This window comes from Mesonia algae (assembly GCF_003253545.1).
Classification (GTDB): domain Bacteria; phylum Bacteroidota; class Bacteroidia; order Flavobacteriales; family Flavobacteriaceae; genus Mesonia; species Mesonia algae.
In genome coordinates, this window is record NZ_QKYV01000008.1 from 1 (window position 1) to 105,287 (window position 105,287).

Here is a 105,287-nt window from a genome sequence, read left to right on the forward strand (position 1 = left end):
GCCCAAAACTAAAGGCGTATTGCTCGTTAAATCAAAAGTAAATCCTGAGCCCGTAACATCACATTCTTCTAAGTCTTCTACAGGATTCACTTCTCCGATTTCAAAACTCTCTACCATAAAACTACCCGTAGCATAACAGTCTTCATCTTCATTGTTCTCTACACGTACAAAAACCTCTTGAGGATTAGCATTTACATTTTCATAGGAAGTAGGCGTAGCGATTTCTGGAGCTCCAGCATCAGCAGCAGCCTGACTCTCATAATAAGTCACCGTATAAGATCCCGCATCTTGTCCGTCTAAAGCCAAGTCTTCGTTTTCTGTTAAATCAAAAATCCCATCTCCATCATTATCTTCATCACATTCCTCTATATCTGTTAATGTGCTGCCAATGGTAATCAAATATCTACAAACTTCAAAAGTTCCTGTATTATAACAGTCTATTGAGTTATTATTTTCTATACGCACATAAATGGTCTCACAATCATTTTCTTGAGCAGAAACATAGTTTACGGGATCTGGAATATTACCTGTTCCTGCATCCGCTTCAGCTTGGGTATTGTAATAAGTAATTGTAAAATCAATAGGATCTTGATCTCCTAACACTAAAGGAGTGTTAATGGTTAAATCAAAATTCATAGGACTAGCCACTGTTTCGCAATTTGCAATATCCTCCATAGCATTAATTTCTCCTATGGAGAAACTTTCTACGGTAAATACACCCGTATCATAACAGTCTTCATCTTCGTTATCTTCAACTCTTACAAAAATTTGCTGAGGATTAGCATTCACATTTTCATAAGCTCCTGGAGTTGAGATTTCAGGAGACCCTAAATCGGCTGCCTCTTGAGTTTCATAATAAGTCACCGTATAATCATCGGAATCTAATCCATCTAATGCTAAAGCATCATTTTGTGTTAAATCAAAAATAGCAACTTCATCGTTATCATCATCACATTCTTCAAGATCTTCTATATCTTCTCCTACCGATATTCCCTCTAAAGAAACTTCAAAAGAACCTACTTGAAAACAAACTGAATTTTCATCACTTTCCACTCCTTCAATTCTTACAAATACTATTTCTGAAGTGCCTGCTGATACAGGATATTGTGACGGATTTATAATTTCACTTTCCCCATCTTCTGCATCTTGTTGTGTATTATAATAGGTAACTATAAAATCTCCTGCATCTTGATTTCCTATAACTTCATTATTATTTTGAGTTAAATCAACATCGACAGTTACTTCTTCTCCTGGGTTACACTCTATAATAGAAACAGGATTAAATTGCAGTGGATCTGGAGTTATTAAGAAATCTACAAATATCTCATCTGTTCCTGTACATGTTTCCGTAAAGAAGACCTCTACTCCATAATTACCTTCTTCGGTAACCTCTAAAGTTTCTCCTGTTTCTCCAGGTATCACTTCACCATTAAAAAACCAAGTAAAAGTAGCTCCTGGTATAAGGTCTACATTCTCAAAAGGATCTAAAACAACAATATCGCCTTCACAAGGAACAGAAAATTCTAGTTCTTCATTATCTAGAACAACATCTTCACCTAAATTTGCGCCTAGCTCAAAACTGCCTGCTTCTAAAAATACCGCACTATCATAGGTAGGATCTCTTTCATCTGCTACTACTAATTTTATGGTATAAGTTTCTCCTGGGTTCACAACCCCTTGTGCAATTAAAGCTACGGTTTGTCCTTCATATTCTATTGCGGAATTTGCCTGCCCATTAAATTGCCCAAAATACTCTTCATTTACCGCCCCACAAGAACCATTTGCTGGATGCACATTAGTTACTGCTATTGGCGTAGTTGTACCCGGAAGAACTGCTAAATTTGTAGTTACTCCATTAGAATCCGTTAGTAAAAAAGCAAAAGAATCTGAATAGGTACATGAATATGGATCTATATACTCCTCTGAAGCAAAGATGAAGTTAAAGCTGATTTCACTTACATAAGGCACAAACTCGAATTGAATATAAGCCCTATCATATAGTGTATTAGGCGTATTTATAGCGGCAACTAAATCTGGATCACTTCCTGTACCCGTATTATCACTTGAAACTCCATCATCTGGACCCTCTGCGTTTTGCGCAAAACCTGTACTGATTACAATACCGTCTTCAAACGGGAAATCTGAGTATTGAGCTGTAAAATAACCGTATTGTGGTGTAGATGAAGATACTGAAGTGATATTGGAGTAATTTGCACAAGTACCGCTTATTAATATATCTATTAATTCTTCATCTGTGTAAGAATCGTCTACGTCTATAAAGTTTGAAAAGACCTCTACGGTTTGAGTAACCACACCTGTACAACCGTCTGCAGTCGTTACCGTTAATTCTACGATATACGTTCCGGTACCTGTAAATGTAGTTGTAGCAGTTTCTCCAGTTCCTGATTGCCCATTATCAAAATCCCATTCGTAAGTGGCTCCTGTAGGATCTGCATCACCAAAAACTGCACTTCCTTCAAATGTGATTACCTGGCTTTGACCTACATTATAGACGATTCCTGTAAAATCTCCAGGCCCCACATCATCTATCTGAGCTATAATAGGTTCACAAGGCTCTCTACAAGAAACCTCTGCTTGCCAACCAGGTAATGGAGAAGTACTTCCATCAGTAATAAATTCAAAAGTTAAACAACCTGAGGTATTATCCGCGGAAGCGAAAACCATACCCGGCGAATCTCCAAATTGATGTGAGCTTAATAAAGGAGCACTTGTAGAGTCTCCATCGTATACATTTAAGACTTCTCCGTTCGCTAATAAAAAAGAAGTAAATATTACCTGAGTTACCAAATCTGGGTCTGAAGAACAAATAGTGGTTACCTCTGTACCATTATCTTGATATCCTCCTGTTGGACCTCCATTATCGTAAAAATTACCAGAGCACTGTATATATTCACCTGTAGTCTGGTAGTCATATCCAGAGATAATATTAGGAGGAGAACAGTTAATAAATCCATTCCATCCTGGAGCAGCTGTATCTCCCCCTTCAAACACTATAGTTAAACAACCTCCTTCGCTTTCTGATGTAGCCCTAACAAAACCAGGAGAATCTGTTCCTGTAAATTGACCTATCTCAAATGCCGGGTTTGCAGTATTAGCGTTATAGATAGTCATTGAACTACCCGCACCTAATTGGAATTGAGGAAAATTAATGGTTGTATATTGCCCATCTTCGTCGGGGCAAATTGTAATTGTATTAGTTACATTTGTTGCATGATTCCCTGTATTACCACCAGAATCATAAAAATTTCCTGTACATTGAGAAACATTAGATGCATCTCCCAATAATACATCCTGCCCAAATACCTGAAAAGATGAATAACTAAGGAAAATACATAATAATAGTAGTTTTGCTTTCATATGGTTGGTTTAAAGTTAAATTGTCTAAAAAAAGACAACCTACATTGGTTTCTTAGTATCAATACAACAATCCACAACGAGAATCTCCCCTATCAATCATTTAATAATTTAACAATTACAGACCTCATTACGGATTTAAAACCTGAAAAATAACAAAAAAATATTAAAGAAAAGTTAATAATTGTCATTTCTTAAGTTAACCCAATATTCAGTTTATATAAAAAGTAATTTCTTTATCTTTGCATCTTTAAATTGCTGTAGCAGACTTAAATCATGAAAATAGACAACATATTGGACAATATAGAAGAGTTTGGAGATAACCATATTGCATCAAGCACAGAAAATCCCATCAGAAAAGATGCTTTTGACATCTCTGATGAAGAGAAAATTGGTTTAATTGAAAAGGATGTTAATCGCATTTTAGAGACTTTAGGAATGGACCTTACAGATGACAGTCTTAAAGGCACTCCAAAACGTGTTGCTAAAATGTTTGTTCAAGAAATTTTTGGAGGCTTAAATCCAAAGCGTAAACCAAAAGCTTCAGTATTTGAAAATAAATACAAATACGGAGAGATGTTAGTAGAAAAAAACATTACTGTTTATTCTACTTGCGAACACCATTTATTACCTATCGTTGGAAGAGCTCATGTAGCTTATATTTCTAATGGAACTGTTGTAGGCCTCTCTAAAATGAATCGTATTGTCGACTTTTTCGCCAAACGCCCTCAAGTACAAGAACGTATGACCATGCAAATCGTTAATGAATTGCAAGAAGTTTTAGGAACAAAAGATGTTGCTTGTGTAATTGATGCAAAACACCTTTGCGTAAACAGTAGAGGAATACGTGATATAGAAAGCAGCACTGTAACAAGTGAATTTGGAGGAAAATTTAAAGAACCTGCTACCAAAAGAGAGTTTTTAGATTACATTAATATGGATACTGATTTTTAACAACTTAAAAATCTAAAATCAACGATTACCCTTATGGCTTTATACCAAGAACAAGAATTAAAAATATACAATTCTCTTAAAGGCGAAAAAGAAGTTTTTCAATCTATTACCGATGGATACGTAGGCATGTACGTTTGCGGGCCAACGGTATATAGCAATGTTCATTTAGGAAATTGTAGAACTTTTATTTCTTTCGATTTGGTTTTTAGGTATTTAAAGCACTTAGGATACAAAGTACGCTATGTACGAAATATTACCGATGCTGGTCACTTAGAGAATGATGCCGAAACAGGTGAAGATCGTATCGCTAAAAAAGCGCGACTTGAAGAAATTGAACCCATGGAAGTGGTTCAAAAATATACTGTAGATTTTCACAATACACTACACAAGTTCAATAATTTACCACCCAGTATTGAACCCACCGCTACAGGACATATTGTTGAGCAAATTGAAATCATCAAAGATATTATAGACAAAGGTTTAGCTTACGAAGCCAATGGCTCAGTTTATTTTGACGTTCTAAAATATAACGAATCTAACGAATACGGTATCCTTAGCGGAAGAAAACTAGAAGATATGATCGCCAATACTAGAGAATTGGCTGCTCAATCTGACAAGAAAAATCCGCAAGATTTTGCGCTTTGGAAAAAAGCCGAACCGCAACACATCATGCGTTGGCCCTCCCCGTGGAGTGTTGGTTTTCCAGGTTGGCATTTAGAATGTACCGTAATGAGCACCAAATATCTTGGAGAAGAATTTGATATTCATGGCGGCGGAATGGATTTAAAATTCCCTCATCACGAATGTGAAATCGCTCAAGGAAAAGCAGCGACAGGAAAAGATCCTGTAAATTATTGGATGCACGCCAATATGCTTACCCTTAACGGGAAAAAAATGGCAAAAAGTACCGGTAATAATATTCTACCTGAAGATTTGTTCACAGGGAACAACGATGTACTTTCCAAATCATACAGTCCTTCTGTGGCTCGCTTCTTTATGTTACAAGCAAATTATAGAAGTATCTTAGACTTTTCTGATGAAGCTTTAACTGCTGCAGAAAAAGGCTTTCAACGATTGATGGATGCAATTGCAATCATCCCTCAATTAAAAAACCATGCTGATTCTAGTTTCGACGTAAAGCAATGGAGAGAAGAGTGCTATAAGGCAATGAATGACGACTTTAACAGCCCTATTTTAATTGCAAAATTATTTGATGCTGTAAAACAAATCAATTCTATTGTTGCAGAAAAAGGAACAATCACCAAAGAAGATCAAGAGTTACTTAGTAAAACTATGCACGAATTTTCTTTTGATGTTTTAGGTTTAGTTCCTACCAATTCAAATAATAATGTAAACGATAATAACACAACACGCCTCGAAAATTTGGTGGAGTTACTTATCGAGTTAAGAAATAAAGCTAGGACGAATAGAGATTTTGCTTTGAGCGACCAAATTAGAGATGAATTAGCAAAACTAAACATTGAGCTTAAAGATAGTCGCAAAGGGACTTCGTTTACCTTATAAATTAGTTTTATGGACTTTCAAAAGGTTTTAATTACTCCTTTTTTAGCTCTTATTAAAATCTATCAGAGTCTTATTTCCCCACTTACCCCGGCTTCTTGTAGGTTTCAACCCACTTGTTCCGCGTATGCGAAAGAAGCTTTTATTACTCACGGAGTTTTTAAAGGCTTCATTCTTTCAATAAAACGAATTAGCAAATGTCATCCTTGGGGTAGTTCTGGTTATGACCCAGTTCCGCCAAAGAGAAAATAAACATAAAACTGATTGAAATTCCGTGTAAACGAATTCATATTTTTATCTTTACCGCTTCAATTTTAAACTATACTTCATGTTAACAAGTGCCATTGTTTGGGATCCCTCTAAAGGAATCGATTTAGGTTTTTTTATGATTCGCTATTACAGTCTTATGTATTTAGTTGCGTTTACTTTAGGCTGGTACTTGATGAAAAACATTCTTGAGCGTGAACGTATGGGGCAAAAAGAACTAGACGCCATCTTTATGTATACGGTGATTGCAGTATTGGCCGGAGCAAGATTAGGTCATGTGATATTTTATCAACCCGAACTTTTTGTTGAAGATCCGCTTTCTATTATTTTACCAGCAAGATTTGTTCCTGAGTTTGAGTTTACTGGTTTTCAGGGTCTCGCAAGCCACGGTGCAGCAATTGGTGTTATTTTAGCGATGTATTTTTACTCTAAAAAAGTAGTAAAAAAACCTATCTTATGGATTTTAGATCGCATTGTGATACCCGTAGCAAGTGGGGGCGTTTTTATTAGAATTGGTAATTTCATTAATTCTGAAATTATTGGGAAGCCTACAAATTCAGATTACGGAGTTATTTTTGCGCAACTAGGAGAAGACTTTGCTCGCCACCCTGCACAACTATACGAAGCGGGTTGCTATGTTATTGTCTTTATTATTCTTATGTTCTTATACTGGAAAACTGACAAAAGAGAAAAGCTTGGTTTTATCTTTGGAGTCTTTTTAGTATTACTTTGGTCGGTTAGGTTCTTTGTAGAATTTTTAAAAGAGGCACAGGTAGAAAACAGAGCTACTTGGGCTTTAAACACAGGTCAATGGTTAAGTATTCCATTTATCATTATTGGATTATATTTAATTTTCAGAAAACCGAAAACTACTTCAGCTACAGCGTAATTTATCATGAGAAAAACACTTAAAAAACTCTCGCTCTTAGGCGGAATTGTATTAACGCTTACTGCCTGTAAGGAAAATCCAAAAAATAAAGTGATCACTACTCCTGAAATCACCTTTCAAAAAGACGGAGAGCTTTATTTTGTCAATGCAGAAAAAGATACATTAAAACACTTAGAAATTGAAACTGCAGTAAGTTCATACGAGCAGCAAACAGGATTGATGTATCGTAAGCAAATGCAGGAAAACCGAGGTATGTTATTCATGTATAACAATGAAAGACCCCGACCCAATTTCTACATGAAAAACACCTATATCCCCTTAGACTTGATATACATTAATTCAAATAATATAGTGGTAGATATTAATAGAGATGCAAAACCTTTAAATGAGTCCCCTATTCCTTCACAAGCGCCAGCTCAGTATGTTTTGGAAGTGAATGGAAACAAAGCTCAAGCATGGAATATTAGCAAAGGAGATTCGATTATTTTACATTTAAATTAAGTCAATTTCCAAAATTTAGTAGGGATTGAATTAGTTAAACCTTAGAATTATTTAAGGTAGGGATTCCTAAACAGTACTACATTTAAAAATACTCTCTAAGATTAATCAGCTGTCCCATCACCACTTATAATCAATATATAGGGCCAAAAAACAGTGTCAGTTTGAAATCTTTTAATCAACTTTCAAATCACCATTAACTGTCTGAAAAAAACTATTAGCTATTCTGAAAAAAAACAAAATAGAAAAATCATCTTTATTTCTCTTAAGCTTATGAATAATAAGAAATGAAAAATCAACAAACAAAAAAGCCTTCTCAAATTGAGAAGGCTTTTTATTTATAGAGATGGAAGGAATTAAATTACTTCTTCTCCTTCTTCTGTTTCTTCTTCTTTTTTAGCTAATAAATCTTCACTCTTATTTTTTGCTGTGTCATACATAATTGGCGTTGCAATAAATAATGAAGAATATGTACCTACAATTACACCAATAATAAGCGCAAACATAAAGCCTCTAATGCTATCACCTCCAAATATGAAGATTGCTAACAACACAATTAAAGTAGTTAAAGAGGTATTAATAGTTCTACTTATAGTACTATTTAATGCTGCATTAATGGTTCTACTAAATGGCCAAGATTTATGCTCATTGAAATATTCTCTAATTCTATCAAATACAACCACCGTATCATTCAATGAATATCCTACTACGGTAAGAATAGCTGCTATGAAAGCCTGATCAATCTCCATGCTGAATGGCATTATATTTCTACAAAGAGAGAATACACCAAGTATAATTAATACATCGTGGAATACTGCAGCTACTGCACCTAAACTAAATTGCCATCTTCTAAATCTAAATAAGATATACAAGAACACCACTAATAAAGAACCTATAACCGCAAAATAAGAAGCACTCTTAATATCATCTGCAATTGTAGGACCTACTTTCATAGACGACATTACCCCTACAGTACTTTCCCCACCATTAGATACATTAAACTGCTCATAAGTTAAGCCTTCTGGTAAATCCTGCTGAAGAGTTTCGTATAGCTTTCTAGAAATCTCATTATCTACTTCTGTACCTTCCTCTTCTACTTTGTATTTTGTAGTAATCTTTAACTGATTATTAGAACCAAAAGTTTTTGCTTCTGCACTACCAAAAGTTTCAATTAATCTACCTTCAACTTGAGTAGCATTCACACTTTGATCAAATCTTACCGTGTAAGTTCTTCCTCCTACAAAGTCAACTCCTTGGTTAAGACCATTTACAAATAATGAACCTAAACTTACCACAATAGCAACTGCTGAAATGATATAAGCTAATTTTCTTTTTGCAATAAATTTAATTCCTACATTTTGGAATAGGTTTTTAGTTGCAGCCGTAGAGAACGCTAAAGATTTACCGTTTTTACCATAACCATCTATAAATAGACGAGTGATGAAAATTGCTGTAAATAAAGACGTACAAATACCTATTAATAAAGTTGTCGCAAAACCTTTAATAGGACCTGTTCCAAAAATCAATAAGATAATACCCGTCAAACCTGTGGTAATGTTAGCATCTAAAATTGAAGAAAGCGCATTTTTAAATCCATCTTTAATGGCGTCTATTTGAGCTTTTCCTTTTGCTAACTCTTCTCTAATTCTTTCAAATATAAGAACGTTCGCATCTACTGACATACCAATAGTTAAAACAATACCTGCAATACCAGGAAGTGTTAGTACAGCTCCTAACCCTGCTAAAACTCCGAAAATAAATAAAATGTTTACTGCTAATGCAACATCTGCAAAAGCACCGGCTTTACCATAATAAAATACCATCCAAACTAATACAAAGCCTAGAGCTATAATAAAAGATAAAATACCGCTATCAATAGCTTCTTGACCCAAAGATGGTCCTACTACTTCACTTTGTACTATATCTGCTGAAGCTGGTAATTTACCTGCTCTTAATACATTTGCTAAATCTTGCCCTTCAACTACTGAAAAATCTCCTGTAATCTCACTTCTTCCACCTGAAATTGGTCCTGTAGAAATTCCTGGAGCAGAATATACAATATCATCTAAAACAATGGCAATTTGAGATCGCTCATTAAATGCTTTAGTAGTCATTTCTTCCCACTTCTTAGCACCTTTCCCGTTCATTTCCATAGAAACTGCAATTCCTCCGTACTGATCGTAAGTTTGTGTTGCATTTGTAATCACACTTCCGCTAAGGTCAGGTTCGTTAGCTTTATTTGCTTTTAAAGCATACAAGTCGATTAACTCATCCTCTTCAGCAGATTTACCCCAAACAAACTTAGCATAACGCTGTTCTGCAGGCAATAAAGATCTTACTTGAGACATTCTTAAATACTTACCTACTAAAGCAGTATCTTTTACTGAAAAAGTTGCAATTACTGGTCCTTGTCCTCCACCTGCTTTGATAAGTCCGATAAGTGGATTATTCTGAGTAGCATCTGCAGCATCTTCTTCTTCCTCTGCATTTGCCAATAGATCTTCAATGTCTGCATCTTGAGAAACTTTTGTTGAATCTGTAGCTGTAGAATCTACCTCTTTTTCAGTTTCTGTTTCTGTTTCTGGCTTTAAAATTTCTTTTAATCTGCTATCAGCTTGACTGATAAAAGGCGCTAATTCTTGTCCTTTAAATACGTGCCAAAACTCTAATTGAGCAGTACTTTGTAATAAACCTTTAACACGCTCAATGTCTTTTGCTCCTGGCAATTCGACTAAAATTCTTCCAGAATTTCCTAAACGCTGAATGTTAGGCTGTGTAACCCCAAACTTATCGATACGTTTTCTTAAAACCTCAAAAGCAGAAGTAATACTCTCGTCTATTCTCTTACGTACGATTGGCTTAACCTGAGAGTTATCCATCTCATAAGTAATATCATCACTTAAGTTTTTATTAGCAAAAATATCGGGAGAAGCTAAACGTGCATCTGGAGTTTCTTCAAATGCTTGAAAAAACAAGTCTACGTAATCATCTTGGCTATCTTTTTGTAACTCATCTGCTCTTGATAAAGCTTTCATAAAAGCAGGATCTTTTGAGTTGTTTGCTAACTCACTCAAAATATCTCTTACAGAAATTTGTAAGATTACATTGATACCTCCTTTTAAATCTAAACCTTTATTAAGTTCTTTATCTTTTGCAGTGTTGTAAGTGATTCCTGCAATAATATCATTATTGCCAATTGAATCTAAGTACCTTGTCTCTTCAATTTCTCTAAGAGCCGAGTAATCTTTTACTTCACTACTTATTTTTTGAGCTGCAAAAGCTTCCGCATCATCTTCTGCACTGTTAGCGATAAAAGTAAACGACAATTGATAAATACTTACCAATCCGAATAAAATTGCGAAGAGCTTTATGATTCCCTTATTCTGCATTATTACTTAAATTATTGATTAATCTTATTTTAAAAACGGACAAATATAGGGTTTCAAAAAAGAAATGGCAATAGTTTTTTTAAGATAAATTTCACAAAAAAAGCCTGTTAAGATAGAAATCTCAACAGGCTTGTAAATTATTTGTAAAATTTAAGTGCTTATAGCTCTAATAAACCATTTGTTTTCTTAACTCCTTCTGCACTTTCTTTCAATTTATTCATCTCTGCTTCATCAAGCTTAATCTCTACAATTTTCTCAATTCCACCTTTCCCTAATACTACAGGAACTCCAATACATAAATCATTTAAACCATATTCTCCATCAAGTAAAGTAGAACAAGGGAAAATTTTCTTTTGGTCGCAAGCAATAGCCTGAACCAAACCAGACACCGCTGCTCCTGGTGCGTACCAAGCACTAGTACCTAACATTTTAGTTAAGGTAGCTCCACCCACTTTAGTATCTTCAGAAACTTGACTTAACCTATCTTCCGAGATAAATTCAGAAACCAATACGCTATTTCTTGTTGCTAATCTAGTTAATGGCACCATACCTTTATCACTATGACCACCAATCACCATTCCATCCACATCAGATATTGGCGCTTCTAAAGCTTCCGCTAAACGGTACTTAAAACGTGCGCTATCTAAAGCTCCTCCCATACCAATAATTCTGTTCTTAGGAAGATCGGTTGTTTTGTGTACCAAATAAGTCATAGTATCCATAGGATTACTTACTACAATAATGGTTACATCTGGAGAATGCTTAATAATATTTGAAGAAACTTCTTTTACGATTCCTGCATTTATCCCAATTAACTCTTCACGCGTCATTCCTGGCTTACGCGGAATTCCACTAGTAATTACAGCGATATCACTTCCTGCAGTTTTTGAATAATCGTTTGTACTTCCAGTAATTTTGGTATCAAATCCGTTCAACGAAGCGGTTTGCATTAAATCCATTGCTTTACCTTCAGCATAATCTTCTTTAATATCCAACAATACTACTTCTGAAGCAAAGTTTTTAATTGCGATATACTCTGCACAACTTGCTCCTACGGCTCCTGCGCCTACAACTGTAATTTTCATTATATGATAAGTTTTAAGTGATTAATTTTAAAGTCGCTAAAATACGAAAAGCTTTTACTTTTTTATAATAATGTAAGGTTAAATGACCTCTAAAGTTTAACCCAATACATCATTTTTGTTAGATCCCAAAATTAAGTCCGACGCTAACCGCATCAAATTCCTGAAAGCTATAAGAAGCGTTTAAACCTGCAAAGCCAACTTTTAAATTAAATCCTAACGTAGCCGAGAAACCATTTATACTGTTTTTTATTCCTATTGGATTTTTTACGGTTTGCCCCTCAAGCTCTCCTTCAAGAAGAACAAAAGTTCCGTCAAGGTTACTTTTTGCATTCCCTGTCATATAGTTAAGTCCTCCATAAAAATTAATAACTGGCAAATTTGTAGAAACGATTCCCGAAAAATTAAGGGTATTTAAACTTGTGTTCACATTTGCTCCATTTCCTTGAACAAGCATTTGATCCAAATCATATTTTGCATCAAAATGAGTATAACCTATTAAACCAGAAATAGCAATTGGAAGAATTTTATCTGCTGGAGCTAAACTGGTAAATTCATATTGCACCCCTGCACCATACAAATTTGTAGTGACATCATCGTATTCAATTTCTGGAGAAAATCTAGCTTTAAACTCAAATCCTTTAAACAAACCTATAGAACCCTGCACAAAGGTTGCCGGCACGGCATTTAAAGATTGGTTAACCGCTCCCTGCGGAAGCATAATTCTTGCCGTACCCACATTTCCATCTGGCGCCGTATAATCTATCAACACATAAATTTCGGGCTCATTAACACCAAACACAGTAGCTACCTCCATTTCATTTTGACCAGAAGAAAATCTAATGTTATTGTAATCGCTTGTTTTTAATAAAAAACTCTTTTTCTCATCATCGACTAGAGATGCATTTCCGATGATTGAAATCTCAAAACCTAAGAATTTTTTCGCTTTCGCGGAATTATACCAACCTGCATTCACTGCATATAGAGCACCTCTAGCACCTGGTTTAAAATAAGAAGCCATAAAGCTTTCGGTATCTTCTACTCCCGCAGTTAACAGTTCCTGTATACTATTTTGCGCAGACAATAAACTTCCTGCTAGAATACACATTATTAAAAAGATTTTTTTCATTTTATATATTTAGGGGTTTACAAAAAATAACCTACTCCAAAAGTAACGTTAGAAAATTCTTGGATATTGTAAGAGAGGTTAAAGACTATATTCGATAATTTATAATTAGCACCAAACGTTCCGCTAATTCCGGAGTTATTATTTTCTACAGAAAAATTATTTACTAAATCCTGAAATGCTGCATACTCTTCTTCTAATTGATAAACTCCATCAAACTTCGTGTCCGCTTTAGCTGTAAGATAAGCCAGACCGGCGTAAAAATTAAGTTTTTCAAATTTTGTTGACCCAATTACCACAAAATTCCATGTATTTATCTTAGTATCAATTCCCTGATTCTCATCTTGCTTTCCAGATTCTTTTACATCATAAAAACCGTTAAATTTTGTATATCCTACAAGGACAGACATATAAATTGGAAACGTCTTTTCTTTACTGAACCATTTTGAAAATTCGTACTGAAGTCCAAAACCATATAATTGTTTTTCTACACGACCATACATAATTTTAGGCGCAAAGCGCACTTTAACCTCTTTAGCTTCAAAAACACCTATACTCGCTTGTAAAAAAACATTTGGAGCATAATCTACATTATCATCAATTCCATTAGGAAGCTCAATCGCAGTGGGCTCCTTCTCCCCGTTCAAATTATAATCAATCAAAGCTACAATATCTGCCTCATTCTCTCCAAAAATCGTCGGCACTTCTTTACTTGTAGAACCGTCTTCAAAACGTACATTATTATAATCTAAAGTATTTAATGTAAACTTACTTTCATCCCTTTTGCAGCAAGATTAGCATACGCTTTACCAAACATAGTCACATCTTCTACAGTGTTTTCAGCAAACTCACTCACATCATTTTGAGCGTAAGTGGTTATTGCAATAAGAAAGATTATAACCGTAAAAGTTCTATTCATTTTATAAGAATGTAGTTAGGAGATTTGAAAATTAGCACAAAAAAGTCCGTATTTCATAAAAACACGGACTTTTTTATTCTTTAAAATTGCTTTTAATTAAGCATCAATATTTGCATAAACTGCATTTTTTTCAATAAACTCTCTTCTTGGCGGAACTTCATCCCCCATTAACATAGAGAAAATACGGTCTGCTTCTCCTCCATTATCTATGGTAACTTGGCGTAATGTTCTAAACTCAGGATTCATCGTAGTATCCCATAATTGCTCTGCATTCATCTCCCCAAGACCTTTATAACGTTGAACACCTACACTACCCGCATACTCTTTGGTAATTTCATCACGCTCTTTCTCACTCCAAGCGTAACGTTTTCTACTACCTTTTTTAATTAAATATAAAGGAGGCGTTGCAATATAAATATGCCCTGCTTCAATTAACTCTTTCATATATCGAAAGAAGAATGTTAATATAAGAGTTGCAATGTGGCTACCATCTACATCGGCATCACACATAATAACAATTTTATGATAACGTAATTTAGAAAGGTTAAGCGCCTTACTATCTTCCTCTGTCCCTATGGTTACCCCTAAAGCAGTATAAATATTTCTTATTTCTTCGTTTTCGAAAACTTTGTGTTGCATCGCTTTCTCAACGTTTAAAATCTTACCCCTTAACGGCAAAATAGCTTGAAAATTACGATCTCGCCCTTGCTTTGCAGTTCCACCTGCCGAGTCTCCCTCGACTAAGAACACTTCACATTGTTCAGGATCTTGCTCTGAGCAATCTGAAAGTTTTCCCGGTAAACCACCACCACTCATTACAGTTTTACGCTGCACCATTTCTCTCGCCTTCTTTGCAGCGTGACGAGCTTGAGCAGCTAAAATTACTTTTTGAACTATCGTTTTAGCATCGTTAGGATTTTCTTCTAAATAAATCTCTAACATTTCTGAAACTGCCTGAGAAACTGCCGATGTCACCTCACGGTTACCTAGCTTGGTTTTTGTTTGACCTTCAAATTGAGGCTCAGCTACTTTTACAGAGACAATAGCTGTTAAACCTTCTCTAAAATCATCCCCTGCAATTTCAAACTTAAGCTTGTCCAACATTCCAGAAGCATCTGCATACTTCTTCAAGGTAGATGTAAGCCCTCTTCTAAATCCAGAAAGGTGAGTTCCACCTTCATGAGTATTAATGTTATTTACATAAGAGTGTAAATTCTCATTGTATGAGTTGTTATAAATCATAGCCACCTCAACAGGGATGTCATTTTTTTCACCCTCCATCGAAATTACATCACCAATAATTGGCTCTCTCGTACCATCTAAGAAACGGATAAATTCCTTAAGACCTTCCTCAGAGTGAAAATGATCACTTTTAAATTCTCCGTTTTCTTCTTTTTCGCGCTTATCAATTAAAGAAATTTTAATTCCTTTATTTAAAAACGCTAACTCTCGCAATCTACTTGCAAGTGTATCATAATTATACCTTGTTCCGTCTTTAAAGATAGTAGGATCTGGCTGAAAGGTAACCACTGTACCATTAAACTCTGTTTCTCCTACATTTCTTACAGGATATAAAGGCTTTCCTTTTTCATACTCTTGTTCCCAAATTTTCCCATTTTTATGCACAACAGCATGTAAATGATCTGAAAGAGCATTCACACAACTAACTCCTACACCATGAAGACCTCCAGAAACTTTGTAAGAATCTTTATCAAACTTCCCTCCTGCTCCAATTTTAGTCATTACAACCTCTAAAGCAGAAACTCCCTCTTTTTTATGAATATCAATTGGGATTCCACGACCGTTATCTTTAGTCGTTATTGACCCATTTTCGTTAATAACTACATCTATAGCATCACAATGACCAGCCATAGCCTCATCAATAGAGTTATCTACCACCTCATAAACCAAATGGTGCAAACCTCTATTTCCAACATCTCCAATATACATAGATGGACGCATTCTTACATGCTCCATTCCCTCTAATGCCTGAATACTATCGGCTGAATAACTTTTCTTAACTTCTTCGCTCATATATATCAAAAATTAACATACCAAAAACAAATATAGAAAAAGCCAAGTTGTTACGGAAATCATTACCTTCTACAATAGTTGAAGTTATTAACATTTAAAACACAACCTTAAAAGATTTTAATTAACAAAATTTACTGGAATCTTTAACTAAAAGAAATATTTTAAAAGTTATTTTTACTGAAACTTACTTTATGAAAAATACAATTTACGTTTTATTATTAGCATTTCTTACGATCCCAAATCTTACAGCACAAGATTTCTCTGATATAGACAAAAGTCCTATGGATGTGACGATTATAAGAAATCAAAACCACTCTCCTATGGCTAGAGTGATTTACAGTAGACCTAGCAAGAATGATAGAGATATTTTTGGAAACCTTGTTCCTTACGGAAAAGTATGGAGAACCGGAGCTAATGAAGCTACTGAAATTACAATCTATAATGACATGTCTATAAGCGGGCAAAAAATTCCTGCAGGAACTTACAGCTTGTACACCATTCCTAACAAAACAGAATGGACAATCATACTTAATAAGAATATAAATATTTGGGGGACTGCAAGTAATTATGATTCAGAAAAAGATTTAATCAGGATCAAGGCTCCAGCAAGAACTGCTGCTGCGACTATTGAAGATTTTTCAATGGCTTTTCAACCTATTGACAATGGCGCAAATTTATTAATGGGATGGGATGATACCTATGTGGAAATTCCTTTTAAAAATGCTGAATAAGAATTAGAACATTTTATAAATAAAAAAGCCTCAAAAAATTGAGGCTTTTTTTATTACGGAATATTTAGATATTTATGGGTTTGCAAAGACACTTTCCACTTAGGATTTTTCATTACATATTCTACAATGAGAGGAACAATTTTATCTCTCACACTCCACTCTGGCTGTAAATATAAAATACAGTTCTCACCAACCTTTTCGGCTTGTTGTTCCGCGAAAGCGAAATCACTCTTATTATAAACAATTACCTTTAGCTCATGTGCTTTTTTTGAAACTTCTGCAGTTGGCAATTTTAGCTTTTTAGGCGATAAACAAATCCAATCCCAATCTCCTGTAAGCTTATAAGCTCCAGAAGTTTCTATGTGAGTTTTAGCTCCTTTTTCTTTTAAAGATTTAGTGATTGTCGTCATATCCCAAGTAAGAGGCTCGCCACCGGTAATTACTATGGTATCGCTGTATTTTAATGCATTATCCACAATGGTTTTGGTAGCCGTAGGCGGGTGCTTTTCTGCATCCCAACTTTCTTTTACATCACACCAATGACAACCAACATCACAACCTCCTATTCTTATAAAATAAGCTGCCGTACCTTTATGATATCCTTCTCCTTGAATGGTATAAAACTCCTCCATTAAGGGCAACATCTCTCCTTTCTCTACAAGCTTTTCTATCTCTTCTTTCTTCATAAGCGCACAAAGATAGTCAATCCTATTCAAAAGTTTAATGAATAGATTAAAACCTTAAAACATTCAAGATAATGTTCTATAAATTTCTACGAGAAAAATACTATTCATATTTTTACATCTCGTTATAAAAACTAACTCGTTATGGTTAAAAAATACATTTTAGCTGGTTGTTTATTTGCCACTATATTCACTTCTTGCTCTAACGAGAAAGAAGTAAATCCTTTTTTGATTTCTCAAGGAAATGTAGGTAAACTAAATATTGATACTCAGTTAAAAGATTTAGATTCTGTTTTCTCAGGTGATTCTATTGTTAAAAAAGCTGTAGAAAACGGATTTTCAAAAAGTAATGAGGTAACCATTTACGATAAAGAAGGAAACGAACTTCTTTTATTAGACCCTGTGAAAGAATTTGACAGCACAAGTACAATTGGTAACATTCAAATTAAAGATAATCGCTTTAAAACAGGAAAAGGACTTGGTTTAGAAAGCACTTTTAAAGATATCTCTACCAATTATAAGATTTCTAGAATCGAAAACACATTACGTACGGCTGTAATTTTTTTAGACGAAATAAACACTTACGTAACTATAGATAAAGAATACATTAAAGGAGACGCTCGTTACAATACAGACATTCCTATTGAACCTAGCCAAATTCCCGATGAAGCTAAAATTAAGCATTTTTGGATTGGCTGGAAGTAATTTTAAAACAACATTTTCTTGAAATACCTTACCCTAGTCTTCATTTTTTTAGGCTTTTTAAGCTGCAAAGAAAAAGTAAGAGAACCCAGTAAAAAGGCTGTAGATTATTATAATCTCCCCACATTTGTTAATGACACCCTTCAAGCTGTTATTGAAATTCCTGCTGGAACTAACAAAAAAATAGAATATCATATTCAACGCAGACAGTTTATAGTAGATTCTATAAATCACAAGCCAAGAAGTATTGAGTATCTTCCTTATTTAGGAAATTATGGTTTTATACCTTCCACTTATTCAGACCCAAAAAAGGGAGGTGATGGCGATGCGCTAGACATTCTCGTTTTATCTGAAAGTACACCTAGCGGAAGTATTATAAAAGTTATCCCAATTGGAGTTTTAAGATTGGATGATAATGGAGAGTCTGATGATAAAATTATCGCAGTCCCTGCTCAATTAGCACAGCAAATTTTGCCTGTCAAAAATTTTGAAGAACTTTCTTTAAACTATCCAGAAATAAGGAAAATGATTTCTTTATGGTTTCAAAACTATAACCCGAATGATAAAGTAACTATTTTGAGTTTTAATGGAGAAGATACCGCTTTAAGCATCATAAAAAAATGGAGTAAACATTAATATTTCCTTTAGGAAATGTTAATTAAAAATGGGAAAAAGTAAGTATTCCATAACTTTAACCTCTAACCAAATTTTTTATTATGATTAAAATTTTAGGGATTGTACTTACCGTTGCCGGAATGATTTGTTTAGTAATTGGAGTATTTGGTATTTTTGGAGAAATGAACATAGGTTTAAGTCCGTGGGCTTTTGCAATTATAGGTTTAATATTTTTCCTTTCAGGAATTGGTATTGTTAAGAGAAAGAAAGACACCGACGAGGTTTAGTATATAATTAATTTTCCGCTTTAGCGAATGAAAAAGAAATTTCAAAAATATCTGCCTAAGATTATAGGGATGCAACTTAATTCACAGCATCTTATTCAACCTCAAAAAGCAGCTTCTAAAGCTTTTTATTTATTTTGTTCGCCAAGAAGAGGACGAGTAAAACCAGAACAAGAAGATTTTTTAAACAACGCTAAAGCGGAAGTTTTTAATTTTCAGAATAAAAAAATACAAACCTACAGATGGCCAGGAAGCAAAAAAAGAATTTTATTAGTGCACGGCTGGGAAAGTAATACACATCGTTGGGAAGAATTTATAAAAAAACTTCAGAAGGAAGATTATGATATTTTCGCTTTTGATGCACCTGCTCACGGTTATTCTGAAGGAAAAATAATAAATGTCCCTCTTTACGCAAGCGCTTTGCAGGAAATGGTTAATCAAATTACACCAAGTATTATTGTGGGTCACAGTATTGGTGCTATGACAACAGTTTTTCATCAGCATCAATATAATAATAATGTTGAAAAGTTGGTTCTATTAGGTCCGCCGTCTGAGCTGAGCTCCATTATGGATGACTATCAAAAAATTCTTAAGTTAAAACCTCGAGTAATGAAAAGTTTAGAAGACTACTTTCATCAACAGCTTGGGTATCGCTTTAAAGAATTTTCAATTGCAAAATTTGCAAAGGCAATAAGACAACCAGGACTTATTATTCACGATGAATATGATAAGATCGCACCCATTTCTGCCTCTAAGGCAATTAATAATGAATGGAAAAACTCTAAGCTTATCATTACCGAAGGTGCTGGACACTCTTTAAATAATGATTCTATACATAACAATATTCTAAATTTTATCAATAACTAAATCGTACATTTTGTCGCAAGAAAACCTCACCAGAATTAACAAGTACCTTAGTGAAGCAGGCTTCTGTTCTCGTAGAAAAGCCGATAAATTAATTGAAGAAGGCAAAGTGACCATTAATGGAAAAGTTCCAGAAATGGGAACAAAAATCGCTGAAGGTGATGAAGTAAGAGTTAGCGGCGAGTTAATTGTACCAAAAGAAAAACCAGTTTACATTGCGTTTCACAAACCTATAGGAATTGTTTGTACCACCGATACTTCTGTAGAAAAAGATAACATCATAGATTATATTAATTACCCTACTCGTATTTTTCCAATTGGGAGGTTAGATAAACCTAGTGAAGGTCTTATTTTACTTACCAATGACGGAGATATTGTGAATAAGATCTTACGCTCAAGAAATAATCATGGGAAAGAATATTTGGTAAAAGTAAAAAGACCTGTGACCGATGCTTTTATTGAAAGAATGTCTAATGGAGTTCCTATTCTTGATACAGTAACAAAAAAATGTGATGTAGAAAAAGTGAGTTCGCACGAATTTAGAATTGTACTTACGCAAGGTCTCAATAGACAAATTAGGCGTATGTGTGAATATTTAGATTATGAAGTAGTTAAACTAAAGCGGATTAGAATCATGAACATCAAATTAGATGTTCCCGTGGGCAAGTATAGAGATTTGACCACTGAAGAATTAAAAGAATTAAACGCACTCATCTCGTCTTCTAGTAAAACCGAAGAAGCCTCTAGAAATAAGCCTCAACAAGCTACTTCTAAAAAGTTTGACAGATCTTCAAGAAACAGAGGAAAAAACTAACATATTTTTAAGGGTTTTATAATTTGATCTTGGTAACTTTAAATAAAAAATGGAAAAGCCAAGAATTAAAAACGAAGACCAATACGAAGCTTTAAGAGATAAAGGCTATAGCAAAGAAAAATCTGCAAGAATAGCGAACACCCCAAATTCAGGAGAAAAAGGAGGTAAAGCTAAAAAGTATGAAGATTGGACAAAAGAAGAGCTTTACAGTCAAGCTAAAAATGTTGGGATTGACGATCGTTCAAAAATGAATAAAGAAGAATTAATTAAAGCGCTAAGAAATAATTAAGTCTATGAGAAAAGTGCCTCCATTTCATTTAGCCATTCCCGTAAAAGACCTTAAATCTGCTCGAGAATTTTATACCGATACCCTCCATTTCAAAGAAGGCAGAAGTAGTGATCATTGGGTCGATTACGATTTTTTTGGGCATCAACTAGTTATTCATTTAGACCAAAACGAGCACTTGGCTTCAACTAAAAATCCTGTAGATGGAAAAAATGTACCTGTTCCTCATTTTGGTGTAGTACTACCTTGGGATATTTTTCAATCTTTTGCTGATCAACTAAAACAAAAAGAAATTGAATTTGAAATTGAGCCTTACACTAGGTTTAAAGGGAGAACTGGCGAGCAAATGACCATGTTTTTCTTTGACCCTTCTGGAAACGCATTAGAGTTTAAGGCCTTTAAAGATCCCGACCAATTATTTGCTTCTTAAGTATATGAAAAAACTACAACCTGAATTTGTTAGACAAATTTTCACCCTATTACTCATCTTAGTTATAGGTTACCTCATTTTTATAGAAATGGTTCCGTACCTATCAGGTGTTTTAGGAGCAATCACATTCTATGTGCTTCTTAAAAAATGGATGTCTAAATTGGTTCAAAGAGGATGGAACCAAGATTTGGCTGCTGCGGTACTTATGATATTTTCCTTTATCGGAATTTTAATTCCTATTTCTGGAATTGTACTTATGCTCACTTCAAAAATAGGGAAAGCGGTAAATAATTCAGAAAAAGTTGTCAATGCCTTTAAGCAACAAATGACCGATTGGGAACACGCGGCCAATTACGAATTTACCAATCAAATTAATACGAGTGAGATAGGAAGTTGGGTATCTAACAATTTACAAAGTTTAGCTGGGGGTACCTTTGATGCTTTTATCGCAATAGGAATTATGTACTTTCTCCTCTACTACCTGCTCACTAATAGAAAAAAAATTGGCGAATCTATCAATGAATATGTACCAATAAACGCAGAGAATTTAAGCCTTATTCGCAAGGAAAGTACAGAAATGGTAAAGGCCAATGCTATAGGAATTCCTTTAGTTGCTCTATGTCAAGGTATCATTGCTCTTATTGGATTTCTTATTTTTGGTGTGCCAGATCCGTTCTTTTGGTTTGTCATTACCACTATAGGTTCTATGATTCCATTTGTAGGTACTGCAATAGGTATTTTACCAGTAACGATCTTATTATTTGCACAAGGGAACAACTGGCAAGCTGTAGCTATTTTAATTTACGGAACAGTAATTGTTGGAAGTACTGATAATATCATTAGGTTATATGTACTTAGAAGACTATCAGACGTACATCCACTAATTACGCTTTTGGGAGTTGTCGTTGGTGTTCCATTATTCGGGTTTATAGGTCTTATATTCGGACCTCTATTAGTATCCTTATTCTTACTTATTGTTAAAATATACAAGAAGGAGTATGGAAAAAGTAATACTCACGAATCAATCCCAAAAGCAGAAGACGAAGAACTTGATAAAAAAGCAGAATCTAAAAAACTATAACTATGGGAATATTTAACAGAAACAAAGAAGTTGATGAAGCTTTTGTAAGAAAGCAAGCATCTGAAGTATCTCCACAAGATCTAGATACTACCATTTCAAAAGAAAAACAAATTGATCAAAAAATTGCTAATTCTGGTGTACTCGAAAAATATGCCTCTTTAGCCAAGCTCATGCTAAAAATGTTGAAAGATTATAGAAATGGATTATATCGAGAAGTTCCTTGGTTTACCATAGGTTCTATCATATTTTCACTTTTATATGTTTTGAACCCTTTTGATCTTGTGCCCGATTTTATACCAGGCTTGGGTTATATAGATGATTTGAGTGTATTAACTTTTGCTCTTAGATTTATAGAAACAGATTTACATTCTTACTTAGATTGGAAAATTGAAGAAGCAGAACAACCTGTATAAAAAAAGCCTCCAGTTGGAGGCTTTTTTTTATGATCTTTCTCTTAGACGATGACGTTCTCTCGCCAATAATGTATTTTTAAGCAACATAGCGATTGTCATTGGCCCCACTCCTCCAGGTACTGGAGTGATATGTGAAGCTCTATTTTTTACATTCTCAAAATCTACATCTCCAGTAATCACATAACCTTTTTCTGCGGTCTCATCTGGCACTCTAGTAATCCCCACATCAATTACTACAGCATCATCTTTTATCATTTCTGCTTTTAAGAAATGAGGGATACCTACTGCAATAATAATGATATCGGCTTGAGAAGTAATCTGAGTTATATTTTTAGTATACTTATGAGTTAAAGTTACCGTAGAGTTACCAGGAAAACCACTTCTTCCCATTAAAATACTCATAGGCCTACCTACGATATGACTTCTACCAATTACTACTGTATGCTTTCCTTTCGTAGGAATATCATAACGCTCTAAAAGCTCTAAAATCCCAAAAGGAGTTGCTGGTATAAAAGAAGTCATATCTAAAGACATCTTACCAAAATTAGTTGGATGAAAACCATCTACATCTTTATCTGGATCAACCGCCATTAAGACTTGTTGTGTATTTATTTGAGGAGGTAAAGGCAATTGCACAATAAACCCGTCAATGTTATCATCTTGGTTTAATTCCTCTATTTTGTCTAACAATTCTATTTCACTAGTCGTACTAGACATTCTTACTAAGGTAGACTCAAATCCTACACGTTCACATGCCTTAACTTTACTATTCACGTAAGTTTTACTTGCTCCATCATTACCTACGATGATTGCCGCAAGATGAGGAACCTTCTCCCCTTTTTGTTTCATTTTTGAAACTTCTTCAGCAATTTCATTTTTAATGTCATTGCTAACTTTTTTTCCGTCTAAAATTGTCATTCTTATAAGAATTAAAAAGGGCTAAAGTTTTTGCACTTTAGCCCCAATTAGTCATTTATTGCATTCCTTTCATCATCTGCATCATACGCTTTCCGCCCCCACCTTGCATCATCTTCATCATTTTGCTCATTTGGTCGAATTGCTTTAACAGTTGATTTACTTGTGTTACTGAAGTCCCAGAACCTTTTCCTATACGTTTCTTTCTACTTGCGTTGATTACTGAAGGTTGAGTTCTTTCTTCGGGTGTCATAGAATGAATAATAGCTTCAATATGTTTAAAAGCATCGTCATCTATATCTATATCTTTCATCATTTTTCCCGCACCAGGGATCATTCCGACAAGGTCTTTCATATTCCCCATCTTTTTTACCTGCTGAATTTGTTTTAAGAAATCATCAAATCCAAATTGATTTTTGGCAATTTTCTTTTGAAGTTTTCTAGCTTCTTCTTCATCATATTGATCTTGCGCTCTCTCTACTAAAGATACAACATCTCCCATCCCAAGAATACGATCGGCCATACGCTCTGGATAGAACACATCTATTGCTTCCATTTTCTCTCCTGTACCAATAAACTTAATTGGTTTATTTACTACAGATTTAATAGAAATTGCTGCTCCCCCACGAGTATCACCATCTAATTTGGTAAGAATTACCCCATCAAAATTCAATACATCATTAAAGGCCTTAGCTGTATTTACAGCATCTTGCCCCGTCATAGAATCTACCACAAAAAGAGTCTCTTGTGGCTGGATAGCGTTATGAATATTAGAAATTTCGGTCATCATCGCTTCATCTACAGCTAAACGACCTGCGGTATCTATAATAACTACATTATGCCCATTTTCTTTAGCATAAGCCAATGCCTTTTCTGAAATAGCTACTGGATTCTTTTCTTCTCTATCTGAAAATACCTCAACACCTATTTGATCACCAACTACGTGTAATTGATCGATTGCCGCAGGACGATAAACATCACAAGCAACGAGAAGAGGTTTCTTTGTTTTCTTTGTTTTTAAGAAATTAGCTAGTTTACCAGAAAAAGTAGTTTTACCACTACCTTGAAGACCTGACATTAAAATAATACTTGGGTCACCAGAAAGATTAATCCCAGCAACTTCGCCTCCCATTAATTTAACAAGCTCATCTTTAACAAGCTTCACCATTAATTGTCCTGGCTTAAGACTAGAAAGTACATCTTGCCCCAAAGCCTTTTCTTTTACCGTACTGGTAAACTCTTTGGCAATTTTATAATTCACATCGGCATCTACTAAGGCACGACGCACCTCTTTTAAGGTTTCGGCTACATTAACCTCAGTAATCTGTCCGTGTCCTTTTAAGACGTGTAATGCTTTATCTAGCTTATCACTTAAATTATCAAACATAGTCTTTCTTCTATTTTTAAGATTTGCAAAGTTAAGGATTAGATGTTTAACTATAAAGTCTTAATGCATGAAAATAGAAATTTATAAAAGCAAAAAAGACTGACAATAAATTGACAGTCTTTTTACCAAAACAACAAAAAACTATTTACTTTCTATGGCGTTCATTTTTTACAAAAGGTCTAGTTTTATAAAAAAAGTTTTTCAAAAGGGTTAATTATCTATATAACAACACATTTACAAAAACTCCTAATAGCAACTCATATTTTTTTTTAATTTTACGGAAAACTCCAACTCATATGACCAAAAATTTACAAGACCATGTTTGCGAAGAGAGTGTTTTTGCTCGCTTATATGAAAAACACGCTAAAAACATTCATGATTTTCTATATTATAAGTTTGGAGAACTGCTTCAGCCAGAGGATAAAATGCAAGAAGCATTTGTAAAGTTATGGCAAAATTGCAAAAAGGTTCCGCCTAGTAAAGCAAAGAGTTTTCTTTTCACTGTCGCAAATAACCTTATGCTTAATGAGGTAAAACATCAAAAAGTAGTGTTGAAATATGAAAAAAGAAAAACCCAGCATCAAGATCATCAAGACCCTCAATTTTTATTAGAGGAACAGGAATACCTCAAAAAATATCAAAAAGCACTTGCTAGCCTTACCGAATCCCAACGGGTTGCTTTTTTGCTAAATCGTACTGAAGGTAAAAAACACAAGGAGATTGCAGAAATCCTCAATATTTCTCAAAAAGCAGTAGAGAAGAGAATTTATGGAGCCTTGAAAAAAATCCGTAAAGAAATAAAAGGAATTTAAAAAAGAAGTAGGATAAATTGCAAGGTTGTTGTTCTATAGGTAGAAAATAAAGCATGAAAGAAGAAGAAATCATAAAGAAGTGGTTAGATAACGAAACGTTATCTGGAGAGGAATTGCAATTTTTGCAAGAAAATGAAGCTTTTAAAGACTATCAAAAAATTGCAGAAAATGCAACCTATTTTAAAGCTCCACAAATAGATATTCATAATGGATTAAAATCTGTTGTAGAAAAAACCAGGGAGAAAAAATCTAAAAAAGTTTGGATAAATCAGCTTACTAGGATCGCTGCTATTTTAGTTATTGCCATAGGATCTTACTTTTTATTTTTTCATTCTACACAAACTCAAGTCGACACTTTAGCTAATGTCACAAAACAGATAAATTTACCCGACGACTCTGAAGTGACTTTAAATGCCGGATCATCTATCTCTTACAACAAAGATACTTGGACTGGAAACAGAGAAGTTCATTTAGACGGAGAAGCTTTTTTTAAGGTAGCTAAAGGGAAAAAATTTACAGTAATTACATCCTTAGGTGAAGTGAGTGTTTTAGGAACCCAGTTTAACGTAAAACAGAGAAATAATTCTATTTATGTAGATTGCTATGAAGGACTTGTAGAGGTGAAAATTAATAATAAACGTATAAAACTTCCTGCAGGGAAGAGTATAGCTTTTCGAAATAAACAACTTAACGAATATGAAAATACTGCAAATGCTTCGACATGGCTTCAAGGTAAAAGCACCTTTAAGAGTGTTCCGCTAAGAGAAGTATTTAAAGAATTTGAAAGACAGTACGATATTAAAATTCAAGCTAAAAACCTTACTTTAAATCAAGATAAATTGTTTACTGGTAGTTTTACTCATAAAAACATCGAAACCGCAATAAAATCAATTACTTTGCCGTTTGGATTAGACTATAGTATTCAAGAAGATGAGATTATCGTGAGTGCCCGTGAGTAAAAATTTATACGTATTCTTATTTATTATTTTAGGTTTATGTTGTAGTGTCACTAAAGCACAAACAACAAAAGATTCTATTGCTTTACCTCAAGTAATTATAGAATTAGAAAATAACTACGATTACAATTTTTCTTTTGCCGATAAAGATATAGAGGATCTATATGTTCCCCTATATGATACAAAAATGCCTTTTACAGATATCATTGCTTTTCTTGAAGCGCACACCCCACTTATTTTTGAAAGTATTTCTGAGAAATTTATTGCAGTTACAAAAAATAAAAATATTCTTACTGCTGAAAAAATTGAAGAGCTAGAAACTATTATTATTTCTAACTATTTAGCTCGAGGTATAACCAAAAAAGATCAAGGTGTTTTTGAGGTAAATTTTGACGATTTTGCGGTGTTACCAGGTTTAATAGAGCCCGATGCTTTACAAACAGTAAGGTTTTTACCAGGAGTAGAAAGTATAAATGAAAAAATATCTGATCTCAACATTCGTGGCGGAACACAGGATCAAAATTTGGTATTATGGGACGGGATAAGGATGTATCAGTCAGGTCATTTTTTCGGACTTATTTCTGCGATAAATCCATATATGACACAAAAGGTTTCTTTAACTAAAAACGGAACCAATTCCGCTTACGGAAATAGTGTTTCTGGAATTTTATCACTTTCCACCAGCGATAAAATTCAAAATGATTTTCATGCAGAAGCAGGTGTAAATTACCTAAGCGCTTATGGTTTAGTAGACGTTCCTTTGTTCAAAAACTCATCATTAAAAATTGCAGCAAGAAGCTCTATAAATAGTTTTTTTAAAACCCCTACTTATGATCAATATTACGATCGGGCATTTCAAAATACAGAAATAACAGATACGAGTGAACAAAGTATCAAAACAAACGATGAGTTTTCTTTCTATGACGTTAGTTTAAGGTGGCTTTACAAACTTTCTAAAAAAGATCGTTTACGTATTAATTTCATTTATTTAGACAATGATCTTACTTTCTTAGAAAATGCCGTAGTAGACAATGAGATTAACACAAAAACTAGTGAACTTTCTCAAAATAGTTTAGGCATCGGCATTAATTATAAAAGGAACTGGAGTGATGTTTTTAAAACAAACTTTCAATACTATTTTTCTGATTATCAATTAAATTCTAAAAATGCTAATGCAGTCACTTCTCAGGATCTTACACAAGAAAATGAAGTGATAGAGAATAGTTTTAAATTTACCACTTCGTATAAGGTAAATGGGAATATTCAATTAGAAAACGGACTGGATTTTATAAAAACTAGAATTGACAACGTTCAAAAAATGATTAATCCCTTATCGGGAAATTTTAGTCAGCTTTATGCAACCAATTATGCGTTATTTTCCACCTTTTCGTTTAAATCTAATGATTTAAAAACTTCGCTTCAATTGGGTACTCGACTTAATTATTTTAATGAATTTGATTTATTTTTATTCGAACCTCGATTCAGTTTTAATCAAAAAATTTTAGATCATCTTTCATTCGAGTTTTTAGGCGAAGCAAAAAGTCAATCGAGCACTCAAATCATAGATTTCCAAAAGGATTTTCTCGGTATAGAGAATAGACGTTGGCAGTTAGCAGATCAAGAAGAAGTCCCTATTCTCAAAAGCTTTCAACTATCTTTAGGCGTGCATTATCATAAAAATAATTGGCAAGCAAGTACCGAGGCTTATACTAAAAAAGTAAAGGGAATCACTTCTAGAAGTCAAGGATTTCAAAATCAATTTGAATACGCTCCTTTAATTGGTGACTATTATATTCGAGGTATAGACTTTTTACTAAAAAGAAGATTTGGGAGAATAAATGCATGGGCTAGTTACTCTTTGACCAACAACGACTATACTTTTGAAGAAATATCTGAAGAGCCTTTTGACAGTAACTTAGAAATTACCAATTCGCTTTCCTTTACCACCTCTTATGAATATAATCAACTTAAACTTTCAGGCGGAATAAAATGGCGCTCCGGAAGACATTTTACTCCCTTAAGTGAAACAGGATTATCTAACCATCAATTTGATTATCTAGCTCCTAATAGCGATAATTTAGACCCTTATGTTAGAGTAGATTTTTCTGCCAGTAAGCAATTTCCTATTCATCCTAAAATAAACGCTTATGCAGGAATTTCAATATGGAATGTTTTAAACACAAAGAATATTGTAAATGCTTATTATGAAAGAACAAATGAAGAAATATTTTTGGTTGAACAAGAAGGTTTAGGAATAACACCAAATCTTATCTTTAGACTCATGTTTTAAGCAAAATTAAAATTTTTAAATTGCTACTTCGCTTCATTTATCATTATCTTCGATTACATAAACAAGGTTAAAAGATGAATAGAATTTGGAAAGCTTTATTTAAAAGATTCACTAACATAGAGGAAAAGATACCTGCAGAAGAATCTATATCAGACTTTCGAAATGCTAAAGCTTACCGAAAATTTAAAATTGCATCTAAGCAGCTCATTAAAGAATCTATTTTTATCCTTTGCGGAATTTTTTCTGCAGCCTTTGGATTAGAAAGTTTTTTACTCCCGAATAATTTTATTGATGGTGGAGCTACAGGAATCGCTCTTTTACTTACAGGCTTAAGTGAACTTCCGCTTTGGGGAATTATTCTATTGGTAAATGTTCCATTTGTTATTTTAGGTTACAATATCATAGGAAAACAATTTGCGGTAAAAACGGCTATAGCCATAAGTTTATTAGCGCTCATTATCGCAAATATTCACTTTCCCGAAGTAACCGATGATAAGCTATTAGTTGCCGTCTTTGGAGGATTTTTTCTAGGTGCAGGAATAGGATTTTCGGTGAGAGGTGGTGCTGTAATTGATGGTACAGAAGTATTAGCTATTTATTTAAGTAGAAAATTTGGAGCTACCATTGGCGATATCATTATTATAATTAACGTTATGATTTTTGGCGCTGCAGCCTACTTCCTTTCTATAGAAGCTGCCCTCTATTCTATGATTACCTATTTTGCAGCTTCAAAAACTTTAGATTTTGTTATCGAAGGTATTGAAGAATATATCTCTGTCAATATCATTTCTGTTCACAGTGAAGAAATAAGAGAAATGATTTTAAATAAACTTCGTCGAGGAGTTACCATTTACAAAGGTCAACGCGGAGTAAAACATGCCAGCGGAAATGATGATTTAGATATTATTTACACCGTTCTTACGCGGTTAGAACTCAACAAACTTAATAATGAGATTGCAAAAATAGACTCTAATGCGTTTGTGGTAATGACTCCTGTTAAAGACACTAAGGGAGGTATGATTAAACGCAGACCTCTTCACTAAATAAAAAAACCGAGTAAAAATTTTACTCGGTTTTTTAGTTTTTACATTCTTTCGGGAACATCTATTCCCAGTAAGCTAAAAGCATTTTTTATAGTTTGCGCTACCGCTTTTGCTAATTGAACTCTAAATATTTTTTCTATTTCCACATCGGTTCCTAGAATACTTACATTTTGATAAAAAGAATTAAATTCTTTCACTAAATCGTAGGTGTAATTAGCAATTAAGGCTGGACTGTGTTGAGCAGCAGCTTGCTGAATCACTTCGGGAAATAATTGCAATTGCTTCATCACCTCTTTTTCTTTAGCGTCCAGCGTATAATCACTTACATCTTCACCGTGATTAAAACTTGCTTTACGCAGAATGGATTGTATTCTTGCATACGTATACTGAATAAAAGGCCCTGTATTCCCTTGAAAATCTACAGATTCTTCAGGGTTAAATAAAATACGCTTTCGCGGATCTACTTTGAGGATGTAATATTTTAAAGCCCCTAAACCAATAGTGTTATATAAACTCTCTTTCTCCTCATTGGTGTAACCTTCAAGCTTTCCTAAGTCTTCAGAGATTTTCTGAGCTGTTTGAGTCATCTCTACCATTAAATCATCGGCATCGACAACAGTTCCTTCTCTACTCTTCATTTTTCCGCTAGGTAAATCTACCATACCGTAACTTAAATGATAAAGGTGATTAGCCCATTCGTAACCTAATTTCTTTAGTATTAAAAACAAGACCTTAAAGTGGTAATCTTGTTCGTTTCCTACAGTATAAACCAAGCCATTAATAGCATAATCTTCTACACGCTGAATAGCCGTCCCAATATCTTGGGTCATATAAACCGCCGTCCCATCAGATCGTAAAACGATTTTTTCATCTAAGCCATCTTCAGTTAAATCTATCCAAACACTACCATCTTCTTTTTTAAAGAAAACTCCTTTTTTTAATCCTTCTTGAACGACTTCTTTCCCTAATAAATAGGTGTTACTTTCATAATAGTTTTTATCAAAATCTACCCCCATATTTTTATAGGTAGTTTCGAAACCGTCATAAACCCATTGGTTCATTTTTTTCCAAAGCGCAACTACATCTTCATCTCCTGCTTCCCACTGTAAAAGCATTTTCTTAGCTTCTAACAATAAAGGAGCTTCTGCTTTTGCTTCTTCTTCTGTTTTTCCTTGCTCTTGGAGTTCTTTGATTTGACTTTTATATTCTTGATCAAATTTTACATAATAGTTCCCTACCAACTTATCGCCTTTAAGCCCTGTAGATTCTGGTGTTTCTGCGTTTCCAAATTTTTGCCAAGCCAACATACTTTTGCAAATATGTATTCCACGATCATTAATAATTTGGGTTTTATAAACCGTATTTCCTGCTGCTTTAAGAATTTCCGCGACAGCGTAACCTAATAAATTATTTCTTACATGACCTAAATGCAATGGTTTATTAGTATTTGGGGAAGAATATTCTACCATAATACTAGGAGATTTCTCCGTAGATTTTACAAAACCAAAATGTGCGTCATCTTTTATTACTTTAAATTGTTGAAGAAAATAATGATCGCTTATCACCAAATTTAAGAACCCTTTTACCACATTAAAACGAGCAACTTCTTCAACATTTTCTACTAAATAGTTACCAATTGCTTCTCCTAAACTTACCGGGTTGGTTTTCACTTGGCGTAACATAGGGAAAATTACGACAGTAATATCTCCTTCAAACTCCTTGCGTGTAGCTTGAAATTCGACATTTTCTAAATTAACCTGATGTAAAGCTGTTAACGCTTCTTTAATGTGTTGTTCTAATAATATTTGCATGAAAATTCACTTAAATTTGGAGCTGCAAAGATAATTTAAAAATTAGAGTTGACTAACCTCTACTTGAGCTTTCCTTTTTTAAAATTATTTATTTTTTAAGTTTTTTCATCTACACCCTCATATTTTAATGCTCTAATTTGTAAACCTTCCCTTTTAAATGTAATTTTAAGTTTGCTTAAATTTTGATTTCAATAAACTTAATTACAAATGAGATTTCACATAAAAACAATTCTCGTAATTTTTATATCTGTATTTATGCTTACTGCTTTTACAAATACAGATAGCACTTACAATTTTGAAGTTAAAAAAGGGATTGATTTTTATAACGGGGATTATCAAGAAGCTTTAGAGAAAGCTAAAGCGGAAAAGAAATTAGTGTTTGTATACCTTTATGCCAATTGGTGTGGAGTTTGTAAATCATTGAAGAAAAATACTTTTCGAGATGCATCTGTAGGTGAGTTTTACAATAAAGAATTTATTAATTTGTCTTTAAATGCAGAAAAAGGTGAAGGAGCCGAAATTGCCAGAAGTATTGGGTTGCGAAGCTATCCTACTTTACTTTATGTAGATGCTAATAATGGCCGAATTTTAAATCGAGTTTCTGGTTATAAAACTCCCATCCAATTTATTAATCTAGGCAAAATTTTCACTCAAAAACAATAACAAATTAACTTAGTCTAAGAACAAATGCTTTTTAATGTTTCTTACCGGAATCCTAAAATCACAAATACCATCAATCAAACAGTTGGGCTTCCTTTTACTTTAAAAGAACGATTTGCATTAAAGGGAATTGGTTCTGGTAAATTATATATTAATTCTTCGAGTATAGAAATTCATAATTTATTGGTTTTAGATTCTTATCTTAATGCATGTAATATTGAGATTAGACCCGACGGTATTATTCTTGGTTTTAGATCGCTATTAGAAAGCTACGCATTGATTATCCCTTATTATCAATTGAAAATCTATAAAGGCAAGGCAGAAGAATACTCAATTTACGGCAACAAACATTTTGTAAAAATTAAAGCCGATTCTCCAAGAATACATCGATTTATGAAAAAAATATTAACCTTAAAAGCAGATCATTCCAGTTCTTCTAATCAGAGTTATTATTAGCTTTTTGGTAACTTTCATTTAATTATTTCTTGAACTTCAGCATGGTTTTTCGGAGCATATTTGCCGAAAAAAACGATGGATTTATTTATTTATGTTTTTGCCGCATTATTTTCGGTAATTAACCCACTAGGAACCGTTCCTGTCTTTGTTGGCTTAACCAAAGAAGATACTAATGCAGAACGTTCTAGAACTTCTTTACTAGCCGCTATCAATACCTTTGTAATTTTAGCAATCGCCTTTTTTACAGGAAAATACATTTTAAACTTTTTTGGAATTAGTATTGAATCACTAAGAATTGCAGGCGGACTTATTATAGTGTCTTCTGGTTTTGCTTTGCTTACAGGATCATTTAACAAACATAAAGGTATGGATCGTGAAAAAGTAAAAAATGATGTAAAAGAACGAGATGGCGTATCTCTAACTCCCTTGGCTATTCCTATGCTTGCTGGACCCGGAGCGATTTCTTTATTAATTGGATTGCAAGAAGATCACCATTTAATCTTTGATAGATTAATTATAGTTTTAGCGATTGCTATTACTTGTACCGCTACTTTTTTAATGCTAAAAAGCGCTCACTTTATTGTAAAATATTTGGGAGCATCGGGAATTAACGCTATCTCTAGAATTATTGGTTTTATTGTAATTGCAATTGGGATAGAATATATTAGTTCTTCAATAATGACAGTACTTGGGGTAGCACTTCTATAAGAGATTACCTTTTTTTAAAGGCGATACCACAAACCAAAGTAAGAATACCTAAACATATCATGGCAAAGCTTTGAGTATTATCGGTCTTCGCCGGAATTTTACTCGCACCATCTTCCAAAGAAATATGAGGAAAAACTACGGTATAAAGCCCGTAACCAATAAGCGCTACTCCTAAAATTAGCAAGACGATTTTTAATGTATTCTGCATTCTTAAAGCTTATTTCTATTTTTAGTGGAAAGTTAAGTATTTAATGCGTAAATTATCTTTAAAAAATCATGAAAATTCTTCTTACTGGAGCCAATGGTTATATTGGCATGCGCTTACTTCCTTTACTTATAGAGATGGAACACGAAGTCATTTGTGCGGTAAGAAGTGCAAGCCGATTTTCTATAGAAAAAGAAGTACTTGAAAAAATTGAGATTGTAGAAATAGATTTTTTAGAAGAAGTTGACAACAACTTACTCCCCAAAGATATTGATGTTGCCTACTATTTAATTCATTCTATGACTGGTTCTACTACAGATTTTGATGATCTAGAGGAAAAGTCTGCACTTAACTTTAATGCTTATCTAGAAAATCTTTCCGTAAAGCAAGTAATTTATCTTACAGGGATGGTGAATGAAGATGAAATGTCAAAACATTTGCAGTCTAGAAAGAAAGTAGGAGATATACTCTCACAAGGAAATTTTCATCTCACTTGCTTACAAGCAGGGATTATTGTAGGCTCTGGTAGCTCTTCATTTGAAATCATCAGAGATTTATGCGAAAAATTACCTGTAATGATCACTCCGCGTTGGGTAAATACGAAAACACAGCCCATCGCCATTAGGAATGTATTAGACTTCTTGACACTTAGCATAGGAAATGAAAAAACTTATGATGATTCATTTGATATTTCGGGTCCAGATGTGATGACCTATAAAACGATGATGTTAGAATACTGTAAGATTAGAGGTTTAAACCTGCATATTGTTGGCGTTCCTTTTTTATCTCCAAAACTATCCTCTTACTGGTTGTACTTTATGACTTCAACCTCATATATGTTAGCTGCTAATTTAGTAGATAGTATGAAAATTGAAGTGGTCTCAAAAGACAATAGATTAGAAAAAATGTTAGGAATACAACCTTTAACTTATACAGAAGCCATTAAAGCCGCCTTTGATAAAATCGAACAGAATCAAGTCTTATCAAGCTGGAAAGACTCCAGAGTTAGCGGTAGATTTACAAGCGATCTCAATAAATATATCAAGGTTCCTACACATGGATGTTTAATTGATCGGCAAGAAATGAAAAGCGATAACCCTAAAGCTTCATTAGAGAAAATATGGAGTATTGGCGGAAAAAAGGGATGGTATTACGGAAATAAGCTATGGAAATTTCGTGGTTTTTTAGATAAACTATTTGGAGGTGTTGGTTTAAGAAGAGGAAGAACCCATCCTAATAAAATTTTTACTGGAGATTCATTAGACTTTTGGCGCGTCTTACTAGCCGATAAAGATGAGAAACGTTTATTACTTTTTGCCGAGATGAAAGTACCTGGTGAAGCTTGGTTAGAATTTTATATAGATGAAAACAATATCGTACATCAAACCGCCACCTTTAGGCCCAAAGGAATATGGGGTAGATTATACTGGTACAGTATGCTTCCGTTTCATTATTTTATCTTTGCAGGAATGCTAGAACGTATTGCTAAAAGTTAGATGAAAAACCGAATATTAGATTACATAAAAGAGAACACCCTACTTTGCTTTTCATTCATAAGCATTGTTTTTCTATCCTTATGTATTTTGATTAATCCTCAAAATTTTTACCAACTTATAGAAAGTTATTCAGTAAGTATTAGAAACTACTTTGGTGTTTTTTATTTATGGCTGGGCTTAGCTTGTGTAGTGTTTCTAATAGTTATTGCCATTTCGCCTTTTGGAAAAAAAAGGCTGGGAGGTTCTTCTCCCGAATATAATTTTTGGTCTTGGACAGCCATGTTATACAGTGCCGGGATGGGTGCGGGTATTTTACTGCGAGCCGTTCAAGAACCTGTATATATGCAACAAAACCCACCTCTATATACTTCTACCTCTTCAGGAATTATTGCATTAGAATATACCTTTTATCAATGGGGATTCACTGCTTGGGCTTTCTATACTTTCTTTGCTCTCATTATAGGTTATTACGTTTACATAAAAAATAAAACGATTTTATTAAGTAATAGTTTTTCTGTCAACGATTACAGCAAAGTAACCCGCGGTGTAGATTATCTAACCGTTATGACTACTGTTATTGGAATTGTAGCTGCCATTGCTTTAGGCACCACTCAAATAGAAGGAGGTTTACAATTTCTACTTAAAAATGAAGTTTCTACCTATGGTTATATTTTTACATTTTTAATATTCATCTTAGCTTTTATTTCCGTCTATCGCGGAATTCATAAAGGCATCAAAAAAATCTCAAATTTCAATATTTTAATAACCATTTTATTACTGGTTTTCATATTGTTACAAAGTGATATTGGTCAAATTTTTCATAACTTTTTTGCCGCTACTTATCATTACATCATAGATTTTATTCCGCTAAGTTTAGCATTAGGAAATCACAATCCTGGAAAAGAATTTTTAACCGATTGGACTTATTATTATTGGGCATTTTGGTTGTCTTGGGCTCCGTTTACCGGAATTTTTATCGCTCGGATTTCTAAAGGAAGAACGGTAAGACAGCTTATTTTTGGAGGCTTATTTTTGCCATGTTTAGGAAGTTTTTTATGGTTCTCCACCTTTGGCACCTCTGCTTTTCAAATCATTGATAATTGGGGTGTATATAATGAAGAATTTGGCAATGTATTTACTTCGCTATTTGTATTTCTAAGAGAATATCCGCTTAGCAGTGTAACCTCTCTAGTCACGATTTTGCTTTTGGTTGGCTTTCTAGTCACTTCAGTAGATAGTGCTATTTTTGTCCTTAGTATGTTTACCGATAAAGGAAAAGAAAACCCAAAGAAATCTCACCGACTTCTTTGGGCTATTGCATTATTCTTATTCACGGAGACTATACTAATACTCGCTAGTTACTCTGCCGCTGAAAATGTTCTTACTGCGATGCAAAAACTTCTAATCATTACTTCTTTACCCTTTGCATTCTTAAGCGTTTTAATTGCTATTAATTTTACAAAAAGTATTTTGAAAAAAAGCTAAATTAAGCCTCTGTTTTTGGTAAAAATACTTCTGCCATCATACAGCGAGCACTACCACCTCCAAGGGTTTCTATGGTTTCTAGATCACTGCTTAAAATTCCACAGTGCTTTTCGATGGCGTCAACTTGTTTTGCATTAAGGCTATTGTGAGCACTTGCACTCATTACTAAGTATTTCTTATCAAATGCGCCTTTAACTTGCAACATATTGCCTGCAAAATTATGCATTTGAGCTTCGGTGATAGAGATGATTTCTTTACCATCTTCTTTTAAACTCGCAATAAGTTTTTTACGTTCTTTTTTATCATCGATGGTATCTAAACAAATCACTGCAAAATTTTCGGCCAAACACATCATGACATTGGTATGATAAATAGCTTTACGTTCACCATTTACGGTTTGGTTGGCAGTAAAGACAACTGGCATATATTCAAAATCTTCACAAAACTCTATGAATAAATCTTCATTAGCTCTTTCCGATAAGGCACAATATGCTTTTTCATTGGCTCTATCTAATAATAAACTTCCCGTTCCTTCTAAAAAAATATTCTCTTCTTCGGCAGCGGTATAATCTAATATATTATTAATTGTAAATCCTTTTTCCTCTAGGCTCGCTAAAATATCTTCACGGCGCTCTCTTCTTCTATTTTCAGCAAACATAGGATAAAGTCCGATATTTCCATTTTCATGAAAAGAAACCCAATTATTAGGAAATATAGAATCTGGCGTGTCATTTTCTTTAATATCATCAACTACAATAACCTCTACTCCTACTTTCCTAAGCTTACTAACAAAAGTGTCAAACTCCTTCTGAGCTTTTATTGTAATCGCTTCATTTTCTTCTTCTATAGACTTTTGAAAATAATTGTTTACAGCAGTCTCTTCATTCATCCTAAAATTAACAGGACGAATCATTAATATACTATTGGTGATTTGTTTCATTGTATTCTTTTTGGGCGTTCGAGCGGGCTTTTCACTATATCTTTTTCTTGAAAAAAGAAAAAGGATGTCGTTACAATCCCTAACGCATTAATCTCTTATTAACGGTAAAGTTGAACAGCGTAATAAACCTTCCTGTTTAGAAATTTCTGCATACGGGACTTCTTCTACCGTGATGCCCTGCGCTCTTAACCAGGCGTTTAATTTAGTGAAGTTTTTTTCTGAAATTACAACGTCTTCAGCTATAGAAAAGATATTACTATTCATAGCATACATTTGGTCGCTATCTATTTCAAAAACATTTTCTTTTCCGTAGAAATTAACTAACCATTCATATTCATCCTCATTCAAAAATCCATTTTTATGAATGATAGCTTTATTTTTTCCTACTGGCTGAAAACAACAATCTAAATGCAAGGCATTTAATCTAGGATCGGTTGAAGATTTACGTAAATTAAAAGATTTCACTGTCTTGTTTGGAAACATTTCCTGTAAAGCATTTACAGCCTTCATATTGGTTCTTGCCGTAATATAATTGCTATAATCGCTTTCTCTATAAGTCCCTACAAAAATATAGTCTCCTATTGGCATAACATCACCTCCTTCAATATGATGATCTTCAGGAAAACGGTGAACTTTCTTCGAATCTATTTGATCGATTACATACTGTATAGCATCAATCTCTCTTTCTCTATCGGGTAAGATATTAGCTTTAAAAAATATATCATCAATTACAAAACCTATATCTCTAGTGAAAATTTGATTGTAATCTTCAATTTGTTCTGGTCTATATACTTTAACTTCATACTTTTCTAATACATCTCTAACCGCTGTCATTTCTTTTACCATATCTTTTTCTAAAGGGTAGGTTCCCGCTTTTATATATTCAGCAGATTTAGGATCGTAGGCTTCTTCTAATGTTGGCGTTGGTCCATTGCTGTTGGCTAAGCCCAAAATAACGGCCCTAAGCCGCGAAGTTTCGTTGGTAATATGAAGTTTTAACATAATTTCAAATTTTTACAAATATAAAAAAAGCTTCATATCTCTATGAAGCTTTTAACTTTACTTACTGCAAGTGATTATCTTTTAGAGATATCTTTAAAATCTCTTAGATTCTCTCCTGTATAAACTTGTCTTGGACGTCCAATTGGTTCTTTTTCTAAACGCATTTCTCTCCATTGAGCGATCCATCCTGGTAATCTACCCAAAGCAAACATTACCGTAAACATTTCGGTAGGAATACCCAATGCTCTATAAATAATTCCTGAATAGAAATCTACGTTAGGATATAATTTTCTATCAACGAAGTAGCTATCTTCTAAAGCTTCTTTTTCTAAACCTTTAGCGATATCTAAAACAGGATCTTCAACCCCTAATTGATTTAAAACGTCATCTGCAGATTTCTTAATGATTTTTGCACGAGGGTCAAAGTTCTTATAAACACGGTGACCGAATCCCATTAAACGGAATGGATCCTCCTTATCTTTAGCTTTACCCATATACTTTTTAGTATCTCCACCATCTTGTTTAATACCCTCAAGCATTTCTATTACCGCTTGGTTAGCACCTCCGTGAAGTGGTCCCCAAAGAGCAGAAATACCAGCAGATATTGAAGCAAATAGACCGGCGTGAGAAGAACCTACGATTCTAACAGTAGAAGTTGAACAGTTTTGTTCGTGATCTGCGTGTAAAATCAATAATTTATTTAATGCTGAAGAAACAACAGGATCTACTTCGTAGTTCTCATGTGGCTTCTTAAACATCATTTTTAATATATTGTCAACATAACCTAAAGAACTATCTCCATAATCTAAAGGCTGCCCATTTTTCTTTCTTAATGTCCAAGCAACTAATACTGGAAACTTAGCCAATAATTTAATAATAGCATTATACATTTCTTCATCTGAATCTACATTAACTGCACTTGGGTTAAATGCAATTAAGGCACTTGTTAATGAAGATAAAACCCCCATTGGATGAGCCGATTTAGGAAAACCATCTAAGATTTTCTTCATCTCTTCATCTACATGAGATTCTTTTTTAATGTCTTTATATAATTTATCTAATTGATCTTGTGTTGGTAATTCTCCAAAAATCAATAAGTATGCTACTTCTAAAAAACTTGCTTTTTCTGCTAATTCTTCAATAGAATATCCACGGTAACGTAAAATCCCTTCTTCTCCATTTAAAAAGGTAATTGCACTTTTACATGATCCTGTGTTCTTATAACCTGGATCTAAAGTGATTAAGCCTCCAGTATCTCCACGTAAAGATTTAATCTCGATGGCAACCTCATTCTCGGTTCCTACAACAACTGGAAAGTCATATTTTTTCCCGTCTAATTCTATAGTAGCTGTCTTTGACATATGTATAATATAATTTTTAATTTTAAGTGCTGCTAATTTACAAAAAATAGTATTAATTTTAAGACAAATCTCATTGTAAATTTGAGTGTGAACGCCTTATTGTTGTTAATTTAATCTTAATTTAATGTATAAAAAAAAGCTTCACCAAATGGTAAAGCTTTTTTATTAATTTATAAGCTAAAAATTAGATCTTAAATGCTGCTTTTTTTGGATAAAAAGCCACCTCTCCTAACTCTTCTTCAATACGTAATAATTGATTGTATTTTGACATACGATCACTTCTTGAAGCTGAACCTGTTTTAATTTGACCTGTATTTAAAGCCACAGCTAAATCTGCTATAGTATTGTCTTCAGTTTCTCCAGATCTGTGTGACATTACCGATGTATATCCTGCATTGTGAGCCATATTTACAGCTGCAATGGTTTCGGTTAAAGTTCCTATCTGATTTACTTTGATTAAAATTGAATTAGCAATATTCTCTTTAATCCCTTTTTGCAAACGTTCTACATTGGTCACAAATAAATCATCTCCCACTAGTTGTACTTTATCACCAACTTTTTCAGTTAAAATTCTCCAACCTTCCCAATCGTTTTCATCCATCCCGTCTTCAATAGAAATAATAGGGTATTGTTGAGACAATTCGGTTAAGTATTGAGCTTGTTCTTCACTAGTTCTTACTTCTCCTCCTTCTCCTTCAAATTTCTTATAGTTGTATTTTCCACCTTCATAAAATTCCGCAGCAGCGCAATCTAAAGCTATCATAATTTCTGTACCAAAAGAGTAACCTGCATTTTCTACAGCTAATTTAATACTATCTAAAGCATCTTCGGTACCATTAAGGGTTGGAGCAAAACCTCCTTCATCTCCTACAGCAGTACTTAAATTTCTATCTTGTAATACTTTTTTTAGTTGATGAAAAATCTCTGAACCCATTTTTAAAGCTTCCGTAAAGGATTCTGCTAAAACTGGCATAATCATAAACTCTTGAAAAGCGATAGGAGCATCACTATGAGAACCTCCATTAATAATATTCATCATCGGTACAGGAAGTGTTTTTGCACTCACCCCACCAACATAGCGATATAACGGTAAACCTAGCTCGTTAGCGGCAGCTTTTGCTACAGCAAGAGAAACTCCTAAAATAGCATTGGCTCCCAATTTAGATTTGTTTGGAGTGCCATCTAAATCTATCATCAATTGATCAATTGCAGCTTGCTCGAATACTGAATGTCCTAGCAAATGGTTTGCAATATCTATATTTACATTTTCAACAGCTTTTAAAACTCCTTTCCCTAGGTAGTCTTTTCCACCATCTCTTAACTCAACTGCTTCATGCTCTCCCGTAGAAGCACCTGAAGGCACAGCTGCTCTTCCCATTACTCCGTTTTCAGTAATTACATCTACTTCTACTGTTGGATTACCACGAGAATCAAAAATTTGTCTTGCGTGAATTTCTATAATTAAACTCATATTTTTGTTGTTATGATATGTCTACAAATTAATACATTCTTAGAAAAACTAAGCTTTAGACTGATTTATATTTTCTATAAATTGATCGAATAAATAAGATGCATCGTGAGGTCCTGGACTTGCTTCTGGATGATATTGCACAGAGAAACAATTTTTATTTTTCATTCTTAAACCTGCCACTGTATCATCATTAAGATGTAAATGCGTAATTTCTAAATTTTTATTTGCTTCTAATTCTTCTTTATTAACAGCGAAACCGTGATTTTGCGAAGTAACCTCTCCTTTACCTGTTACCAGATTTTTTACAGGATGATTTATACCACGATGTCCATTATGCATTTTATAAGTAGAAACTCCGTTAGCTAATGCAATTACCTGATGTCCTAAGCAAATACCAAATAAAGGCTTATCATTTTTCAAGATATTTTTTGCTACTTCTATGGCTTCGCTTAATGGTTCTGGATCTCCAGGACCGTTAGAAAGAAAATATCCATTAGGATTCCACTCATTCATTTGCTCGTATGTTGAATTGTATGGAAATACTTTAATATAACAATCTCTACTTGCTAAATTTCTAAGTATATTCTTTTTTATTCCGATATCTAAAGCTGCAATTTTATAAGTTGCATTCGCATTTCCGATAAAATAAGGCTCTTTTGTTGAAACTTTGGATGCTAACTCCAAACCTTTCATGCTTGGTTTATCTGCAAGTTCTTTTTTTAAGGCATCTAAGTCATCAATCTTAGTGCTTATCACAGCATTCATTGCTCCATTGTCTCTAATGTAAGCAACTAAAGCTCTCGTATCTACATCTGAAATAGCTAAAAGATTATTTTTCTTTAAAAATTCTTCCAGACTTAAATCTGCCTTATCTCTAGAATAATTGTAGCTAAAATTTTTACATATTAAACCGGCAATTTTAATATCTTCTGATTCAACCTCTTCGGAATATGTACCGTAGTTACCAATGTGTGCATTCGTGGTAACCATAAGTTGACCGTAATATGAAGGATCTGTAAATATCTCTTGGTATCCTGTCATTCCTGTATTGAAACAAACTTCTCCAAATGAGCTACCTTCTTGGTCACCGATTACTTTTCCCCAAAAAACAGTGCCATCCTCTAATAACAATATGGCTTTCTTACGAATTTGATACTTCATTTTATTATATTTTATAAATAGGTTAAAAAAAAAGGATAAACTGCGAGAGCTTATCCTTTTTTAAAAATATTTACCTAAGAATCATCTTATTCTTCTTCCTTTGATGAATCTTCTTTTTTAGCAGTTTCTGCAGTAGCTTCTGTAGCATTACCAGAAGATTTTCCACGTCTACTACGACGAGTAGATTTCTTCTTAGTAGTACCTGAAGTGTTATAGATTTCATTGAAATCTACTAACTCGATCATTGCCATATCTGCATTATCTCCAAGACGATTACCTAACTTAATAATTCTAGTATATCCTCCTGGTCTGTCTCCAACTTTAGGAGCAACATCTCTAAATAATTCTGCTACAGAGTACTTATTACGTAATTTAGAAAAAACAATTCTTCTATTGTGTGTAGTATCTTCTTTAGATTTTGTTACCAAAGGCTCAATAAACTGTTTTAAAGCTTTCGCTTTTGCTACAGTTGTATTGATGCGCTTATGCTCAATTAAAGATCCTGCCATATTTGCAAGCATCGCCTTACGGTGAGCAGTTTTTCTTCCTAAGTGGTTTATTTTTTTTCCGTGTCTCATGACATTTTTATTTAATCATCATCTTGCTACCAAACTCATATTGATGAGGAGCAAAATATGACGTATTAATCTTTATCTAACTTGTATTTTGAAAGATCCATTCCGAAGTTTAATCCTTTTACATTCACTAGTTCTTCTAGCTCTGTTAAAGATTTCTTTCCGAAGTTACGGAATTTCATTAAATCATTTTTATTATAAGAAACTAGGTCTCCTAAGGTATCTACTTCAGCAGCTTTTAAACAGTTAAGAGCTCTTACAGATAAGTCTAAATCTACTAATTTAGTCTTAAGTAATTGACGCATATGTAGAGATTCCTCATCATATGTTTCAGTTTGAGCAATTTCATCCGCTTCAAGCGTAATTCTCTCATCAGAGAATAACATAAAATGATGTATTAAGATTTTAGCGGCTTCGGTTAGTGCATCTTTAGGATGAATAGATCCATCTGTAACGATTTCAAAAACTAATTTTTCGTAATCTGTTTTTTGCTCTACACGAAAGTTCTCAATGCTATACTTAACATTTTTTATAGGCGTATAAATAGAGTCAGTATAAATAGTTCCTAATGGTGCATTACCTTTTTTATTCTCTTCAGCAGGCACATAACCTCTACCTTTATCGATAGTAAGTTCTATATTAAGATTTACGCTTTTCTCTAAATTACAAATTACTAAATCTGGATTTAATACTTGAAATCCAGAAATGAATTTTTGGAAATCACCAGCAGTAACTTGATCTTTACCTGATAATGAAATAGTAACCGTTTCATTATCTATATCTTCTATTTGTCTTTTGAAACGAACTTGCTTCAAATTCAAAATAATTTCTGTAACATCTTCTACAACGCCAGAAATAGTAGAAAACTCGTGGTCTACTCCTTCTACACGTACTGAAGTGATTGCGAATCCTTCAAGAGAGGATAACAGTACTCTTCTTAAAGCGTTACCAACAGTTAATCCGTAACCCGGTTCTAAAGGACGAAATTCAAATTTGCCTTCAAACTCGGTTGAATCAATCATGATAACTTTATCGGGCTTCTGAAAATTTAGTATTGCCATATTTTGAGTTCTGTCAATTAAATTATTTCGAATATAATTCGACGATAAATTGTTCGTTTATATTTTCTGGAATTTGAATTCTAGAAGGAATAGATACATAAGTACCTTCTTTCTTTTCTGTATTCCAAGTAATCCACTCATATACTGCACTAGAGTTCTCTAATGAAGATTGAATAGCTGTTAAAGATTTTGATTTCTCTCTTACTCCTACAACATCACCTGCCTTTAATTGGTAAGAAGGAATGTTAACGATTTCACCGTTAACAGTAATATGCCTATGAGAAACTAATTGTCTTGCTCCACTTCTAGATGGAGAAACCCCCATTCTAAATACTACATTATCTAAACGCGATTCACAAAGTTGTAATAATACCTCACCGGTAATACCTTGTGCGCTAGTAGCTTTTTTAAACATATTTCTAAACTGACGCTCTAATATACCATAAGTATATTTAGCTTTTTGCTTCTCCATTAACTGGATAGCATATTCAGATTTTTTACCACGGCGTCTGTTGTTACCGTGCTGACCTGGAGGGTAATTTCTTTTTTCAAAAGATTTATCATCTCCAAAAATAGCTTCTCCGAATTTACGTGCTATTTTAGTTTTTGGACCAGTATATCTTGCCATTTAATTTAATTTTTAGAAGGTGATTATGAATTAAGGTCTTAATATTAATCCTTCGATAATCGTAGTCTCCTTCTTAGTTTATACTTTTAAAATTATACTCTACGTCTCTTAGGAGGACGACATCCGTTATGTGGAATTGGAGTGATATCGATAATCTCTGTCACTTCTACTCCAGCATTGTGAATAGATCTAATAGCAGATTCTCTACCGTTACCAGGTCCTTTCACATAAACTTTAACTTTTCTAAGTCCAGCTTCTTGCGCTACTTTCGTTGCATCTTCTGCAGCTAATTGAGCAGCGTAAGGAGTATTTTTCTTACTTCCTCTAAAGCCCATTTTTCCTGCTGAAGACCAAGAAATAACATCACCACCTTTATTAGTTAAAGAAACGATGATATTATTGAAAGAAGCTGTAATATGCGCTTCTCCAAAAGACTCAACGATTACTTTACGTTTTTTATTTGTTGACTTTGCCATGGTTAATTATTATTTAGTTGCTTTTTTCTTGTTTGCAACTGTTTTTCTTTTTCCTTTACGTGTTCTAGAGTTATTCTTAGTACGCTGACCTCTAAGCGGCAAACCTACTCTATGTCTAATCCCTCTATAACAACCGATATCCATCAAACGCTTGATGCTTAACTGAACCTCAGAACGTAATTCTCCTTCAATTGTGTAACTACCAACAGCTTCACGTATTCTTCCGATTTCATCATCAGACCAATCTGAAACTTTTGTACTCTCATCAACTTTGGCATTCTTAAGGATTTCTTGAGCCCTGCTTTTGCCAATTCCGAAGATATAGGTTAATGCTATAACTCCTCGCTTTTGTTTTGGTATATCAACCCCTGCTATTCTTGCCATAATTAGCCTTGTCTTTGTTTAAATCTAGGATTCTTTTTGTTAATAACGTAAAGTCTACCTTTTCTGCGAACAATCTTGCAGTCGGCACTTCTTTTCTTTATTGATGCTCTTACTTTCATCTTTTTTGATTTTATCCGATTAGTAATTAATTTACTTTAAAAGGATTACTAATATTTTTTTCAGCACGCAAAAGTAATAAAAAAAAATTTAATAATCGATAAATCGAAAATTTAGTATCTATAGGTTATTCGAGCCTTCGTTAAATCGTAAGGACTCATTTCCAATTTTACTTTATCTCCAGGTAACAACTTAATGTAGTGCATACGCATCTTTCCCGAGATATGAGCGGTCACAATGTGACCATTTTCTAGTTCTACACGGAACATTGCATTAGATAATGCTTCTACAATGCTTCCGTCTTGTTCTATTGCTGGTTGTTTTGCCATAATTAAGCTACTGCTTTTCTATTTTTTCCAGATTTCATTAAACCATCATAATGCCTATTAAGCAAATACGAGTTTACTTGTTGAATGGTATCTATCGCAACACCTACCATAATTAATAACGACGTTCCTCCGAAGAATAGAGCCCAACCTTGCTGCACCCCTAAAGAGACAACTATTGCTGGGAATATAGCTATTAGAGCTAAAAATACAGAACCAGGCAAAGTAATTTGCGACATAATGCGATCTAAATATTCACCAGTTTCAGTACCAGGTCTTATCCCTGGAATGAAACCTCCGCTTCTTTTTAAATCATCTGCCATTTTATTAGTAGGAACAGTAATTGCAGTATAGAAATATGTAAAAATGATAATCAATAATGCAAAAACTAAGTTATACCAAAATCCAAAAATATTATTAAACGCAGCAGTTACACCTTGTGCCATTTCTGAATCTGAAAGACCAGCTACAGCAGCAGGGATAAACATAATCGCCTGAGCAAAGATGATTGGCATTACACCTGATGCATTTAATTTTAATGGAATGAATTGTCTAGCTCCACCAAATATATTTTTTTCATATCCTCCAGTAGCGTTTCTACGAGCATATTGTACTGGTATTTGCCTTACAGCCATTACTAACATTACCGAAGCAAAGATAATAGCAAACCAAATAGCCAATTCAATTAAGATCATAATTAAACCACCGTTAGACTCTGTAACACGAGATTGTATTTCTTGTAAAAAAGCTTGAGGAAGTGTGGCAATAATACCAACCATAATTAATAAAGAAATACCGTTTCCAATACCTTTATCTGTAATACGTTCCCCTAACCACATTGCGAAAATACATCCTGTAGTTAAGATGATAACAGACGAAACAACAAAACTTACAGAATCACCTAATAAGAACGCAGAATCTGGCAAAGTAGCAAACAGATTATAAATATAACCAGGCCCTTGAACCAAAGTAATTGCAATGGTAAGCCATCTTGTAATTTGGTTAATTTTCTTTCTACCACTTTCTCCTTCTTTTTGCAACTTTTGCAAATAAGGAACTGCTATTCCCATTAATTGCACAACAATTGAAGCAGAGATATAAGGCATAATCCCCAACGCAAAAATGGAGGCATTAGAAAATGCTCCTCCTGTAAAGGCATTAAGTAATCCTAATAAACCGCCATCAGTTTGATTAGCTAAATCTGCTAATTGAGACGCATCGATCCCGGGAAGAACCACTTGTGTACCAAAACGATAAACAAGCAAAAGCCCAAAAGTAATCATGATACGATTTTTGAGCTCTTCTATCTTCCAAATATTTTTTATTGTTTCAAAAAATTTCATTCTAAACTTGTTATAAGGTTATAGCTTCTCCTCCTGCAGCCTCAATAGCTTTTTGAGCAGATGCTGTGAACTTGTGTGCAGAAACTTTTAATTTCGCTTTAAGCTCTCCTCTACCTAATATTTTAACTAACTCGTTTTTTCTTGCTAAACGGTTTTCAACAAGAGTATCCATATCGATAGAATCTGTAATTTTCCCATCATCTACTAACTTTTGAAGCGTATCTAGATTCACACCTTGATACTCTTTTCTATTAATGTTAGTAAAACCAAATTTAGGAACTCTTCTTTGAAGTGGCATTTGCCCTCCTTCGAAACCTATTTTCTTAGAATATCCAGAACGAGATTTAGCCCCTTTGTGACCACGCGTAGCTGTTCCTCCTTTACCAGAACCCTCACCACGACCTACTCGTTTGTTATTTCCTTGAACTGAACCTTTTGCAGGTTTTAAGTTATTTAATTCCATTTGTTCGTTTATTTTGCTTCTTCTACAGAAACTAAATGATTAACTTTATTTATCATTCCAAGGATATTGGCTGTATCGTCATGCTCAACAGTTTGTCCAATTTTCTTTAAACCTAAAGCCTCTAAAGTAAGCTTTTGATTCTTGGTACGATTAATAGCACTTTTTACTTTAGTTACTTTTATCTTTCCCATTTTATCCTTGAATTATCCGTTAAAAACCTTATCTAATGATACCCCACGTTGCTTAGCTACAGTTTCTGCACTTCTTAATTGAAGCAATGCATCAAAAGTTGCTTTTACAACATTATGAGGGTTAGAAGAACCTTGATTCTTAGAAAGTACATCATGTACTCCTACAGATTCTAATACCGCACGTATAGCTCCACCTGCAATTACTCCGGTACCTGTTGCTGCTGGAAGTAACAAAACTCTAGCACCACCATATTTACCTTTTTGCTCGTGAGGAAGTGTTCCTTTATTTAAAGGAATACGAACTAAATTCTTTTTAGCATCTTCTACTGCTTTAGCAATTGCTTCTGCTACTTCTTTAGACTTTCCTAAACCTTGACCTACAACACCATTTTCATCACCTACAACAACAATTGCAGAAAAGCCAAAAGCTCTACCACCTTTTGTTACCTTAGTAACACGTTGTACTCCAACTAAACGATCTTTTAAATCTAAGCCACTTGGTTTAACAAGTTCTACGTTTTTATAATCTTGATACATATCTTTTAGAATTTAAGTCCTCCTTCGCGAGCACCTTCTGCTAATGATTTAACTCTACCGTGGTATAAATACCCACCTCTATCGAAAGTAATGGTTTCTACACCAGCTTTAATTGCTTTTTCTGCAATTAATTTCCCAACAGCTTGCGATACTTCATTTTTAGTACCTTCTGTTGTAACACCTTTATCTCTTGAAGAAGCTGCTGCAATAGTTTTACCATTTACATCATCGATTACTTGAGCATAAATTTCTTTATTACTTCTGTAAACAGACAATCTTGGTCTAGCCTCAGTTCCCGAAAGGTTTTTTCGGATTCTTCTTTTGATTTTATTTCTTCTCTTTTCTTTTGAAAATGCCATAACTACACTATTAAGCTGATTTACCTGCTTTTCTTCTAATTTGCTCTCCTACAAACTTGATACCTTTTCCTTTGTAAGGTTCTGGCGTACGGAAAGAACGAATTTTTGCTGCTACCTGACCAACTAATTGTTTGTCAAAAGAAGTTAATTTTATAACTGGATTCTTACCTTTTTCAGTAATTGTTTCCACTTTTACTTCTGGAGCTAAATCTATCACAATATTATGTGAAAAACCAACAGCTAAATCTAATTTTTGTCCTTGGTTAGAAGCTCTATATCCTACCCCTACCAATTCTAGTTCCTTAGTGAATCCTTCAGAAACACCTTTTACCATATTTTGAATTAAAGCTCTATAAAGACCATGCTTTGCTTTGAAATTCTTCTTTTCAGAAGATCTTTCTAAGATTACTTCGTTCTCTTCAACTTTAATATCTATATCAGAAAAGCTTTGGTTTAACTCTCCTAACTTTCCTTTTACAGTTACAACACCATCATTTACGTTTACCGTAACTCCTTCTGGAATTGAAACTGGACTTTTACCTATTCTTGACATAATTTTTGTCTTTTAAATATTAGTAAACGTAACAAAGTACTTCACCACCAACTTTTTCTTTCTTAGCTTGCTTACCTGTCATTACTCCGTGAGAAGTAGAAATGATAGCAATACCTAATCCATTCAAAATTCTAGGAAGCTCATCTGATCCTGCGTATTTACGCAATCCAGGTTTACTTATTCTTTGTAACTTCTTAATTACAGACTCTTTAGTTTCTTTATCATACTTAAGAGCTATTTTGATAGTACCTTGAGCGGTTTCATCTTCAAATTTGTAACTAAGGATATATCCTTGATCGAATAATATCTTCGTCATTTGCTTCTTTAAATTAGAAGCAGGAATTTCTACAACTCTATGACTAGCAGCCACAGCGTTTCTAATTCTTGTTAAATAATCTGCAATAGGATCTGTATTCATCTATCTTAATTTACGGTTGTGGTTTTCATTTTAGAACCTTCAACCTATTTATAATTTTACCAGCTGGCTTTTTTTACACCAGGAATTAATCCCTTATTAGCCATTTCTCTAAACATTACACGAGAAAGACCAAATTGTCTCATATATCCCTTTGGTCTACCTGTTAATTTACAACGGTTGTGTAAACGTACAGGAGAGGCATTTTTTGGTAACTTTTGTAACGCTTCATAATCACCAGCTTCTTTTAAAGCTTCGCGTTTTTCAGCATATTTTTTTACCGTTTTTTGTCTCTTCACCTCACGGGCTTTCATTGATTCTTTAGCCATAATTAATTCTTTTTAAAAGGTAATCCCAGTTCAGTTAACAATGATTTTGCTTCTTTATCTGTTGGTGCAGTCGTTACAAAAGTAATATCCATACCAGAGATTTTATTCACTTTATCGATATTAATTTCTGGGAAAATTATTTGCTCAGTAATTCCTAAGTTATAATTTCCTCTTCCGTCAAATCCAGTAGCCTTTATTCCGTTAAAATCACGTACACGTGGAAGTGAAGCCGTGATTAAACGATCTAAAAATTCATACATGCGATCTCCTCTTAACGTAACTTTTGCCCCAATTGGCATCCCTTTACGTAATTTAAATGAAGCAACATCCTTTTTAGATATTGTAGATACCGCTTTTTGACCTGTAATTGTAGAAAGTTCATCTACAGCATGATCAATTAGCTTTTTATCTGCAACAGCTGCTCCTACACCTCTACTAATAACAATTTTAGTAAGTTTAGGAACCTGCATTACATTCTCGTAACTAAATTCTTCTGTAAGAGCTTTAATGACCTTGTCTTTATACTCTTCTTTAAGTCTTGGTACGTAACTCATAACTAAATTACTTCATTAGATTTTTTAGAAAATCTCACTTTTTTATCTCCTTCCATTTTATATCCTACTCTCGTAGCATTACCATCTTTATCTAATAAAGAAAGGTTTGATATATGGATAGGTGCTTCTTTTTTCACAATGCCTCCTTGCGGATTAGATGCGCTTGGTTTCTCATGTTTTGAGATCATATTCACACCTTCAACAATTGCTTTATTTTTTTCAATTAATACTTTCTGTACTTTACCTTCTTGACCTTTATGATCACCAGCAACTACACGAACAGTATCTCCTGATTTGATTTTAAGCTTTGTCATTTTTTCTGTATTAAAGCACTTCAGGTGCCAATGATACAATCTTCATAAATTGCTTATCACGAAGTTCTCTGGCCACAGGACCAAATACACGTGTTCCTCTCATCTCACCCGTTGGGTTCAATAAAACACAAGCGTTATCATCAAAACGGATATAAGATCCGTCTGGACGACGCACTTCTTTTTTAGTACGAACAACAACCCCTGTAGAAACTGCACCTTTCTTAATGTTTCCATTAGGCGTAGCTTCTTTTACGCTGACAACTACTTTGTCACCAACAGAAGCATATCTCTTCTTTGTACCTCCCAATACTCTAATTACTAAAACTTCTTTAGCGCCGGTATTGTCTGCTACTCTTAATCTAGACTCTTGTTGTACCATAATTACTTCGCTCTTTCAATTATTTCTACCAATCTCCAACATTTAGATTTACTCATAGGTCTTGTTTCCATGATCCTAACTGTATCCCCTTCGTTGCAGTCATTTTTCTCGTCGTGTGCTACGTATTTCTTAGTCTTCAAAACGAACTTCCCATACATTGGGTGTTTCATTTTTTTAACCTCAGAAACCACAATAGATTTCTGCATTTTGTTACTAGTAACAACACCTATACGTTCTTTTCTTAAGTTTCTTTTTTCCATCTTACTTCAGCAGAATTATTGTAATTCTCTTTTTGTGATTTCTGTAGTCAAACGCGCAATAGTCCTTCTTACAGTTCTTAACTGAGCTGGATTATCTAAAGGCGTGATCGCGTGAGCCATCTTTAAATCTCTATAAGATTGTCTAGAGTTAGCCACTTGTTCCTGCAACTCAGCTACAGATAATTCTTTTACTTCTGATTGTTTCATAATTCAAAAATTATTCTTGATAATCTCTAGCTATTATAAATTTTGTTCTTACCGGTAATTTTTGAGCTGCTAAACGCAATGCTTCTTTAGCGATTGCTTGAGGCACCCCTCCAATTTCAAATAAAATTCTTCCCGGCTTAACAACTGCTGCCCAATACTCAACATTACCTTTACCTTTACCCATACGAACCTCTAAAGGCTTTTTAGTAATTGGCTTATCTGGGAAAATTTTGATCCATAGAGACCCTTCCCTTTTCATGTAACGAGTAGCTGCAATACGTGCTGCTTCAATTTGGCGTGCAGTAACAAAATTAGAGTCTAATGATTTGATTCCGAAAGTACCGTTTGAAAGTCTATGCCCTCTTCCGGCATTTCCCTTCATACGACCTTTTTGTTGCTTACGATATTTTGTTCTTTTAGGCTGTAACATTTCTTGTTCTTTAAAAAATTACTTTCTACGACGTGACTTGTTACCACCTCGTCCAGATCCAGATTTTCCTCCTTGCTTCTTAGACAATCCAACAAGTGGAGATAACTCTCTTTTTCCGTAAACCTCACCTTTCATGATCCATACTTTAATACCCAATCTACCATAAGTAGTATGAGCTTCCACTAAAGCATAGTCAATATCGGCTCTAAATGTAGAAAGAGGAATTCTACCATCTTTGTATGCTTCTGAACGTGCCATCTCTGCTCCGTTTAAACGACCAGAAATTTGGATTTTAATCCCTTCAGCATTCATTCGCATTGCAGCAGCAATAGCCATCTTAATTGCACGACGATAAGAAATTCTATTCTCAATTTGTCTTGCAACACTTGCTCCTACTAGGTGCGCATCTAATTCAGGTCTTTTGATTTCAAAAATATTAACCTGAACCTCTTTCCCAGTAATTTTCTTAAGCTCTTCTTTTAACTTGTCTACCTCTTGACCACCTTTTCCGATAATGATACCAGGTCTAGCAGTAGTGATAGTAACGGTTACAAGTTTAAGCGTACGCTCAATAATTACTCTAGATACACTAGCTTTAGAAAGACGAGCATGGATATACTTTCTAATCTTATCGTCTTCAGCTAATTTATCGCCGTAGTCATTTCCTCCGTACCAGTTAGATTCCCATCCACGAATGATACCAAGTCTATTTCCGATTGGATTTGTTTTTTGTCCCATACTACTTCTTAGCTTTGTGTATTATTTTTAGATCCCAACACTAATGTAACGTGGTTTGATCTTTTTCTTATTCTATGTGCTCTTCCTTGCGGAGCTGGACGAAGTCTTTTTAACATACTTCCACCATCCACACGAATTTCTTTTACAAACAACTCTGCTTCTTCTACACTCGCATCTTCATTTTTTGACTGCCAGTTAGCTATAGCTGACAACAAAAGTTTCTCTAATCTACGAGAAGCTTCTTTAGAATTGAATTTTAAGATTTGAAGCGCTTTCTCTACACCTTCACCTCTAACTAAATCCGCAACTAAACGCATTTTTCTAGGTGAAGTAGGGCAGTTATTTAGTTTTGCAAAAGCTATCTGCTTTTTAGCTTCCTTTATTTGCTCTGCTCTTTCTCTTTTACGAACTCCCATAGCTTCAATTATTTTTTACCTTTATTTTTCGCACCTGCGTGTCCTCTATAAGAACGTGTTGGTGAAAATTCTCCTAATTTATGACCTACCATATTCTCAGTTACATATACAGGAACAAATTGCTTCCCATTATGAACTCCTATAGTTTGCCCTACAAAATCTGGGGTAATCATCGAAGCACGAGACCAAGTCTTGATCACGGTTTTCTTTCCAGACTCAACATTTTGAGCAACTTTCTTCTCTAACTTATAGTGAACGTAAGGTCCTTTTTTTAATGAACGTGCCATATCTTATTATTTCTTTCTACGTTCTACAATATACTTATTACTCGACTTGGTTTTAGAACGAGTTCTGAAACCTTTAGCAGGAAGACCTTTTCTAGATCTTGGATGACCTCCAGAAGAACGCCCTTCTCCACCACCCATTGGGTGATCAACCGGGTTCATCACTACTGGTCTTGTTCTAGGCCTTCTTCCTAACCATCTACTTCTACCAGCTTTACCAGACACTAACAACTGATGATCACTGTTTGAAACAGCTCCTATCGTCGCCATACAGTCTGCTAAAATCATTCTAGTTTCACCAGAAGGAAGTTTCACTGTAGCATATTTCCCCTCTCTCGCCATTAATTGAGCAAAAGCACCTGCACTTCTAGCCATTACAGCTCCTTGCCCAGGACGCAACTCAATACAAGAAATAATAGTACCTAATGGTATTTGACGTAAAGGCATCGCATTTCCAATTTCTGTAGCAACATCTGAAGCTCCAGAAACTAAATTTTGACCTACCTGTAAACCGTTTTGAGCGATTACGTAACGCTTCTCACCATCTTGGTAATTTAATAACGCAATAAAAGCAGTTCTATTTGGATCGTATTCAATAGAAGCGACAGTAGCAGGAATACCTGACTTATCTCTCTTGAAATCGATCACACGATAACGCTTTTTATGACCACCACCAATATAGCGCATGGTCATTTTTCCTTGACTGTTTCTACCTCCAGATCTTTTGTTCGGAGCAAGTAAGCTCTTCTCCGGCTTATCAGTAGTAATGGCGTCATACCCATTAACTACTCTAAAACGCTGACCAGGAGTGATTGGTTTTAACTTTCTAACCGACATTCTCTAATTCTTAAAGATTAGTATATAAATCTATAGTTTCTCCTTCCGCCACCTGTACAATTGCTTTTTTATAAGCATTTGTTTTACCAGTTACAATTCCCGTTTTTGTATAACGAGTTTTGCGATTAGGACGGACATTAATTGTGCGAACTTTTTCAACCGAAACGCCATAAGCAGACTCAACTGCATCTTTAATTTCAATCTTGTTCGCCTTCTTATTTACAACAAATGCAAAACGATTGTTTAACTCACTATCGTTAGTTGCTTTTTCAGTAATAATAGGTTTTATTAAGATACTCATAACGTCTATTTACTCAAATTCGTTTCAATTCCTTCTAACGCACCTTCTAAAAGAACAACTTTCTTAGCATTAAGTATTTTGTAAGTACTTAATTCAGAGATAGTTATAACTTCAGAGGTTTTTAAATTGCGTGATGACAAATATACATTTTTATTTGAATCACCCAACACTATAAGAGATTTTTTGTTATCTGCACCTAATCCCTTTAAAACTTCAATTAAGTTTTTGGTTTTCGGAGCGTCAAAATTAAAATCTTCAACAACAACAATTTCGTTGTTTTTTGCTTTTTGACTAAGAACTGATTTACGCGCTAAACGCTTTAAGTTCTTATTCAATTTAAAGCCGTAATTTCTTGGTCTTGGTCCGAACATACGTCCACCACCTTTAAAAATACCAGATTTAATACTACCAGCTCTAGCGGTACCTGTACCCTTTTGCTTTTTAATCTTTCTAGTACTTCCAGTAATTTCTGCTCTTTCTTTAGCTTTATGCGTTCCTTGTCTTTGATTAGCCAAGTATTGCTTAACATCTAAATAAACAGCATGATCATTAGGCTCTATTCCAAAAACAGCGTCAGAAAGGTTTGCCTCTCTACCTGTTTCTTTTCCTTTAATATCTACAACTGCTACTTTCATTACTTCTGAATAGTTACGTAAGCGTTTTTATGACCTGGAACACATCCTTTAACGATGATTAAATTCTTATCAGTCACAACCTTTAACACTTTAAGATTTTGTACTTTCACTTTTTCTCCTCCCATTCTTCCAGCCATACGCATTCCTTTGAATACTCTCGCAGGATATGACGCAGCACCAATAGAACCTGGAGCTCTTAAACGGTTATGTTGACCGTGAGTTGCTTGACCAACACCACCAAAACCGTGTCTTTTAACAACACCTTGAAAACCTTTTCCTTTAGAAGTACCTGCTACATCAACAAATTCTCCTTCAGCAAAATGCTCTACAGTGACTTCGTCACCTAATTTGTGTTCACTTTTAAATCCTTGGAACTCGACAACTTTGCGTTTAGCAACAGTACCAGCTTTCTTAAAGTGCCCTTGGGCAGCTTTTGTAGCAGCTTTGTCTGATTTGTCATCGAAACCAAGTTGAAGTGCTTCATACCCGTCAACCTCTGTGGTTCTGACTTGGGTAACTACACATGGTCCAGCTTGAATAACGGTACAAGGAATATTTTTCCCGTTCTCGTCAAAAATGCTGGTCATGCCGATTTTTTTTCCTATTAACCCAGACATAATTATTAATTGATTTAAATTATTTATTTAAAAGTATTCAGGATTGAAAATACTTTCCAATCCTGAATGTATTTTTCCGTTTTTCCTTCGCACGAAGCTCTGGACATGTTGTACTGAATATTTCAGTAACTTAATTCGATCAGACTTTGATCTCTACTTCAACACCACTAGGTAATTCTAATTTCATCAACGCATCAATCGTTTTTGAAGAAGAACTATAAATATCTAATAGTCTTTTGTAAGAACTAAGTTGAAATTGCTCTCTCGCTTTTTTGTTAACGTGAGGAGAACGCAATACGGTAAATATTTTTTTGTGTGTTGGTAACGGAATTGGACCCGTCACTACAGCACCAGTAGTTTTTACTGTTTTTACAATCTTCTCAGCAGATTTGTCTACCAAGTTATAATCGTAAGATTTTAATTTTATTCTGATTTTCTGACTCATGTTACTTGATATTAGTCGTTAGCTCCTTTTGCTGCTTTAATTACTTCTTCAGAAATATTTGAAGGAGTTTCAGCATAGTGAGAAAATTCCATTGTAGAAGTTGCTCTACCTGAAGATAAAGTTCTTAACGTAGTTACATAACCAAACATTTCTGATAATGGCACTTCTGCTTTAATTACTTTAGCACCAGATCTGTCTGACATATCATTAACTTGACCTCTTCTTTTATTAAGGTCACCAACGATATCCCCCATGTTTTCTTCTGGAGTAACTACTTCGTTTTTCATAATTGGCTCAAGAATTACAGCCCCAGCTTTCTTAGCTGCTGCTTTGTAACCCATTTTTGCTGCCAATTCGAATGATAACTGATCAGAATCTACAGGGTGAAAAGAACCATCTTTTAAAACAACCTTTAAAGAATCCATTTGGAATCCAGCTAAAGGTCCGTTTTTCATTGCTTGAGTAAATCCTTTTTCCACAGAAGGGATAAATTCTTTAGGAATACGACCTCCTTTAATTTCATCAACAAACTGTAAACCAGTTCCTTCAAAATCACTATCAATAGGCCCCATCTCAAATACAATGTCTGCGAACTTACCACGACCACCAGATTGTTTCTTATAAACTTCTCTGTGCTCTGCAGGTCTAGTTACAGCTTCTTTATATTCTACTTGTGGCTCACCTTCGTTTACCTCTACTTTAAATTCTCTTTTTAAACGATCTACTAAAATCTCAATATGCAATTCTCCCATACCAGAAATAATAGTTTGACCTGAAGCTTCGTCTGTTTTTACAACGAATGTAGGATCTTCTTCAGCTAATTTAGCTAAAGCCATACCCATTTTATCAACATCTGCTTTAGTTTTTGGCTCTACCGCAATACCAATTACTGGTGCTGGGAAAGTCATTGATTCTAAAACAATAGGGTGATCTAAATCTGTTAACGTATCACCAGTTTTAATATCTTTAAAACCTACAGCTGCTCCAATATCTCCAGCCTCGATTCTATCGATAGGCTCCTGCTTATTAGAGTGCATTTGATACATTCTTGAAATTCTTTCTTTTTTACCAGATCTGTTATTTAAAACATATGACCCAGCATCTAAAGTACCTGAGTAAGTTCTAAAGAAAGCTAAACGACCTACGAAAGGATCGGTTGCAATTTTAAAAGCTAATGCAGAAAATGGAGAATCAACATTTGGCTTACGAGATTCCTCTTCTCCTGTCTCAGGGTTAGTTCCTTCAATTGCCTCAATATCTACAGGAGATGGCAAGTAACGCATCACTGCATCTAACATAGCCTGAACTCCTTTATTTTTGAAAGCAGAACCACACATCATAGGGATAATAGACATATCGATAGTTGCCGCTCTTAAAGCTGCAATAATCTCATCTTCAGTAATAGAGTCTTCATCTTCGAAAAACTTCTCCATCAACTGCTCATCATACTCTGCTACAGCCTCAACTAACTGAGTTCTGTACATATTTACATCATCCATCAACTCTGCAGGAATTTCAACTTCCTCATAAGTCATACCGTGATCCTCATCATTCCAAATAATTGCTTTTTTTGAAATCAAATCAACCACACCTCTAAAATCCATTTCTTCACCAATTGGCACTTGCAATGGAACAGGGTTACCCCCTAACATTTCTCTAACTTGCTTACACACGTTAAAGAAGTCTGAACCTTGACGGTCCATTTTATTTACGAATCCTAATCTAGGAACTCTATATTTATCGGCTTGTCTCCAAACTGTTTCAGATTGAGGCTCAACACCATCAACTGCACTAAATAAGGCAACAACACCATCCAATACACGCAAAGAACGCTCTACCTCTACGGTAAAATCAACGTGTCCAGGAGTATCAATAATGTTTACAGTAAACTCTGTATCACGATACATCCAAGTACAGTGCGTAGCAGCAGAAGTAATTGTAATACCTCTTTCTTGCTCTTGCTCCATCCAGTCCATAGTAGCAGCTCCATCATGAACCTCCCCTATCTTATGACTAATACCTGTATAGTAAAGAATACGCTCGGTAGTTGTAGTTTTTCCCGCATCAATATGCGCCGCAATACCAATATTTCTTGTATATTTTAAATCTCTTTGTGCCATTTTATCTAGAATCTAAAGTGTGAGAATGCTTTATTTGCTTCCGCCATTCTGTGCGTATCTACTCTTTTCTTAACCGCAGCACCTTCTTCTTTAGCAGCAGCTAAAACTTCAGCAGCTAACTTTGCAGCCATTCCTTTCTCATTACGCTTACGCGCGAAAGAAATTAACCACTTCATCGCAGTAGAAACTTTACGGTCTGGCCTAATCTGCATCGGGATCTGAAAGGTTGCACCACCAACACGTCTACTTCTCACTTCTACGTGAGGCATAACGTTTGATAAAGCATCTTTCCACAACTCTAAAGCAGTTTTTTCTTCGTCTTGATTTTTCTCTTCTACAATAGCAATCGCATCATAGAAAATCTTAAAAGCAACTGATTTTTTACCATCCCACATCATCATGTTAACGAAACGCGTCACTAACTGATCATTGAATTTTGGATCTGGTAAAAGAGGTCTCTTTTTTGCCTGTCTTTTTCTCATGTCTTCTCTTTAAAAGTTGTTAATTACTTCTTAGGGCGTTTTGCACCGTACTTAGATCTTCTTTGCGTTCTACCTTCAACACCTGCGGTATCTAAAGCTCCACGAACGATATGATATCTAACACCTGGTAAATCTTTTACCCTTCCACCTCTAACTAATACTATCGAGTGCTCCTGTAGATTGTGACCCTCACCTGGGATATATGCGTTCACCTCTTTACCATTTGTCAACCTTACCCTTGCTACTTTACGCATAGCCGAGTTAGGTTTCTTTGGCGTAGTGGTATAAACACGCGTACAAACCCCACGTCTTTGTGGACACGAATCTAAAGCAGCCGATTTACTCTTCTTAGTTATTTTGGCTCTTCCTTTTCGTACTAATTGTGAAATTGTTGGCATAATTTCTTCTACACTAATTATGTTAAAAAATATTTCCCCTATTTTTAGGGTTTGCAAATGTAGAAATTAATTTGAAGTATTCAAATTATAAATGATTAATTTTCAGTAAGATTTCAATTCCTAGAAAAATGTACGCTATTTTCTTTTTATCTTCGTTATCCTAAAAAACAATCCTTGAGGTCAAGACATATTATTTATATATTCATTTTTTTTAGCTATAGTTTTTGTAACAGCCAAGAGCTTTCATTGCTATTTTTCAGCGAAAGCGAAGATGAAGAGACTATCATAAATAACATTAATTACAAAAAAGACCATCCCAACGTAATTTCTATAAAAAACTCCTTAGCGAATTTTAAATATCAACTATATAAGCGCGGTTATATCGATGCAGAAATCTCAAGAAAGATTAATCTAGAAAAAAAACAAAGCTACAGCTACAAGGTTTCGTTGAATAAAAAATACAACTCTATTTATATAGAAATCCCAGACACTTTCTCAAAAGAAGCAAAAGACAAATTATTTAATGTAATCAACAAAAACAACCAAACTAGAATAGATTTAGAAAACCTAGAAAACAAACTCTACGAAATAAATAATTTTTTAGCCAATCAAGGAAAACCTTTTACCTATTCTGAGATTTCTGAAATTTCAAAAAAAAATGATTCTCTTATCGGAAAGTTAACCGGAAATGAATCTAACACTCGCAACATAACCCATATCGAAATTAGAGGATATGATAAATTTCCAAAAAGCTACATTCGTCATTATTTAAATTTAAAAGAGGGACAAATTTTCAACAAACAACTTATAAACGAAAAAGTTGAACGTATCGAAAATTTAAGCTTTAGCGAATCCACCAGAAAACCCGAGGTATTATTTCAAAAAGACTCTACCACTGTTTTTTTATATTTAAAAAAGAGAAACAGCAACAATTTTGATGGATATATTGGTTTTGCAACTAATGAAGAAACCAACAATCTTGAATTTAACGGATATTTAAATCTTCAGTTAGAGAATAATTTTAATAGCGGAGAAAAACTGAACATTTTATACAGAAATGACGGAGAGCAACAATTAGAATTTGACGCAAAGCTAGAGGTCCCGTATTTATTTAACACTCCATTAGGCATTGAATTAAATTTAAACCTCTTTAAAAGAGACTCCACTTACACAAACACCATACAAAGCGTAAAAGCAAATTACCAACTTAACCCTAACATTAAAATAAATACCGGTTATTATTCTGAAATTTCAAACAACCTACAAAACGAAAACATTATTTCTACGAATGAGGATTTTGAAAGCAAAAGACTTTTACTAGGAGGAGATATATTTTTCAAACGATACAGAACTTTCTTTTTTAAAAGGAATTCTTTTTTAAAAACCGAAATTGGAATCGGTCATCGAAAAACAGAAATAAAAAAAGAACCACAACAACTCTACAAAATCGAAGCTAATTACCAATACTTAATTAATAACCGGAATGCAATTTTTATCAGAAACAGCTCTTCGTTTTTAAATTCTGACAACTATCTAAATAATGAACTCCCCCGTCTTGGCGGAATTAATACCATAAGAGGATTTGAAGAAAACAGTATCAACTCTAACCTCTACAGCTCATTCCAACTAGAATATCAATACCTTTTATCTCTAGCAATTTACGCTCACACCATTACAGACATCACCTACCTTGAAACCCCTGAAATACAAAATGCCGAAAACCTTATAAGTTTAGGTTTTGGATTAGGACTCCAAACCAAAGTAGGAAATTTGAGACTTATGTTTGCCAACGGAAAAACAAGTGACCAAAATTTTGACTTCAACAACACCAAAGTTCACCTTCAACTATCAGCAACCTTTTAACATTTAGGTAGAAATATTAGATATATCACAAACAAAAACTAAATTTTAAAGGAAAATAGTTGTGTAATTAAGTTTTTATTAAGATTTTTGGCTTTGGCTAATTCAAATAAATTATAAAAATGAGAACAAAGTTTAGTGGAATTTTAACGCTACTACTAGCGTTTGTCGTGCAACTTACGTTTGCACAAGAAAAAACAATTTCCGGTGTGGTGTCCGATGATCAAGGACTACCATTACCAGGAGTTAACATTATTATTAAAGGAACTTCCTCAGGAACTCAAACAGGTTTTGACGGAGATTATAACTTACAAGCTTCCCAAGGTGATGTTTTGGTATTTAGCTATATAGGTTTCGAATCTCAAGAAGTCCCTGTTGGAGCTGCAAGTTCTTACGACGTTACAATGAAAGCAGGTAATACGCTTGACGATGTTGTAATTAATGTACTTGGTACAAAAAGAAAAGTAGACGAGCTTGTAAGTGCTAACCAAGTGGTAAGCTCAGAAGAACTTACACAGGCAAACAACCCTAATGCAGTGGTTGGTCTTGCAGGTAAGGTTTCTGGTTTACAAATTAACACTACAAACAGTGGTGTTGAACAAAACACAAGAATCGTACTTAGAGGTAACAGATCTTTAACAGGAAACAACGAAGCATTAATTGTAATTGACGGAGTTATATCTACTTCTCAAGTTTTTACTGCTTTAGACCCTAACGTTATTGAATCTATTAACGTTATTAAAGGTGCGAATGGTGCCGCTCTTTACGGTTCTCAAGGTGCAAATGGTGTAATATCTATTACTACTAAGCAAGGTACTGGTGATGGCGGTAAATTAAAAGTTGACTTCGCTTCGACTACAACTTTTGAAGATGTAGCTTATTTACCACAAAGACAGACTCGTTATGGTCAAGGTTGGAATGGTGAGCAAGTATCTTATGAAAATGGTGCTTGGGGTCCAGAAATTGATGGAACAAACCCTATGGTTCCTGTAGGTTTACCACAAGAAGATGGTACTTATAGATATTTCCCTTACAAAGCAGATGCTGATAACTTAAAAGATTTCTTTAAAACGGGGACATCTTTCCAAAATACAGTAACTGTTTCTGGAGGTACTGCTAAAGATGGTTATGCATTTTTATCTGCAGGTAAAGTAGATCAAGAATTTGTTGTTGAAGACGATATCGCTGATAGAACATCTATCAACTTTAAAGCTGGTAAAGAGTTCGGGAAATGGAGTCTATCTGGTAATGCTACTTATATTACTAGCAAAACCGAAACTACAAATGGTGGTTTATATGAAGATTTATTACAAACTGCTACTACAATTCCTGTAGGAGAATTTACTAGTTCTAATTTACAAGATCACTGGACTTCTTATTACAGAAACCCAAATTGGATTAGAGAAAACGAAAGAAATACTTCTAGATACGATATCTTTACTGGTATTGCTAATATTGGATTTCAATTTAACGACAATATCTCTGCAAGATATACAGCTAACATAAGAACTAGACAAACTAATAGTAGATCTTACGTAAATGGTTATATTGATACAGAAAATATTGGTGGTGGAGATTTCACTACTCAATCTCAATTTTCTACTAATAACACGGCTTTAAGAAATTTCTACTCAGATTTAATTATTAGTTTCGACTATATGCTTAATGATGATTTAAATTTAAAGGTAGATCTTGGGAACAACCTTAGAGATAACCTTTTCACAACTACAGCTGTTGGAGGTACTCCTACTACCCTTCCTGGTTTCTATAATGCAGATAACATCGAAGGAACACCTACTGTATCTAATGGATACACAAGATCTAGAACATATTCTTATTTTGGAAAAGCAACATTAGGATACAAAGACTTTGTATTTTTTGATGTTACTGGACGTAATGACAAAACTTCTGTATTATCACAAGATAACAATAGTTTCTTTTACCCAAGTGCTGGTTTATCTTTAATTTTAACTAAAGCTATTCCAAGTCTTAAAGGGGATATCTTAAATTATGCGAAAATCTCTGGAGGTTTTGCAAGAGTTGGTAACGCAGTTGTTAGCGCTTATGATATTAACGATATTTATGTACAACCTGCTGGTTACCCATATGGAGGATTAAACTCTTTCTTACCATCAGTAACAGTAGCTGATCCTAATTTAGAGAACGAATTCTTAAACTCTACAGAGATTAACTTAAACTTAGGTTTCTTTAATGATAGAATTACGTTAGATGGATCTGCTTTTATGTCTAAAAACGAAAATCAAATTGTTACAGCCAGTTCATCTTCTGCTTCTGGAATCTTAAATTCTAGACAAAATTTAGGAGAAACTGAGACTAAAGGTTTTGAGGTTGACTTAGGATTTACACCTATTAAAACAGAAAATTTTAGATGGAATGCAAGATTATCATATTCTACAAATGAAACTGAAGTAATTAAAGTTAGTGAAACTGCAAGTGAAGTTGCATTAGCACAATACAGTTCAGGTGGTGGTGGAATAGGAATTTTCGCTATTGAAGGTGAAAACTTCCCTACTATTAAAGGTTCTGGTTACCAAAGAGATCCTGAAGGTAGAGTTGTTATCAATCCTGCAACAGGAGTTCCTGTAGTTGATTCTGAATTGAAAAATTTAGGGACTTCTAATCCAGATTATATTCTTGGTTTAAACACTTCATTTGAATATAAAGGATTAAGATTATCTGCAACAATGGACTATAGAACAGGTCACCAGTTCTTCTCTGGAGCTAAATCTTGGTTATCTTGGAGTGGTCACTTAATCGAGTCTGCTCAAAATGGTCGTAGAGGGTTTATATATCCTAACTCTGTAATTGAAAATCCTGATGGTTCTTTCACTCCAAACACTAGTGTACTTACGGGTGGAACTACATATGCTAACTATTTAAGTTATTTCCAAGATCAATACTATTCTGTTAATGAAAACTTCGTTTTAGATGCTACTGCATTTAAATTAAGAGAGCTTGCATTAAGCTATTCATTACCAAGCAAATTATTAGAAAGCACTAGCTTTCAAGCTGTAAGTTTAGGTTTAGTTGCTAGAAACATTTTAACTGTTCTTCCTAAAGAAAATAGAGGTTATAATGATCCTGAAACATCTAATACAACTGGTAACGATCAAGGTATCGCAGCGGTATCACAATACCCTGTAACTAGATCTTTAGGTTTCACATTAAACTTATCTTTCTAAACAAAAAAAAATAAAACATGAGAAAAATATTTAATATTAAAAAAATTGCTCTAGTTGCAATAGGTGCTGCGGCAATAACAAGCTGTACCAATGATTGGCTAGATGTTAATGATTCACCTAACGATCCTTTTGCTGAGAATGTTAGTCCTACTAATATTTTAGCGGCAGCTCAAACAAGCGCTTATGGTACGCAAGTAACCACAATGAACCAGTTAGGAAATGTATATATGTACAACTGGGGAACTAATGTAAATGCTTTCGCTGGAGGATATTCTGAAGAGTATGCTCTAACGCTTACTACTGACTTTTATAGTGGTATCTGGAATGGTTTATTTAACAGAATCGGTAATTTCCAAGAAATTATCAACTCAGATTTTGAAAACTATGAGAATCATAAAGGGATTGCAAAAATCATGAAAGTATACTACTACCAATATTTAGTAGATGTTTACGGTGATGTTCCTTATTCTGAAGCTTTCCAGCGTACAGATAATTTGAGTCCTAAATATGATGATCAAAAAGATGTGTACTTCAGTTTAATTGAAGAAATTGACGAAGGTGTCGAGTTGATAAACAACGCTACTAGTGAAACTGTTTTAGTAGGATCTGAAGATGTGGTATACAATGGCATCATGACAAATTGGATTACATTTGCTAATACAGTAAAACTTAAAATGCTTATTAGAATGTCTTCTAAGGCTGAAACTGACGGAGAATTAGCTCAGTTCTTAAATGAGCAGTTTATCTCTTTACAAGGTGCTGATTTTGTAACTTCAGATGTAACTATTAATCCTGGTTATGCTCAAGATAATGATAGACAAAATCCTTTTTACGCACAGCATTTTAATGTAGAAGGAGCTGAGACTCAAACAAATAGATTTAGAAGAGCTGGAGATTACGCAGTAAACTTTATGAATGGTACTCTTACAGGAGTTGCAGATCCTAGATTGAGCCAAATATATGCTCCAATTGGTGGTAGTGTAGTTGGTGTTTTACAAGGTGCAGATGATTCAAATGCTCCTGAAACTATTTCAGCTATTGGTCCTGGTCTACTTAGATCAGATGCTCAAGATGGTGTAATCTTATTAGCTTCAACTAGTTATTTCTTACAGGCTGAAGCTGCTTTTAGAGGTTATTTATCTGGAGATGCTGAATCTTTGTTTAATGCGGGAGTAACTTCTTCATTCGAGTATTATGACTTAGATCCTAGTACTTACCTAACGATTTCTCAAGGAGTTGATGAAATTAGCTGGGGTGGATCTGCAAATAAAATTGAAGCAATTATGACACAAAAATGGATTGCAACAAATGGTATTAATGCTTTAGAATCTTGGATAGATTATACAAGAACTGGGTATCCTGAAATTCCATTAGCATTAACTGCTTCTAACACGAAGAGACCAAACAAATTATTATATCCAACATCTGAGCTCGTAGCAAATTCAGCAAATGTACCTTCGCAAACACAGCAAAGTGCTTTCAATGAATTTATCTTTTGGGATCCAGAAAACTAAAAAAAAATAGAGATGAAAAATATTAAATTAATGTTAGCGGCAGTAGGTATTGCTCTTTTAAGCACCTCTTGCCTAGTAGACGACGAAGATAAGACACTAGACGATATGTCTAGTACTCCTTATGCAATTGGTTTTGTAAGCACCAATCCTACAATTTCTTATTTTGAAGATATAGGATTAGTAGATGGTAAAGTAGCGGTAGATATCATTGGAGGACAAGATGGTGGTGGAGCCAAATCAAACATCACAGTTCAATATGAAGTTAACCAGGAGTTAACTACTGCTCAAGAAGGAGTAGAATATAGCTTTGCAGGCACAAAAGGGACCACAATTATACCAGAAGGTGAAAGATTTGGTATTATAAATTTAGATGTGAACACGGGTTCTTTTAACCCAGATGTTTCTACTAAATTAGTTCTTGATATTAAATCTGTTTCTGGGGATTCTGTTATTATTACAGAACAGTCTCAAGTAACACTTAATTTCGTAGGATGTTTAGCAGATTTAGCTGATTATACATATTCAGTTAACGTGGTAAGAGCTTCAGACGGCGCTACTGTAAATAATACAGAAGGGATTTTAGAACGAGGAATAAACAGTTATAGAACTGAAACTTCAGGTAATTTTCCAGCAGGTCAATTTACAGGTGCAGGTGCTCCATATGATGGTTTTAACTTTTCTGTAATCTGTGGTGACATCACTATTCCAGAACAAAACTTAGGAGGATTTTATAGTAATCAAGTATTTGGTAGCGGAGAAGTAGATGTACAAACTGGTAATATTACGATGTCTTATACCATTACTTTTGGGTCAGGAGACCAAATATTTAATGCTACTTACATTAGACAATAATTAAAAAATTAGACACATGAAATTTAATAATATTAATAAAATTTTCATCTTAGGAGCTATTAGTTTATCGCTTTTTAGCTGTATGGATGATGACCAAGATTACCCTACTACAGAGAAGCCTACGGCTATTATCTCTCCTACAGATGTAACTGCTACAGAAGGTGATACTATTACTTTTAGTATTACTATGGATAAGCCTGCCGCTTTAGATTCTAAATTTAAATTAGAATTTGTACAAGGAGAAGCAGGTGAAAATTTAGATTTTAGCGTTGATGCAGAGGAATACGGAGAATTTGATTCTGGAGTTGCTGGATATCAAATAACCGTTCCTGCTTTAGAGACTACGGCAAGTTTTGACGTAGTTTTAAGCCAAGATATCTTTAATGATACAGAAGATGCTCAATTAAGATTTAGACCTCTTCTTAAGATGATTTCTAATGTAGAAAATGGAGATCAATTAATCAACATTACTATTAATGATTCACCAAATGTTTCTATTCATGGTAATGATTTAACTTCTGGAGATTTAGGTGTTCAACTAGCTTGGCAAGGTGTTAAATCTTTCCCAAATTTAGTTACAGACGAAGATACAGGAGAGGTAACTCAAGAATTGAACGAAGATGTAGATCTTTGTGAATTAGACTACGATCTTATTATCGTTACTCCTAATGGAACTCAAGATCAACAGGCAGCAACAGGTGATTGTCCTGAAACTGCAGGAATATTAGCTTCTGGAAGTGACGGAGTATATGAGGTTTATGCAGATTATTATGATAATGGTGGTTACGTAGATGTAAGTGCTCCAGTAATTATACCAGTTGAGCTAACATTATCTAAGATTGGAGGAGAATCTGAAACATTTACTTATGATGAAAGATTTGATATCTCTGATGCGACAAGTGCAAGTGGAGAAGGAAGTTTGGTGCTTTTAGCTACTATTACAAAAAATGGTAATAGCTATACTTTCACAAAAGCTGACATGAATGAATAATAGTTTCTAAATCAAGAAACATATTTATTTAAATATATAAAAGCAGCCTATTTTAGGCTGCTTTTTTTTATTACTTTTGGTTTCTATGAGCGAATCAAAAATATTTGGGCTTCATGCAGTTAAAGAAGCATTTGAAACCCAACAGCATTTAGATAAATTATTTATCCAAAAAGGAGTTTCTAATATTGGATTAAAAGAAATTGAACAATTAGCAAATAAGGCTAATGTGCAAATTTCTTATGTCCCAATAGAAAAGCTAAACAAGCTTTCAAAAAATGGCAATCATCAAGGTGTTATTGCAAGCAGCTCTCCTATTGCGCTTATAGATATAGAACAGCTTGTCGAGAAAGCATTTGAAGTTACACCTACTCCAATATTTATTTTATTAGATCAAATAAGTGATGTAAGAAACCTGGGGGCAATTATTAGAACTGCGGAAGCTATTAATGCTCAAGGTATCATATTGCCTAAGCAGGGCACTGCTGCCATTAATGAGCAAACCGTTAAAACTTCTACGGGAGCCATCTTTAACATCCCCATTTGTAAGGTAGATCACCTAAAGGATGCTCTTTTCTTCTTGAGTTCTTATGACGTTAAAAGTATAGCTGCCTCAGAAAAGACAAACCAGCTTATTTATGATATCGATTTTAAAATTCCACTTGCTTTAATTATGGGGAGCGAAGGAAAAGGAGTTTCTTCTGGACTTCTTAAAATGGTTGATTATAAAGCAAAATTACCCATGTTAGGCTCTACCGATTCTTTAAACGTATCTGTAGCTTGCGGAGCAATCCTTTACGAAATTGTAAGACAACGACTATAATTTTTTATTTCTTATTAAATAAAGTATGATTGGATTTCCAATCAAAATCTAGTTCGTGGGAATGAGATAAGTTTTGATTTTCTTTTAAATCATCTTCTTCTAATTCTTCCTCTTTATATAACTCTGAAGATGGAATAAAGTTTCCGTTTTCATCAAAATGCTTCATAAACTCATCTTCATCTTCTCTATAAGTAGGCTTTTCCCATGAATAAGCAACTGTAGGGATAGCCTTATTTTTATAGACAAATGCTAAAACTATTCCGCTAAGGAATCCTGCTAGATGACCTTCCCAACTTATCCCTTCTTTGCCTGGTAAAACGCCCCAAATTAAACTTCCGTAAAGAAAAACTACAATTAATGATAAAGCAATAAGTCTATAGTGCTTAGACCAAATTCCTTTAAAAAACAAGAAACTAGATAGAAGATACACGATGCCACTTGCACCAATATGAGTACTCCCCCGGTCTGCAATTAACCAAGTGATTAATCCCGCTAATAAACCGCCCCATAATATCAACTTCCAAGCTAGGGATTTATAGAAATATAGTAAAGACATAAAAAGCACTAACAAAGGAATACTATTACTGTACAAATGATCTATGCTACCGTGAATAAATGGACTAAATATAATACCCCTTAGCCCCATAAGCGTTTTGGGTTGTACGCCTAAATACGAGAGGTTAATATGAAAACGAATTTCAAACCAATAAACAATCCATAAAAAAAGCACCGAAAACAACGGAATTGCCACAGTAGATAAAGAAAACTCTAAATGTTGTTGTTTTTGCATGGATTAAGTTTAATATTTTATAGTCAAAATTTTAACCAAACTTGTGGTTAATGTAAAATTGTCAGCGTTATTCTTATTTGTACTTTTGTAAAATGAATAAACCATTAGCAGAACGCTTAAGACCTAAAAGTTTAGAAGACTATATTAGTCAGAAACATCTCGTTGGCGACAAAGGCTCCCTTAGAAATCAGATTGAAAAAGGGATTATTCCTTCTCTTATTTTATGGGGACCTCCTGGAGTAGGAAAAACAACCTTAGCCAATATAGTTGCAGAAACTACAGATAGGCCTTTTTACACCTTAAGTGCGATTAGTAGTGGCGTTAAAGATGTACGTGAAGTCATTGAAAGAGCTAAAAAACAAGATGGCCTTTTTACTACAAAAAACCCTATACTTTTTATAGATGAGATTCATAGGTTTAGCAAATCTCAACAAGACTCTCTCTTGGGAGCTGTAGAAAAAGGATGGGTGACTTTGATAGGAGCCACTACAGAAAATCCAAGTTTTGAGGTTATTCCCGCACTACTTTCAAGATGCCAAGTATACGTCTTAAATTCTTTTACAAAAGAAGATCTCATTCAATTGCTAGAAAGAGCTATAAAGAAAGATCAACTTTTGAGCTCTAAAAATATAGAACTCAAAGAAACTCAAGCTTTATTACGTGCAAGCGGTGGTGATGCGAGAAAGTTGCTTAATATATTTGAGCTTATCGTGAATTCAGAAGGGAAGAATGAAATTCAAATAACTAATACACTTGTTGAAGAGAAAATCCAGCAGAATGTAGTTAGGTATGACAAAACTGGAGAGCAGCATTATGACATCATTTCGGCATTTATTAAATCTATCCGCGGAAGCGATCCTAATGCAGCAGTTTATTGGTTAGCTAGGATGATTGAAGGCGGCGAAGACCTTAAGTTTATAGCTAGAAGGTTGGTTATTTCTGCCAGTGAGGATATTGGAATCGCTAACCCTACAGCGCTAATTATGGCAAATAACACTTTTCAAGCTGTGACAACTGTTGGTTATCCTGAAGCTAGAATTATTTTGAGCCAATGCGTAGTTTATTTAGCTACTTCGGCTAAGAGTAATGCTAGTTATATGGCAATTAATAAAGCACAACAACTGGTAAAACAAACCGGAGATCTTCCAGTTCCATTACCATTGAGAAATGCCCCTACCAAGCTTATGAAAGAATTAGGTTACGGTGATGATTATAAATACGCTCATAATTATGAAAATAATTTCGCTGAGGCGGAATTTTTACCTCAAGATATTGCAGGAACCAAACTCTATGAACCTGGAAATAATAAGCGAGAACAATTAAATAGGGAATTTCTCAAAAATCGTTGGAAAAGTAAATATGATTATTAAGGCTGCTTTTTAAAAATAGCCTTTTCTACTTTACCAGATTTAGTGTTGAAATACTCAACTTCTAAATCTCCATTAGAGGAAATGATTAAAGACCCATTTAAACGTTCTGAATTGTAAAGTATATTACCAGTAGGAGTCTCATTTATAAAAGCTTCTTTATCTCCATTAGCATTGAGTAGAAGATACCCTGCTTCTATTTTTTTTAAAGTAAAAATAGTCCCCTCGTAACTAAAGGAATTTTCTACTAAACTGGCCAAAGCATCAGGTTTTTCATAATTATTTTTATCATCAGAAAAGTCACCAGTAATATCTTGTTGTTTATCTTGCTTAATATTTTGATTAAGACTTCCATTATATTCATAATTTACACCACTAAAAGAAGTAAATGTTTTTAGAAGAGATTCTTTATAAGCTTCCTCAACATTTTTCTTTTTACTTTCCCCTTCTGCAGTTTGAAAAATCACATTACCATAACAATCTTTTAGTTTTAAAACTACTTTAGTATTTAATGAAAAATACCGAGTTGTTACACTTTCTAAATCTGCATATAAAGCTAAACATTGATTAAACACTAAGTCTTTAGGAAATTTTTCTACTTCCATATAAGTTGTAAAACCTTCTTGTTTTAATAAATATTTAGTTGTAGAATTTAACAAGAACTCATTATCTTCCTTAGACATTTTATATTGTAAAGGAATCACAACATATTTAAAATCGTTCAAGGTTTTCATAGTCTGTGAAAAACCATTCCAACCAAACAGGGTTAATAAAAAAATAATTAAAATTTTCTTATTCATCATCATTATATTAATAGGGTTTCTAATTCTTTTAGGGTATTAATCTTTTGTCCGATATGATTTATTTTATCGTCTGGATCAAACAGAATGGTTTCTATACCCGCTCTATTGGCTCCTTGTATATCTGCTTCTAGATTATCTCCAATCATTAAACTTTGTCTAGGCTGCACTTGAGCCACAGATAAAGCTTTTTCGAAAATTAAAGGGTGTGGTTTTTTTACACCGACATCTTCAGAGGTAGTGACTGTATGAAAGTAATGATGTATTTGCGCATTTTTTAATTTTAGCTGCTGTACTTCTTTAAATCCATTCGTGATAATATGTAATTTATAGTTGGCCTGAAGCTTTTCTAAAACCTCTAACGTTCCATCGAATAAAAAATTATAATCGGATAAATGTAAAATATAATCTTCAGATAAACAGGAAATCATCTCTTCATTTACATCAAAATTAACTCTTACAAATGATTCTTTTAACCGATTATACCTTAACTCCTCTTTGCTTACTTTATCTAAAGCATAAAGTTGCCAATACCTTTGATTAATAGGGATGTAAGAACTTAAAAAAACATCTAAATTGATATCCAAATCGTTTTTCAAAAAAATCTTCTCGAAAGTAAGTGCCGAATTTCTTTCAAAATCCCATAAAGTATGGTCTAAATCAAAAAAAACATCAGTGATTCTATTTTTCATTTAGATACGTAATAAGGTTTAAATATTTTTTTTCTTTATCCCAGTTATCAAAATCTTTATTGTTCATTAAAATATTGAGAGAGCCTCCAACTTTTCTTACCTCATCTTTAATTTTCTCCATTTTTGTTTTTAGCTCAAAAAAGGTATGATACTTAATACAATTGCTATTAAAGACTATGGGGTCTAAAACCAAAGGTGAGATTCGCTCAAAATTTATGTCATAATAAAGATATGAGGAACAAGTCCCAGCTCTAAAACCTAAGGTTTCTGCGTAGCTCATGGAGAAATCACGTTCTATTTCTAACTTATCAAAATTATTATATAAGGTAGGCAAGTTGAGATCGTAATTGTAGCTCCCTATTAATTTTAATGGGCGGTTAACGATAGATTCCCACCTCTTTTTTTCGAGCTTTAAAGTAGAAAAATCATACAATGCCTCATAACCTGGTAACAAACCTATTTTCCCATAATCTCCCATAGATTTAATTAGGGCTTGGTATTTTATTTTATTATAGCTAACATTTTTACTCTTAATAGAGTAATTACTTAACTGAAATAAAAAATGCCACTTAAACTGATTTTGATGTGATTCTTTCACCAAACCATCATAAATGTCATATGGATCTTTTTTTAAATAAAACAATACCTTAAAGCGTTCTATAAAATTAGCGATATCCAATTTAAAAAAGTCTCTTATACTTGCTCCAATGCTTCTTACAATTCCTTTTTTTCTAAATTTAAATGCTTCCGCTACAGCTAAAATATTTTTATTATTAAACTCTCGCTTTACGGAATTTTCTTTAGGAAATCTATCTTTAAGTAACGTATTAAACTTGTAAGCCCATATATCTACTACTGGTTGTTCTAAAAAGCCATGTTTAAAACCTATACTTTCTTTATAAGGATATCTTCCTACAGAATCTTTAACATGTGGCAAATATTCTTCGTACCTGCTTAGCAAATAGAAACTGGCAGAAAAAATATCGAAAGGAACATCACTCTTATCTGATACTTTAAAAAAACAAGTGGTATTCTCCCATTCATGAAATTTTAATTCGGTATCATTAAAGCCTTGCTCATTTAATAAACCTGCTTCTTGAATAAAAAACTCATTCCCCATTTTTTGCTTTCCATAAGAAATTTTCATTCCTTCGTGGGCAACAAATTCTTCAATTTTTGAAGTAAAACCAACCTCATACCCTAAAATACTTGAACATACTTGTCTAAAAGTATAGTTAATTCTAGGGGTAAGTGTCTTAATATAAATTAATAGCATTGGTCAACTTAAATTACCTTATACAAGGTCGTAGGAGATTATCAATATATTTTCATTAAAAAAACTTCTCGTTTTTAGCTAATTAAGAAAGTAAACCTTCATTAGCAAAGCTAAAATAAGATTTTTGAGTGACTATAAGATGATCTAAGACTTTAATATCCAAACTTTCTCCTGCAATTTTAAGCTTTTGCGTAAGTTGTTTATCTGCCGTGCTTGGCACTAATGTCCCCGAAGGGTGATTATGCGCCAAAATAATGGAAGTTGCTCCTATCTCTAAAGCGTTTTTAAAAGCTAAACGTATATCTACTAATGTGCCCGTAATACCGCCTTTACTTAATTGAATTTTCTGTAAAATCTTATTGGAATTATTAAGGTAAATTATCCAAAATTCTTCGTGATTAAGATCTCCAAGGATGGGTTGCATAACTTCAAAAACAGAATCACTAGAAGTAATTTGTTTTCTCTGCAAAGCCTCCTCCCCTCTTCTTCTTCTACCTAATTCTAAAGCGGCAACTATAGAAATAGCCTTTGCCTCTCCAATTCCTTTAAACTTCATGAGTTGCTTTACGGAAAACTTTCCTAGCTCGTTTAGACTATTTTCCGCGGTAAGTAAAATTCGTTTTGATAATTCTACAGCACTTTCTTCACGGTTTCCCGAACCTATTAAAATAGCAATCAATTCGGCATCACTTAAAGCTGTTTTTCCTTTATGAAGTAATTTTTCTCTAGGACGATCTCCTTCAGCCCAATGTTTAATTGAAAAAGCTTTTTTCTTTTCTTCCATTTCTAAAGATAAGAACAAAAAATAAATATTACTTTTATCTAAAACTAATTCTTATGCAATCCTTATTTAACCCTGAAGCTTATAAAGAAATAAAAGATCGGTTAAACTCACTCACCCCTGAAGCTGAAAAACAATGGGGAAAAATGACCGTATCCCAAATGCTACATCATTGTCAAAAACCTATATTAATTGCGTTAGAAAGGGAAACAATTAGTAAACCTCCTTTTTTAATTCGTTTTGCTATGAAATTAATGAAACCTATGTTGTACAATGACAAACCTTGGAAAAAAGGTCTTCCTACAGCAAAAGAATTAGAAGTTACTCAACAAAAAGATTTCTCTAACGAGAAACAACAATTAGATGTATTAATTGAAGATTTTCATGGACATAGTAATAAAGAAGAGTGGAGACCTCATCCTGTTTTTGGCACATTTACCAAAGAACAATGGGGTAAGATGCAGTATAAACATTTAGACCATCACCTTACCCAATTTAATGTATAACTTAGCTAATAAGTTCTGATATTGTATCAAGATCCAATCCGCCGTAATTACCACTACTCATAAGAAGTAATGTAGAATTATCAAAATTTTGAGTTTTCAAATACTCTTGAAATAATTGCGGATTTGTGTATATTTTTAAATTAGAATGTTGAAAAGCTTCTTTTATATCTTCCTCTTCTACATTTTCTAATTTCTTGATAGCAACAGCTTCTGGAGAGTAAAATACTACAGCTTCATCTGCTTTATCAAGAGTATCTTTATAATGTTTTAAAAACTCGGCATTTAAACTGCTGTACGTATGTAATTCTAAACAAGCTATTAATTTTCTTTGCGGAAATTGCTCCTTCACAGCTTTTGTGGTTGCCACTACTTTTGACGGACTATGAGCAAAATCTTTGTATACTGTGGTTGTGTTTGTTTCAACAATTTTCTCTAAACGTTTTGAAGCTCCTTTAAAAGTACTTATGGCTTCGTAGAACTCATCTTCATCTACTCCCATATGTTGACAAACCCATTTAGCTCCTGCCAGATTATTTAAGTTATGTTTCCCGAAGATCTCGATTGGCATATCCCCTTCAGGAGTTACCAAATAAGTTTCACCATCTTCAATAAAGTATTCTGGCGTTTGATAAGCATGTTTTCGTGTAGGTTTTGTAGCACTTTCGGCAACTTCCGTGACAACGGAATCTTCTTCATTGTAAACAAGAATACTTCCGTTCACCATGGTATCTACAAAAATTTGAAATTGTTCTTTGTAATTTTCAAAAGTTGGAAATACATTAATATGATCCCAAGCAATTCCGCTAAGGAGCGCGATGTTCGCTTTATACAAATGAAATTTAGGTCGGCGATCTATAGGAGATGATAAATACTCGTCTCCTTCCAGCAACATAAAATCGTTTTTCGAAGTAAGATGTACCATAGTCTCAAAACCTTCTAATTGTGCACCCACCATAAAATCTACCTCTTTATGGTGATAATGTAAAACGTGTAAAATCATAGAAGTGATGGTGGTTTTACCATGAGAGCCACCAATTACCACGCGTGTTTTTTCTTTACTATGTTCGTATAAAAATTCGGGATAAGAGTAAATTTTTAAGCCTAATTCTTGAGCTTTAAGCAACTCTGGATTATCGGGTTTTGCATGCATTCCCAAAATTACCGCATCTAGGTCTTTAGTAATTACATTTGAAAACCAACCCATTTCTTGTGGTAGTAATCCATATTTATCCAATCTACTTTTTGAAGGTTCAAAGATAGCATCATCACTCCCAGAAACAGTATCGCCTTTATGGTGAAGTGCCAATGCTAAATTGTGCATAGCGCTCCCTCCTATGGCTATAAAATGTACACGCATAGTTGTTTTTTATAATAAAAAGTAAAGATATAAAATTTGAGAGCTTTCTTAAAGATAGAACTATATATTCGTCCAATTATGAGCAGGGTGTTTTTCTTGGGCTTCTTTTCTCAGCTGCTGTGCTTGTTCTTTTTTATTCATCTTATTTTCATAAAAATGAATCAACTCTTGATAGCAGGTTATTGAGCCTCCTACAGTTAATGCGTTTTTGTAATATTTTTCTGCAGCTTGAAAGTCTTTATCTTCGCTAGCCACATAACCTTTGGCAAGCCAACCATCTACTGGGCTAATTTGCAAAAGCTCATCGGTATATTTATAAGCTGTAGAAGTGCTTCCGCCCAAAATGCCTGGTAATTGCATATACAACTTAGCTAGTGCCCATCTTGCTTCAATATGATTTTCATCTAGCTGAGCAGCCTCTTTCAAATAATATTTAATGTCTGAAATATAAAAAGCCGCCTCCATTTTACTTAGTGTTAGAGCTTTCATTCCCAAAGCTCCACCATATTTAAAATTGTAATTAGCGCTTTGCGGAAATGTTTCTACTAAATTTTCATACACCTCAACACTCTCATCCCAATTTTCTTGCTTAGCATATACATCCCCGATATATTCTTGAGCTTTCCAGTATTTATCTTCACCTATAGAAATGTTTTTAAAATCTAATAGGGCTGCCGTAAGATTTTCTCTCTTAAAATGCTTTACTCCATTTTCATATGAGTTTTGTGCGTTCACTGCAATAGAACACATAAAAAGTAAAGCATAAATAAGTTTCATAAATATAATTTTAATGCCTTGCAAAGTTCTTTAAAATTAAATAAGCAGCAAGATAGATATATAAATTTTATAACTTTAAAGAAAATACTGTGCCATGCTTAAAAAAATACTTCTTTTTCTTTTAGCTGTTTTTATAACCTCGAATGTTTTCTCACAACGAAGATTTGATAAATGGTGGGATGAAGTAGAAAAATTAGAGCGAGCAGATTTGTCGTTTGATGCTTACGAAAAAGCTCAAGTCATTTTAAAAAAGGCAGATAGAAAAGAAAACGCAGAGCAGTTTATTCGAGCCTTTTTATATATACAGAAGTTTAAATTAATATTAAAAGATAATAGTCAAGATGAAGTATACAAAGATTTCTTATCTGAAATTGAAGAGCAGCCTTTTCCCATTAAAAACATTTTATCTTCTTATTTAGCCGAGAGTTTAAATCAATATTATACTCGTAACCGATATAGAATCAGTAGACGCACTAAAATTGATACTTCTTCATCTTCTTTTAAAACTTGGGATAGAGAAACTTTCAAAGAGAAAATTAATTATTATTATGAGCTCTCGCTAGTATCTAAAGGAAAGTTAGTGAAAATTCCGTTAAGTGATTATAAAAACACTTTGTCTTATGGTGATAATTATAACAGGTTTAGATCAACCCTCTTAGATCTTTTAGCTTCTAGATATTTAAATACATTGCAATTACCTAAATATTATAACCTTTCTAAAAATGATTTAATTATAGACAATCCTTTATATTTCGATTCTCCAACAGCATTTAGTAAACTACCTCTTAACAATAAGTATAATCACCAAACACGGTACAAAACACTTCAACTGTACCAAGACTTAACTAAATTGCATCTTCAACAAAACGACAATCTTTCTGCATTTATTCTTACGCTAGATCGTTATCAATTTTTATTGAACAACGGAAATTTTGATGACAACCAAAAAGAATACCTCAACGCCTTAAAAAAAATATTAAATAGCACTTCCGTTAAGGAAGAAAAAGCTTGGGCATCTTATAAACTTGCATTATTTTATTATCAAAACGCTAACAAAAATACCAACTACGATTACTCGGAAAAAGCTTTACAACAAGTAGAATATGTATTATCGTTAAAAAGCAATTCCATACCAGAACGTGAAGCTTTAAAACTAAAGCAAAAATTAAACGCTACTTCGTTCAGCGTAAATCTGCAAGAAAGTGTAATTCCTAACCAACCTATTCTAACACAGATTCATGCTGAAAACGTAGATACCTTACACCTATCCATTTATCAGATTAAGAACCGTAACTACGATTACAAAAAGCAAAATAGGATCTTAGACACACTCATACCAGAAAAAAAAGCTATTCATTATCAAAAATTTACACTTAAAAACCCCGACTCCTTTTATTCTTATAGTCACGAGTTTTTCATAGATAAATTACCTACAGGATTATACATTTTTAGATTCAGTAAAGAAAAAAATCCTCACTTAGGAAAAGATGAACATATATATTCTTTTGTTCATGTTACTAACCTAAGTTATAATATATATGATTACGATAGTGAACAGCATTTATATGTGGTAAATAAAAAAACGGGGCTCCCAATTTCTAATGTACATGTAAAAGTAGAAAATAATGGAAGTTACATCACTAATAATAATGGTTTGACTATTCTAAAAGGTGAGAATAAAAATTATCGCGAAAAAACTTTACTTATAAAGGGCAGAGATACTTTACCAACCGGAGTTCGCTTTTCTAAAAAATACATACAAAATTACGTAGATGACGGCGAAATTGAGGTTACTATTTTTACCGACCGTAGTATTTATCGCCCAGGACAGACCATTTATTTTAAAAGCATTATTTCTTACCAAAAAGAAAAGGAAAGAAAGGTTGTACCCTTCGAAAAGGTGTTGGTATCTTTATACAATCCTAATGATGACTTAATAAAAGAAATTGAACTTACTACTAATGAATTTGGTTCGGTTACCGGAGAATTTATTATCCCTGAGAATAACCTTAACGGAAATTATCAAATCTATATTGATGAAAATTTTGATGATGACTCGGATTATAATCATATAGATTTTGACGACGCCTATAAAAGAGTTAGTGTAGAAGAATACAAACGCCCCACTTTTGAGGTAGAACTCATTAATCTTGACTCCACATATGTGCTTAATGATTCTATCTCTGTAAAAGGTAAAGCAACCGCATTTTTTGGAGGCAATATTACCAATGCAAAAGTAAATTATCAAGTAGAACGCTCTTTAGACCGTAACCCTATTCCTAGATCTAGTTCTAGATATGTGAGAGTTGAAAGTACTAGAATTGCATCAGGATTGGTAAAAACCAATGATAAAGGAGAGTTTGCAATTTCTTTTATTGCGAGTCCAGACAGTTTAGTACCAAAAAAATATAAACCTAATTTTAAGTACACTATTACGGCGAGCATTACCGATATTAACGGAGAGACTCAAACAGCACGAAAGAATTATAATTTTGGGTATCACGCTGGGAATATACAATTACTTACCGCCAACAAAATTCATTTACAAGAAGATCAAACCTTAAGCCTACAAACGAAAGACCTTAATAAAAATCCTATAAATACTTCTGGTAAATTATTGGTCTATAAATATAAAACACCTAACCGAATTATTGCAGAGCGACCTTGGAATACACCAGATATTCAAAACATTCTTAAAAATGATTTTTTACAATACTATCCTTATTTTGCTTATGATAGCTTAGATGTAGGTGCATATTGGGAAAAAGAATTACTGAAGACAATATCGTTAGAAATTGAAGGACAACAAAAGTTATATTACAATAATTGGAAAGACGATCTTACCTCTGGAGAATATCAAATTCAGTTTAAAGGAGTAGATTTTTTAGGAGACAGTATTACCGCCTATAAAGAAGTTCAGTTCATCAACACAATAGATGAAAAACCTATTCTTAACAGATTGTTTGTCACTTTTTCTTCTGAAGTAAAAAAACAAAAGAAAGAAAATTTAGTAAAGCTTCATTTTTACACGCTGTTAGACGATTTAACGCTTTTACTTGACATAGGTTTTTCAAACAAAGTACAATTTAGAAAATTTATTACTCTTCAAAAGGGCGATAATATCATCCCTATAGAAGTTCCAAAAGAAGAAAAATATGTCAATTATAGATATATGTATATTTCTGAAGGGGTTACAAATGGGCAAAAAGGAATTATAGACATTCCTAAAGAAGAAGAAGAAGAAGAGGAAAAAACACTTCATTTTGAAGTACTTACTTTTAAAAATAAACTAGACCCAGGAAAAGAGGAAGTTTGGGAGTTAAAGATAATCGACAACAAAAATAAACCTGCTGAAGCGGAAATATTAGCAAGTATGTATGATGCTTCTTTAGATCAATTTAAAGGGCATGATTGGTATGAAAAGATATATAGAGATAGAAATCCCCGAGATTACACAAGACTCCCTTATGTAGATAGTGACTATGATTACTTAGATGAAGCTCATTCTAGTAAAAGAAATTTTTCCCGTCATTATTTTATTTTAGATCAATTAAATTACACTGGTTTCAAACAGTTTGGTTATCATTTTATTAATACTAAATGGCACCAAAATAACTACATTAAATCTTTAATCCCAAAAAATAAAAATAAGGAAAATGTAATTTATGGAGTCGTTTCAGATGACCAAGGATTGCCACTTCCTGGAGTAAATGTAATTATCAAAGGAACTTCAAAGGGTACACAAACAGATTTTAATGGCTATTATGAAATCAATTATAAAGAAAACCTAATTCTAGTTTTTTCTTATGTAGGTTTTGAAACTCAAGCTATTCTTGTAAACCAACCTCAAAATCTTGATATCATGATGCAAGCAGGAAATACTTTAGATGATGTTGTAATCACCACACTAGGAACCAAAAGAAGAACAAACGAATTTGTTTCTGCCTACCAAATCGTAGAATCACAAGCTTTATCGAATGCTAATAATCCAAATGTTGTACAAGGCTTAGCGGGTAAGGTTTCAGGTTTACAAATAGAATCAGGTAGTAATGGAGAACCTACCAGAATAGTATTAAGAGGAAATCGTTCTTTAAAAGGAAGTAAAGAAGCGCTCATAGTAATTGATGGAAAAATAGTCTCTACTGAAGATTTTACCAATCTTAACCCTAATTTAGTAGGAGAAATAAATGTAATTAAAGGCGCCAACGGCGCCGCTATGTATGGTACTCAGGGAGCTAACGGTGTTATCGTTGTAACCACTAAAAATGCGGTAAAAGATTTACAACAAGTTAAAGCTAGAACCAACTTACAAGAAACTGCCTTTTTCTTTCCGCAGTTAAAAACCAATAAAAAAGGAGAGTTAAGCTTTCAGTTTAAAAGTCCAGAGGCATTAACTCGTTGGAAATTTCAAGCTTTTGCACATGATAAAAATTTACATCAAGCTAAATTAGATTTAAGTACGATCACACAAAAAGAGCTAAATATACTACCTAATTTCCCACGCTTTTTTAGAAGTAAAGACAGTATTATTATTTCCGCCAAGGTAAATAACCTAAGCGATAAAACCCTTAACGGAATTATTCAGTTAGAATTTACAGATGAACTCACCCAAAAGAAAATTAAGCTTATTTTAGACGCTGTTTCTGTTAAAAATTTCAACATTCCTTCTAAAGGTAATGCAGAGGTTAACTGGAAACTTGCTATTCCCGAAGGTTTAGAAGCCGTTCGTTATCGCATCGTAGCAAAAGCAGGAAACTTCTCTGATGGTGAAGAAAATATTATTCCAGTATTTACCAATCGCATTTTTATTACCGAGGCTTTACCTATTTGGCTTAACCCTAATGAAAAAGAAACTTTTATACTAGAAAACCTTAAAAATAATACTTCTCCTACACTTAAAAATCACCAACTTATTTTTGAGTACACTAGCAACCCGGTATGGACAGCGATTAAAGCTTTACCTTATTTGGTAGAATATCCTTATGAATGTGCCGAGCAAACTTTTGCGCGCTATTATGCTAATAATTTAGCTTCTCATTTGCTAAAACAACACCCCGAAATTGAAAACATTTTAAAAGATTGGGAGAAAAAAGGCGGACCCACATCTGACCTCAACAAAAATGCTGAACTTAAAAATATTCTCATTCAAGAGACGCCTTGGTTAAAAACAGCACAATCTCAAGAAAAGCAGCAACAACGTTTAGCTTTATTGCTCGATGCCAAGAAATCTACGCAGCGTGCAGAAGATAATTTGGACAAATTAGCATTAATGCAAATGTCCTCTGGGGCGTTTCCTTGGTTTACTGGCGGAAGAGAAAACCTATCTATTTCATTGCATATTTTAACAAGTATGGAAAGATTAGAAAACTTAAACAAACAACTGAGTACAAATAAAAAATATCAACACATTAAAGACAAGCTTATCTCTTATTTAGATGATAAGTTAATACAAAATAAGAGCGATGAAAATTATTATGCCAGTCTACAACTCAATTTTCTATATGCAAGGAGCTTCAATATCAATAATGAAAATGAAAATTTAAAAAGCTTTAGTAAGGAGGTTCTAAATTCTTACCAAGACAAATGGGTTAGTTTATCTATTCAATCTCAACTCACATTGGCTTTAACTGCTTACCGTTTTGACCAAAAAGAGCTATCTAGAAATATTTTAGAAGCCTTAAAGCAAGATGCAGTCATCAATTCTAAATACGGAATGTATTGGAAAGAACTCACAAAAAGTTACGCTTGGTTTAACGACGCCATTGCGACACAAGCTTTGGCGATTGAAGCTTATCACGAAATTGAAAATGATACCAAAAGTGTACAGCAATTAAAAACTTGGCTTTTAAGAAATAAAAAAACAGAGTCTTGGAAATCTACTAAAGCCACAACCGAAGCTATTTTTGCGCTATTAAATTATAGCAAAAATAACGCTTCCGCGGAATTTCCCACGATAAAAATTGGAGATAAAAAAATAAACCCTACGCCTACTGAAACGGAAACAGGTTATTATAAAACTTCCTTTTCCGCTAAGGAAATTGAACCAGAAATGAGCCAAATAGAAATTAAAAACAATTCTGAAACGGCTCAACATGGTGGTTTATACTGGCAATATTTTGAAGAATCTGATAAGGTTAAAGACAATCAACAAGAACAAATTTCTATCTCGAAAGAGTTATTCAAAAAAGTAGAAACCAATGAGGGAAGTATTTTAAAATCTGTAACTAAAGAATCTTTAGCGTTAGGAGATGTTATTGTAGTAAGATTAATAATTAACGCTAAAGAGAGTTTTAGCTTTATGCATTTAAAAGATATGCGAGCATCTGGTCTAGAACCGATTGATGTTATTTCTAAGTATAAATATCAAGATGGTTTGGCATATTATCAAAGTACAAAAGATGTAGCAACTCACTTCTTTTTTGATAACTTAAGAAAGGGAACTTATGTACTAGAATACAATTTAAAAGTAAATAACAAGGGTGATTTCTCTAACGGCATTACACAATTACAAAGTATGTACGCTCCAGAATTTAAGGCACAAACTAAAGGAACTCGATTGAAAGTAAACTAATTACCTTTTGGGAGGGAAGTTTTCTAGTGCTTTTTTAGCGATTTCCAAGAAAGCTTCTTCTCGTTCTATAGGAGTTAGTTGTTTGTCTAGTTTAGATTCTACAACGGCTTGCCAAAACAACTCGTTATTTACAGTATTTGCAAACTCAATAGTAACACTTATAAATTGCTGAGTTCCTCCAATAGGAATTCCGCCAGAGACTCCTCCGCCTACAGCGCCACCGCCTCCACCTAAACCAATACCAATTGTATTGTTGTTACGTTGTTCAAAAAATTCGGTATAAAAATTAATCTTAAAATCTGAATCATCTGTTTGCTGATATCCTTCAGCAATTAAAGCTTGAGAAAGACTAGTAACAAAACGTTGTTCGTCCAATTCGTTGAACCCTGTATTTAAATCGGTATAAAAAGAAAAACTTTTACATTGTTCAAAGTTCATCTGTTCATCGTAATCGTAAAATGCTTTGGGACCACCACAAGAAAAAAGAGTCCCTATTAAAATAAAAAAAAGTAGCTGTTTCATCATTTATTATTTAATTAAAAATAGTAAAAATAAAACAGCTACTTATAAGTGTAACGTATTCTTAACAATTAAGCTTTGTGCAAAGGATCCTTATTTAATACTTCCCACAGAGTATCTTTTAACTCTTGTAGACCTTGTTGAGCTACAGAAGATATAAATACGTAAGGTATTTTTTTAAAGGCTTTAGCGACTTCCTTTTCTAACTCTGCTTTTAACTCTTCATCGAGCATATCGCTTTTAGAAATTGCAAGTACGCGGTCTTTATCCAATAATTCAGGATTGTAACGTCTTAATTCATCTAACAAAATTTCATACTGACCTTCAATGCTTTCTACATCGCAAGGCACTAAGAAAAGTAAAGTAGAATTTCTCTCGATATGTCTTAAAAATCGATACCCAAGACCTTTTCCTTCTGCAGCTCCTTCAATAATTCCAGGAATATCTGCAACCACAAAAGACCTATAATCTCTATATTTTACAATACCAAGGTTAGGTTTTAGAGTGGTAAACTCATAGTTCGCAATTTTTGGTTTTGCAGCCGTAATCACAGAAAGTAAAGTAGATTTCCCAGCATTAGGAAAACCAACCAAGCCAACATCGGCAAGTACTTTTAATTCTAAAGTAATATCTCGCTCCTCTCCTTCTAGACCAGGTTGCGCATATCTAGGAGTTTGATTTGTAGAAGATTTAAAATGCCAGTTACCACGACCTCCTTTTCCTCCTGGAGCAATTACAATTTCTTGCTCGTGACTTACGACCTCATCTATAGTTTCTTCTGTTTCGGTATCTCGAATAACGGTTCCTAAGGGTACATCAATATAAATATCTTCTCCATCTGCTCCCGTACTTCTTTGTTTAGAACCGTGCTCCCCGTGACCCGCTTTAATATGTCTTTTAAAAGTAAATTCATGAAGTGTCCAAAGGTTTTCATTACCTCGAATGATTACGTGTCCTCCTCGACCACCATCTCCTCCATCTGGACCTCCTTTCTCAATATATTTTTCTCGGTGTAAGTGCATAGAACCTTTACCTCCTTTTCCTGAGGTAACATGTAGCTTTACATAGTCTATAAAATTCCCTTCTCTCATTTTAACCTGTTGGTTTTAAAATAAAACACTTTTAATGAATCTCTCGTTCAATTATTATAATTGGTCTATTACCTCACTTAATCGTGCTGTAATATCATCAATACTACCTACACCATCAACTCCAAAATACTTATCTTGTTTTTCATAATAAGATTTTAAAATTGCGGTTTCGTTGTAATATACTTTTATACGGTTTCTAATAACGCTTTCATCAGCGTCATCTGCTCTGCCCGAAGTTTTTCCTCTTTCTAATAAACGTTTTACAAGAACCTCATCTTCTACCTCTAATGCCACCATAGCACTTACAGCGGTATTTTTATTTTTCAGCAACTCAGCAAGAGCGTCAGCTTGTGCCTCTGTTCTAGGAAAACCATCAAAAATAAATCCTTTTACTCCTGTGTTTTTTTCTACTTCCGCGCTAAGCATATCTATAGTTACCGCATCTGGAACTAATTGACCTTTATCGATAAAGGTTTTTGCTTTCTTCCCTAAGTCTGTTTCGTTTTTTATATTGAAACGAAATACATCTCCCGTAGAAATATGTACTAAGTTATATTTCTCTTTAAGAATTTCGGCTTGAGTTCCTTTTCCGGCACCTGGAGGGCCAAATAAGACAATATTTGTCATTTTATTGATATTAAATTGTAAAATAATAAAGTGCAAAGATACAGATTACAGATTTAAACAAGATTGTTTCCTTTAATCTATTAGAAAGATTTATTTTTGCTCAAACAACACATTTATGAATTATTTTTCTTCTTCTTTTAAATTAGGTATCCTTGGCGGAGGTCAACTAGGCAAGATGATGCTCTATGATACTAGAAAATATGATATACAAACCAATGTAATTGACCCTAACCCTGAAGCTCCTAGCAAGTTTGCTTGTAACTTTTTTGAGCAAGGAGATTTAATGGATTATGAGACAGTTTTGCAATTTGGGAGAAAGGTGGATGTACTTACTTTTGAAATTGAAGGTGTAAATATAGAGGCTCTAGAACAATTAGAGAAAGAGGGAAAAAAGGTATATCCACAAGCTGCAGTATTAAGAAAAATACAAGATAAGGGAGTTCAAAAACAGTTTTATAGCGAACATCACATTCCTACTTCACCCTTTACCGTATATCAAGAAAAAGATGATCTTACCGAAGCTTTAGTTAGAAAGGAATGGGAATATCCTTTTGTCTGGAAAAGCTGCACAGGAGGTTATGATGGTAACGGAGTAAGCATTATTCGTTCTGAAGAGGATTTAATCCCGGTTCCTGATGTACCGTGTATTGCTGAAAAAATGATTCCGTTTAAAAATGAATTGGCGGTTATTGTGGCAAGAAACCCTGTTGGGGAAGTGAAAACTTATCCGGTTGTTGAAATGGAATTTCATCCCGAAGCCAACCAGGTAGAATATGTAATTTGCCCTGCTAGAATTGATTCCGCAGTAGCGAAAAAAGCAAGAGAATTAGCTGTAAAAGTATCGGAAGCTTTTGAGCATGTAGGGTTATTAGCGGTAGAAATGTTTCAAACCCAAGATGATAAAGTTTTGGTTAATGAAGTCGCTCCACGACCACATAACAGCGGGCATTATAGTATTGAAGCAAGTTACACCAACCAATTTGAACAACATATTCGTGCTATTTTAGATTTACCTTTAGGTGATACCGAAAGTAAAGTAGGAGGTGTTATGGTTAACTTGGTAGGAGATGAAAGTCATGAAGGTCAGGTAAAATATCAAAACATTGAAAAAATCATGAAAATGCCTGGGGTAACTCCGCATATTTATGGAAAAAAGCAAACTCGCCCCTTTAGAAAAATGGGACATGTGACCATTGTTCATCGAGATATTAATAAAGCTAGAAAAATAGCTGAAGACGTAAAAAAAGAAATTAAAGTAATAAGCCGTTAGCAGAAAAATAAATTAAAATTATTACTTTTTATAAACAAGCTAAGGGCTTAAAGCCAATAGCTAAAAGCTGAAAAAATGAGTAAAGTAGGAGTTATCATGGGAAGTACGAGCGACCTCCCTATAATGCAAGAAGCAATAGATATTTTAAAAGGTTTTGATATCGAGGTAGAAGTTGATATTGTATCGGCTCACCGTACTCCCGATAAGCTTTTTGATTATGGTAAAAATGCTCACTTACGTGGAATTAAAGTTATAATTGCTGGCGCTGGTGGAGCAGCACATTTACCTGGAATGATTGCCTCGCTATCTCCGCTTCCAGTGGTTGGAGTACCCGTAAAATCTAGAAACTCTATAGATGGTTGGGATTCTGTGCTTTCAATTTTACAAATGCCTGGTGGTGTCCCTGTAGCTACCGTTGCTTTAGACGGCGCTAAAAATGCAGGTATTCTTGCCGCACAAATTATAGGCGCATCAGACAAGTGCGTACTAGATAAGATCTTATTTTACAAAGAAGGTTTAAAGCAAAAAGTGATAGAAGGAGCTAAAGATTTAAACAAGTAAACATATAAATTGTTACATTTAAGGTCTTTACTCGTCTAAGAGTAAAGACCTTTTTTTATGAAACAAACTACCTTCCTTTGCATTGCCTTTTTCTTTTCTGCTTCAATATACGCTCAAAACCTTAGCGGAACTTTGCTTTCTCAAAAATCCAATGAAACGATTCCTTATGCATCAGTTCAAATTGGAGAGAATTATGGTGTCATCACCAATAATGAAGGTGATTTTCAAATTAATGTAGATCGCTTTACTGGACAAGATTCTCTTTATTTTTCTTCTTTAGGCTATAAAGAAAAACGAATAGCAGTAAAAGATTTCCAGCAAGAGATGAAAATTTACCTTAGTGAAGATGTAAATCAGCTTGATGATGTTTATTTGGTTAATAAAAATCTTTCTTCTGAAGAGATTATGGAAAAGGTAAACGAAAATATCTCTCAAAATTATAACCTTCAACTCAAAAAATTCGATGTCTTTGTGCGTAACCAAACTATCTCTAAATTATTAGACACTGAATTTGAAGTTAACAAAGCTACATTCTTAGAGAAAAAAGTACGTAAAAAATTCAATCAAAGTATAGATAGCTTACTGAGTGTTAACAAAAATTCTTTGAATACCTCGTATACTGAAAGTTATACGCAAATCTTAACTGGCACCGAAAAAGACAGTCTAAAGGTGGCAGTTAAAAAAGCTACTCAGTTAAAAGATGAAAGTAAGGCAGGAAATGCAGAAGAATTTTCTTCGAAAGTTTTTAAAAAAATTGCCCAAAATTTAAATAGCGAGAATACTTTTAAAGTAAAATCTGGTATTCTTCCGTTAGAAGATTCTTTAAAAGTAGGTAAAGCTTTCAAAGTAAATGAGAAAAAGAAGGATTCTGTATTCACAAAAGATATAAAAGAAAGTTACGCTAGTAAGATAAACCGCAGTAAAAACTTAAACCCAGGTCGTTTTGATTTTGTAAAAGATTATGAAGATTACACATTTACGCAAAAAAAAATTACCGCTTATAATGGCGAAATGGTTTATATATTAAACTTTCAACCCGATAAAGGAAGAGCAAAATACAACGGAAGACTCTACATTTCTGCAGAAACTTTTGCCATTATCAAAGCAGAATATAAGTTAGAGGAGGGTAAAAAAGCTGCTGGTTTTAATATGAAATTCTTATTAGGAATCAAATTTTCTGTAGACAAAGATAATGGTTTGGTTATTTTTAAGCGTAATGCAGAAAATACTTATGATCCCGTTTATTTAAAAAGAAGCACGCATCAATATGTATACTTAAACCGAAGCTTAAAGTTTAAAGAAAACACCGATGATCGTTCTAACCGCATAAAATTTAAATTTGATTTATTAGTAGAAAATGAAACTACCGAAGATCAAGAAATATTATTTGTAAAGTCAGATTCTATTACCGAAAAAACCTTTGATTCTTTTGAAGAAAACAAAGGCATTCTCGTAGAAAAAATTAAAAATTATGATTCTTCTATTTGGGAAGGCTACAATATTATTTCTCCAGATCGTGAGTTGGAAGAGTTTAAGTATTAAAAAGATTTTCTAAAACGTAAATCCAACCTTAATACCTCCCCAATTTGCAACATCACCACCTTCAAATTCTGGTGTGGTGGTGGTTCTGGTATATTCAAAATAAAGGGTTTTGGTTTTTACGACAAGTCCAAAATTAACCTGTCCCGTTAGGCGTTTTACCTCACTAGAAGTAATGGTGTAAACACTATCGTTATTAAAAAGTCCGCCTTGCAGACTCGCATCGTAACCAATCAACTTTATAAGCGATTGTGCAAAAGCATATACTTCAAATTTATTTTTATTCTTTACGGAAGAAAATCCGTTATTGATAATTCCTAACATGGCATTTGCACCAATGGAAGCATTTGTGAATAGAGTTCCTAAATTAATTTCAGATTGTCCTTGCAAAGAGAAAAAATCGGCATACCTAAAAAACTGTTTCTCATAACCCAATTGGTAATTTAAAACCAAATCATTTTTAATTTGATTTCTCCACCCATACGGAATTTTATTTCCCGTAGCTTTATGAATACTTCGCTGCATTTCTTCGCCAAAAGCACCCGGACCTATAATTCCCAAACTTAAAGCAGAAACCAAACGCGATGAGTTGATGGTATCTTTTGCCACTAGGAAGCTTTTTAGCATAATAGCCGCTGCAAATGGGCGATCTCCAACTTGTATTTCTCTACTTTCATAATCATCTGGGGTAAACCCAATATGTTCTACCGCCAAACCATAAATCAATTGGTTATTTTTCGGTTGTAAAAAAAGAAAATTGGCTGGATTTTTCTTTAAGAATGGTAACACCAATTCTAACTGATATCCTTGAGTATAATTTTTATCCGCAGAAGCAAAATAATCATTATCATAATTGAACCTAAAATAGGAAGTGCTTTTTATTTCCCTAAACGAAGAAGTATGATCTATTTTTTGAGCATATGTTGAAAACCCCAACCCTATAATAAACGTAAATAAAATTGTTTTTACCATACTTTATTTACGCAAAACAACAGCATAGAGTTGTTAAATATAATAATTATTCTAGCACATTATTTATGAATAAATTAGTTAAATTAACTTCATTTTATTATCCTAACTTTTAGGATTGATATCCTACTTTGTACCTTTACATTCAATAAAAGAAAATAATTTATGACTCCAAATAATCCACTTTTGCAGCCTTTTGAGGAGGCTCCATTTTCAAAAATAAAAACCGAACACTACCAACCTGCGATAAAAGAAGCTATTGCTTTAGCTAATGCAGAAATTGATGCAATCACCGCTTCCGCGGAAGCGCCTACCTTTAAGAATACCATTGAAGCTTTAGAGAATAGTGGAGAAACCTTGAGTAGAGCTACCAGCATCTTTTTTAATATGAATTCGGCAGAAACCAATGATGAGATTCAGCAAATAGCACAAGAAGTATCTCCTTGGTTAAGTGAGTTTAGTAATGACCTTACTTTAAATGAAGAGTTGTTTAAACGCGTAAAAGCAGTTTATGAACAAAAAGACGGCTTAAACCTTTCGGTGGAAGAAAATAGATTATTAGAAAAGCATTACAAATCGTTTAGTCGAAATGGAGCCAACCTAAAAGAAGAAGATAAAAAGAAATTAAGAGAAATAGATACAGAGTTATCTAAACTGTCATTAACGTTTGGAGAACACGTTTTAGCCGAAACTAACAATTATGAAATGTTAGTGACCGACGAAAGCAAATTAGAAGGTTTACCAGAATCTGAAAAAGAAACCGCAGCACAGTTAGCAAAAGATAAAGGCAAAGAAGGTTTTATTTTCACCTTGCAGTATCCAAGTTATATTCCTTTTATGAAATACGTAAAAAATCGTGAACTTCGTAAAGAGCTTTCTATTGCTTTTGGAGCAAAAGGGTTTCAGGACAATAAATTTAACAATGAAGATATTGTTTTAAAAATCACCAATTTACGTCACCAACGCGCCAACTTATTAGGTTATAATACTCACGCAGACTTTGTTTTAGAAGAGCGAATGGCGAAAACACCCGAAAAAGTAAACGATTTTTTAGAAGAACTTTTAGAGAAAGCTAAACCCGCAGCAGAAAAAGAATTTAAAGAACTAACAGCTTTCGCTGAGGAGTTAGACAATATAGATCATCTCGAAAAATGGGATAGCGCTTATTATAGTGAAAAATTAAAGCAAAAGTTATTTGATGTAGATGACGAACAATTAAAGCCTTATTTTCAGTTAGAAAATGTAATCGATGGTGTATTTACAGTTGCTAATAAACTTTACGACTTACAATTTAAGGAAGTTCAAAACGTAGATAAATATCACGAAGAAGTGAAAACATACCGCGTTACAAATGTTAAAGGAGAAGAAGTCGCTTTATTTTACGCTGATTTTCACCCTAGAGAAGGAAAACGTGGAGGTGCTTGGATGACGGTTTATCGCGACCAACAAAAGAAAGATGGCAAGAATATACGTCCGCATATCTCGAATGTATGTAACTTTAGCAGAGCCACTTCAAAAAAACCAGCTTTATTGACATTTAATGAAGTAACCACTTTGTTCCACGAATTTGGTCACGCTTTGCACGGAATGTTAGCTGACACGACCTATACGAGTCTTTCAGGAGCTTCGGTATATTGGGATTTTGTAGAACTTCCTAGTCAGGTTTTAGAAAATTGGTGTTATGAGCCAGAAGCCTTGGCGCTTTTTGCAAAGCACTACGAGACGGGAGAGATTATTCCGAAAGAATTAATTGAAAAAATAAAGAAATCGGCTAACTTTCAAGAAGGAATGCAAACTTTAAGACAGCTCAGTTTTGGGATGTTAGATATGGCTTGGCACGGTATCGATCCATCTACGGTTAAAAATGTAAAAGAACACGAATCTAAAGCTTTTGAAAACACAAAATTATTTCCAGATGTTGCCGAGAATTGTATGAGCACTTCCTTTTCTCACATTTTCCAAGGCGGTTATTCTGCAGGTTATTATTCTTACAAATGGGCAGAAGTATTAGATGCCGATGCCTTTGCATACTTTAAAGAAGAAGGTATTTTTAATAAAGATGTGGCAACCAAATTTAAGGAACACGTATTGAGTCAAGGTGGAACAGAAGACCCTATGGTTTTATACACACGCTTTCGCGGAAAAAAACCTAACCCAGAAGCTTTGCTTAAACGAGCAGGTTTAATACATTAGCAGACTTTAAAAGAGTCCACCGTGAAAATAAAAAGCAAAAAAAGACTAGTTACCTATCTCAATATTTTAGATAGACCCATTAAATTTAGGCCTTTTTTATTTAATAGAATGTTTTTATTGTGGGCTCTTGTAGGTATTATTGGAGGACTTTCTGCCGGTATTTATTGGATTATTTTAGAGTTTCTCATCCATCAAATAACATTTTTTGAAGGTTGGTTAGTGATTCCCGTCATGGCTTTTAGTGGATTGCTCGCAGGTACAATTATTCATTTTATAGGTGACCCTGGAGAAATTGACCTTATTGTAAACAACATTCGTTTTAATAAGGGCAAATTGAACCCCAAAAACAATCCTTCGATGGTATTATCTTCCTTGCTTTGCGTTGCGTCTGGCGGGAGTTTAGGACCCGAAGCTCCTTTGGTACAAGTTACCGGTTCTACTGGTTCTTGGTTAGGTAAAATATGCCGATTAAAGGGCGAAGAATTACGCTCTCTTAGCATTGCAGGGATGGCATCTGGTTTTACCGCTTTATTTGGAGCACCCTTGGGAGGAAGCTTATTCTCGTTAGAAATTTTACATTATAAACACGCTGTAGAATATTATAGAGCTATCATTCCAGCTTTTGTTGCAAGTTGCTTTAGCTATATCATTTTTGCGTTGATTGTACATTTGGGTCTTGGTCCCATTTGGGATTTACCTATCTATGAAATGAGCAATTTATTTGACTTTGGATATGCTATCCTCTTTGCGTGTTTTGCCGCCTGCGTTGGTTGGTTGTTTATCATATGTACTAGATCTTTAAAGCAACTTTTTAAAAAAATTAATTCGCCTATTTATATAAAAACACTTTTAGGCGGAATTATTCTAGGAGTCATTGCTTATTATTTTCCGCTTACCAGATATTTTGGACATCATGAAATTAATGAGCTTATTTTTAGGGACTCAACTCTTTACTTTCTAATAGCTATTTTAATTTTTAAAATTCTAGCTATTTCGGTAACGGTAACGTCGGGTTGGCGTGGAGGATTTATTATCCCATTATTTTTTGTAGGTGCTACTCTAGGTCTAATTCTGCATCATTTTTTTCCAAACATTAATTTAGCACTTACCATTATAAGCTGTATGGCAGCTATTAACTCATGTGTAACCCGAACACCGATGAGTACTACAATTTTATTAGCAACTTTAACTGGCTTTGATTATCTAGTCCCTATTTTATTTGCTAGCCTTACAGGGTATTTTTTAGCTCCAAGAATTCCATTTATAAGTTCTCAAATGAAAGCTAAATAATTTTTTAGACGATATATAATTAAAGCTTTCGCGGAATAAAAAACCGATTAGTACAAAAACTAATCGGTTTTTTATTAGGGTAAATTTAATTCCGCTTAAAGCGAAATCATTTTATTTTTTAATCCAATCTAGAATCTTTTTCTCAACTTATAAAGGATTGTTGCTATTTGAGTCTCTTGCAAGTTCTACTTCATCCTCCTTTTCTCCAATTTTTGAATCGAAATAATATAATGATTCTGAAGTTGCTTTAGTTCCGCCTGCAATTTTCAACTGATCCATAATTTCTAACACCATAGCTTCTTCCTCAATTTGTTCTTTTACAAACCACTGACCAAAATTCCAAGTGGCCCAATCTTTTTCCTCTTGAGCTAGTGAAACAATTTCATAAATAGCATTGGTATTATCAATTTCGTGCTGAAAAATCTTTTCAAAACAGTCTTGAATATTTTTAGGATCTTCTGATGGTGCTTTTACTGCTCCAATTTTTGGTCTGCCACCACGTTCCATAATATATCCCATTACTTTAGTCATATGATCGCGTTCTTCTTGAGAGTGTCTAAATAAGAAATTAGCTACTCCGCCATAACCTTCGCTATCTGCCCAAGCTCCATACGCTAAGTAAACCTGAGAAGCATTCGCCTCTTTTTCTAACTGTTTATTTAGAATATTTTCTATTTTCTTTGATAGTCTGTTCGTTTCCATTATTTAGTTTTTTACTAATTTATAAAAACATAACTCCTTAAGACTTGCTCTTCAAAAACTTTTAACAAAGAAAAATTGATCTTATTTTACCTTTTTAGGGTTTTGTTTTACAAAGGCTTCCCAACCCGTATAGCTCTTTCCCACTTCTACTCTACCTTGATTGTAAAAGTGACAAACTGCTGCAGCTAAACCATCTGTAGAATCTAAATTTTTAGGTAAAGATTTTAGTTTTAATGTACTTTGAAGCATTCTAGCAACCTGTTCTTTACTAGCATTTCCGCTCCCTGTTATAGCCATTTTTATTTTTTTAGGAGAATATTCGGTTACAGGAATATCTCTGCTTAATCCTGCAGCCATAGCTACACCTTGCGCTCTTCCTAGTTTTAGCATCGACTGCACATTTTTCCCGAAGAAAGGAGCTTCAATCGCGATTTCATCGGGATAGTAAGTATCTATTAGCTCGATGGTTCGCTCAAAAATAAGCTTCAGTTTAACGTAATGGTCATCGTATTTTTTTAGCATGAGCTCATTAAGCTGTAAAAACTCCATTTGTTTACCTACCACTTTTATAAGTCCGAATCCCATAATGGTGGTTCCTGGATCTATTCCTAAAATAATTTTTTCTGTTTTTAAACTCAATGTCTCTCTCCTAATTAATTATGTTAACTTCTAACAAAGCTAAACAATTGTTTTTAGTACTTCTTTGTATTGTGTATTTAAACCCTATTTTTGACATACATTTATTGCATCACTATGTTAATTATTGTCCTTATCATTTTATTGGCTTACATCTCTATTATGGTTTGGCTTTTTTTAGGCATAAAAAAACTACAATTTAGTAGAGTTAAATCTCTTACTGCTACTTCTAGTTTTAGTATTTGCATTCCGTTTAGAAATGAAGAGTTATACGTAGAGAATTTACTCTATTCCTTAAAAAATATAGATTATCCCACACATCTATATGAAATTATTTTAGTGAATGATTTCTCTTCAGATGCTTCCGTAGCGATTTGCAAAAGCTTTTTAGAAGTACATCCTTATGTAAATGCTCAAATTATTCACGCTCAAAATCCTCACAGTACTTCACCAAAAAAAGAAGCATTATTACAAGCTATAAAATTAAGTACTAAAGAATATATAATTACCACCGATGCCGATTGTGAAGTTTCGCCAAAATGGTTACAAGGATTCAACAATAAAATAAAAGAAAACCAAGCCGATTTCATAGCCGGTCCCGTAAGTTATTTTTCTACTAAAAACTTTCTTAATTATTTTCAACGCTTAGACTTTCTAAGTTTACAAGCCGCGACCTTGGGCGGGTTTGGACAGCGTCATCCTTTTTTGTGCAATGGAGCCAATTTATGTTATAAAAAAGATACTTTTTTTAATGTAAATGCTTTTGCCGGAAACCACCATATAGCAAGTGGAGATGATATTTTTTTGCTAGAAAAAATGATTGAAAACAAAAAAAATATTCAATATGTCGCTTCCGCGGAAGCGATGGTGTTTACCCACGCTACAAAAAGCTGGAAAGCATTATTTTTACAGCGACTGCGCTGGGCTTCCAAAACTACAGCTTCTAAAAGCGTTTACAGTAAAAGCATAGGTGTTGTCATCTTTTTAGCTAATGCGGGCTTGGTAATAATGGGAATCCTTTGCATTTTTAAGTCGGCCTATTTGTTATTCTTTTTTGAATATTTATTCATCAAAATGATTATCGATTTTGTTGTTTTAATAAAAGTGGCGGACTTATTTAAATTATCTATTTTAAAAAAAGATTACCTCTACGTTTCTTTTATCTATCCTATATTTATCGCTGCAACAGCTATTTTATCATTGTTTAAAAGCTATTCTTGGAAAGAAAGAACATTTAAAAAATAATAGATGATTCTAACTTAACTTAGCTAATTATTACTAAATTTGAGAAACACACTACCCAATATGAAACCATTTTTTACTCTTTTAATAGCTTTATTTTTATTTAATTTATCGAACGCTCAAGAAAATTATTCTTACCAAGGAAAAGAATATTCACTTATAAAAACGGTAGATGGAGAGCTCGATTTATTGTATAATATTATTGATGGCGAGTATCGTTATTTCATTTCTAGAAATGAGAATTTAGAAGAGCTTATCAATACAAAGGAAAATGGGAAATATGCAGAGCAATATAAAACTACCTTACAAACCTTTACCAATGATGAAAATATCTCTACACAGCGTGTAAATCTTACGTTATCGAGTTTACAAGAGTTCATTATTACATACAATACATTAAAGGACGACGATTTTGAGGACCCTAGAAAACAAATTAGTGTCAACTCACGTTTGGGCTTCTTTGGCGGGATTACCAATTTAGTATATACCGCAAATCCCGGAAATGAAACAGCTCCTCTTCTTGGTGCAGAATGGGAAATTTACAGTGATGAAACTTTAAAAAGACATTCAGCTTTTGTACAGTTTAGATATGTTTTTGAATCGGAAGAATATAAATATTCAGAAGCGCAGATTTCTCTTAATTACCGTTTTAAAATTATTAATTTAAGTGATTTTCATTTTTACGTTGACACGGAATTTATCAATCTTAATTTTTACAATGAAAACTATATTATCATAGACACTGAAAACCCTTTGAATAACGAAGAAATTAATAGGAAAGATAGTGAACTTAATTTCCCTATAAGTTTTGGAGCTGGAGTCGCGTATAAAATTACTCCCCACGGTTTTTTAACCTTTAGTTATAACGATGTGGTTTCTCTTGCTGAAGATACTAATGGAGAATTCCCTATAGATTTTACTTTAGGGTATAAGTTTAAAATGTAATTTTTTACTCAGACTGAATAGTTAACGGCAATTGAAAACTTGTATTTACAGGAATTCCTCGTTTTTGAGCGGGATAAGTTTTAGGTAAATTGGTTACTGCTTTTTCTAACCAACTCTCAAATTCTGGTAATTGTGCCTTTAAATGTTCAGAAGCTTTCAAAGAGGCTATTTTTACCTCTCCTTTAGCTGAAACTCCTATCACCACCATTACCTTTTCATGAAGATTATCTTGTAAAACAACTTGATGAGTTTCTAAATTTTCATAAATGATTTGAGTAAGTCTTTGCTCAAAACAACGTTTTTGTTTTGCTTTTTCGTCACACTTTTCACATTCAGGAAAACTAGGATAAGTTTCCACATCATTCCAATTGATGTGCTTTAGTTCTTCTGCTGCAATTTCATCAGAAAAAACCTTCTTAGTTTCCATTTGTTGGCAACCTAAAAGAGAAAAAAATAAAAATACCCACGTAATCTTATACATAGGGTAAATGTAAGTAAATCAGCTAAAAAACAAAGAATAGATGTTAAAATTCTTAATCTACTTTTTTAGATAGATGTTGTTCTTCTTTTAAATCTTTAATTCTTCTATTTGCTAATTCTACAAAGGATTGAGCTCCACTATGGTTCTTAAATTTCTTTACAAATAATTCATAATAAGAAAGGCGTGTATTTAAATCGGCATAATAATTATCGGCTGCTATCGCCAACTCAAACTGACTTCTCATTTTATTGGGTTCTTCCTCTAAAGCTAAATTAAAGTAATAAATAGCTTTTTTATAATCCTCTTTACCCTTATAAGTTAAACCTAAAGATTGGTAAGATTCATCTAGTTTGGGTTTACTTAACAACAAAGCCATAAGTAAATGTTTCTCTGCTTTGGCTAAATTCTCTCTATGCAAATATAACTTTCCCACATATAAATGAGCTGAAGCGTTTTCTGAATTCAATTTTAAAGCATTCAAATAAGCACCAATGGCAGGATTAACAAAACCCTCTTGGTAATAACACATACCTAGTTTTTCAAATACATTTTCAGATGTATATCCCAAACTAATAATTTTTTCATAATGCTTTAAAGCGGAAGAATAATTACGCTGGGTATAGGCATTTAGAGCTGAAAGCAATTGCATTTTTATATTCCTAGGATTATTCTCTAGCCCTCTTAGCGTAAGTTCTTCGGCTTTTTTGAAGTTTTTTTGACTGTAATAATAAGAGGCTAATTGATACAAAGCATGCTGATGAGAAACATCGTATTTTAAACTTTTTTCAAAATATAGATAAGCCTCAGAATCTTTTAAATTTTGTTTTATTAATCCCAATTGATAATAAAAATCTGGATTTTGAGGATATTGCTGAATTAAATCCGTGTAAACACTATCTGCTTTTTGATACTGAAAAGTCCGCCTCAACAATTTACCATAATTAGCTTTTGCAACCACTAAATTAGAATTTTGCTGAATCGCTTGTTGATAAGCTACAAGTGCTGCATTTAAATTCCCCCTAGCGTTTTGAGCCGAGGCTATTTTTTGATATACACTGGCCAAAATATTTTCTTGCGCCTCATAGACTTGAATCGCTTTTTGAAAATCGCCCACGCTATATAAACTATCGGCTAAAGCAAGGGTCGAAGTTTGTGCTTCGACCCGCTGAAAAATTCCTATCAAAATAATTAAACTCAATATTCTTAACATCTAGTCAATTTTAAAAATAATGGGCAAACTATATAAAACATTGACTGGTTGACTGTTTTGTATTCCTGGTTGCATTTTTGGTAGACTATTTACTACACGCTCTGCTTCTTCTTGTAATTTTGGATGCGGAGCTCTCGCCTGTACATCTTTTATACTACCATCCTTGGCAATAACAAATCGTACATAAACCCTATTTTCTCCAGTCAAACCAAGTTTTTTCCCTAAACCAACATCAAAATTATTATTTACAAAATCTTTTATTTTATCACTAAAACATTGTTTTCTTATTGTATTATTAGATTCTTCATCACAACCAGGATAAGTAGGTACCGTTTCTATAGCTGAAAAAGGAACACCTTCTTCATGAGTTGCTGGCGGAGGTGGTGGTGGAAGAAGTGCATTTTTGGTATACTTTCTAAATTCCAAATACTCATCATATGGTATAATTTCAAAATCTTCAATTTTTTTATCACTATCAACACTATTATTATAATCCTGATAAGTATATTTCATATAAAGCATACTCCTATAATAATTTTCCCGTGAAGGTGTGCTTTTATGAATATTAACATCATAAAACTCTTTAGCTATTTCTTTAGTAGTCTTACCATCATTTTTCATTCTCACTAACTCTTCCTGAAGCTCATTTACTAACTGAGCATCTTCTTGAGATAAATTAGCTGGAGGAGCTGGCGGCGGCGGTGGGTCTGGAAGCTCCGATTGATTGGTTTCTACAGTTTCTTTATTTTCTGTACATGACACATAAGTGAGCATGGCTGCAATTAGAGGCAAAATAATTAAATACTTTAGCTTTGCTTGCGCAGCTGATTTTGATTTTTGTAACATAACGATTCGTTTTTTGATTAATGAATGATTAAAAAATTGATTGATGAATGATATTTGATGAGTCCCAAAAGCTACATTAAGTAGACTTTGGTAGTAATTAATTTTTGATGTATTCTGGGTAACGTGTTCGTCGGCTATAAATTCATGCAGACTTGTTATTTGTTTTTGGTAAGCAAATACCGCAGGATGAAACCAAAACAAGAGTTTTAAAATTTCAAAAAACAATAAATCAAGACTATGATTTTGCGTTACGTGAACCCATTCGTGCTGCAAAATATGTTGTCTTTCTTTTTCCTTAATCTCACTACCTATAAATATTTGATTGTAGAAGGTACAGGCAATTCTGCTGTTTTTTATTTCGCTATAAAAAATACCGTCTTGTTGTTTTAGGATTCCACTTTGCTTAAATTTTCTAAACTGATTCCATTTTTTTATCAGAAGTAAGAAAGCGATGCTAAAACCAATTCCGTAAAGAATTAAAAAACCATTTTGCCATAATATTTGGGTCCAATTAATCCCTTCTAAATTATGGGTCACGGCTTGAGTTTCTTCGGCTGCGACCGCAAAATCACCTAATAAAACGGGTGGTAAATTAATATATGCTGTCCCTGTTGAGTCTTTTGGTCTTAAAAAATCTAAGGTTATGAATGGCAACAGCAAGGCTAAACACGGCGTTAATAGTAAATAGAGGCGATTGTAGTCAAAAAAAGTTTCCTTTTTTAAAAACAATAGGTAAGCCACATAAAAGACCGCTAAGAATAAACTGAATTGTACTATATATAATCCCATCTTATTGTTTTTTATTAATTTCTTTTAAAATCTCCTCCAGTTCTGCGGTGCTCATATCATTTTTCTTTACAAAAAAGGAAAGCATACTCTTCATAGAGCCATCAAAATAATTATTCATAAGCTTGGTCATAGAAAATTTGCTGTAACTATCTTTTTTAACCAACGGAAAATAATGATGCCCTCTCCCTACTTTTTTATACCCCACAAAACCTTTACTTTCTAAAATTCTTACAATCGTAGAAACTGTGTTATAAGCGGGTTTTGGTTTTGGCATCTCCTCTATAATAGATGCCACATTCGCTTCTTCTAATTTCCATAGTTGTTGCATTACCTCTTCTTCAGCCTTGGTCAATTCTTTCATATAGCAGTTTTTTCTTAAAAAGTTATTTTTAATTCAGTAAAAAATATACCTTTCTGATTCATTCAAATTATAATGAATATTCAAATATAACTAAATTTTTAGTTTAAACTAATTTCTTAGTTGATAATTTAATCATGGATTTAATTTTACTTCTTCTTGGGTTTATTTTATGTGTAGTAGGAATCGTAGGAACTTTTCTTCCTGCTTTACCCGGTATTTCATTAAGTTGGTTAGGTATTTTGATGATCTACCTTACCTCTGTAGTAGAAATTAATTATGTCTTGTTAACGATAACTTTTATAATTGCTATTTTAATCATCGTCTTAGATTATGTCATTCCTGCTGCAGGAACCAAAAGATTTGGAGGAAGTAAAGCCGCAGCAATCGGCACCACTGTGGGGCTTATTGTTGGTATCCTCGCTCCTATACCATTCGGTTTTCTTATTGGTCCGTTTCTAGGTGCATTTCTAGGCGAAATTATCTTTAATAAACAAAGCAATACTCAAAAAGCACTTCGAGCAGCTACAGGATCTTTTTTAGGATTTTTAGCCTCTACCTTTGTCAGTTTCTTTACTGCCTGCGTATATTTGGGGATATTTATTACAATTTTCATTAAAAACTTCCAATCCTTTTTTTAATATGACACATCAGGAAATTGCAGCCATTTTATTACAAGCCGAAATTACTCAAAAAGCTTGCGATCCCATTCGTAGCCATTTAAAAGAACTCGATTTGGAGTCTGCCTATAAAATTCAAAAAATAAATGTAGATCAGAAAATAGCTAAAGGCGGAATTGAGATTGGTAAAAAAATTGGACTTACTTCTTTTAAAGTACAAGAACAGTTAGGAGTAGATCAACCCGATTTTGGAGTTTTGCTTCAGCATATGCAATTTCAACAAGGTGAAAATCTCGCTTTCGCGGAATTGATGCAACCCAAAGCTGAAGCTGAAATTGCTTTTATTTTAAAGGAAGATTTAAAAGGCAAAAATATCACTATTGAAGATGTGATTTTGGCGACAGATTACATCACGTCTGCCATAGAAATTGTAGGGAGTAGGATTAAAGATTGGAACATTAAGATAACCGATACCATTGCAGATAACGCCTCTTCGAGTCATTTTATATTAGGAACAAAAAAAGCTAACGTTCAAGAGATTGATTTAGAAAATAATAAAATGCAGCTCTTTGTGAACGATCAATTGGTATCTGAAGGAGATGGGACTTCTTGCATGGGCAATCCCTTAAATTCGGTAGTTTGGTTAGCTAATAAAATGAATGATTTAGGCAATCCACTTAAAAAAGGAGAAATTATCCTTTCTGGAGCATTGGGACCCATGGTAAACCTAAACCCTTCCGATAAGGTTAAAGCAAGCATTGAAGGCTTGGGAAATATTGATTTTCTAGTGGATTAAATCAATAAATTTTATAACCAAGTTACTTTATCATCTATAGGTTGACGATTTCCTTTTGAAATTTGTCCCTCAAAATTTCCTACATAAAAAAAGCCTAAACACTTTTCTTCTTTTTTCATAGGAAGAAATTTAGGCATCTGTTCTATTAAGGATGGTGAACTCCAGTACCCGCCTAAACCTAGTTCAGTTGTCATTAACCACATATTTTGAACCGCCATGGCGGTTGCGGCTATTTCTTCCCATTCAGGAACTCTTTCTTTTTCATCTCGATGCATACAAATCACGATCACGTGACTTGCTTGAGCTGGTTTAGATTTAATTTTTTCATATTTAAACTCAGAAAATGCCTCGGCACTTTCTTTGTAAGCCTTTGCTAAAAAATCACCTAACTCCCTTAGTTTATCATCAGTTATGACATAGAATCGCCATGGTTCAGTTTTTCGATGACTCGGAGCCCAATTGGCAGCTTCTAACAGCTGATTTATTTGTTCTTTTGTTACTTTATCAGAAGTATATTGTGCAGGAAAAACAGATCTTCTTTCCTTTATAGTTTTTAAAATCATCCTAATTAAATATCTTTTTAATTACATTAGAAATTCTATTTCGATCTTCATCAGTCAAATTCGATCCAGAAGGCAAACATAAGCCTTCATTAAATAAAGATTCAGCTACATTTCCTCCATAATAAGGGGAATCTTTAAAAATGGGTTGCATATGCATAGGTTTCCATAAAGGCCTACATTCTATATTTTCTTTTTCAAAAGCCAACCTTAAATCTTCTCGAGTAATTCCATTTGTCAATTCTGGATTTACCTTAATAGCACTTAACCAATGATTCGAATAGAAATCAGCATTGGGTTCTTCGAAAACTTGAATTCCTTCAATTGAAGCAAATAGATCTTTATAAAAGAAATGCATTTTTCTACGTAATGCAATGTGCTCTTCAAGAACTTCCATTTGCCCTCTACCAATTCCCGCTGAAATATTACTTAACCTATAATTATAACCAATATGACTATGTTGATAGTGAGGAGCGTCATCTCTAGACTGAGTGGCATAAAACACAGCTTTTTTCTTTGTTTCCTCGGAAGAACAAACCAATGCTCCTCCTCCACTTGTGGTAATTATTTTATTTCCATTAAAAGATAAAATACCAAAGTTGGAGAAAGTTCCACATTTTTGATTTTTATATGTAGATCCCAACGCTTCTGCAGCATCTTCAATTACTGGAATATCATACTGTGTGGAAAGTTCCATAATATCATCCATTAAAGCAGGCATTCCATACAAGTGAACTACAATAATAGCTTTTGGTTTTTTTCCTAGTTCAATTCTAGTCTCTATCGCCTTTTTTAAAGCAATAGGACACATATTCCAGGTTTGTTTTTCACTATCAATAAATACGGGTTTCGCTCCTTGATAAGTAATTGGATTAGCTGAAGCGGAAAACGTAAAAGATTGGCAGACTACTTCATCTCCTAAACCAACACCTAATTGAATTAATGCTAAATGAATTGCTGCAGTTCCACTACTTAATGCCGCTACTTCTTTACCATTTCCTATAAAATCTTTTAAATCCTGTTCAAAACCATTTACATTAGGGCCTAGAGGCGCAATCCAATTTTCATCAAAAGCGGTATTAATATATTTAATTTCGTTTCCGCCCATATGCGGAGAAGACAACCAAATTTTAGATAAATTCATTACTGAAGTATTATAGATCTGAAGAGTAAATTTATTCTATTTCTTTTAGAATAAATCATAAGAATAAGATTTAATTTACTTTTAAAAAAAGAGTAAAAAAAAACCCTCCACTTGTATCAAGTGAAGGGTTTATAAACTTACCATTTGGTAAGTAAAAAAGGCGGCGACATACTCTCCCACAATTAGCAGTACCATCTGCGCTAACGGGCTTAACTTCTCTGTTCGGAATGGGAAGAGGTGAGCCCCGTTGCCATAACCACCTTAAATCGGTGATAACTGTTCTTCTATTAAAAAAAACAACCATCTAATAAGTTAACATATTGAAAAAATAAATAATACTTTGAGGGTAAATATACATAGCAATAGGATTTCACCTCCCCCGGTTGCCCGGGGGAAGAGTACATAAGCTATACGGGTTATTAGTACTACTTGGCTATGACATTACTGCCTTT

The 105,287-nt window shown here is 33.8% G+C and carries 109 protein-coding genes, 1 rRNA gene and 1 pseudogene; 42 read left to right on the forward strand and 69 right to left on the reverse strand.

Going from position 1 to position 105,287, the window contains the following annotated elements:
- Positions 1-3,378 (reverse strand): choice-of-anchor L domain-containing protein (locus LX95_RS12650; RefSeq protein WP_146240790.1); only part of this gene is annotated, 3,378 nt, incomplete at its 3' end.
- Between the two features lie 273 nt (positions 3,379-3,651).
- Between LX95_RS12650 and folE the strand changes: the two genes are divergently transcribed.
- From folE to LX95_RS12675, 5 genes are all read left to right on the forward strand, one after another.
- On the forward strand, positions 3,652-4,329 hold the full coding sequence (gene folE, locus LX95_RS12655) for a GTP cyclohydrolase I FolE (RefSeq protein WP_111541831.1): 678 nt from the start codon (positions 3,652-3,654) through the stop codon (positions 4,327-4,329).
- Positions 4,330-4,362: 33 nt separating this feature from the next.
- Positions 4,363-5,853 carry a cysteine--tRNA ligase gene (cysS, locus tag LX95_RS12660; RefSeq protein WP_111541832.1) on the forward strand — a complete coding sequence of 497 codons (1,491 nt, stop codon included), beginning with the start codon at positions 4,363-4,365 and terminating at the stop codon, positions 5,851-5,853.
- Between the two features lie 9 nt (positions 5,854-5,862).
- Entirely contained in the window at positions 5,863-6,102 is a 240-nt protein-coding gene (gene yidD / locus LX95_RS12665) for a membrane protein insertion efficiency factor YidD (protein WP_111541833.1), read from the forward strand.
- 76 nt (positions 6,103-6,178) lie between these two features.
- On the forward strand, positions 6,179-7,006 hold the full coding sequence (lgt, locus tag LX95_RS12670; RefSeq protein ID WP_111541834.1) for a prolipoprotein diacylglyceryl transferase: 828 nt from the start codon (positions 6,179-6,181) through the stop codon (positions 7,004-7,006).
- A 6-nt stretch (positions 7,007-7,012) separates the two neighbouring features.
- On the forward strand, positions 7,013-7,507 hold the full coding sequence (locus LX95_RS12675) for a DUF192 domain-containing protein (RefSeq protein WP_111541835.1): 495 nt from the start codon (positions 7,013-7,015) through the stop codon (positions 7,505-7,507).
- Positions 7,508-7,860: 353 nt separating this feature from the next.
- Here the strand turns inward: LX95_RS12675 and secDF are convergent, their stop codons facing one another.
- The 6 genes and pseudogenes from secDF to gyrB form a co-directional block, all read right to left on the reverse strand.
- The gene (gene secDF / locus LX95_RS12680; RefSeq protein WP_111541836.1) at positions 7,861-10,893 is read right to left on the reverse strand and encodes a protein translocase subunit SecDF; all 3,033 of its coding nucleotides are present in this window, start codon (positions 10,891-10,893) and stop codon (positions 7,861-7,863) included.
- 158 nt (positions 10,894-11,051) lie between these two features.
- A complete protein-coding gene (gene mdh, locus LX95_RS12685; protein WP_111541837.1) occupies positions 11,052-11,978 on the reverse strand; it encodes a malate dehydrogenase in 927 nt (308 codons plus the stop codon).
- Positions 11,979-12,096: 118 nt separating this feature from the next.
- Positions 12,097-13,104, reverse strand: coding sequence for a DUF6588 family protein (locus LX95_RS12690; RefSeq protein ID WP_146240791.1), 1,008 nt, complete (start codon positions 13,102-13,104; stop codon positions 12,097-12,099).
- A gap of 17 nt (positions 13,105-13,121) precedes the next feature.
- Positions 13,122-13,826: pseudogene (locus LX95_RS12695) on the reverse strand (DUF6588 family protein); the annotation flags it as partial.
- A gap of 32 nt (positions 13,827-13,858) precedes the next feature.
- Positions 13,859-14,020 carry a hypothetical protein gene (locus LX95_RS14655; RefSeq protein ID WP_170116617.1) on the reverse strand — a complete coding sequence of 54 codons (162 nt, stop codon included), beginning with the start codon at positions 14,018-14,020 and terminating at the stop codon, positions 13,859-13,861.
- A gap of 96 nt (positions 14,021-14,116) precedes the next feature.
- The gene (gene gyrB, locus LX95_RS12700) at positions 14,117-16,054 is read right to left on the reverse strand and encodes a DNA topoisomerase (ATP-hydrolyzing) subunit B (protein WP_111541840.1); all 1,938 of its coding nucleotides are present in this window, start codon (positions 16,052-16,054) and stop codon (positions 14,117-14,119) included.
- A gap of 191 nt (positions 16,055-16,245) precedes the next feature.
- Between gyrB and LX95_RS12705 the strand changes: the two genes are divergently transcribed.
- A complete protein-coding gene (locus LX95_RS12705; RefSeq protein WP_111541841.1) occupies positions 16,246-16,785 on the forward strand; it encodes a DUF2911 domain-containing protein in 540 nt (179 codons plus the stop codon).
- Positions 16,786-16,838: 53 nt separating this feature from the next.
- Here the strand turns inward: LX95_RS12705 and LX95_RS12710 are convergent, their stop codons facing one another.
- Positions 16,839-17,471, reverse strand: a complete 633-nt coding sequence (locus tag LX95_RS12710; protein ID WP_111541842.1) for a 7-carboxy-7-deazaguanine synthase QueE — start codon at positions 17,469-17,471, stop codon at positions 16,839-16,841.
- 141 nt (positions 17,472-17,612) lie between these two features.
- On the opposite strand from LX95_RS12710, the gene LX95_RS12715 reads away from it, so the two are divergent.
- The 9 genes from LX95_RS12715 (at position 17,613) to LX95_RS12755 (ending at position 22,957) form a co-directional block, all read left to right on the forward strand.
- Positions 17,613-18,173: a hypothetical protein gene (locus LX95_RS12715; protein ID WP_111541843.1), complete on the forward strand. Its 561-nt coding sequence runs from the start codon at positions 17,613-17,615 to the stop codon at positions 18,171-18,173.
- 18 nt (positions 18,174-18,191) lie between these two features.
- The gene (locus LX95_RS12720) at positions 18,192-18,806 is read left to right on the forward strand and encodes an inorganic diphosphatase (protein ID WP_170116618.1); all 615 of its coding nucleotides are present in this window, start codon (positions 18,192-18,194) and stop codon (positions 18,804-18,806) included.
- An 80-nt stretch (positions 18,807-18,886) separates the two neighbouring features.
- A complete protein-coding gene (locus tag LX95_RS12725; protein WP_111541845.1) occupies positions 18,887-19,072 on the forward strand; it encodes a hypothetical protein in 186 nt (61 codons plus the stop codon).
- Positions 19,073-19,099: 27 nt separating this feature from the next.
- A complete protein-coding gene (locus LX95_RS12730; RefSeq protein ID WP_111541846.1) occupies positions 19,100-19,936 on the forward strand; it encodes an alpha/beta hydrolase in 837 nt (278 codons plus the stop codon).
- A gap of 10 nt (positions 19,937-19,946) precedes the next feature.
- Complete coding sequence (gene rluF, locus LX95_RS12735; RefSeq protein ID WP_111541847.1) at positions 19,947-20,747, forward strand: 23S rRNA pseudouridine(2604) synthase RluF; 801 nt, start codon at positions 19,947-19,949, stop codon at positions 20,745-20,747.
- A 49-nt stretch (positions 20,748-20,796) separates the two neighbouring features.
- Positions 20,797-21,036, forward strand: a complete 240-nt coding sequence (locus tag LX95_RS12740; protein ID WP_111541848.1) for a DUF7218 family protein — start codon at positions 20,797-20,799, stop codon at positions 21,034-21,036.
- A gap of 4 nt (positions 21,037-21,040) precedes the next feature.
- Complete coding sequence (locus tag LX95_RS12745) at positions 21,041-21,463, forward strand: VOC family protein (RefSeq protein WP_111541849.1); 423 nt, start codon at positions 21,041-21,043, stop codon at positions 21,461-21,463.
- Positions 21,464-21,467: 4 nt separating this feature from the next.
- The gene (locus LX95_RS12750; RefSeq protein ID WP_111541850.1) at positions 21,468-22,544 is read left to right on the forward strand and encodes an AI-2E family transporter; all 1,077 of its coding nucleotides are present in this window, start codon (positions 21,468-21,470) and stop codon (positions 22,542-22,544) included.
- A gap of 2 nt (positions 22,545-22,546) precedes the next feature.
- Entirely contained in the window at positions 22,547-22,957 is a 411-nt protein-coding gene (locus LX95_RS12755) for a YkvA family protein (protein ID WP_245924779.1), read from the forward strand.
- 27 nt (positions 22,958-22,984) lie between these two features.
- Here LX95_RS12755 and LX95_RS12760 read toward each other — a convergent pair whose 3' ends face one another.
- On the reverse strand, positions 22,985-23,875 hold the full coding sequence (locus tag LX95_RS12760; RefSeq protein WP_111541851.1) for a bifunctional 5,10-methylenetetrahydrofolate dehydrogenase/5,10-methenyltetrahydrofolate cyclohydrolase: 891 nt from the start codon (positions 23,873-23,875) through the stop codon (positions 22,985-22,987).
- Positions 23,876-23,930: 55 nt separating this feature from the next.
- A complete protein-coding gene (ffh, locus tag LX95_RS12765) occupies positions 23,931-25,259 on the reverse strand; it encodes a signal recognition particle protein (protein ID WP_111541852.1) in 1,329 nt (442 codons plus the stop codon).
- Between the two features lie 296 nt (positions 25,260-25,555).
- Between ffh and LX95_RS12770 the strand changes: the two genes are divergently transcribed.
- From LX95_RS12770 to LX95_RS12785, 4 genes are all read left to right on the forward strand, one after another.
- A complete protein-coding gene (locus tag LX95_RS12770) occupies positions 25,556-26,071 on the forward strand; it encodes an RNA polymerase sigma factor (protein ID WP_111541853.1) in 516 nt (171 codons plus the stop codon).
- Between the two features lie 53 nt (positions 26,072-26,124).
- A complete protein-coding gene (locus tag LX95_RS12775; protein WP_111541854.1) occupies positions 26,125-27,030 on the forward strand; it encodes a FecR family protein in 906 nt (301 codons plus the stop codon).
- Positions 27,023-29,317 (forward strand): TonB-dependent receptor plug domain-containing protein, encoded by a 2,295-nt coding sequence (locus tag LX95_RS12780; RefSeq protein WP_111541855.1) that lies wholly within the window; start codon positions 27,023-27,025, stop codon positions 29,315-29,317. Before LX95_RS12775 ends, LX95_RS12780 begins: the two co-directional genes overlap by 8 nt.
- A gap of 74 nt (positions 29,318-29,391) precedes the next feature.
- Positions 29,392-30,360, forward strand: coding sequence for a YitT family protein (locus tag LX95_RS12785; RefSeq protein WP_111541856.1), 969 nt, complete (start codon positions 29,392-29,394; stop codon positions 30,358-30,360).
- Positions 30,361-30,401: 41 nt separating this feature from the next.
- Here the strand turns inward: LX95_RS12785 and argS are convergent, their stop codons facing one another.
- A complete protein-coding gene (gene argS / locus LX95_RS12790; protein ID WP_111541857.1) occupies positions 30,402-32,171 on the reverse strand; it encodes an arginine--tRNA ligase in 1,770 nt (589 codons plus the stop codon).
- 207 nt (positions 32,172-32,378) lie between these two features.
- Between argS and LX95_RS12795 the strand changes: the two genes are divergently transcribed.
- The 3 genes from LX95_RS12795 (at position 32,379) to LX95_RS12805 (ending at position 33,995) form a co-directional block, all read left to right on the forward strand.
- On the forward strand, positions 32,379-32,834 hold the full coding sequence (locus tag LX95_RS12795) for a thioredoxin family protein (protein ID WP_111541858.1): 456 nt from the start codon (positions 32,379-32,381) through the stop codon (positions 32,832-32,834).
- A 24-nt stretch (positions 32,835-32,858) separates the two neighbouring features.
- The gene (locus tag LX95_RS12800) at positions 32,859-33,287 is read left to right on the forward strand and encodes a hypothetical protein (protein WP_111541859.1); all 429 of its coding nucleotides are present in this window, start codon (positions 32,859-32,861) and stop codon (positions 33,285-33,287) included.
- Between the two features lie 75 nt (positions 33,288-33,362).
- Positions 33,363-33,995: a MarC family NAAT transporter gene (locus tag LX95_RS12805; protein ID WP_111541860.1), complete on the forward strand. Its 633-nt coding sequence runs from the start codon at positions 33,363-33,365 to the stop codon at positions 33,993-33,995.
- 4 nt (positions 33,996-33,999) lie between these two features.
- Here LX95_RS12805 and LX95_RS12810 read toward each other — a convergent pair whose 3' ends face one another.
- Positions 34,000-34,203 (reverse strand): hypothetical protein, encoded by a 204-nt coding sequence (locus tag LX95_RS12810; RefSeq protein WP_111541861.1) that lies wholly within the window; start codon positions 34,201-34,203, stop codon positions 34,000-34,002.
- Positions 34,204-34,271: 68 nt separating this feature from the next.
- Here LX95_RS12810 and LX95_RS12815 point away from each other — a divergent pair, with 68 nt between their 5' ends.
- Together LX95_RS12815 and LX95_RS12820 are read left to right on the forward strand one after the other, a co-directional pair.
- Entirely contained in the window at positions 34,272-35,696 is a 1,425-nt protein-coding gene (locus tag LX95_RS12815; protein WP_111541862.1) for an SDR family oxidoreductase, read from the forward strand.
- On the forward strand, positions 35,697-37,181 hold the full coding sequence (locus tag LX95_RS12820) for a BCCT family transporter (protein WP_111541863.1): 1,485 nt from the start codon (positions 35,697-35,699) through the stop codon (positions 37,179-37,181).
- A gap of 1 nt (position 37,182) precedes the next feature.
- Here the strand turns inward: LX95_RS12820 and ctlX are convergent, their stop codons facing one another.
- From ctlX to rpsL, 37 genes are all read right to left on the reverse strand, one after another.
- Positions 37,183-38,121 carry a citrulline utilization hydrolase CtlX gene (ctlX, locus tag LX95_RS12825; RefSeq protein ID WP_111541864.1) on the reverse strand — a complete coding sequence of 313 codons (939 nt, stop codon included), beginning with the start codon at positions 38,119-38,121 and terminating at the stop codon, positions 37,183-37,185.
- An 87-nt stretch (positions 38,122-38,208) separates the two neighbouring features.
- A complete protein-coding gene (locus LX95_RS12830) occupies positions 38,209-39,123 on the reverse strand; it encodes a dimethylarginine dimethylaminohydrolase family protein (protein ID WP_111541865.1) in 915 nt (304 codons plus the stop codon).
- A 74-nt stretch (positions 39,124-39,197) separates the two neighbouring features.
- Positions 39,198-40,484, reverse strand: a complete 1,287-nt coding sequence (locus tag LX95_RS12835; RefSeq protein ID WP_111541866.1) for a citrate synthase — start codon at positions 40,482-40,484, stop codon at positions 39,198-39,200.
- A 184-nt stretch (positions 40,485-40,668) separates the two neighbouring features.
- Positions 40,669-41,955, reverse strand: coding sequence for a phosphopyruvate hydratase (gene eno, locus LX95_RS12840; RefSeq protein WP_111541867.1), 1,287 nt, complete (start codon positions 41,953-41,955; stop codon positions 40,669-40,671).
- A 48-nt stretch (positions 41,956-42,003) separates the two neighbouring features.
- The gene (gene carA, locus LX95_RS12845; RefSeq protein ID WP_111541868.1) at positions 42,004-43,116 is read right to left on the reverse strand and encodes a glutamine-hydrolyzing carbamoyl-phosphate synthase small subunit; all 1,113 of its coding nucleotides are present in this window, start codon (positions 43,114-43,116) and stop codon (positions 42,004-42,006) included.
- A gap of 86 nt (positions 43,117-43,202) precedes the next feature.
- Positions 43,203-43,694 (reverse strand): 50S ribosomal protein L17, encoded by a 492-nt coding sequence (gene rplQ, locus LX95_RS12850; protein WP_111541869.1) that lies wholly within the window; start codon positions 43,692-43,694, stop codon positions 43,203-43,205.
- Positions 43,695-43,759: 65 nt separating this feature from the next.
- A complete protein-coding gene (locus tag LX95_RS12855; protein ID WP_111541870.1) occupies positions 43,760-44,752 on the reverse strand; it encodes a DNA-directed RNA polymerase subunit alpha in 993 nt (330 codons plus the stop codon).
- A 22-nt stretch (positions 44,753-44,774) separates the two neighbouring features.
- Positions 44,775-45,380, reverse strand: a complete 606-nt coding sequence (gene rpsD, locus LX95_RS12860) for a 30S ribosomal protein S4 (protein WP_111541871.1) — start codon at positions 45,378-45,380, stop codon at positions 44,775-44,777.
- A 92-nt stretch (positions 45,381-45,472) separates the two neighbouring features.
- Positions 45,473-45,856 carry a 30S ribosomal protein S11 gene (gene rpsK / locus LX95_RS12865; protein ID WP_111541872.1) on the reverse strand — a complete coding sequence of 128 codons (384 nt, stop codon included), beginning with the start codon at positions 45,854-45,856 and terminating at the stop codon, positions 45,473-45,475.
- A gap of 9 nt (positions 45,857-45,865) precedes the next feature.
- Positions 45,866-46,240, reverse strand: coding sequence for a 30S ribosomal protein S13 (gene rpsM / locus LX95_RS12870; RefSeq protein ID WP_111541873.1), 375 nt, complete (start codon positions 46,238-46,240; stop codon positions 45,866-45,868).
- A gap of 2 nt (positions 46,241-46,242) precedes the next feature.
- A complete protein-coding gene (gene ykgO / locus LX95_RS12875) occupies positions 46,243-46,359 on the reverse strand; it encodes a type B 50S ribosomal protein L36 (protein ID WP_010519235.1) in 117 nt (38 codons plus the stop codon).
- A gap of 111 nt (positions 46,360-46,470) precedes the next feature.
- Positions 46,471-46,686, reverse strand: coding sequence for a translation initiation factor IF-1 (infA, locus tag LX95_RS12880; RefSeq protein WP_068589225.1), 216 nt, complete (start codon positions 46,684-46,686; stop codon positions 46,471-46,473).
- A 2-nt stretch (positions 46,687-46,688) separates the two neighbouring features.
- A complete protein-coding gene (secY, locus tag LX95_RS12885) occupies positions 46,689-48,026 on the reverse strand; it encodes a preprotein translocase subunit SecY (protein ID WP_111541874.1) in 1,338 nt (445 codons plus the stop codon).
- A 10-nt stretch (positions 48,027-48,036) separates the two neighbouring features.
- On the reverse strand, positions 48,037-48,489 hold the full coding sequence (gene rplO, locus LX95_RS12890) for a 50S ribosomal protein L15 (protein ID WP_111541875.1): 453 nt from the start codon (positions 48,487-48,489) through the stop codon (positions 48,037-48,039).
- Positions 48,490-48,497: 8 nt separating this feature from the next.
- Complete coding sequence (gene rpmD / locus LX95_RS12895; protein ID WP_111541876.1) at positions 48,498-48,680, reverse strand: 50S ribosomal protein L30; 183 nt, start codon at positions 48,678-48,680, stop codon at positions 48,498-48,500.
- A 12-nt stretch (positions 48,681-48,692) separates the two neighbouring features.
- On the reverse strand, positions 48,693-49,217 hold the full coding sequence (gene rpsE, locus LX95_RS12900) for a 30S ribosomal protein S5 (protein ID WP_111541877.1): 525 nt from the start codon (positions 49,215-49,217) through the stop codon (positions 48,693-48,695).
- Between the two features lie 5 nt (positions 49,218-49,222).
- Positions 49,223-49,576, reverse strand: coding sequence for a 50S ribosomal protein L18 (gene rplR, locus LX95_RS12905; RefSeq protein WP_111541878.1), 354 nt, complete (start codon positions 49,574-49,576; stop codon positions 49,223-49,225).
- A 10-nt stretch (positions 49,577-49,586) separates the two neighbouring features.
- Positions 49,587-50,129 (reverse strand): 50S ribosomal protein L6, encoded by a 543-nt coding sequence (rplF, locus tag LX95_RS12910; RefSeq protein WP_111541879.1) that lies wholly within the window; start codon positions 50,127-50,129, stop codon positions 49,587-49,589.
- 19 nt (positions 50,130-50,148) lie between these two features.
- The gene (gene rpsH, locus LX95_RS12915) at positions 50,149-50,547 is read right to left on the reverse strand and encodes a 30S ribosomal protein S8 (RefSeq protein ID WP_111541880.1); all 399 of its coding nucleotides are present in this window, start codon (positions 50,545-50,547) and stop codon (positions 50,149-50,151) included.
- Positions 50,548-50,603: 56 nt separating this feature from the next.
- A complete protein-coding gene (gene rpsN / locus LX95_RS12920; RefSeq protein ID WP_111541881.1) occupies positions 50,604-50,873 on the reverse strand; it encodes a 30S ribosomal protein S14 in 270 nt (89 codons plus the stop codon).
- A gap of 2 nt (positions 50,874-50,875) precedes the next feature.
- Complete coding sequence (rplE, locus tag LX95_RS12925) at positions 50,876-51,427, reverse strand: 50S ribosomal protein L5 (RefSeq protein WP_111541882.1); 552 nt, start codon at positions 51,425-51,427, stop codon at positions 50,876-50,878.
- Between the two features lie 2 nt (positions 51,428-51,429).
- Positions 51,430-51,741: a 50S ribosomal protein L24 gene (gene rplX / locus LX95_RS12930; protein ID WP_111541883.1), complete on the reverse strand. Its 312-nt coding sequence runs from the start codon at positions 51,739-51,741 to the stop codon at positions 51,430-51,432.
- Between the two features lie 10 nt (positions 51,742-51,751).
- Positions 51,752-52,120, reverse strand: a complete 369-nt coding sequence (rplN, locus tag LX95_RS12935) for a 50S ribosomal protein L14 (protein ID WP_111541884.1) — start codon at positions 52,118-52,120, stop codon at positions 51,752-51,754.
- Between the two features lie 2 nt (positions 52,121-52,122).
- On the reverse strand, positions 52,123-52,380 hold the full coding sequence (rpsQ, locus tag LX95_RS12940) for a 30S ribosomal protein S17 (protein ID WP_111541885.1): 258 nt from the start codon (positions 52,378-52,380) through the stop codon (positions 52,123-52,125).
- Between the two features lie 15 nt (positions 52,381-52,395).
- Positions 52,396-52,587, reverse strand: a complete 192-nt coding sequence (gene rpmC / locus LX95_RS12945; RefSeq protein WP_111541886.1) for a 50S ribosomal protein L29 — start codon at positions 52,585-52,587, stop codon at positions 52,396-52,398.
- A gap of 10 nt (positions 52,588-52,597) precedes the next feature.
- The gene (gene rplP, locus LX95_RS12950; protein ID WP_111541887.1) at positions 52,598-53,017 is read right to left on the reverse strand and encodes a 50S ribosomal protein L16; all 420 of its coding nucleotides are present in this window, start codon (positions 53,015-53,017) and stop codon (positions 52,598-52,600) included.
- A gap of 18 nt (positions 53,018-53,035) precedes the next feature.
- A complete protein-coding gene (gene rpsC, locus LX95_RS12955; RefSeq protein ID WP_111541888.1) occupies positions 53,036-53,755 on the reverse strand; it encodes a 30S ribosomal protein S3 in 720 nt (239 codons plus the stop codon).
- An 8-nt stretch (positions 53,756-53,763) separates the two neighbouring features.
- Positions 53,764-54,171 (reverse strand): 50S ribosomal protein L22, encoded by a 408-nt coding sequence (rplV, locus tag LX95_RS12960; protein ID WP_111541889.1) that lies wholly within the window; start codon positions 54,169-54,171, stop codon positions 53,764-53,766.
- An 8-nt stretch (positions 54,172-54,179) separates the two neighbouring features.
- Positions 54,180-54,458 (reverse strand): 30S ribosomal protein S19, encoded by a 279-nt coding sequence (rpsS, locus tag LX95_RS12965; RefSeq protein ID WP_111541890.1) that lies wholly within the window; start codon positions 54,456-54,458, stop codon positions 54,180-54,182.
- 6 nt (positions 54,459-54,464) lie between these two features.
- Complete coding sequence (rplB, locus tag LX95_RS12970; protein ID WP_111541891.1) at positions 54,465-55,292, reverse strand: 50S ribosomal protein L2; 828 nt, start codon at positions 55,290-55,292, stop codon at positions 54,465-54,467.
- A gap of 10 nt (positions 55,293-55,302) precedes the next feature.
- The gene (gene rplW / locus LX95_RS12975; protein WP_111541892.1) at positions 55,303-55,593 is read right to left on the reverse strand and encodes a 50S ribosomal protein L23; all 291 of its coding nucleotides are present in this window, start codon (positions 55,591-55,593) and stop codon (positions 55,303-55,305) included.
- A gap of 5 nt (positions 55,594-55,598) precedes the next feature.
- Positions 55,599-56,228, reverse strand: a complete 630-nt coding sequence (gene rplD, locus LX95_RS12980) for a 50S ribosomal protein L4 (protein WP_111541893.1) — start codon at positions 56,226-56,228, stop codon at positions 55,599-55,601.
- Positions 56,228-56,845: a 50S ribosomal protein L3 gene (rplC, locus tag LX95_RS12985; protein WP_111541894.1), complete on the reverse strand. Its 618-nt coding sequence runs from the start codon at positions 56,843-56,845 to the stop codon at positions 56,228-56,230. Before rplC ends, rplD begins: the two co-directional genes overlap by 1 nt.
- 139 nt (positions 56,846-56,984) lie before the next feature.
- A complete protein-coding gene (rpsJ, locus tag LX95_RS12990) occupies positions 56,985-57,290 on the reverse strand; it encodes a 30S ribosomal protein S10 (protein WP_111541895.1) in 306 nt (101 codons plus the stop codon).
- A gap of 11 nt (positions 57,291-57,301) precedes the next feature.
- Positions 57,302-59,410 carry an elongation factor G gene (fusA, locus tag LX95_RS12995; RefSeq protein WP_111541896.1) on the reverse strand — a complete coding sequence of 703 codons (2,109 nt, stop codon included), beginning with the start codon at positions 59,408-59,410 and terminating at the stop codon, positions 57,302-57,304.
- Between the two features lie 5 nt (positions 59,411-59,415).
- Complete coding sequence (rpsG, locus tag LX95_RS13000) at positions 59,416-59,892, reverse strand: 30S ribosomal protein S7 (protein WP_111541897.1); 477 nt, start codon at positions 59,890-59,892, stop codon at positions 59,416-59,418.
- A gap of 23 nt (positions 59,893-59,915) precedes the next feature.
- Positions 59,916-60,290, reverse strand: a complete 375-nt coding sequence (gene rpsL / locus LX95_RS13005; RefSeq protein ID WP_010230128.1) for a 30S ribosomal protein S12 — start codon at positions 60,288-60,290, stop codon at positions 59,916-59,918.
- A gap of 246 nt (positions 60,291-60,536) precedes the next feature.
- Here rpsL and LX95_RS13010 point away from each other — a divergent pair, with 246 nt between their 5' ends.
- The 6 genes from LX95_RS13010 (at position 60,537) to rlmB (ending at position 69,530) form a co-directional block, all read left to right on the forward strand.
- A complete protein-coding gene (locus LX95_RS13010; protein WP_170116619.1) occupies positions 60,537-62,153 on the forward strand; it encodes a POTRA domain-containing protein in 1,617 nt (538 codons plus the stop codon).
- 119 nt (positions 62,154-62,272) lie between these two features.
- Positions 62,273-65,353 (forward strand): SusC/RagA family TonB-linked outer membrane protein, encoded by a 3,081-nt coding sequence (locus LX95_RS13015; protein WP_111541899.1) that lies wholly within the window; start codon positions 62,273-62,275, stop codon positions 65,351-65,353.
- 17 nt (positions 65,354-65,370) lie between these two features.
- Positions 65,371-66,867, forward strand: a complete 1,497-nt coding sequence (locus tag LX95_RS13020) for a SusD/RagB family nutrient-binding outer membrane lipoprotein (protein ID WP_111541900.1) — start codon at positions 65,371-65,373, stop codon at positions 66,865-66,867.
- Between the two features lie 12 nt (positions 66,868-66,879).
- A complete protein-coding gene (locus tag LX95_RS13025; protein ID WP_111541901.1) occupies positions 66,880-67,719 on the forward strand; it encodes a hypothetical protein in 840 nt (279 codons plus the stop codon).
- 16 nt (positions 67,720-67,735) lie between these two features.
- Positions 67,736-68,710, forward strand: a complete 975-nt coding sequence (locus LX95_RS13030) for a hypothetical protein (protein ID WP_111541902.1) — start codon at positions 67,736-67,738, stop codon at positions 68,708-68,710.
- Between the two features lie 85 nt (positions 68,711-68,795).
- Positions 68,796-69,530, forward strand: a complete 735-nt coding sequence (rlmB, locus tag LX95_RS13035; protein ID WP_111541934.1) for a 23S rRNA (guanosine(2251)-2'-O)-methyltransferase RlmB — start codon at positions 68,796-68,798, stop codon at positions 69,528-69,530.
- A gap of 4 nt (positions 69,531-69,534) precedes the next feature.
- Here rlmB and LX95_RS13040 read toward each other — a convergent pair whose 3' ends face one another.
- Positions 69,535-70,320: a rhomboid family intramembrane serine protease gene (locus tag LX95_RS13040; RefSeq protein WP_111541903.1), complete on the reverse strand. Its 786-nt coding sequence runs from the start codon at positions 70,318-70,320 to the stop codon at positions 69,535-69,537.
- 92 nt (positions 70,321-70,412) lie between these two features.
- Here LX95_RS13040 and LX95_RS13045 point away from each other — a divergent pair, with 92 nt between their 5' ends.
- A complete protein-coding gene (locus tag LX95_RS13045; RefSeq protein WP_111541904.1) occupies positions 70,413-71,690 on the forward strand; it encodes a replication-associated recombination protein A in 1,278 nt (425 codons plus the stop codon).
- On the opposite strand, the gene LX95_RS13050 is transcribed toward LX95_RS13045, so the two are convergent.
- The 4 genes from LX95_RS13050 to radC all read right to left on the reverse strand — a co-directional run bounded on the left by LX95_RS13050 (position 71,687) and on the right by radC (position 75,239).
- The gene (locus tag LX95_RS13050) at positions 71,687-72,487 is read right to left on the reverse strand and encodes a hypothetical protein (RefSeq protein WP_146240792.1); all 801 of its coding nucleotides are present in this window, start codon (positions 72,485-72,487) and stop codon (positions 71,687-71,689) included. The genes LX95_RS13045 and LX95_RS13050 overlap by 4 nt on opposite strands.
- Before the next feature lie 5 nt (positions 72,488-72,492).
- Positions 72,493-73,179, reverse strand: a complete 687-nt coding sequence (locus LX95_RS13055; protein ID WP_111541906.1) for a YjjG family noncanonical pyrimidine nucleotidase — start codon at positions 73,177-73,179, stop codon at positions 72,493-72,495.
- The gene (locus tag LX95_RS13060; RefSeq protein ID WP_111541907.1) at positions 73,169-74,455 is read right to left on the reverse strand and encodes a DUF7033 domain-containing protein; all 1,287 of its coding nucleotides are present in this window, start codon (positions 74,453-74,455) and stop codon (positions 73,169-73,171) included. The genes LX95_RS13055 and LX95_RS13060 overlap by 11 nt, the downstream gene beginning before the upstream one ends.
- An 82-nt stretch (positions 74,456-74,537) precedes the next feature.
- Positions 74,538-75,239 carry a RadC family protein gene (gene radC, locus LX95_RS13065; protein ID WP_111541908.1) on the reverse strand — a complete coding sequence of 234 codons (702 nt, stop codon included), beginning with the start codon at positions 75,237-75,239 and terminating at the stop codon, positions 74,538-74,540.
- Positions 75,240-75,292: 53 nt separating this feature from the next.
- Here radC and LX95_RS13070 point away from each other — a divergent pair, with 53 nt between their 5' ends.
- Positions 75,293-75,742, forward strand: a complete 450-nt coding sequence (locus LX95_RS13070) for a DUF1569 domain-containing protein (RefSeq protein WP_111541909.1) — start codon at positions 75,293-75,295, stop codon at positions 75,740-75,742.
- Position 75,743: 1 nt separating this feature from the next.
- Here the strand turns inward: LX95_RS13070 and LX95_RS13075 are convergent, their stop codons facing one another.
- The gene (locus LX95_RS13075; RefSeq protein WP_111541910.1) at positions 75,744-77,099 is read right to left on the reverse strand and encodes a UDP-N-acetylmuramate--L-alanine ligase; all 1,356 of its coding nucleotides are present in this window, start codon (positions 77,097-77,099) and stop codon (positions 75,744-75,746) included.
- A gap of 60 nt (positions 77,100-77,159) precedes the next feature.
- The gene (locus tag LX95_RS13080; protein WP_111541911.1) at positions 77,160-77,876 is read right to left on the reverse strand and encodes a tetratricopeptide repeat protein; all 717 of its coding nucleotides are present in this window, start codon (positions 77,874-77,876) and stop codon (positions 77,160-77,162) included.
- 94 nt (positions 77,877-77,970) lie between these two features.
- On the opposite strand from LX95_RS13080, the gene LX95_RS13085 reads away from it, so the two are divergent.
- Positions 77,971-84,447, forward strand: a complete 6,477-nt coding sequence (locus LX95_RS13085) for an alpha-2-macroglobulin family protein (RefSeq protein WP_111541912.1) — start codon at positions 77,971-77,973, stop codon at positions 84,445-84,447.
- Here the strand turns inward: LX95_RS13085 and LX95_RS13090 are convergent, their stop codons facing one another.
- From LX95_RS13090 to LX95_RS13100, 3 genes are all read right to left on the reverse strand, one after another.
- Positions 84,448-84,969 carry a DUF4136 domain-containing protein gene (locus LX95_RS13090; RefSeq protein WP_170116620.1) on the reverse strand — a complete coding sequence of 174 codons (522 nt, stop codon included), beginning with the start codon at positions 84,967-84,969 and terminating at the stop codon, positions 84,448-84,450.
- A gap of 68 nt (positions 84,970-85,037) precedes the next feature.
- The gene (gene obgE, locus LX95_RS13095) at positions 85,038-86,057 is read right to left on the reverse strand and encodes a GTPase ObgE (RefSeq protein ID WP_111541914.1); all 1,020 of its coding nucleotides are present in this window, start codon (positions 86,055-86,057) and stop codon (positions 85,038-85,040) included.
- Positions 86,058-86,111: 54 nt separating this feature from the next.
- Positions 86,112-86,684: an adenylate kinase gene (locus LX95_RS13100; RefSeq protein WP_111541935.1), complete on the reverse strand. Its 573-nt coding sequence runs from the start codon at positions 86,682-86,684 to the stop codon at positions 86,112-86,114.
- A 115-nt stretch (positions 86,685-86,799) separates the two neighbouring features.
- Here LX95_RS13100 and LX95_RS13105 point away from each other — a divergent pair, with 115 nt between their 5' ends.
- From LX95_RS13105 to LX95_RS13115, 3 genes are all read left to right on the forward strand, one after another.
- Positions 86,800-87,954 (forward strand): 5-(carboxyamino)imidazole ribonucleotide synthase, encoded by a 1,155-nt coding sequence (locus tag LX95_RS13105; RefSeq protein WP_111541915.1) that lies wholly within the window; start codon positions 86,800-86,802, stop codon positions 87,952-87,954.
- 75 nt (positions 87,955-88,029) lie between these two features.
- Positions 88,030-88,515, forward strand: coding sequence for a 5-(carboxyamino)imidazole ribonucleotide mutase (purE, locus tag LX95_RS13110; RefSeq protein ID WP_111541916.1), 486 nt, complete (start codon positions 88,030-88,032; stop codon positions 88,513-88,515).
- A 57-nt stretch (positions 88,516-88,572) separates the two neighbouring features.
- The gene (locus tag LX95_RS13115) at positions 88,573-90,057 is read left to right on the forward strand and encodes a carboxypeptidase-like regulatory domain-containing protein (protein ID WP_111541917.1); all 1,485 of its coding nucleotides are present in this window, start codon (positions 88,573-88,575) and stop codon (positions 90,055-90,057) included.
- A gap of 9 nt (positions 90,058-90,066) precedes the next feature.
- On the opposite strand, the gene LX95_RS13120 is transcribed toward LX95_RS13115, so the two are convergent.
- Entirely contained in the window at positions 90,067-91,026 is a 960-nt protein-coding gene (locus LX95_RS13120) for a lipid A deacylase LpxR family protein (RefSeq protein WP_111541918.1), read from the reverse strand.
- A gap of 162 nt (positions 91,027-91,188) precedes the next feature.
- Here LX95_RS13120 and LX95_RS13125 point away from each other — a divergent pair, with 162 nt between their 5' ends.
- Positions 91,189-93,216 carry a M3 family metallopeptidase gene (locus LX95_RS13125; RefSeq protein WP_111541919.1) on the forward strand — a complete coding sequence of 676 codons (2,028 nt, stop codon included), beginning with the start codon at positions 91,189-91,191 and terminating at the stop codon, positions 93,214-93,216.
- 21 nt (positions 93,217-93,237) lie between these two features.
- Positions 93,238-94,506 (forward strand): chloride channel protein, encoded by a 1,269-nt coding sequence (locus LX95_RS13130; RefSeq protein ID WP_111541920.1) that lies wholly within the window; start codon positions 93,238-93,240, stop codon positions 94,504-94,506.
- Positions 94,507-94,653: 147 nt separating this feature from the next.
- On the opposite strand, the gene LX95_RS13135 is transcribed toward LX95_RS13130, so the two are convergent.
- Both LX95_RS13135 and ruvC read right to left on the reverse strand, forming a co-directional pair.
- Positions 94,654-95,208, reverse strand: coding sequence for a ferritin (locus tag LX95_RS13135; protein WP_111541921.1), 555 nt, complete (start codon positions 95,206-95,208; stop codon positions 94,654-94,656).
- 81 nt (positions 95,209-95,289) lie between these two features.
- Positions 95,290-95,847 (reverse strand): crossover junction endodeoxyribonuclease RuvC, encoded by a 558-nt coding sequence (gene ruvC, locus LX95_RS13140; RefSeq protein WP_111541922.1) that lies wholly within the window; start codon positions 95,845-95,847, stop codon positions 95,290-95,292.
- A 90-nt stretch (positions 95,848-95,937) separates the two neighbouring features.
- Between ruvC and LX95_RS13145 the strand changes: the two genes are divergently transcribed.
- Positions 95,938-97,089 (forward strand): glycosyltransferase, encoded by a 1,152-nt coding sequence (locus tag LX95_RS13145; RefSeq protein WP_146240793.1) that lies wholly within the window; start codon positions 95,938-95,940, stop codon positions 97,087-97,089.
- Between the two features lie 60 nt (positions 97,090-97,149).
- On the forward strand, positions 97,150-98,031 hold the full coding sequence (locus LX95_RS13150) for a hypothetical protein (protein WP_111541924.1): 882 nt from the start codon (positions 97,150-97,152) through the stop codon (positions 98,029-98,031).
- A gap of 4 nt (positions 98,032-98,035) precedes the next feature.
- Here LX95_RS13150 and LX95_RS13155 read toward each other — a convergent pair whose 3' ends face one another.
- Genes LX95_RS13155 through LX95_RS13170 form a run of 4 tightly spaced genes read right to left on the reverse strand, consistent with a single transcriptional unit; the run spans position 98,036 to position 101,718 of the window.
- On the reverse strand, positions 98,036-98,512 hold the full coding sequence (locus LX95_RS13155) for a hypothetical protein (RefSeq protein WP_211307659.1): 477 nt from the start codon (positions 98,510-98,512) through the stop codon (positions 98,036-98,038).
- A gap of 52 nt (positions 98,513-98,564) precedes the next feature.
- Positions 98,565-99,722 carry a tetratricopeptide repeat protein gene (locus LX95_RS13160; protein ID WP_111541926.1) on the reverse strand — a complete coding sequence of 386 codons (1,158 nt, stop codon included), beginning with the start codon at positions 99,720-99,722 and terminating at the stop codon, positions 98,565-98,567.
- A complete protein-coding gene (locus tag LX95_RS13165; protein WP_111541927.1) occupies positions 99,723-101,357 on the reverse strand; it encodes a M56 family metallopeptidase in 1,635 nt (544 codons plus the stop codon).
- A gap of 1 nt (position 101,358) precedes the next feature.
- Entirely contained in the window at positions 101,359-101,718 is a 360-nt protein-coding gene (locus LX95_RS13170) for a BlaI/MecI/CopY family transcriptional regulator (protein WP_111541928.1), read from the reverse strand.
- Between the two features lie 134 nt (positions 101,719-101,852).
- Here LX95_RS13170 and LX95_RS13175 point away from each other — a divergent pair, with 134 nt between their 5' ends.
- Positions 101,853-102,356 carry a DUF456 domain-containing protein gene (locus LX95_RS13175; protein ID WP_111541929.1) on the forward strand — a complete coding sequence of 168 codons (504 nt, stop codon included), beginning with the start codon at positions 101,853-101,855 and terminating at the stop codon, positions 102,354-102,356.
- A gap of 1 nt (position 102,357) precedes the next feature.
- Positions 102,358-103,131 (forward strand): 2-keto-4-pentenoate hydratase, encoded by a 774-nt coding sequence (locus LX95_RS13180; RefSeq protein WP_111541930.1) that lies wholly within the window; start codon positions 102,358-102,360, stop codon positions 103,129-103,131.
- 11 nt (positions 103,132-103,142) lie between these two features.
- Here LX95_RS13180 and LX95_RS13185 read toward each other — a convergent pair whose 3' ends face one another.
- From LX95_RS13185 to rrf, 3 genes are all read right to left on the reverse strand, one after another.
- Positions 103,143-103,694, reverse strand: a complete 552-nt coding sequence (locus tag LX95_RS13185; RefSeq protein ID WP_111541931.1) for a nitroreductase family protein — start codon at positions 103,692-103,694, stop codon at positions 103,143-103,145.
- 1 nt (position 103,695) lies between these two features.
- Entirely contained in the window at positions 103,696-104,835 is a 1,140-nt protein-coding gene (locus tag LX95_RS13190; RefSeq protein WP_111541932.1) for a DegT/DnrJ/EryC1/StrS family aminotransferase, read from the reverse strand.
- Between the two features lie 155 nt (positions 104,836-104,990).
- Positions 104,991-105,099 (reverse strand): 5S ribosomal RNA (rrf, locus tag LX95_RS13195).
- Between the last annotated feature and the right edge of the window lie 188 nt (positions 105,100-105,287).

Bases quoted from the DNA above. Each gene is read 5' to 3' on its own strand.
- LX95_RS12710 (WP_111541842.1), bottom strand. From the start codon at position 17,471: ATGAAGAAAGAAGAGATAGAAAAGCTTGTAGAGAAAGGAGAGATGTTG.
- LX95_RS13020 (WP_111541900.1), top strand. From the start codon at position 65,371: ATGAGAAAAATATTTAATATTAAAAAAATTGCTCTAGTTGCAATAGGT.
- rpsC (WP_111541888.1), bottom strand. From the start codon at position 53,755: ATGGGACAAAAAACAAATCCAATCGGAAATAGACTTGGTATCATTCGT.
- rplQ (WP_111541869.1), bottom strand. From the start codon at position 43,694: ATGAGACACGGAAAAAAAATAAACCACTTAGGAAGAAAAACTGCTCAC.
- infA (WP_068589225.1), bottom strand. From the start codon at position 46,686: ATGGCAAAACAACCAGCAATAGAACAAGACGGAAGCATTGTAGAAGCA.
- gyrB (WP_111541840.1), bottom strand. From the start codon at position 16,054: ATGAGCGAAGAAGTTAAGAAAAGTTATTCAGCCGATAGTATTCAGGCA.
- LX95_RS13040 (WP_111541903.1), bottom strand. From the start codon at position 70,320: ATGCAAAAACAACAACATTTAGAGTTTTCTTTATCTACTGTGGCAATT.
- obgE (WP_111541914.1), bottom strand. From the start codon at position 86,057: ATGAGAGAAGGGAATTTTATAGACTATGTAAAGCTACATGTTACCTCA.
- rpsG (WP_111541897.1), bottom strand. From the start codon at position 59,892: ATGAGAAAAAGACAGGCAAAAAAGAGACCTCTTTTACCAGATCCAAAA.
- LX95_RS13060 (WP_111541907.1), bottom strand. From the start codon at position 74,455: ATGCTATTAATTTATATTAAGACACTTACCCCTAGAATTAACTATACT.
- LX95_RS12760 (WP_111541851.1), bottom strand. From the start codon at position 23,875: ATGACAATTTTAGACGGAAAAAAAGTTAGCAATGACATTAAAAATGAA.
- cysS (WP_111541832.1), top strand. From the start codon at position 4,363: ATGGCTTTATACCAAGAACAAGAATTAAAAATATACAATTCTCTTAAA.
- LX95_RS12855 (WP_111541870.1), bottom strand. From the start codon at position 44,752: ATGGCAATACTAAATTTTCAGAAGCCCGATAAAGTTATCATGATTGAT.
- LX95_RS12775 (WP_111541854.1), top strand. From the start codon at position 26,125: ATGAAAGAAGAAGAAATCATAAAGAAGTGGTTAGATAACGAAACGTTA.
- LX95_RS12730 (WP_111541846.1), top strand. From the start codon at position 19,100: ATGAAAAAGAAATTTCAAAAATATCTGCCTAAGATTATAGGGATGCAA.
- argS (WP_111541857.1), bottom strand. From the start codon at position 32,171: ATGCAAATATTATTAGAACAACACATTAAAGAAGCGTTAACAGCTTTA.
- LX95_RS13030 (WP_111541902.1), top strand. From the start codon at position 67,736: ATGAAATTTAATAATATTAATAAAATTTTCATCTTAGGAGCTATTAGT.
- folE (WP_111541831.1), top strand. From the start codon at position 3,652: ATGAAAATAGACAACATATTGGACAATATAGAAGAGTTTGGAGATAAC.
- rplB (WP_111541891.1), bottom strand. From the start codon at position 55,292: ATGTCGGTTAGAAAGTTAAAACCAATCACTCCTGGTCAGCGTTTTAGA.
- LX95_RS14655 (WP_170116617.1), bottom strand. From the start codon at position 14,020: ATGAATAGAACTTTTACGGTTATAATCTTTCTTATTGCAATAACCACT.
- rpsL (WP_010230128.1), bottom strand. From the start codon at position 60,290: ATGCCAACAATTTCACAATTAGTACGAAAAGGAAGAGCCAAAATAACT.
- LX95_RS12820 (WP_111541863.1), top strand. From the start codon at position 35,697: ATGAAAAACCGAATATTAGATTACATAAAAGAGAACACCCTACTTTGC.
- LX95_RS13045 (WP_111541904.1), top strand. From the start codon at position 70,413: ATGAATAAACCATTAGCAGAACGCTTAAGACCTAAAAGTTTAGAAGAC.
- LX95_RS13175 (WP_111541929.1), top strand. From the start codon at position 101,853: ATGGATTTAATTTTACTTCTTCTTGGGTTTATTTTATGTGTAGTAGGA.
- rplP (WP_111541887.1), bottom strand. From the start codon at position 53,017: ATGTTACAGCCTAAAAGAACAAAATATCGTAAGCAACAAAAAGGTCGT.
- LX95_RS13115 (WP_111541917.1), top strand. From the start codon at position 88,573: ATGAAACAAACTACCTTCCTTTGCATTGCCTTTTTCTTTTCTGCTTCA.
- mdh (WP_111541837.1), bottom strand. From the start codon at position 11,978: ATGAAAATTACAGTTGTAGGCGCAGGAGCCGTAGGAGCAAGTTGTGCA.
- LX95_RS13105 (WP_111541915.1), top strand. From the start codon at position 86,800: ATGAATTATTTTTCTTCTTCTTTTAAATTAGGTATCCTTGGCGGAGGT.
- LX95_RS13185 (WP_111541931.1), bottom strand. From the start codon at position 103,694: ATGATTTTAAAAACTATAAAGGAAAGAAGATCTGTTTTTCCTGCACAA.
- LX95_RS13165 (WP_111541927.1), bottom strand. From the start codon at position 101,357: ATGGGATTATATATAGTACAATTCAGTTTATTCTTAGCGGTCTTTTAT.
- rpsJ (WP_111541895.1), bottom strand. From the start codon at position 57,290: ATGAGTCAGAAAATCAGAATAAAATTAAAATCTTACGATTATAACTTG.
- purE (WP_111541916.1), top strand. From the start codon at position 88,030: ATGAGTAAAGTAGGAGTTATCATGGGAAGTACGAGCGACCTCCCTATA.
- LX95_RS13125 (WP_111541919.1), top strand. From the start codon at position 91,189: ATGACTCCAAATAATCCACTTTTGCAGCCTTTTGAGGAGGCTCCATTT.
- yidD (WP_111541833.1), top strand. From the start codon at position 5,863: ATGGACTTTCAAAAGGTTTTAATTACTCCTTTTTTAGCTCTTATTAAA.
- LX95_RS13025 (WP_111541901.1), top strand. From the start codon at position 66,880: ATGAAAAATATTAAATTAATGTTAGCGGCAGTAGGTATTGCTCTTTTA.
- rplF (WP_111541879.1), bottom strand. From the start codon at position 50,129: ATGTCAAGAATAGGTAAAAGTCCAGTTTCAATTCCAGAAGGAGTTACG.
- LX95_RS12805 (WP_111541860.1), top strand. From the start codon at position 33,363: ATGGATTTATTTATTTATGTTTTTGCCGCATTATTTTCGGTAATTAAC.
- LX95_RS13170 (WP_111541928.1), bottom strand. From the start codon at position 101,718: ATGAAAGAATTGACCAAGGCTGAAGAAGAGGTAATGCAACAACTATGG.
- LX95_RS13075 (WP_111541910.1), bottom strand. From the start codon at position 77,099: ATGCGTGTACATTTTATAGCCATAGGAGGGAGCGCTATGCACAATTTA.
- LX95_RS13150 (WP_111541924.1), top strand. From the start codon at position 97,150: ATGAAACCATTTTTTACTCTTTTAATAGCTTTATTTTTATTTAATTTA.
- LX95_RS12835 (WP_111541866.1), bottom strand. From the start codon at position 40,484: ATGTCAAAGACAGCTACTATAGAATTAGACGGGAAAAAATATGACTTT.
- rpsK (WP_111541872.1), bottom strand. From the start codon at position 45,856: ATGGCAAAGTCAACAAATAAAAAACGTAAAGTAATCGTTGAGTCTTTT.
- rpsQ (WP_111541885.1), bottom strand. From the start codon at position 52,380: ATGGAAAAAAGAAACTTAAGAAAAGAACGTATAGGTGTTGTTACTAGT.
- LX95_RS13135 (WP_111541921.1), bottom strand. From the start codon at position 95,208: ATGGAAACGAACAGACTATCAAAGAAAATAGAAAATATTCTAAATAAA.
- LX95_RS12755 (WP_245924779.1), top strand. From the start codon at position 22,547: ATGGGAATATTTAACAGAAACAAAGAAGTTGATGAAGCTTTTGTAAGA.
- rpsH (WP_111541880.1), bottom strand. From the start codon at position 50,547: ATGAATACAGATCCTATTGCAGATTATTTAACAAGAATTAGAAACGCT.
- LX95_RS12815 (WP_111541862.1), top strand. From the start codon at position 34,272: ATGAAAATTCTTCTTACTGGAGCCAATGGTTATATTGGCATGCGCTTA.
- rplR (WP_111541878.1), bottom strand. From the start codon at position 49,576: ATGGCATTTTCAAAAGAAAAGAGAAGAAATAAAATCAAAAGAAGAATC.
- LX95_RS12795 (WP_111541858.1), top strand. From the start codon at position 32,379: ATGAGATTTCACATAAAAACAATTCTCGTAATTTTTATATCTGTATTT.
- LX95_RS13085 (WP_111541912.1), top strand. From the start codon at position 77,971: ATGCTTAAAAAAATACTTCTTTTTCTTTTAGCTGTTTTTATAACCTCG.
- rpsS (WP_111541890.1), bottom strand. From the start codon at position 54,458: ATGGCACGTTCATTAAAAAAAGGACCTTACGTTCACTATAAGTTAGAG.
- LX95_RS12725 (WP_111541845.1), top strand. From the start codon at position 18,887: ATGATTAAAATTTTAGGGATTGTACTTACCGTTGCCGGAATGATTTGT.
- LX95_RS12705 (WP_111541841.1), top strand. From the start codon at position 16,246: ATGAAAAATACAATTTACGTTTTATTATTAGCATTTCTTACGATCCCA.
- rplX (WP_111541883.1), bottom strand. From the start codon at position 51,741: ATGACAAAGCTTAAAATCAAATCAGGAGATACTGTTCGTGTAGTTGCT.
- LX95_RS13160 (WP_111541926.1), bottom strand. From the start codon at position 99,722: ATGTTAAGAATATTGAGTTTAATTATTTTGATAGGAATTTTTCAGCGG.
- LX95_RS13100 (WP_111541935.1), bottom strand. From the start codon at position 86,684: ATGACAAATATTGTCTTATTTGGCCCTCCAGGTGCCGGAAAAGGAACT.
- rplD (WP_111541893.1), bottom strand. From the start codon at position 56,228: ATGAAAGTAGCAGTTGTAGATATTAAAGGAAAAGAAACAGGTAGAGAG.
- radC (WP_111541908.1), bottom strand. From the start codon at position 75,239: ATGGAAGAAAAGAAAAAAGCTTTTTCAATTAAACATTGGGCTGAAGGA.
- LX95_RS12750 (WP_111541850.1), top strand. From the start codon at position 21,468: ATGAAAAAACTACAACCTGAATTTGTTAGACAAATTTTCACCCTATTA.
- rplO (WP_111541875.1), bottom strand. From the start codon at position 48,489: ATGGAATTAAATAACTTAAAACCTGCAAAAGGTTCAGTTCAAGGAAAT.
- LX95_RS13090 (WP_170116620.1), bottom strand. From the start codon at position 84,969: ATGAAACAGCTACTTTTTTTTATTTTAATAGGGACTCTTTTTTCTTGT.
- LX95_RS13180 (WP_111541930.1), top strand. From the start codon at position 102,358: ATGACACATCAGGAAATTGCAGCCATTTTATTACAAGCCGAAATTACT.
- LX95_RS12785 (WP_111541856.1), top strand. From the start codon at position 29,392: ATGAATAGAATTTGGAAAGCTTTATTTAAAAGATTCACTAACATAGAG.
- LX95_RS13155 (WP_211307659.1), bottom strand. From the start codon at position 98,512: ATGTATAAGATTACGTGGGTATTTTTATTTTTTTCTCTTTTAGGTTGC.
- secDF (WP_111541836.1), bottom strand. From the start codon at position 10,893: ATGCAGAATAAGGGAATCATAAAGCTCTTCGCAATTTTATTCGGATTG.
- ykgO (WP_010519235.1), bottom strand. From the start codon at position 46,359: ATGAAAGTAAGAGCATCAATAAAGAAAAGAAGTGCCGACTGCAAGATT.
- rpmC (WP_111541886.1), bottom strand. From the start codon at position 52,587: ATGAAACAATCAGAAGTAAAAGAATTATCTGTAGCTGAGTTGCAGGAA.
- LX95_RS12810 (WP_111541861.1), bottom strand. From the start codon at position 34,203: ATGCAGAATACATTAAAAATCGTCTTGCTAATTTTAGGAGTAGCGCTT.
- rpsN (WP_111541881.1), bottom strand. From the start codon at position 50,873: ATGGCTAAAGAATCAATGAAAGCCCGTGAGGTGAAGAGACAAAAAACG.
- lgt (WP_111541834.1), top strand. From the start codon at position 6,179: ATGTTAACAAGTGCCATTGTTTGGGATCCCTCTAAAGGAATCGATTTA.
- ctlX (WP_111541864.1), bottom strand. From the start codon at position 38,121: ATGAAACAAATCACCAATAGTATATTAATGATTCGTCCTGTTAATTTT.
- LX95_RS12800 (WP_111541859.1), top strand. From the start codon at position 32,859: ATGCTTTTTAATGTTTCTTACCGGAATCCTAAAATCACAAATACCATC.
- rplN (WP_111541884.1), bottom strand. From the start codon at position 52,120: ATGGTACAACAAGAGTCTAGATTAAGAGTAGCAGACAATACCGGCGCT.
- LX95_RS12770 (WP_111541853.1), top strand. From the start codon at position 25,556: ATGACCAAAAATTTACAAGACCATGTTTGCGAAGAGAGTGTTTTTGCT.
- fusA (WP_111541896.1), bottom strand. From the start codon at position 59,410: ATGGCACAAAGAGATTTAAAATATACAAGAAATATTGGTATTGCGGCG.
- LX95_RS12715 (WP_111541843.1), top strand. From the start codon at position 17,613: ATGGTTAAAAAATACATTTTAGCTGGTTGTTTATTTGCCACTATATTC.
- rplW (WP_111541892.1), bottom strand. From the start codon at position 55,593: ATGAGTATCTTAATAAAACCTATTATTACTGAAAAAGCAACTAACGAT.
- rplV (WP_111541889.1), bottom strand. From the start codon at position 54,171: ATGGGAGTTCGTAAAAGAGAAAGAGCAGAGCAAATAAAGGAAGCTAAA.
- LX95_RS13070 (WP_111541909.1), top strand. From the start codon at position 75,293: ATGCAATCCTTATTTAACCCTGAAGCTTATAAAGAAATAAAAGATCGG.
- rlmB (WP_111541934.1), top strand. From the start codon at position 68,796: ATGAGCGAATCAAAAATATTTGGGCTTCATGCAGTTAAAGAAGCATTT.
- LX95_RS12830 (WP_111541865.1), bottom strand. From the start codon at position 39,123: ATGTTAAAACTTCATATTACCAACGAAACTTCGCGGCTTAGGGCCGTT.
- carA (WP_111541868.1), bottom strand. From the start codon at position 43,116: ATGAAGTATCAAATTCGTAAGAAAGCCATATTGTTATTAGAGGATGGC.
- rplC (WP_111541894.1), bottom strand. From the start codon at position 56,845: ATGTCTGGGTTAATAGGAAAAAAAATCGGCATGACCAGCATTTTTGAC.
- LX95_RS13190 (WP_111541932.1), bottom strand. From the start codon at position 104,835: ATGAATTTATCTAAAATTTGGTTGTCTTCTCCGCATATGGGCGGAAAC.
- LX95_RS13050 (WP_146240792.1), bottom strand. From the start codon at position 72,487: ATGAATAAGAAAATTTTAATTATTTTTTTATTAACCCTGTTTGGTTGG.
- rpsM (WP_111541873.1), bottom strand. From the start codon at position 46,240: ATGGCAAGAATAGCAGGGGTTGATATACCAAAACAAAAGCGAGGAGTT.
- rpmD (WP_111541876.1), bottom strand. From the start codon at position 48,680: ATGGGAAAGATAAAAGTAACTAAAGTAAAAAGTGCTATTAATCGTACC.
- LX95_RS13055 (WP_111541906.1), bottom strand. From the start codon at position 73,179: ATGAAAAATAGAATCACTGATGTTTTTTTTGATTTAGACCATACTTTA.
- secY (WP_111541874.1), bottom strand. From the start codon at position 48,026: ATGAAATTTTTTGAAACAATAAAAAATATTTGGAAGATAGAAGAGCTC.
- LX95_RS13015 (WP_111541899.1), top strand. From the start codon at position 62,273: ATGAGAACAAAGTTTAGTGGAATTTTAACGCTACTACTAGCGTTTGTC.
- LX95_RS13120 (WP_111541918.1), bottom strand. From the start codon at position 91,026: ATGGTAAAAACAATTTTATTTACGTTTATTATAGGGTTGGGGTTTTCA.
- LX95_RS12675 (WP_111541835.1), top strand. From the start codon at position 7,013: ATGAGAAAAACACTTAAAAAACTCTCGCTCTTAGGCGGAATTGTATTA.
- rplE (WP_111541882.1), bottom strand. From the start codon at position 51,427: ATGAGTTACGTACCAAGACTTAAAGAAGAGTATAAAGACAAGGTCATT.
- ffh (WP_111541852.1), bottom strand. From the start codon at position 25,259: ATGTTTGATAATTTAAGTGATAAGCTAGATAAAGCATTACACGTCTTA.
- LX95_RS13080 (WP_111541911.1), bottom strand. From the start codon at position 77,876: ATGAAACTTATTTATGCTTTACTTTTTATGTGTTCTATTGCAGTGAAC.
- rpsE (WP_111541877.1), bottom strand. From the start codon at position 49,217: ATGTATCAAGATTATAAAAACGTAGAACTTGTTAAACCAAGTGGCTTA.
- LX95_RS12740 (WP_111541848.1), top strand. From the start codon at position 20,797: ATGGAAAAGCCAAGAATTAAAAACGAAGACCAATACGAAGCTTTAAGA.
- eno (WP_111541867.1), bottom strand. From the start codon at position 41,955: ATGAGTTTAATTATAGAAATTCACGCAAGACAAATTTTTGATTCTCGT.
- LX95_RS12745 (WP_111541849.1), top strand. From the start codon at position 21,041: ATGAGAAAAGTGCCTCCATTTCATTTAGCCATTCCCGTAAAAGACCTT.
- rpsD (WP_111541871.1), bottom strand. From the start codon at position 45,380: ATGGCAAGATATACTGGTCCAAAAACTAAAATAGCACGTAAATTCGGA.
- LX95_RS12690 (WP_146240791.1), bottom strand. From the start codon at position 13,104: ATGAAAAAAATCTTTTTAATAATGTGTATTCTAGCAGGAAGTTTATTG.